The organism is Streptomyces sp. AHA2, assembly GCF_036857595.1.
GTDB lineage: Bacteria > Actinomycetota > Actinomycetes > Streptomycetales > Streptomycetaceae > Streptomyces.
On the sequence record NZ_JAUQWJ010000008.1, the window covers coordinates 227,165 to 342,507 of the forward strand.

The following is a 115,343-nucleotide window of genomic DNA, read 5'->3' on the forward strand; positions in this document are numbered from 1 at the left end:
GCGAATCAACAGGAGTTCTCGTGAACGAGATGCGGCCCAGCGAGCAGATGCGCAACCTCGGCGTAGTCCAGGAAGGCGCCTCCGTCCTTGCCGAGCCAGCACGCCCCTTCTCACTCCCTGCCGAACGTGAGGCCGCCGAGCAAGCCGTGGAAAGCCTGTTCACCTCCATGGCGCGCATCGCAGGCGTCCACACGTTCGCCAAGGGCATGGGCATTGCAGCCCCACAGATCGGCATCCGCCGGGCCGCGGCCGTCGTCCAGCCGGCCGAGCCAGGAGCGGGCGCGATCGTACTGCTCAACCCCCGGGTCATCGCCGCCTCGCAGGAGACCGACGACCAGTACGAGGGATGCCTGAGCTTCTTCGACGTACGCGGCCTCGTCCCTCGCCCCCTCCGGATCACGGTCGAGACCACGACACTCGACGGGACGACCGTGACCACTGACTACGAACGCGGCCTCGCCCGTCTGGTCCACCACGAGATCGACCACCTCGACGGCCACCTGTACACAGCCCGGATGCGCCCCGGAGTGCAGCCCATCTCCGTGACCGAGTACCGGCAGACCGGACGGGCCTGGTCCTACGAGCACTGAAACCCGATCCTGCCGGCCCGCGAGCTCGGGGATGCAGGGGCCCGAAAGCCGGGTGAGATACCTGGGAGGCGTAGCGGTCGCTCTCAACCACGCCCCTCCTTCGGATCAGCGCGCCAGGTGGAAGACGGCTGCGGCCACGATGGTGCCGAGGATGGTGCCTGCGATCACTTGGTTGCGTGTGTGGTCCCGCAGCTCGACGCGGGACCAGCCGACGACGACGACCAACAGGAAGCCAAGGGCCATCCACGGGCCGTAGGTCTGCACGAGCATCGCGCAGGCACCTGCGGACACGGCCTGGTGGACGGAGATCTTCCAGGCGAAGGTGATCGCGGTGAGAATCGCGAGCGTCACGAGCATCGAGACGATGAGGGCAACCATGGTGCGCGGCGCCCCCGCGACAAGCATCAGGACGATGCCGGTGGCTACGGAGAGCAGGATGACGGCCATCACGACTAGCCGTGCTGGCTTCGCTCCGACGTGTCTGTCGCCCCAGTGACCCTTGCGAATGCCGTACTTGATGAAGGTGATCGGGATGACGGCCGCGAAGAGGGCGCCGACCACACCCCAAGCAACACCTGTCCATTGTGCGGTGTGCCAGCCGACCAGCAGCGTGACAGCGATGATCCAGTTCTTCGGCTCAAGCCAGTCTGTAATGCGGCGGGCCAGCCGCGACTCGCTGGGGCGGACATCAGTTGTCATTTGAGGAGATCCTTTCCGAAGCGCCCTGCTCGTGGGAAACGGACGAATGTTCTTGCCGGACGAATTCGGAAACGACTGGCGAGGAGAGGTACGCGCGGGCAACGGTGCGCAACCATGACAGTTCGCTCGCTCTGTCTCGGCCAGTGACGCCGAGGGGTGGATATTCAACTCCCCGCAGCCGTTCCCCATTTCGTGCGCTCTGGACGGCTGCACGCAACCAGCAGGCTTCCGCCACTGCGTCAGAGAGTTGCGCAGCGACCCCTTCCTGACGGACGAACCTCCGGGCCTTTGTGTGCATGTCGACTGACACGTACTCGCGAAGCGCCAGGCAGGCATCCTCGATCTCGATGACGCACCGTTCCAGCCGGAAGCGGACACGCCACCTGCCTACAGATGTCGCCAGCACCACATACGGGGCTGCTTCCGTGAGCTGCACCCAGAGGGGACGCAGTTTCCGCAGGGTGCTCCACGCGGCGACGTATTCCACGGCGACGGAGAGAGGAGGCAAGCAGACGCCGACTGCGACCGACAGGACGGTGGCTTGCTTGAGCGTTGTGGAGAGAAGGTTCTCCAAGGCTGGATAGTTGGTGCCGGAGGCAAGCTGAACCGTCACGAAGACGATGCGCTGGAGGGCGTACAGGCTTCCGAGCAGGGTTCCCAAGCCCAGAAATCCGAGGCCGGCCTTCCCCAGGAGAGTCCGGCTGTGGCGTACGCCGCCGAGGAACAGCCATGTAGCGACGACCATGGCGATGCCGATGTAGAGCGTGAAGACCGTCATGTAGAGGACGGGAAAGAGGGCGCCACGGCCCTCCCCAAGCCTGACGGGCCCTCCTGACGTCCAGTTGGCCAGGGCGTAGAAGGCGAGCATGAGGGGCAACGTCACGCCGGCGGCCACCAGCCGGGTGCGACTTGCCAGGCCCTGCGGTCGAACGACTGCGATGACGAAGTCGAGCAGATATGCCGCCGAGGTAACGCCGAGCAGGTGCTTCAGCAGCGGCGACAGCCTGGCGTCTGCGCCGACGGCGGCATCGACTGCCTCTTTGACCGGCGGAACCTCGAACGTCATGGCAGCCGCGAGAGCCACCAGGGTCAGCGCCAGACTTCGCTGCTTGCGAGAGTGCCGGAGGGACGGCAGTCGCCACAGAGCCACCAGCCAGAGGACGCCGGCGATGAGGGTGGGTGTACTCATGAGCGGCGGTTCCTCCGTGGGTGGACCAGGGCGTCGTCGAGCCGCGCCACGGCACCGGACCGACCGCGTTCCCGGCCCGAGTGGGCAAGATCGTGAAAGAGCTCTCCCAGGCAGGAGGCGGCCATTTCGGCGTCGTACTCGGTCTCGCTGTCGTAGCTCGTCCGGCCGAGAGCGGAGAGCACGGCAGAGGGGTCGACCCCGTCAGGCAGGACTCCCAGTAGAGACCTGACGACGCTCTCGTTGTTCCCGGCGTGCCCGAGCAGCAGGTGCGCTAGCTCGTGGCGCACGATTTGCGCACGATGCCGCTCGCTGGTAGCCGCGACGTGAAAGACGTAATCCCCGTGGTCGAACGAGAGGACCATTCCGCAGGGAGCGTTGGCCCCTCCGGTCTCAGGCAATTCGTGGAGGTGCAGTGGGCGGCCACGCTTGACGGCGAGCTGCCGGCATATTTCATCCACCGCGTAGGGATCGGATATCTCGATCCCCCGCAACTGCTCCTCACACAGTCGCCTCAGCTGCGCCTCTCTGCGCGCGAATTGCCGCTTGAACATGGACGAGATCCTTGCTGTAGCCCCCGAATGAGCGCTGACACGGCCTGCGCTAACCGGAACCCACCATTCCGCGTGGTTCTAGCGGAGCTTGGCATAGGTACAGATGGTTGCCCAAGGCGATCTTGAAGATCCATGCGCGGCATACCAGTCAAATCCACCCAGCAGGTGAGGGAGGTCACATCACTGCCCGGGCTTGTCGAGCCCTTCCCACCGTCTCGCCTGATTGATCACATCCGTGATCATCCTCAAGCTGTCCGCCGAGAGGCCGTTGGCTCGAAGCGCAAGGCCGCGGACGTCGCTGTCGGCTACGGCCTCGATGAGTTCCATGGAGGCGCGCACCTTCTCGGCCTCCTCGGCGTCGTAGCCCGAGAAGAAGTACTGCTCTTTGACATGGAAGTGGCCGGCCAGTCGTTCCACCGTCGCGTAGGTGGGGTTGGGCTTCGCACCGGTCCGCAGCTGCGAGATCGCACTCTCGGACACGGAGATCGCCCGGGCGACCTCGGCATTGGTGTAGCGCTTGCCGGTCTCCGGGTTCGTCACGGTCTGGAACAGGTGGTTGAGCTTGTCGGCGAATGAGCGCCGAGCGTCGGCCGCGCCGCCGGGCGCCTCCGCCGGTCCGCTGGACTCCACCATCACCGACTCCTCTCATCTAGACGCCGACTCCGGACTGTACTGCAGTGTAGTTCCCAGGACCAAAGGCCGAGACGCTTCACTTCAGTGTTGACAGACTGGGATCACTCTGGCGTAGGTTTTCGATCACAGCTTCACTGAAGTGTTGTGACGCCGACGGGGTGCGGTAAGCGCTCCTTGCCCGGCCGTCGTGGCCTACGTACGCGCTAGGACTCGCCCATGCTCGCTCCACCCCCGTCGCAGCAGCTCACGCGACTTCTACAGGGTTTAAGAACCAACTCTGGACCTTGACGCGGAGCCGTGCGTATGTTCGTCGTCCCCCGCCGGGCAGACCGCCCGCACGGACGAGCACAGGAGCAATGACGTGCACAAACTCCGGGCCTCATAGGTCCCAGAACACAGCGACGGCGCCCGAGAGCGGCAACTCCCGGACGCCGGACGCTTAACGGCTGTACCGCCCCGGCAAGGGCGGAGATCGCCACCATCACCACGCTGATCCCTTCCACGGGGCGTCTCAGCGTGGCAACACCAAAGGAGATTCTTGCATGCGCTCCGCCCTGCGCAAAAGGCCCTACCGTCCGGCCTGCGCGGCAGCTAGCTCCGCCTCAGCGCCTCAGCGCCCCGAGCCGGACCGCACCATCCAGGCCCCCGCGAGCCGCCCCGCCCGCCCGCTTGCCGGGAGCGGCCGATGAGCAGCGAAGCTCGCGAGTGGGTGTGGGAGCACAGCTCCAGCCGAGGGGCCGCGCGTCTGGTCCTGCTGTCGATCGCCGACCGGGTGGCCGACGACCAGTGCATCTCCTGGGCCTCCCTGTCCAGCCTGGCCAAGCGCACGCACGCCTCGGTCTCCACGGTGCGCGAAGCCATCGAACGCCTCGTCCTCGCCGGCGAGCTGGAACAGCTCGATGACCTGGTGGGCCCGCAGCGCAGCACGGTCTACCGCCTGCCGCTCGCCGCCGAAGCAGTCGCACAGGCGCTGCGAGAGCAGCGGGAGGAAACGGGCGACACGGCGGTGCCGGACGAGCCCACTGGTCCTGCCAAGCTCCGGCTGTCGGCGCTGCGGCGGTACGGAATCCGCCCGCGTGAGGTGCCGGAATCCCCCGCCAGGGTCCGGAAACCGGCAGTACCGGAAACCGGCAGGTCCAGGCGGAAACCGGCACAGCGGCGTACCGGCCACCGGCACAGCGATGTACCGGCCACCGGCACACAGAACCGTACTGAACCTGATTTGAACCGGAGGTACAGCAGTAGTGGTGGTGCTGCGGTCACCTCGGCTGCCGAGTGGCAGGTCGACCCCGCCACCCACACCTGGGCCCGCCAGCAGGGACACCTCGACCGCCTCGGCGCGCATGGCCTGCAGGCCGCCGACGCGAAGTGGCGTGCCCACCGGGCGGCCCACGCCCCGAGGCCGGCGGAAGCCTGGGCTGCCGACTGGCGAGCCTGGATCACCCGGGAACACGCCCCCAACCGCCCGAACCTCTACGCCGTGCCCGGCCAGAACACCGCCGCGCCCGGTGGCATGACGCGGGCCGAGAAGCACACCGCCGCCCTTCTCGCCGCCCTGGACGAGCCGACCGGAACGGAGGGCTGACCGTGGACCGCCGCGAAATCGCCGCCCTGCTGGCCTACATCGGCCGACTCGACCCCCGCAGCATCCGCACGGACGAGGGCGAGGCCCGCGACCAGCTCGCCCAGTGGCACGAGCTGCTCGGCGACGTGCCGATGGCCACCCCGCACGGCTGGGACGCCCGCATCGCCGCACGCCAGCACTACCGCACCTCGCCGTACCAGATCCAACCCGCAGACGTGGTCCGCCCCTGGGAGAGCTACCGGCGCAACCGCCTGGCCCTCCACTGGGACCCCACACCGTCCGCGGACCCGGACGACCAGGCCGCCTGGACCGCCGAGTTGGTCGGCACCCGCCGTGCCGTCGCCGCCGGCATAGCGCAGCCCGCGTATGCCCCGGCCATCACCAGCAGCCAGGAGGGGATCAACCCGAGGCTGCAGGCTCGGCTGGACCAAATCGGCTCCTGCATACCGCCCGCCGCCCGCGCCGCTCTCGCACCGTTCCGACCCGCCCGGGCAGCACGCGAAGCCGCCGTCGCGCAAGGGCTGCCCGATGCCCTGAGCGTGCGATGCGAGTGGTGCCTGGCCCCGGTCGGCGAGCCGTGCCGCCGCCGCCGGATCGGCCCCACCGACGGAGTACGCGCCATCACGCCGCGCGCCACCCCGCACCCCGGCCGTGTGGACCTCGCCGCCCAGCAGGCCCAGCACACCGAGCAGGCCCAGCAGCCCGCCCTGGCCTGACCGGCGCCTCCGGCGCGTGCATCCCGTCCGCTGCACCGCCGCAACCTCACCGTCCCGCACCGGCTGCGGCGCACACCCACGCGCCGCAGCCGGCACCCGACGCCGCACCCGCCAGGCACTGCGCCAGCCGGCCGGTGTGGCAGCACATCGGAGACTCGCCTTGCGCCACATCACCACCCACGACGCGCCGGCCACCGGCCTGCGCGGCATCGGAGACACCAGCTGGCACGTCCGCGGAGCGTGCCACGGCATGGACGTCGAGGACGCCGACGCCGTGTTCTTCCCCGGTCCCCGGGATCACGAGGAGATCGCGGAGGCGAAGGAGCTGTGCGGCTGGTGCCCCGTCCGCCGCGCGTGCCTGGACTTCGCCCTGGAGAACGTCCTCAAGGAGGGCGTCTGGGGCGGGCTCACCGAAGCCGAGCGGCGCCCGCTGCACGACAACCTGCACCGGCGCCTGGACTACCGGCGTGTGACCGCCTTCTTCCAAGGACGCGACGTGCACCTGACGGAAGCCGAGCGGCAGGTGGCCATCGACCACGCCTACGTCCGGGGCTGGCAGCCCGACCGACTCGCCGCCGCCCTGGAGATCAGCCACAAGCACGCCCGCGACCTGCTCCGGCAAGCCGCCAACAAGGTCTTCGACCGGGACCGCAACTACGGCGTGCCCCGCTCCAAGAAGAAGCGGAAGAAGACCTCCAAGGCCAAGGGCACCCCCGCGCCCGCAGCTCCCGGCACTCAGCAGCCGACAGGCCGCCCGGCGGCGTCGACCCCGGCGCACGCCCCTCTCGGAAAGGCAGCATGACCCACCCTGTCCTCGCCTTCGGTGCTACTTCGGACCTCCCTCTCCTCCTCGCCGCCGCCGTGCCCGCCGCCCTCGCGCTCGTGCTGACCGCCTGGGCGATCCGGCGCCGGGGAACCCGCCCGCGGAAACGTCTCGGCGGCCCGGCGGTCAAGGTCGCCGCCGTCGCCGCCCTGGGCTGCACCGCCTACAGCGCCGACACCAGCTGGCGCTTCGCGGCGGACTACCTCGACATGGCCGGCACCGCCGAGCGCGCCGGCATGTTCGCCGCCGCCGAACTCGCCCTGTTCGCCACCGCGCTGATGGCACGGCAGAACCTCGCCGTCCAGGGCGCTCCCGGCCTGCCGGGCACGCTGGTCTGGGTGATCACCACAGTGCAGGTGATCCCCGCCTACGCAGAGAGCGGCCCCATCGGCGGCACGGTCCGCGCCTTCGTCGGACCGGTCATGGCGGCGATGCTGTGGCACCTGGCCATGGGCATCGAGCTGCGCCTGCGCACCCCGGGTGCAGCCTCGCACGGGCTGATCGCCGTCCTGGGCCGGGAGGCACGCGAGCGGCTGCTGTCCCGCCTGGGCATCGCCGCGCGGGACCGCGACGCCGCGCAGATCACCCGGGACCGGGCCACCGCCCGTGCGGTCGCCCTAGCCGCCCGCCTCGCCGAGTGCACACCCGAGCAGCAGCAGAGCCGTCGCGGCCGGCGGCTTACGCGGCGCCTGTCGAAGGCGGTCGGCAGGGCTTCGGTCGGCACCGACCCTCACCAGCGGGCGCAGCTGCTCGACCAGCTCGCCGCTCGGCGACACGCGCTGGCGCTCGCCACGGTCCCGCTCCCTTCTCCCTGGTCCCCGGCGCACAGCAGCGCATCGGCGGCCACGGTCCCCGTACAGCCGACATCGGATGTGCCGGTCCCCGTCCCCGGTCCCGACGGTTCCGACGAGCCGGTCTCGGACCGAGGACCGAGGGCTCCTCGGAGCCCCGTCCCCGAGAACCCGGAAGCCGGGGTCGACGCAAGGACCAAGGGCGACGCAACGGGAACGTTCGCGGGAACCAAGCCCTCTGAAGACGGTGCGGTCCCAGGGACCGTGCTCGCCGGACCGGGAGCCGCAGCGCGGGACGCAGCGGCCATGAGGACCGACCACAGCACGCGAGAAGTGGCAGCTCAGGACCCGGATTCTCATCGGGGACCGGGCATCAGGAAGTCGGGGACCGAGACCACCGAGGACCGAGGACCGACCGCCCCACAGTCCGGGACCGAGACCACCCAGGACCGAGGACCGACCGCCCCACAGTCCGGGACCGAGACCACCCAGGACCGAGGACACAAAGTCCCGCTTCGCCGGAAGCCGACCAGGACCTCCCGGACGAAGAACAAGGACAAGCGTGCACGGTCCCGCTCGCAGACGGAGCGCCAGGCACGCGAGCTGGGTGAATCTGAGCGCCAGCTTGTCCGTGAGGTGCGTCCCCATGTGCCGGCTCTGCTCGAACGGGACGGCAACGGCGCGATCACCCGAGTGCAGCTGCGCGAAATCATCCGCCGCCAGGGCCTGACGGGCGTCGGTAACGACCGACTCGGCCTGGTCCTCCAGGAGCTGCGGAACGCGGACATCACGACGACGAGGAGCACCGCCCGATGAAGACCTGCCACCAGTTCAAGACGGTCCGCGCCGAGTACGAGCGCGAGATCGGATTCATGCTCGCTCACTCCGAGCGGCATGCGGGCAGGCCGGCGGCGAAGTCCAGCGCGAAGCAGGCAGCCTCGGCGAAACAGCGGATGGCCCGCGCGCTCAACAGCCACGTCGGACGCTGCCCCGAATGCGGCTGAACCGGCAAATCCCAGCACAAGGCCCGTATCCGTAAAGGTGGCCCGGCTCCACGCCGGGCCACCGCCCCGCTTAGGAGGTACGCCATGATTCCTCGTCCCCCTCGCTTTTCCGGGCCCACCACCGCCGAGGCCGGTGCCTGGGCGGACGTCCTGGTCCGCCGGCAACTCCTCCACGCCGTCGTCCTCACGCCGACCGGGCAGTGGCTCGTCCAGGACCGTCCCAACAGACCGGTTCGCGTCCTTGCCAGCCCAGCCGAAGTTCTCGCGCTGGCCGCAACCATCCAGCAACGCACCCGCTCTACGAGGCCCGAATCTCAATGACGAACGCACCCAAGAACGGCACCACCCCGGAACCTGATCCCGGCTCCAACTCGGTCTCGGGGCGAGCAAGTTATCGCAAGAGCATTGCTCCCGAGGGGAGCAATGCTCTTGCGTTCCCCGCCCCTGGAGTGGCGGGAGCGGAACGGCACCGGGGGGCGCCGATCCGTGAGGATGCGACCGAGGGCGGCTCGCATCCCGAGGGGCAGGACCAGCACGCCTGCCACAGTGCGCACTGCACGCACACCGCCCCTTCAAAGCCGCATGTGCAACAGCGTGAGCGCCTGCGCGACGAGAACAAGCGCATGCGCCAGCCCAGCTGCCGCATGAACGACGACGAGTACCAACTCCTAGCTCGTGCAGCCGCCGTGTGCCACATGAGCGTCGCCAGTTTCCTCGCCCACGCCGCTCTCAAAGCCGCCCACGATCTCGACCGTACGGCGGCGGAAATCGCCGCCCAACGAGAAGTCCACAACGAGCTCTTCGCTGTGCGCCGGCACCTCGGCCACATCGGCAACAACGTCAACCAGGTAGCTAAGGCCGCCAACTCCGGTGCCGACGTCCCCTACGCCGAAGCCGTACTCGGCGCCGTCCAGCGCGCCACCCAGCGCGTGGACGCCTTCATCCAGCACTACCTCGACACCGAAAGGCGAACCGGTTGATCCCTCGCGTCCACAAGCGTGGCTCGAACACGTTCGGCCTGCTCATCTACCTCTACGGCAAAGGGACCCATGAGGAGCACGTCGATCCGCATCTCGTGGCGGCATGGGACAGCTTCGCTCCCGACCCCGGTCGCGATCCTCAAGCTACGAAGAGACAGTTGCAGCAGCTCCTGGACCAGCCCGTCCAGACGCTCGCGGAGTCGCGCCGCCCGGCCAAGCACGTCTGGCACCTATCCGTCCGGGCCGCACCCGACGACCCGGTTCTCTCCGACGAGCAATGGGGGGAGATCGCCCGACGCATGGTCGCCGCGACCGGCATCGCTCCGGCCGCCGACGAGGCGGGATGCCGCTGGGCAGCCGTGCGCCACGCCGACGACCACATCCACATCATCGCCACGCTCGTCCGCGAAGACGGCCGGCGCCCCCGACTCAACAACGACGCCAAGCGATCCCAGGCCGAAGCCCGCCTGATCGAAGCCGAGTACGGGCTCAAGCAGCTCAGCACCGGGGACGGAACCGCAGCGCAACGACCGACCAGCGCCGAGCGCCACAAGGCCCAGCGCCAGGGCCGCGAGCGCACCGCCCGCGAGGAACTGCGGGAATCCGTGCGGCGTGCGGTGGCCGGCGCGAGAAGCGACGAGGAGTTCTTCGACCGCCTCGCCGCCGGTCTCCTGATCCGCAAGCGCGCCGCGCCCTCCGGTGACCTGCTCGGATACAAGGTCGCCCTGCCCGACGACCTGAACAAGGACGGCGAGCCGGTGTTCTACCCCGGCGCGCGCCTCGCTCCCGACCTGTCCTTGCCTCGCATCCGCGAGCGGTGGTCCGGTGATGCGCAGGATGTCCCTGCGGCCCGGCGGGAGGAAGCGATTCGTACGGGGCCGGGCAGTCCGGCCTCCGCGCGCCGCGGCACGGCATCGGCCGTGTGGCAGGCCGTGCTCGTCGTCGACCACGGCGAGGACGGGGTCGCCGCCGCCCACATCGCCGCGGTCGGCGAGGTCCTGGACGCCCTCGCGAAGACGTCCGCCGCTCACACCCGTCGCGAACTGCACGACGCCGCAACGGCCTTCGAACGGGCCTCGCGCTCTCACGTCCGCGCCGTACGCGGGCACGATCGAGCCCTGCGACAGGCCGCCCGCGACCTCGTCCAGGGCGGCCCGGCCCTCGGCCGCGGTGAGGACGGAGCCACCACGGCGATGGCGATCGACATGCTGTTCTTCCTGATCACCGCCACCGCGCACTGGCACGCCCGGAAGGGCCACACCCAGCAGGCCGAGGCCGCCACCCGAGCTGCCGAACACCTGCGCACCGCTTACCAGGCCGCCTCGGCCCAGCCGCTCGGTGTGCTATACCAGCGCGGCCGACGTCTGAGCCGGCCGATGCTCCAGCGGCAGACCGCGCTGCTGCGCGAGGCGCTCCCGGAACTGGCCGAGCAGATCCTCGCCGAACCCGGCTGGTACGCCCTGGCCGCGACCATCACGGAAGCCGAAGCCGCCGGCCACGACCCGGCCACTCTCCTGTCCGACGTTGCCGCTCGGCGCGAACTGGGCACCGCGGACTCCATCAGCGACGTGCTCGTATGGCGGATGCGACGGACAGCCGACCTGCCCGCCGATGCCTCCCAGCTTCCCGAGACCAGCACCGCAGCGAACCGGTCCGCGACGCGCAGGGCGACGACCAGGCCCTCCGCGGCCGGCAGGCGGCGCAGCGGAGAGGAGTCACCGCGTCAGGCCCGATAAGTAACCAGACGGCACGCAGGCTCCCCGGATCGCCGCTGTGCCGTACCGAGACATGCGTCGTGGCCTCCTCGTCACCCGGGCAGCCGAGAGGCCACACCCGTGCTGACCTGGCCGAAGGGACTGTGGACGTTGTGAATTGAAACCGCCGACGGCGTGGGGCACGATCATGAAGCGCGCAGGACGAGGTGCCGAGGTGGAGGAGGACGCCAGGGTGTTTCACCGAATACGCCGCAGGGCCAAGGGGCCGAGCGAAGCTCAAAAACGGTTCGCCGAGCTGCACGCGCAGATGCAGGGACAGGTCCCGCCCGGCATCGGAGTGCCGGCGCCCGAGCCGCAGCCCGCCGAGCCGACCGCCATCGTGGACGACTTCCTCCCGCCGGAGCTGCGGGTGCCGAGCCACGACCAGGTCGAGGGCAAGATGATGCCGTGGAAGCAGCCCCTGGTCCTCGACGGCGAGATGGCCACCTGCGCCGAGTGCGGCGCGTACCGGGACTGGCTCATCCTCTCCACCCGCGGTGAGATCTGGCTGCGCTGCAGGGCCGGGCACCAGCAGCTAGAGACGCGCATCGACACCGCCTGGTACAACCGGCACTCCGGGCCGGCGGACTCGACGCACGCCACGTTCGAGGACTGCCTGCGCCACCTCGGGCACTGACCACCACTCCTACGACCCCACCGGGCCCGCGGGCCCGCACTGACCACCCGTCGCCTAGCACCAAGGGGTCAGTTCCGTCATGCGCGTTCGCGTCGCCACCACCGCACTCGGCATCACCGCCGCCCTCCTCGCCGTGCCCGCCTGCTCCACCGACACCCCCGGGGCCAAGCACCGAACCGCCTCCTCCCGTACGGGAAAGCCGACCGAGGTCGCCCAGGAGCCGGCCGCGCTCTCCTCGGCCGCGCTCGAGTCCCGCCTGCTCGACCCGCGCGACCTCGGCAGCGGCTACCTTCCCCAGCCGGAGCGTCCGGCCCAGCACGATGACGTCACCGTCCTCGGCTGCCCGGCCCTGAGCGAGCTGGGCGGTGACGCGGCGACTGGCGGCACACTCGCCTTCCCGCACAAGGCGAAGGCGGACTTCACCTACGGCTACAGCTCCTCGGAGATCTCCGAGGAGCTGTACAGCGACAGCGTGAAGAAGCTCTCCGACGGCACCGGCCGGATCTTCGATGCCATGACAGGCTGCCCGGCCTATCAGGTCGTCGCCGGTGGCTCCCAGGTCGACGTGACCTCGCAGAAGCTGCCCGCGCCCAGCGTCGGCGGTGATGAGCAGTAAAGCCTGCTTCTGACGTACATCGCCGGGGGCCGGAGCACCGTGGTCAAGCAGACCGCGATCCGCGACGGCAGCCTGCTGCTGGTCCTCTCCGGCTCCCCGGCCCTCGTCGACCGCCACCTCGACAAGGCCCTCGCCAAGGCCACGGCAACGAGCTGACCTGCGCGCGCGTCACGCTGCTGCCTCCGACCGTCGCGGTCGGGGGCAGCAGTGCGTTATGGGCTAAGCACTAACGACCCGACCGGCCACTTCGCCCGGGAAACAAGAAAGTCCGGCACCCCCAACTGGGAGGATGCCGGACTGCGATCGTCGAGAGGGGTGCGCGGGACGTTAGATGGCCGGCGCGCGCAGGAGGCGCTCCTGGGTGGCCTCGGGCAGGACCCGCCGCAGGACCGGTGCGGTCGAGCTGAGGGAGGCGGCGAAGGCGGCGACGAGGTCGTGCGGGACGCTGGCGGCGAACGAGGCCACCCACAGAAGCGGGGCGCCAAGTACGGGCTCGGCCCACGCCTGCCATCCGGCCGGTCTAGTCTCGTCGTCCTCGGCGGACAGGGCCCGTAGGTCGCCGTCCTGGATGAGGGGCGGCACCTCTCCCAGGCTGATGTGCGAGGTGAACGTCGGGTCCGTCGCCGACGCCTGGGGTTGGTCGATGTCGCGGAACCAGCCGTGGGCGGCGACAGCGTCAAGGACCGGCTCGGGTCCGGCGAGCGCCGAGGCAGGCTGGTTGCTTGCGTCGAGCGCGACGAGGAAGTCGACCACCGCCTCGCCGGGGACGTCACGGGTGAAGTAGGCCGACCACTGGGCGAGCGGGCTGCTCGCCTCGGCTCGGGCGGAGATCTGCCAGGCGATCGGCAGCCCACCCAGGTGGAACGGCTCGTCCGCCAGCCCCCACTGGGCCCAGCGCAAGGCGTCGGGGCTGATGTGCAGGACGGTGCTGCGCAGGACCTGGCGGTCCTCCAGTTCCTCGTCCGGCTCGTGCCGTCCGCGGACGATCGTCAGGCTCGTCCAGCCCAGGCCGGCGAGTGCGTCGGCGACGACGTCGTAGAGGCGTCCATCGTCACCGGCTAGATGCCGGGGGCCGACCCAGAACGCGGGCTGGCCGCCGCGCGGGGCGGACGGGTCGGGCGGAAGGTCGGGGTACAGGGGCGCCTCCAAGGGCTCGGTGCGTGTCTAGTTGCCGCCGGCACGGCGGCGAGGGCGGCGCGGGGGCGCCTGGACGGGGCCCTGCCACGTCAGGGCGATGGCGACCTCCGGCGGAAGGTGGCCGAGCTGTGCGTCCTCGTCCCGCCCTTCGGCGAGGTAGACAACGGTCCGGCCGGTCTCGTCGACCGACTGCAGGACCTGCGCCAAGCGGTGCGCCATCGGGAAGAACGGGTTCATGGCCTGGCGGACCGGAGCGCTCCGGTCGCAGCCGGACAACAGATCGATGAGATCGCCGACGGTCATCTCCGGGGACGTCACGGACAGCCTCCTGGGGTTCGAGGGAAACGGGGGCGGTGGAGCCGGGCCGGCCTACGGCACCGCCAGCGCTCATAGGACGGGCGCTATGTATCGGTGGCCGCGCTGTCAGAGGCGGCCTGAGGTCTGCAGCACCCTCGCCACGGTGGCGGCGACGATGTCGGCCGGCGTCTCGGTGTCGAACGACATGTGGTAGCCGCGGACCTGAGCGGTGCCGGTGACGACGATCTTCCACCCCTCGCCGTCCGTGCCGGGTCGGCCGTGCGGAAACCAACCGAGGTAGAACCGGCCGTCCTTGGAGCTGACGTGCACGTCCGCGCGATCATCAACGATCAGGTGGAAGTCCTCGGCCGAGAACTGGTCCAGGACCAGAGTCGGCTGACCGGGGCCGAGCTGCCACTCCCGCAGTCGCAGGGCCTCGACAGTGGTGGAGAAACCGGGGCCCGCAGGGGCTACGGTCACGAGCAATCACCTCTCTGACCTGGGGTTTCTTGCAAGGTCGTCTACGTTGACATGCTCTCGCGCACGTTGGCCAGTCTTTCCGAGATCTTTCCTGTCTGCCCCCGGCGAACTGCCGTCCATCGATAGCAAAGCCACCGGGCGGCGACGGTCTTCGGCACCACCAGTGCGATGCGGCCCGATGCTGGCAGATGGATAACATGGCCCGCGGGATTCGGTAGCGGCGAACCCAACGCTTGCAGGATTAGGACTGATCGACCCGGGGGAAAAGATGGCAGTCAGGTTCGACCCGCATATCGCCCGCCAGACATTGGACGAGGCGTTTAGGCAAGCGATGGAAGCAACTTCGCTACCAGAGGCGTGGCTGCACCTTTCGCGCTCACTGCGCCAGGAAGAAGCGCCACGCACTTACACCCCCGCACTGGGTACCGCACTCCTCGCTCGAACACTCGACGAGACCGTTGACCCTCGCTCTATCAAGCAGCAGACACACAATGCTCGATCCTATTCGGCTCGAACCCTATGCCACCGCGTACTTGTACCCGCTTCCGTGGAACTCGGTTTCGACCTGCACACCGCAGGAAGGGAACCTTTCAACAACCAGCCCTTTTTCCGCTGCGACCATTGGGACGAGATACCCCGACCTGAAGCGGAAAAGGGGACGCATTTCGACAGGGTCGATAAGGCGCTGAGACTTCTCGATCGGCAAGACCCGCAGGAATGCAAGTTGGCACTTATGGCCTTCCTGAAAGTCTGCTCCGAGCATTCAGAGTACGACAAGAAGCCGAACTTCACTGCCCGTCATATGGCTGGCGTGCGCAAAAATTACGCGTGCGTTCCCATCCCTATAGATGGCGGCCAAGCTCAGGTTTTCAGGGCGAGAGACAAGTCCACGGGATCCGTGGTAGCCCTGAAGAAGCTCCGCACACCGCTAGAGCGCCGCGTCGCCAGAATGAGGCGGGAGATTGAAGTCGGACTGTTCCTGAGCGGTCATCCTCATGCCATGCCCATTCTGGACCACGCGCCAGATCATAGCTGGTTCGTCATGCCGTATGCGCAGGGAACGGCCCTGGACTACCGTGATGACCTACGGAACGACGACGCGCTGGCCCTTCTCCTGCAATCCGTATGTTCGGTCCTTGAGGTAGCACACGAAAAAGGCTATGTGCACCGTGACATCAAACCGGCCAACATTCTTCTGCTGGACGGCCGGTGGGTGGTTGCTGACTGGGGCATTGTTAGGCGTCCCCGAGGGATGACGACCGACCCTCAGAGGACGAGGATGGGTGTAGCTTTGGGATCGGCTGGGTTTGCCGCCCCCGAACTGGAAGACGACGCTCACAGCGCAGGGCCGCAGGCCGACATATACAGCCTGGGCCAATTCGTCGGGTGGGCAATCACAGGAAAGCGCCCCCGCGCGAATATTCCCCTCCTACCGGAGAGCGGCGCATGGCGTGCGGTCGCAGAGACCGCCACGAGAGAAGACCCCGCCATGCGGCCCGAGTCCGTCACCGAGTTCCTCGAAATCGTCACCCGCGAAACACAAGTTCCCATTAGGTCGACTTCTGGTTCTCATGTTCCAGCAGCCGACTAATCCTGCGGGCTGCGACCACGCGTTTACCCACTGAGCGGATGCCAGCCGTCGCGGCTGCCCGCGGATCGAGAGGGGCGCTGGGTTAGCAGGCAGCTCGCCTCACGCGCTGGCGGGCTGGTCAGGAAGCGCCCGCCCGCCAGGAACCACCGAGTTCGGCAAGATGCCTGCGCAATGCGCCGCGCTGCTCCTCAAGATCCTGCGAGGCGGGAACCGGAAGATAGACATTGTCCCGGTAGGGACGGAAACCCAGGCTCTCCCACCCCTGGGCGATTTTGGCGTTCACGCGGTCCCACTCGGCTCTGGCCGTCAGCCGATGGCTGCTGAGATCGGTGATGCCGGGCGAACAGGCTACGGCCCGGCAGCCGGCCATGAGCCGGGTGATCACCTCGCAGGCAAGCACGGCCGCCAGGCCGTGCCCGCGCCATGGCGGATCCAGCGTCACGCGATTCATGACGAGCAGCGCTGAGCCGACGTACTCCAACTGTTCGCTGACTTCGTCGGTGAAAGAACCCGTCTCGGGATCAAGGAGGACCTGCGCGGTCTCGTACAGTTCCTCCGACTCCTCCTCCATGGCCCAGTAGGCGTTGCGGCCCCGGTCGAGGTGCACCCGGTAGAACGTCATGGAGCCGACGACTACGTCCTCGACCGTGCACGAGGAGCAATCAGCAGTCGTACACCCGCTGGAGCTGACCGGCCCGTGATGTTCACCATGAGCGCGTCGGCGGTGCAGGACGGCCACGTTCCAGCACTCCAGCGTGTCCGCCTGGGGAGTGTCCCAGAGTCCGTCGTCGTAGGAGATGCGCAGGTGTAGCTCGGAGGGGTCGCCTGGCAGCGGGGAGGGCTCGGTCACGGCCGCAGCGTAACGAGGTGTCCGCGCGTTCGTGGATAACGGAGCCCCAGCTCAGAGGTGGCGTGCCCACACCCACGCCGAAGCGAGGAGTTCGTGCGCTGGGACCCGCGGTCCTTCGCCGAGTTGCAGGCCAGCTATTCCTCCCGATTCGTCCGCGGCAGCTCACCGCACGCGCGTCACGGTGACCACGGCATGCCTCGTCGTCCCCGCCAGCACCTCGACGAGCAGTCCGGACTCCGCCGCCGTGAACGACTCGCCCCCAGCCGCCCGACCTCGCGCGGCCGGAGCAACGGCCACCAGCGCCGCCGCGACCTGCGCGGCCAGCTGCGCCCCGAGCCGCTGAGACAATGCAACACGGCCGTCAGGCAACCGCACCGCCAGCGCCTGCGGCCGACCCGCCGCCCCCGTGAACCCCACCACCTCCGCGTCGATCGTCTCCGCGTGTCTGACCTTCTTCCACGACGACGACCGACCCGCCCGGTACGGCGACCGCCCCGACTTCGCCACCACCCCCTCCACACCGGAGCCGGTCAGCGTCTCGTACCAAACCCGGGCGACCTCCACGTCTTCCGTCGCCGACACTGCCTGAATTGGCGACCCCTCCGGCAGCCCGGCCACCATGTCCAGCATCAAGGCGCGCCGCTCCTCATACGGACGCCCCCTCACGTCCCCGGTGGGCAACGACAAAACGTCCCACACGATGAGCAGCGCAGGGTGCCGCGCCGCCAGCTCCCGCGACCGTGCAGGCGAGGAAGCCGCCCGAGCCTGAGCGGCCTCGAACGACACCTGCCCGTCAACCACGACGACTGCCTCGCCGTCCAGGACGACACCAGGCGGCAGGGCCATCCCCGCCACGGCAAGATCCATCCAGGGCGTCGTCACGTCCCGACCCGACCGCGCTTGAAGTCGAACCGTCTCAGCCAGCCGCCACAAAACTGTCCGGTGACCGTCGAGCTTCACTTCATACCACCAGCGCGGCCCGGTCGGCAGTTGCGGCACCAGCTCGGCCAGGGCGACGTCGACAGGGAACTCCACCCCGCCACCCTCAAACGCCGCCCGGACCGCCCGCGCGCCGGACTACTCCAGCAGGCCCAGCCGCGTGTCCGGCCGACACTTCGAGCACGCCGGAACCTGCTGACGTATCGCGTCGCGTGCCTGCTCCCGCGTCGCCGGCATCTGGCGCTTACCCGGGTCCCAGCAGTCCCCCGTGTGCGCCGCCACCAGGCTGCTCCGGTCAAGGCCCCGCTCGATCAGCCACTCCGGGGGCGGCAGTCGCCGCTCCTCGGCCTGCCGTCGCTCGGCCTCGCGACGCTCCTCGTCCGCGATCCACCGGTCTAGCTGCCGAAGGCTCGCCCGCGCCTGCTGCTCGACCACGCGGCGCGTGAACTGCAGCAGTTCCAGACGGGACGGAGCATCGCTCACACATTCGATTATAGAGGGGCGGTTCACAAACACCGAGGCCCCCACATCCAGGAGGACGCTGTTGGCGGTCGCGAACAGCGTGTCCAGCTGGGGCTGCGGGGGCTCCGTGTAGTGAAGAAGGGTGGGTGCGGTCAGCTCCCGGTGTTGTCTTCTGTGTGGCTGTCGGTGCGACTGCGGCGTGCCACGGCGAGGGCGCCTCCACCGGCCGCGATCAGAACGGCCGCGCCGCCGATCAGCCACAGCGTGGCGTCAGCACCGGTGTGAGCGAGAGAGCCCGTCGGCGTCTTCGGTGTGGAGTCGCCGACCGGGGTGGCGGCGATGGCGGAAGTGTCGGTTTCCGGTGTGTCGCTATCCGACGCGGACGGCGTGGCCCTGTCCGTACCGCTGTTCGGCTTGCCTGGGCTGGAGGAGGGGGTGTCGGTGGGCGTGTGCGTGGGCTTACCCGAGGGTTCGGGCTTCGGGGTCGTGGTGGTCTTGGCGTTGGTGACGGTCACGGTTACCGGGTCGCCGGGACCAGCGGTGAACGTCTTGGTGGGCTTGTACAGGTCGTAGCCGGCAGGGGCTTTGATCTCTTTGACCCAGAACTGGGCCTTCCGGCTCGACATGGGCAGCTCTTTGGAGGCCGTGCCCTTAGCTCCCGTGGTCAGAGTGAGCAGCGTCGAGCTGCCGGTGCCGATGTTCACGGTCGCGCCGGGCAGGAGCTTGCCGGTCTTGTCGTCCTTGGCCTGCAGGAGGACCTTGGCGGCCTTGAACGGATCGGTGATCGTCAGCCGGGTGGTCGCGCCCGGGGTGACGATGACGTCCTGGTCGGCGACGACCTCGTGCAGCGGGCTGCCGGAGGCCGTCTCCTTGAGCCGGTAGACGCCGGGCGCGAGGTCGGAGAAGGTCAGCTTTCCCTGTGCGTCGGTCTTCCCGTGTCCGGCTTCCTGGCCGGCGGAGTCGAGCAGCAGGAACACTGCGCCGGGCAGGGCGTCTCCGACTGTGTCCCTGGTGGTGATCTCGACGCTGCCCGCGTCCGCGGCCGGAGTCTCGGCGGCGGCGGAGGCTGAGGGGGTCGGTTCGGTGGGCTCGGCACTCGCGGCCGGTGCCCAGGTGAGGGTGCCGGCCGCGGCGACGGCGATGGCGGCGGCGGATCGGACGAGATGTGCGTGCACGAGGAAGGGGACTCCTTGATCGGTCGGGGGAGGTCAGCGGGCGCGGCCGGCGGGGTGGGGTGCGGACGGCAGAGCGGGCGGCAGATGGCTGGGCGGCTGCGGGGTTGCAGCCGGTGCGACGTAGAGGTGACGACGAGTGTGGAACGGGATCTGCTTCACGGCCCGATGCAGCGGTTCGGTGGAGATCAGCGAGGCGGTGAAAGCCGCAGCGAGGGTGGTGGGCGCGCCGGCAGAGAACTGGGCCTGCCAGTGCGGCTCGCTCGGGTATCCGCCCCAGGCCCGCCAGACCGGACCGTCGGACCCAGTGGTGGCGTACCTGTGACGCACACCGCCAAGGCCCTCTGGTGGCAGAAAGGTCTGCGTACCGTCCGTTTTGACGCTGTGGCTCCAGCCGTGGGTGAGGAGCGGCGTGTACACCTCGTGCGGGGCCGTCGGATCCTCGACCAGGTGGTTCTTGTCGCTGTGGCGGTCTTCGAGGTACAGGTCGAGCAGTTCGGTGTGGACGTCGCGCAGGAGTTCGGCGGGGGTGGTGGCGTCGAAGGTGATCTCCCAGGCCCGCGGGCCGAAGGGGGCACGGTCCATGCCGATGGTCCACGTGTCTGCGCCTCGCTCCTCGGGCTTGGGAGCGAAGCGGGTCCACAGCCGGGCGCAGGGGCTGATGGCGAACACCATCCCTTCGAGTCCCTGGTGAAGGTGCCATCCGTCGTCGAAGGGGAAGGCCCAGATCGTCTCCAGGTCTGCCTGGCCGGGACCGGCGAGGTGACGCGGGAGAACTCTCACGGTCTGGGCAGGGTCGAGATTGTTGAAGGGGTCGCGTGGTGGGTCGGGCAACACGAGGAGATGCTCCTGCTGAGTAGGTGGCGCGGGGATCGGGACGAGGCTCAGCGGGTGCGGGCCCCGGCGGGGACGGTCGGCGGAGCTGGAGTGCTGCGCGGCGTGGGGCCGGCCGCACGCTTGGGCGCGGAGGCAGCCCAGGCGCCGGGGAACCAGACGGCCGTGTACTGCTCGATGGCGTCGCGCAGCCCGGTGGTGACGGCTCCGTCCCACGGGGGGCGGCCGGGGCGGTGGTAGGTGCCGAAGGTGCCGTACTGCTTGGTGTTCGGAGGGGTGTTGGTGGCTTCGTCGCGGCGGTGGAAGGTTCCGTGGTCCACGAAGCTGAGTGCCACCGCGTCGATCTCCCCGCGTTCCGGGTGGACGACTGCGACACGCAGCCCGCCGTAGGTGTCCGCGTGGATGGTGCGGGTGAAGTCAATCCGCAAACGCAGCGGCGTGCCCGGCACGGGGGCGGCGTAGTAGGTGTTGCCCACGACGGCGTGCTCGTGGAAAGGAAGGCACAGCTCGGTGAAGAACTCGGGAGCCTGCAGGAACACGAGGGTCTCCGGTCGGAGTTGAGTGGAGTCAGCGGCGTTGGCCGGGCAGGGCATGTCGGCTGGTGGTGCTCCAGCGCGGAACGCTGGCCGCGGGAAGCGCGGCCGGGCGGCGGGACGCTGCGGCCCGCCGGACGTCGAGCGGGGTGGGCGTCGGCGGAGAGGGCGGGTGGATCGGGGAAGTCTGGGCGTGGTCCTTGACGTAGCTGGAAGTGTCGTCCCGCCATCGAGGCAGGGGTGCGGGGTCGGCCACGGCCTCGGTCACAGCTCGCAGAAGGGCTGCGGGGGTGTCGGTGCTGGCCGTGGCGTACCAGTAGGGCCGAGCTGAGGAGGTGCCGGCCCACAGGTGCCAGCGCGCGTCGCGGGTTTCCAGCTCGATCGCCGGGTCGAGGTCGCCGGTGGTGTATTCCAGCGTGGCGAGCCCGTCGGGTGAGGTGATGGCGAAGGTCCTCAGATCCGGGCGGTCGAAGCACCAGCCTCGGTTGATGAGCGGGTCAACGGCCTGGAACGGGTCACGGTCGGTGCTTCCGGCAAGCGGGCGGGCAAGGTAGCGGTCTGGGCCCTGCCGGTACGCCTCGGCGAGGGCGGTGGTGAAGGCAGTGACGAACTCCGTGGGCGCGCTGTCGTTGAAGCAGACGCCCCAGGCCGGTGGGCCGAAGGCGTCCTTGTAGGCGTTGATGCGCCACAGGCCGTCGTCGTCGCCTTCGGGGAGGTAGCCGAGGCGGACCTTGCCGTCGGGGGCCGTGAGGTAGGCGTTGCCGAGGTGGTCGTGGTGCAGATCCCAGCCGAGGTCGCGCAGCGGGTCGAGGCCGGGGTCGCTGACCGCGGTGGAGCGGGCCAGGTGGCGTGGGGAGACGTAGACGTCGCCGTCGATGGTGTCGTGGTCGTCGTGGGGCACTGAATCCTGGGGGGGGGAGGAAGCGGGTCAGTTCGGGGGCTGCAGGGCGGCTGCGAGGTCGGTGGGGTGGCCGGTGTAGTGCAGGGTGCGCAGGCCCAGGTGGCGGGCTGCATGGCAGTTGTCGGCCCGGTCGTCCACGAAGAGGACGCGGTCGGGGTCGGCGGCACCGGTGGCGTTCATCGCGTGCTGGTAGGCGGCCGGGTCGGGTTTGCAGACCTGGAGCCGGGCCGAGTAGAAGGCGTGGGTCATCAGGCGGCGCCACGGGCGGCGGTCGAGGACATCGCTGAGGTGGCGGGGTGCGTTCGACAGCAAGACCAGCGGCAGCCCGGACTCGTGGGCCTGGTGGAGAACATCGATGACGTGATCGTCGATGGACGTCCACATGTCGGTATCGGCGTCGCGGAGTCCACGCAGCCTGCGGGCACCGGGGTGGTGGCCGAGGACCGTGGCCCAGTACGCGAGGTCGCTGAGGTGACCTGCGTCGTAGGCGGTGCGGGCGTTCCAGAAGGCGTTCTGGAAGGCGGGGAGGTCGTCCTCGGGCCACAGGGCGGTGCGGGCCAGGCGGAGCCACTGGTCGGTGGTGGGTTGCAGGCCGATGACGCCGTTGTAGTCGAGGATGACGGCGGCCAGGCCCGCGTGGGCAGTGGTGGGTGTCAAGGGGTGGTGTTCTCCAGGGCGCGGTGGGCGAGGGCGGCGACGGCGGCTGCGAGGAGGGCGGGCAGCAGCAGGGCCGTGGGCAGGGTGGTGGCGCTGGCCAGGGCTCCGATGAGGGCCGGGCCGGCGAGGAGGCCGAGGTAGCCGGTGGCGGTGACCGTGGCCACGGCCTTGGCGCCTCCGGCACCGGCCGCGGTGATGAGCGAGGGGACGGTGGTGGACAGGCCGAGTCCGAAGACCGCCCAGCCCGTCAGCGCCAGTGGGGTGCTGTTCCCGATGACGCCGATGGTGAGTCCGGCCGTGGCGAGAAGGGCTCCGGCCCGTACGACTGTCGGGGCACCGAAGGCAGCGGTGAGCCGGTCACCGGTCAGCCGTCCGGCCGCCATGGCCGCGCTGTACAGCGCGAACGCGGTGGCGCTCGCGGCCGTCGGGGCGCCCAGGGTGTGCAGGTGCACGGCGGCCCAGTCAGCGGCGGCTCCCTCGCCCAGCAGGCTCGCAGCGGCCAGCGCGGCCAGAAGCCAGAGCTTCCCCGGCGACGAAAGCAGGGGCAGCTTCCCGGCGCCAGCGCGCATTGCGGGTCGCTCTGCGCCGCTCAGGCTTCGGGTGACCGGCACCGCTGCGACAGCGGCCCCGGCCAGGAGGGCGCCTGTTGCGGTGAAGAGTGTGCTGTGCGGGGCCTGGGCGGTGAGGGCGGCCAGGGCGGCGCCGGCGAGGGCGCCGAGGGAGTATGCGGCGTGAAGACCAGACATGATGGGCCGGCCGAAGGCGTTCTGGCAGCGGACGGCCGCAGTGTTGGCGGCCACATCGAGGACGCCGTGCGCGAGACCGAACGCGAGAGCCGCCAGCAGCAACGCGGACAGATTCTCGCCTTGCCCCACGAGGACGAGGCACCCGGCCAGGGCGATGGACCCACTGGTGAGCTGGGCTGGTAGCCGCGCCGGCCGGGCGTAGCGGCCTCCGAGCTGCAGTCCAGCGACCATGCCGACGGCGGCGGCCAGCAGGACCAGGGCCAGCCCTGCGGTGCCGAGGTGGGCAGCCTGCTGCACGGCGGGCATCCGGGCGCCCCACACCGCCATGATGGCCCCCAGGCCGAGGAAATAGCCGGTCAGCAATGCCCGGCTATGCCGGTCAGCCGCAGACACCGCGCTCACGCCGCAGCGCTACGGGGGCCGGAGGTCCGGTCGAGGACCGCGGTGACGGCACGAGCAGCCTGGTCGGCGCGTGCACGCGCCTGCTGGCCGGTGGTGGCGGTGGTGATGAGGTAGCCGATCCGGCCGGTGTACAGGTTTCCTCCGTCGGCGGGGAGGAGGAGCTGGTCACCGGGGCGGCACTGGTAGTGCAGCCGGTCCAGCCACGTCGGGCGGGGCCCGTCGTAGGTGAGGTGGGTGAGGGTGCCGGAGGTGTCCGGATAGAGGAGCCGGATGGCGGCGGCCGAGGACCTGGTGGGCGTGAGGTCGGGGGTGCGGTCGCAGGCGATGTCGGCGGCGGCACGGACCAGGTCGATGCCGGTGGCGAGACGCACGAGGTGGCCGATCATGTCTCCGGCCAGGCGAGCGTTGACCTCGATGAGGCGGGGCCTGCCGTCGACGAGGCGCATCTCTATGTGGCTGACGCCGTCGGTGATGCCGAGGGCGTTGATCGCCGCCCGGGCGGCCGGCGCGACGGTCTCCCGGAGCGGGTCGTCGGCGTCCACACTGTGGGCCAGCTGCTCGAAGCGCGGCGGAGGGCTGATGGTCTTGCGGTTGACCGCCACCACCGTGGTGGCGCCGCGGTAGGTGACACACTCCACGGAGATCTCCGGCCCGTCGAGGAACTCCTCGACGAGGACGCTGGTGCTCTCGGTGCCCTGACCGGCCGTCCGTTCGGCCGCCCGGTAGGCGGCCGTGAGCTGGTCGCGGTCATCGACGCGGAGCACGCCGATGGCACCCGCGTGTGAGGCAGGCTTCAGCACCACGGGATAGCCGATCCGGTCGGCGGCGGCTTCGGCCTCCTGCCGGGTACGCACGCTCACCGAAGCGGCCGAGGGCACGCCGTGGCGGGCGAACAGCGACCGAGCGGTGGCCTTGTTGCGGCACCCCTGCATCACTTCGGGCGCGGTGGTGGACAAGCCGAGCTGGCGGGCGAGTCGGGCGGTCGGGACCACACTCCACTCGTCCCAGGTCATGACACCGGCGAGGTCGTGGCGTGCGGCCAGGGCCCGACCCCCCGCCAACAGCGCGGCAGGATCGCTGAGGTCCACGACGGCGTGATCGGTGATGTGCGGCTTCTCCCACGAGGGTTCGGTGCCGATGAGCAGCACGACTCTGTAGGCGTCGGCGACCTGCTCAAGGCAGTAGCCGCGGTAGTTCTCATCTCCGGGAGCGACGACAAGTACAACAGGGCGAGCGGGCAAGAGGGAATTCTCCGTATCAAGGGACGGCAGGGCAGGGAAAAGGGGGTGTCTCAGGCGGCGCGGCGCCGGCGCAGCCCGAACGCGTGGGACCAGTGGGGGTGGTCGTCGATGAGGCGACGGGCGTAGAGAGCGGTGAAGTTGTTGTTCAGCCCGGCGACGCCGTACGGGAGTTGGCGTCGCAGGTCTTCGAAGAGGTCCTTGAGGCTGATCCGGGTGGCGCCGGCGGCCAGGCGGCGGGCGGCCATGCGTTCGAGGGATCGGTACACGTGCGGGTTGCGGGCGTCGAAGGCGTGGAACTGCTCGGTGATGGTGCGGCCGGTCGCTCGGTGCGACCCGAGGGCGGCGATGGTCATAGGGGTCCTCCACGGGCGGGACAGCCGGGTCAGGCGCGCAGGGCAGGGTCGGTGCGCAGGCGGGCGAAGGCGCAGAACAGGCCGAGGGTTTGCAGGGCGGCACAGGCGGTGATGACGTGGCCCAGCGCGTCGGGCGGGGTGAGCGCGGTGAGCACGCCGGCGAGGGGGAAGGGCAGCAGGAGGATGAGGATGGTGGCCGACAGGGTGCTGCCGAATGCCTCCGGGGGGATCAGGCGGGAGCGCAGGGTGCGCAGAACGACCGCCAAGCCGCCATCGGCTGCCATCAGGACCGCGACCATGACCAGGTAGGACAGGTAGTCGGGGGCCAGGGCGGCTGCGAGACAGGCGAGCGAAGCGATGACGGAGCAGGCGACTCCCACCGGCCACAGGCCCAGGCGGTCCAACGCGAACCGACAGACGGTGACGGCCACCAAAGTGGCCGCCGCTGCGGCGGACCACACCAGGCCGACGGCCGTGGTGGACTGCCCGAAGTGCTGGACGACGATCACCGGACCGGCTGCCTGGAGAAGGCCGATAGACAGGTTGGACAGGGTCAGCCCGGCCACCAACCAGCCGAGCGCGGGGAGCGCGCGGATGGTGCGCCACCCGGTGACGAGCCCGGCGCCGGGCCGCCCCTTCGGCGCGCGGGCCGGGGCCACGGGTGAGGGCGGTGTGCGCAGGGCGAGCAGCGCGGCAAGCAGCGAGAGCACGGTGACCGCCGCGAGCATCGACGGCGGCCCGGCGAGCAGCAGCACGCCGGCGAGCGCCGGTCCGGCCAAGGTCGCCGTCTGGTCGATGCCGAGCAGGGCAGCCTGGACACGGTGAGCCCGAGGTCCCGCTCGGCGGCCGGCGGCGGCACCTGCAGTCTCGACGGCGATGTAGCTGAACTCAGTGAGCACACCGGTCGCCGCCGCCAGCACCATCACCGTCACGCTCGCCGCAGCACCGGACGGGTAGAGGTACAGCAGGACAGCGCCGGCGGCGAGAGCCAGCGCCCGTCCCAGGGAGGCGAGGTGGAAGACCACCGAGGCGCCGCGTCGGTCGACGATCGACCCGGCCCACCCGAACGCTGCCAGGCGCGGGATCGACTCCAGGGCGAAGGCGGCCCCTGTCAGTACGGCGGATCCAGTCGTGGCCAGAACGAGCAACGGGATGCCGTAGGTGGACATCGCGAATGCCAACGCGTCCGCCGTGCGCGGCAGGTAAATGCTGCTCATCAGCCCGGCCGTGTGGCGTGCGTGCCGGGGTGTGACCGCTGCGCTCACGCGGCCCGCTCGGGCTCGGCCCTGGTCACCTGGGGGTTGCCGGCCAGCCACTGGATCAGGTGCGTGCGGACGCGCGCTAGGTCCGCCTCAGCCTCCGCGCTGATCGGGTGCGCGTCGGGCAGGGGTGCGGGGCGGTCGGCGTTCCCGGGGGTGAGTGAGGGTGCCAGCAGGCCGAGAACGTGCCGGATGCGGCTGCTGAACTCGCAGACGGCGGCGGGGGCCGAGTGACGCCGCGCCCACCGGGCTAGCGCGTCGTACAAGTCGGCCAGTTCCATCCCGGAGTCCGTGAGTTCCAGACCGGCGCCGGGCGCGACCCGGACGAGGCCGTGGGCACGGGCCGTGTCGGATGCACTGCGCAGTTGGTGCGCGGAAAGGTCGGGCAGGGTGCCGGCGAGCCGTCGCGGCGGTATGGCGCCGTTGTCGTCGATCTCGGTGACCAGACGGATCAAGGAGCGTGAGGCCAGCAGGTCGATGACCTGGCGCGCTTCGGCAGGGAGGAAGGAAGTGCTCATCGGCGCGGGCCTCCCGCCGGGATGGCTGCCGTCGGGCGGCCGGTGGCAGCGTGCGAGAAGAGGTCGCGGTGGTGCCACACCGGGGACGACCCAACCGCCCGAGCAGGTGGAAGCGCCACGGGCGCCGGCCGTGACGGGCTGCTGACCCACGGCCTCGGCGTGCTCTTGGCCTGCGGCTGCCCCCAGACGGGGTGGCTGGCTGCCTGGTCGAGGGGTTGCCCGGCGGACCAGGCGGACAGCGTGCCGAGGACGGGGCCCAGGGCGTCGCCGGCGGCGGACAGCCGGTAGGGCCGGCCGTTTCCCTCGGTATCGGCCAGACCGTCGGCAACGAGCTGGCGCAACGGCGGATAGATGTTGGTCCAGTCGCTGCTGGGCATCACGATCCGGGCCAGAACCCGGCCACTGACCTCCTTACGCGACTTGAGCACCCACAGGATGGCGGCAGCATGGCGCCGGGTGAGCAGGGTGAGGCTGTCCTCGATCTGCTCGATCGCGGCCAGCGGGCGCTCCGCCTTCTCCAGGTGCTCTTCGGCCCAGGTGACGATCATCGGCAGGATCGGCAGCAGGGCAGTGGCTCGCTCGGTGTGGCCGTAGGTGACGTGCCGTGCGGTGTGTTCGGTGCGCTCGACGAGACCGGCGTCGCACAACGACTTCAACTTGGGGTGGAGCTGGCCGTTCTGCAGCCAGGACACCTTGGCCGCCAACTCGCTGTAGCGCAGCGGCGGGCCGGAGAGGGCCAGCAGGATCCTCACGTTCCAGCGCGGGGTGATCATGGCGAGGGCCTCGGTGACCCGGGCGATGTCGGCGTCGGCATCGGGGGGCAGAGCGGTGATGGCCAAGGGAGGAACTCCTGGGTGAAAGAAGGGGTAATCGCCTGGGGGTCGGGTCAGCGGCTGTGCGCCGCGCTCTGCGCCATAAGGGGCGCGGCCGGAGCAGGCGGCGCGGGAGTCGGAGAGGCAGACGTCGGGGCCGGGACGCGGGCCAGGCTCTGCAGGACGGCTGCGACCGATGTGGCCTGGGCCTCGCGGACGGCGACGGCTTCGGCGAGCCGGCGGGTGCCGTCGAGGAGGTGGGACACCTCGTGCGGGCCGATCTGCCCCTCGGGGTGGACGAGCCGGGCCAGCTGGTCGCGGTGGAAGTCGATGCTGCGCTCGGCCAGGGCGAGGGCGCCGTGCATGCCGAGCAGGGCGGACAGCATGCCGGGTGGCTGTTCCTGTGCATGGGCTTCGAGGTCGGCGAGCGGTGCGCCGTACAGGTCCTCGATCCGGTCGGCTATGTCGGTAGACGTGAGGTGGGGCAATCGAGGGCTTTCACGGTCGGCGGGCCCGGGCCGCCCCGGCACGCTGAGGTGCCGGGGCGGCAGACGGAGGCAGGGTGGCGGTGGCCCTGAGCTGTGCCGTGCGAGCGGGCCGGGTTTGCTTTGCAGGCGGGGGCATGGTGCGCAGCAGCTCGCCGAGGGCTGCGCGGTAGCCGTCGCGGGCCTCCAGTGCCGCTTCCAGCCACTGCGCGTCGAAGCGGAGCTTGTCCGCCGACAGTTCGCCCATGTCCCGCTCGGGATCCATGTCGGCGTGGACGCGGTCACGGACGCGGGCGACCTGCTCCTCGGTGAGCGCCAGGAACGAGCGCAGCTCCAGAGCACGGGCGAGCGCAGGCGAGGCATCGTGGCCGGCAGCAGCCTCGTACAGCTCGGGTACCGGGTTCCCGAAGACCTTCTGCAGGTCGGTGTCCATGGTGCTGGCCTTGTCCCGGCTCATCGGGCGGACCTCGCCGGCCGCCACGCCGACGCCGGTGCGAGTGTCCCTGCCGGCCGGTTGGGGGCGCTGGTCTGCACCGCCGGGCCGCTTCGGGGCCGGAGGCGGGCCAGGCGCTCTGCGGCGAGGTCCTTCTTTCCCGGGGCGTCCGGGTCGAGGAGCCACCGCACGACCATGGCCCGGCCGTCGCGGGTGGTGACGGCGGCGTTCACCCGATGGGCGAGGCCCATCGTCGGGTCGTCGACCTCGCTGGGCTGGGTCTCAAGGGCGGCGAGGAGGTCGTCCTCTGCGCGCTCCAGCACGGACTGGGCCTCGACGAGAAGGCCGTGCCACTTGACGACGTCGGTGGCGTCGGGGTTCGCGGTCGGAGCGGCGGCGACCGCGGCCTTCAACTGGTCCATGCCCATGTCGAAGCGGGCCTCGATCCGTTCGGTGAGCACGCCCACGACATCCGCAGACTCATCGGATATGCCGTCGGTCAAAAGGGATCTCCTGTTCTGGATGGGCCGGTGCCTGCGGAATGTGAGGGGCGGCCGTACCGGTGCCCCCGCCGCTGGGCGGGACGTGCTGGATCCGGTCAGTCAGTCCAGACACATGCGGACGTCGCGGTAGACGTAGGTGCCGGAGACCCAGCCCTTGACGCCGGTCGTCTTGTCCGTGATGTAGAGCCAGTTGCCGCTCTTCTTGGACACGCTGAACTTGTGGCTCTTGTAGAGCACACCGAGCGCGGTGGACTTCGAGCTGGCCTTGGACCGGATGGTCACGGCCTTGGTGTGCACCGCGTACGGGAGCGGCGGCAGGTTGTGGCAGCTCACGGCAGGGGTGGCGGTTGCTGCGGTGGGTACGGTCGCGGCGCTGGCGGGCGTGGCGGACAGCGCCGGCAGCGCGAGCGTGCCGAGCATCGCCGCGGATATGGCGATTCGGGTGGAGCGCATGCGGAAGAAACCTCCGTGAAGGCACAGGGAATGCGGGGAAAGTGCCGCGGGAGTTGTCCCGGCGGCTGTATAAGAGTCCGGAGAATCGGCGGTTTGGCTAACCGGCGATCGTCGGCTATGTTGCGCCGGCCGCGACTGGACCAGCGCTCAGCGAGAGCGGCCGGGCGGGTGTGGGGCAGGGGCCTTCGCTACACCTGCCGGGCGGCTGGGGGTGGCTGCCGGGCGGATCGGCGGGAGCGGCCCGGCCTTGCCGGTGAGGCGGTCGTCGCACCACTGCAGGGCCTCACCGGCCGTGTCGAAGCCGCCCTCCCGCAGGGTGTGCGTCCACGTCTCGGTATCGACCTCCTCGACCACCACGCGGAACGGGCTGGGGACTTGCTCGTCCTGTGCACGCAGTACCAGGACGATGACCATGTCGTCCGGGTCGTCGCTGGTGTAGGAGTAGCCCATGGCGTAGTGGTCGCCGTCGCCGACGAGGCGACGCTCCAGTGCTCGCGTGGCCTCGTCCGCCGGTGGCGGGCCCAGTTCGGGGTGGAGGCCGATGGCGTCGGGCGGGCAGCCGCGGTGGATGAGCCAGGACTGCGCCATCGCAGACAGCGGCAGCTGAGCGTGCTCGAAGCTGAACATGCCTTTTTCGTGGTCCCGTTGCAGATGCACGGCGAGCACCTGGGGCATGCCGGGGCGTCCCCAGGTGGCGGTGCGGTCGAACAGCACGTAGTAGCTGTTCGGGCCGTCGTGGTGTTCGGCGAGGGGGACGAGCATGTCCTCGTGGACAGCGACCTTGCGATAGAAGTCGAGGTACCTCTCCTCGTCGGAGTCGAGGTCGTCCAGCTCGAAGTCGACGTGGGGGATGGTCTTCCGGGCCGGCGCCGGTTCGGTGGGGGACAACAAGAGCCTTTCGGTGGATCGGTGCAGTTCAGCGCCGCTTCGCTGGAGTGGACGGCGGGGCCCCGGGCCGAGCCGGGCTCGTCGGCGCATGCGTTGCAGGAGTCCGGCGGGCGTCCAGCAGTGCGGCTCGTCCGGCGTCGGTGAGGGAGACGGGCTGGCCGGCGTGCGCAGGGTGGCTGGTGTCCCGGACGATCAGGCCGACGCGTTCCAGCTGCTGCATCTGGGGATAGGGGATGCGGGTGCCGGAGGAGGCGGTCACAGACAGTCGGCCTGTCAGCAGGTGTTCGTGAGGCTTGGCACCGCCGGCAATGGCGAGCAGTGCCGCCCGGTCGTCGGTCGAGAGTCGTCCTTCGTCGGGCGTCGATGCTGCGGCGGCGGCCTCGATGGGCTCCAGGGCGGCGAGCACCTCTTGGGCGGTGGCGTCGCGCGCGTTGGCGGCTTCCTCCAGCTGGTCCACGGTGCGGTCGATTCGTACGAAGAGGGCACCGTCGACAGGGAACTCACCGCTCGTGAGCCGGTTGAGCAGCTTGAGGTAAAAGTTGACGCCGATCTGGGCGTTGGCCAGGGTGCGGTGCCGGTCGACCAGCTGGGTGTGTGGCTCGTCGAGGGCGCCGCGGTCGCGGTAGGTCCACAGGGTGTCGATGTCGTGGCCGGTGACCGCTTCGAGGCGGTGGTCGAGCTGCGTGACCGCACGCCGGGTGGGTGTCGCCGCGGGTTGAGGGGGCATGGGCGGCGCTCCGTGCGTTCAGCGGGTGGGATGGTGCGCGGGGTTGGGTGCGGGACGGGGCAGGCCCGGCAGTGCGGCAGGCGGCGGACCGGGCCGGGGCGCGGGAGCACGGGTGGTCAGCTGCGGGGAACGCGACCGAGCCGCGTGCGTCCGAGCGCTCAGCGGCCGGCGGGTCATCCCAAGGCGGCGGCCGACCTCGTCATAGACGTCGTTGCCCGCACGCGGCCGGATCGCGACGACGTGGATCTCCTTTGGGTGGGCGGATTCCGCAGGCGCCGGGCGGACGCCGTAGACGACGCGCCAGTCCTTGCGGCGGTCCACGAACAGCTTCCGGAACCCCTCCAGGTCACCGTCGAGGCGCTGTCCGAAGCGCCGCGCGTTCACGACTTCCTGCAGGTAGGCAAGGGTGAGGTCACGGATATCGCTGGGGGCCTGGAGGAGATCGGTCAGCGCGCGAGGGTCGAAGCTCAGGGCAAACGCGGGCTGTCCCGCTCCCGCGCTCATGGCGTCGGCTCGCCCGGCTCGGCAGTGCCGACGCCATCCGCCGTGGCCGCCGTCTCGGTGCGCACGGACGGCGGCGGGCCGGGCAGGAGACGGTGCGCGGGCCGGTCGGGGGAGGTCATGCAGGCCGACAGCGGTCCGCCCGGCGCGCGGATCGCGGCGACGGCGTGGGTGAGGAAGTCCCGGTGCCACACGAACAGCCCGGAGAGCCCGGCTTCGGGGTCCTTATGCTGCTGGTAGGCGAGCCACAGGGCGTGGAGCCATGCCACGACATCGTCGTGTTCCTGCCACTGCGGGCACCAAGGTGCCGCGGTGGTGACCTCCGCTCCGTAGACCGGGAGGAAGAAGTCGTCGACCCAGTCCGAGAGGGCGTCGAGTTCGTCTTCCCGTTCCTCCCCGTCGAGTTCCAGGATCGGGCGGGGCTCCGGCGGAGCGGCGGCCGGAGGCCCGCCGAACCCCGGCATGCCGAACGCGGCAAACGGTGACCCGCTCGGCGCCGGCGCGGATGCGAGGTGGTCGAGCTGCTGAGCCTGTTGCGCCGACTGCTCCATGAGCCGCCGCACGCTCGCCTCGATTCCCTCCAACTGCGGATCCGGAATACGAACCGGCTCCAACTCCCCATCGTCAGACGGCCTTGCGGATTCAGACATTGAAAGTTCAGCCTCCTACGAGACACGGGTTGGGAGAAAGGCGAAGGCGTCCTTGCACGGACCGGGCAGTGAAATTGCACGTCCGCTCCGGCGGTGCTCCGCCGGCGGCTCAGCAGGGAGCCGGTTGCCTTGGCGGCAGGAGAGGACGCGGCTCAGGTTGCGAGAACCACGTCGTCCTTGGTGAGGGTGGCGCGGATCGTCTCGGTGAGCCGGTCGGCCGCGATCGACGCGTAGTGCTCGGTCTTCTCCACGCCGATGAAGTCCCGGCCTTCCAGCAGGGCGGCGACGCCCGTGGAGCCGGAGCCGGCGCAGAAGTCGAGGACCGTGCCGCCTTCGGGGCTGATCTTGACCAGCTCGCGCATCACCTCGACCGGCTTCTGCGTGATGTGCTGGCGCTTGGACCCCGAGGGCTGCGAAGCCGAGTACATACCCGGCAGGTAGACCGGGTTCCGGGAGCCGTCGATCGGCCCCTTGGACGCCCAGACGATGAATTCGCAGTTCTGGGTGAACCGGCCCTTCTGGGGCCTGGCCTGCGGCTTGTGCCAGGCCAGCACACCCCGCCACAGCCACCCGGCCGCCTGGATCGCGTCCGTCGTCGTGGGGAGCTGGCGCCAGTCGGTGAACAGCAGCGCGGTCCCGCCGGTCTTCGTCAGCCGGTGCGCTTCGGTCATGATCTGCGTCAGCCAGAATCCGTAGGAGCGCTGGTCCATGTTCTCGCCGGTGAAGTCGGCAAGGTCGTTCTTGGAATCGGCGGAGGTGTACTTCTGCTTCGCGGAGCGGGTGGTGCGCTCCTTCGCGGTCCGGCCGCCGCTGTTGTACGGCGGGTCGGTGATGACGGAGTCGACGCAGCCGTCCGGTAGGCCGGAGAGAACGGCCAGAGCGTCGCCCTGGTGCAGAGAAAAAGGCAAAGAGGAACCCCTATTCGGGTGCGGAAATCGCGGAGGGAAACCCCGCCTCACACAGGAGTCCTCGCGGGCCGAAAGCGGGCATGCAGAAGCCCGTGGCCGCAGACCGAGGAGGGCGAGGGGGAGTCAAAAAACTGTAGAGGCGAATCCGCCGACGACCAAGAAACCCTTACCGATGTACCGGTTTCCGGCACCTCACGCCGAGCTTTTTGGTCAACCGCCGATCCGCACCTACTGTTTTTGAACCGCCCGGCGCACACCGCCGCTGGCTACATCCTCGCCACACCTCATGGAGATACCCCTGCCCCGGCACACCTAGCTCACAGCACGGCCGCGCGGAGCGAGCGGCAACTCCCCCGCACCGGCCCGCCTCCGATCGCCCACCCCGGCTGCCGCGCCCTTCCACCACGCCTCGCGCACGCGACACGCCGGACACCACATCCCGAAGGACTCGTTCATGACGTCTGACCACCCATCCATGCCCGAACCCGCTGACCGGCGAGCGGTCCGCTCGGGTTGAAGGCACTCGCCGCCGGCATCGGCGTCGTCTTCCTCTCCCCGATCCTGCTCGCCGGCACCGGCATGATGCTCGCCTCCTCCGCCGAAGCCGTACAGAGCAGCAGCTCCTTCAGCAACTGCCTGACCGACATCGACAGCGACAAGGTCGCCGAGCAGGTCACCAAGATCCTCGACGGCGCGTCCGGCAAGGACGTTGACATTGAGGGCCTGGACCTGCCCGCCGAGCAGGTCCCCAACGCGGCGACGATCGTGGCCGCCGGCCTCTCGCTCGACGTCCCCAAGAAGGGACAGATCATCGCGCTCGCCACGGCGATGCAGGAGAGCCGGCTGCGCAACCTGGGCTACGGGGACCGCGACTCCCTCGGTCTCTTCCAGCAGCGTCCGTCCCAGGGGTGGGGCAGCGCCCAGCAGATCCGCGACCCAACCTACGCGAGCGAGCAGTTCTACAAGCACCTGCTCAAGGTGGACGGCTGGCAGCAGATGACCGTCACCCAGGCCGCGCAAGCCGTGCAGAAATCCGGCCTGCCGGACGCGTACGCGCAGTGGGAGAACCTGGCCACCGCGCTGCAGGCCGCCATCGTCAAGACCTTCCCCGGCGCCGGGGATGCCACGGATGACAAGGACGAGAAGCCGTCGACCAGTACGACCGGCTGCGCGCCGGGCCAGGACGGTTCCGGCTTCGGCCGCATCCCCGAAGGGAGCGTCCCCAAGGGCTACTCGATCCCCAAGGACGCCGACCCGAAGGCCCGTAAGGCCATCGAGTGGGCGATGCACCAGCTCGGCACGCTCTACCAGTGGGGCGGATCCTGCACCAACGCGCACGGCCCCGACCCCATGGGCCGCTGCGACTGCTCCAGCCTGATGCAGCAGGCGTACGCCCATGCTGGCATCACGCTCACCCGCACCACATACACGCAGGTCAACGAAGGCAAGGCTGTCTCGCCCGCTCACCTCAAGCCCGGCGACCTGATCTTCAGCCGCGGTACCGCCGCACGGCCTGAGCACGTCGGCATGTACATGGGCGAGGGCCTCGTGATCGAGGCGCCGCGCACCACCAAGCCGGTGCGGATCACCCCGATCAAGGACTGGGACATTCTCGCCGTCCGCCGCGTCCTCTGACGCCGCCCCGCCCGGTGCCAGCCCGGGCCGGGCCGGGCTGACGCGGCCACTTCCGTGCCCTTCGCTCACCTCTCCCTCCGCTTTCACCTTCCCGTTGGGCCTCGCCGGGCCCGCGTATGCAAGGAGCCTCGCACCACCTATGTCCGTCCCTCTCTCAGACCGCGTCATCCAGCTCGCCTACGACCCAGGAATCACGCCCAAAGGCGGCGGGCTGCCTGGCCTCGCCGTGCTGAAGAACGTGGTCAACAGCATCAACATGTTCGGGATCATCGCCGTCGTCGGCGCCCTCGCCGTCTCGCTAGGCGTATGGGCCTGGGGCCACCACACCGGTGGACACCAGGCCGAGGCCAACGGGAAGAAGGGCGCCGTCGTCGCCGCCGGCGCCGCCCTCGGTCTGGGTGCCGCGAACGGCATCGTGGCCTTCTTCTCCGGCCTGGGATCGCAGGTCCACTGATGCGGAAACGCTTCCCCTCCTCTTCGCTGTCCTCGTACGGCTCGGGCTGGTCGACGAACCAGCGCATCGCGATCGGCGCCACCGTTGTCGCCGTTCTACTTGCCCTTGCCGGGGTCGTTGCCCTGCTGACCGGCGGTGGCAACAGCCAGCAGACTCCCGATGCCGCGCCACCGGCTCCCACGGGCGGCCCGTCCCACTCCGAGGCTGCTCCCAAGCCTTCCTCCGGGTCCGGGTCGGTGCCCAAGCCGCCGCAGATCGCCGAGCCGGTCGCCTACGCCAAGGCAGCGGCCCAGATGCTCTGGTCCTACGACACCCGCGACACCAGCCGCGACCAGCAACTCGCCGGCATGCGCGCCTGGATGACCACCGAGACCAAGTACGCCGACTGGACCTCGGTCGCAGGCCAGGTCCCCGACCCCGTGCTGTGGTCACGGATGGCCGACCAGGACCAGCACGCCACCGCCCACATCACCGAAGGCCACTACCCCGGCGCGTTCAAACAGGCGCTGGCCGAGGATCCGTCCGCGATCACCGAAGCGTACATCTACGTCGTCACCGTCAACGGCAAGCAGACCCTCAGCTGGAAGAAGGGCGGCGGCGGAGCCGAGGAACGCGCCGTGACCCTGGCCGTCCAGTGCCGCCCGAACCACGACTGCACCCTGGCCGCCATCGCACCGAGCGTCACGCAGTGACCCGCGCCTGAGACACGAAAGGAGGAGTAACTCCTCGTGGGTTTCTGTGATTTCCCCCTGGCGGACAAACTGTGCGCCGTCGGCGACGCGGTGGACTTCGCCTCGGACCCGGGCAAAGCCATCGGTGACTGGATGGCGAAGTCCGCCGGTGAACTGGCAGCCGCCGCAGCCGACCTGGCCGCCGAAGCCGTCAACACCACCACCAAGGTCGATCTGAACGCCGGGTGGTTCCGCGACAACTACGAAATGCTGTTGCCGCTGGGCCTGGTCCTGCTGGTCGCCACCTTCTGCGCGCAACTGGTCCGGGCCGCCATCAGACGCGACGGGCAAGCCCTTACCCAAGCATTCACGGGCACCGCGTCCGGAGTCCTGTTCGCCTTCTGCGCCATCGCCCTGACCACAGTCGCCATCGAGGTCGTGGACGCCGTCAGCGACGGCCTGTTCAAAGCCGCACACCTGAACATCGAATCGGCCGTGCGCCGCGTGGTGAAGGTCAGCCAAATCGGGGCGCTGTCCGGTCTCGGTTGGCTCGTCCCGGTCGTCACCGGGCTCGGCGCCGCCATCGGCGCCTTCCTCTACTGGTGCGTGATGATGGTCCGCAAGGTCGGCATCCTCGTCATGGTCACCCTCGCGGTCTTCGCCTCCGCCGGCGGCGGCTGGGAAGTCGCCCGGCGCTGGCGCAAGGGCTGGATCGAAGCCACCGCCACCCTCGTCGTCTCAAAGCTCCTGATGACCGTCATCTTCGTCCTCGGTATCGCCGCCATGGGCAAGACCGAAGCCAATGACGGCATCGCCGCGCTCGCCGACGTCATGTCCGGCATCGTGATCATGGTCCTGGTGCTGCTGTGCCCGTACGCCGTCTTCAAATTCGTGCACTGGGCGGCCGACGGCACCGACGGCGAGTCCATCCACCGTGCCGGTGGCGCCGGGGCCCAGATCGCCAAGGCCCACGCCGAGAAGGCCGCCCGCAAGGCCGCCGCAGCCGCAGCCACCGCCGGAACCGGTGGCGCCGCAGCCGGAGCAGGTGGCGCTGCCGCCATGGGGAGTGCCGCACCGCAAGGCCCCGACGGCGGCGGATTCCCCGGCGACATCGCCACCGACCCGACCGGCGGCGAAGGCAAGGACGGTTCGCAGGGCGGTGGTACGGGAGGCTCGCCCGGCGGCGATGCCGTCAAGTCCGGCCTGGAGAAAGCCGTCCAGCCCGCGCCGACCAGCGTGTCCGACGACACCAGCGGCCAGGTGGGAGGCAGCCCCGGACCCGGCGGATCCGGCGCAAATGCCGCGTCCGGCCAGGGCGGCGGATGGCAGACCACTCCGCCGACAACGACACCGCCTCCACAGGGCGCACCCCCGTCCTCCGGCTCACAGGACGCCGCGTCGAGCGGGTCGGCACCGCCGCCGCCTCCGACCGGCCTCTGACCCCTGCCCGACGCCCGGGGGCGGGACGTGCACACCACCTCCCGCCCCCGGCCTCCACCCGCGCCTCCAGGACCCGCCCCCATGACTGACCTCTCTGTTGCTCCGGTCACGGTGAAGTTCCCCCACCGGAGCCGCCGCGGCATCCTCCTCGGCCTCTCCCTGCCCCAACTCGTTCTCGTCTCCTGCACACTGGCCCTGCTGCTGCTGACGGTGATCTCCACCGGGCTACTCGGCGCCGTTGCCCTGGCACCGCTGTGGGCGGCATCCGGCGCACTCGTCGCCATCCGCCGCCACGGACGCTCCCTCATCGACTGGGCACCGATCGTCACCCGGTACACGCACCGCCGCCGCACCGGCCAGACCCTCTGGCTCGCCCGACCTGTCACCAGGCCCCGGCAGGACGGCCTCCTCCATCTGCCCGGCACCGCCGCTTCCCTCAAAGTCGTCACCCCCGGCGATTCCGCCAACGGAGCCGCAGCCGTCCACGACCCGCACCAGCAGACCCTGACCGCCATCGCCCGCGTCACCAGCCGTGCCTTCGCCCTCCTCGACCCAGCCACCCAGAACCACAACGTGAGCAGCTGGGGGCGCGCGCTGGCAGGTATCGCCCGCACCGGGCACGTCGCCACCGTGCAGGTGCTGGAGCGCACCGTGCCCGACAGCGGTGACACGCTCACCCGCCACTGGACCCAGAACGGGCAGCCCCAGACCCCCGTCGCCGGACAGATCTACTCCGAACTGGTCGCCTCGGCCGGCCCGGCCGCCGCTCCGCACGAGACCTACCTCGCCATCTCCCTCGACCTCAAGGCCGCCCGGCGCCTGATCAACCAGGCCGGCGGAGGGCTGCCCGGGGCATTCACCGTCATGCAGCAGACCACCGCCTCCATCGCCCAGGCCGCCCGCAACGCCGGCCTGATGGTCACCGGATGGCTGAGCGCGCGGGAGATCGCCGCCGTCATCCGCACCGCCTACGACCCCAAGGCGCTCGCCGCGCTCCAGCAGTGGTCCGAGACCGGCCGCGCTGAGGCCGACCCCGCAGCCGCCGGTCCCGTCGTGCAGTTCGAGGAGTACGACCGCCTCGCCACCGACAGCGCGCGGCACGCGACGTACTGGGTGGAGAACTGGCCGCGCACCGAGATGGGGGCAGGGTTCCTGCACGGGATCATGTTCACGGCCGGCGTGCGCCGCACCCTGTCCCTTGTCTACGTGCCGCAGGGGCTCGAGTCCGCACTGCGGGACGTCCAGCGCAAGAAGGCCGCGATCATCGCCGACGCCAACGAACGCGCCCGCCGCGGACAGGTCGACTCCGAAGAGGATTCCGTCGAGTACGCCGACGTCAAGACCCGCGAACGCCAGCTCATCGCCGGGCACGCGGACGTAGCCCTGACCGGCCTGGTCACCGTCACCGCCGAGACCGACGCCCTCCTGGACGCCGCCTGCGCACAGATCGAGACCCACGCCGTCACCTCCGGCGTCGATCTCCGCAGGCTCAACTACCAGCAGCCGGACGCCTTCGCCCTCTCCGCGCTCCCACTCGCCCGCACAGCCCTGTGAACCAGCAGCGCCCGTGCACGCCCTGACCCACTGCACTCCGGATCACCCGCGACGGGACGCCCCATCACCACCCTGCCGACCGGCAGGAAGGACCACCACCTTGACCTCTCCCCCGCGCCCCGACGACGCGCACCCCTACCTCCGCGCCGCGAGCGCCGGCATCCGCCACCACACACGCGCCCTCACGCCCTCGGACGCAGACCCGCCCAGGCCCGTGGACCGTCTGCACCTCGATGTACTGCACGCCCACCTCACCGCTCTGCTCCAGCTTCTGGACCGGCTCGCCGACCACACCCGGCCCCCGCACCCGGCCGCCGGACGTCACCTGGCCACCGCCCACACCAGGCTCTGGCAGGCCACCACCGAAGTCCACGCCGCCTTCCACCTGCTGCCCGGCACACTCCAGGCCGACGCCGAGACAAGCGCCTGCCATCCAGAGCGGCTTCCCGAGGGCCTGCCCGTGCTGACGATCTGCCAGCGCCACCTCGCCGCCGGACACGTCGTCCGCCGCAAGACCACCCCCACCGACCTCCGCCCGCACGCCACGGCCTGCGTGCGATGAGCACCACCCGCAGAATCGAGGGCCCCCGATGAGCCACCGGCCCGCCCGCCGCGCCCGCCGCGCGTCCGCCAGCCCGCTGTTCACCCCCCACGGCACCGACCGCGCCAGCCGCAAGGCCGCCCGCCGCCAGCTCGCCGAGGCCGCCGCAAAAGCCCGCGCGGAAGCCAGCGCCCACCAGAGCGAAAGCACCCGCCCCGAGCAGCAGATGCCCGCCCCGCTCTACCCACCGAGCGGACGCCCCGGGCCCGCCTCCGCTCGCGGGAACCGGCTAAAACTTCCCGCCCACCGCATGACCACCGCCGTCGCGGCCGGCGCCTATCCCTTCCTCGCCGAAGGCGGACTCGGCGCCGAGGGCATCTACATCGGCCGCGACGTCCACGCCGAAGCATCCTTCGTCTTCGACCCGTTCGCTCTGTACGGCAAGGTCGAGGGGTTCACCAACCCGAACCTACTGCTCGCCGGCGTGATCGGCCAGGGCAAGAGCGCGCTGGCCAAGTCCTTCGCACTGCGATCGGTCGCCTTCGGGTACCGCGTCTACGTCCCGTGCGACCCGAAGGGCGAGTGGACGCCGGTGGCCGAAGCCCTCGGCGGCCGGTCCGTCGCCCTCGGGCCCGGACTGCCCGGACGCCTGAACCCCCTGGACGCAGCCCCGCGCCCGGACAGCGTGGCCGAGGCCGACTGGGTCGGCGAAATCCGCAAGCGGCGCCTGCTCCTGCTCGGCTCCCTCGCCCGGACCGTACTGGGCCGGGACCTGATGCCCATGGAACACACCGCCCTGGACGTCGCCCTCGACGCCGTCGTCACCCGCGCCGCCGACACACACCGCACCCCGCTCCTCGGCAACATCGCCGCCACCCTCAACAACCCGACCGACCTCGACGAGGCCGCCGGGATGATGTCGGGCCAACTCGGCGACGCAGCCCGCGACCTGGCCCACGCCATGCGGCGCCTGGTCCACGGCGACCTGGCCGGCATGTTCGACGCCCCCTCCACCGTGAGCTTCGACCCCAACGCGCCGATGCTCACCATCGACCTCTCCCGCCTCGGCGGATCCGGAGACGACACCGCCCTCGTCCTCGCCATGACCTGCGCGAGCGCCTGGATGGAATCCGCCCTCTCCGACCCCAACGGCGGCCGGCGCTGGATCGTGTACGACGAGGCATGGCGCCTGATGCGGCACGTCGGCCTGCTCCAGCGCATGCAAGCCCAATGGAAGCTCTCCCGCGGCCTCGGCATCGCCAACCTCATGGTGATCCACCGGCTGTCCGACCTGCTCACCGCCGGCGACGCCGGATCACAGGGCCGCGCCCTGGCCGAGGGCCTCCTGGCGGACTGCTCCACCCGCATCATCTACCGCCAGGAGACCGACCAGCTCCACGCCGCAGCCTCCCTGCTCGGCCTGACCTCCGTCGAGATGGACGCCATCGCCCACCTCAACCGAGGGCGCGGATTGTGGAAAGTCGCAGGTCGGAGCTTCATCGTGCAGCACCTCCTGCACAGCCACGAACTGGCGCTCTTCGACACCGACGCCCGTATGCACTGAGGAGCAAAAGGCCCGTGAAGCCCGATTTCCAACGCAACCTGATACCGCGCGACGACGCGCTCCACCTTATCGGCGCACTCAACGCCATGAAGGACAAACTGCACGACGCCGCCCAGCGGTGGGAGCTGCTCGACGAGAACGGGCACGTTCCGGCCGCGCCGTCCTACACCGCGCTGCTCCAGCACGCCACCGATGCGCAGGACCTCTCACGCGAGGTCCTCCGCCTGGCCGACGCCTTCGCCCGGAGCCCTCACCACACCACCCGGACCGGCCGGACCGTCCTGAAGCAACTCGCCACGGCCGCGACCATCTCCAGCCACGCAGCCCCGCACTTCACCGAGACCGCAGAGGCCGCCCTGACCCTGCCCCGGACCACCAACCCCACCGACCGGCACTACCTCACGAATCGCATGGTCATCGACCACGCCTCAGCGCGAGCCTTTCTGCGGCGTGCCTCGGAATCCCTCCGCGACGCAGCCAAGGAACTCGACGACCACCTCGGCGTCCAGCGCTTCCTTGCGCCTCTGACCCGCCGGGAGGGACCGCCGGAACCACCGCCGTCCCGGCCTGGCGGTCTCCACCGCTGACCGCGCCAGAGCCGTGAACTGCTCGTGCAACAGATCGCCACCTCGGTGCAGTCCGCCCGCAACGACCTGCAGCCCGCACCAGCCCGAAGGACTCCTGCATCATCCCCCGCGACCCAGACTTCGAGCTCTACGACAACGTCGGCCGCGACGCCGACCAGATCCAAGCCGCCCGGTACAACCTCGCCACCCGCGGCGACTTGAAGCGGTGGGCACAACGCGATGCACAGCCCTTCCGCGCCGCGTACCCCCTACCCGACCAGCCCTGGCCAGCGCCCGACCTCACCCCGTACCTGGACGCCCTCGCCGCAGCCCGGACCCCGGCGGAGATCGACGCGGTCACCGACCACGTCCTGGACGCCGCCGAACCCGCACTGCGCGCCCTGAGTGACTACCTCGTCGCCGCAGCACGGTGGAAGCAGGAAAACCGCGACGCGGCCAAGGGATCGCCTTCGCACCTGCTGATGACAGCGGCCAGCCGGGCGCTGTCCGCCCTCGCTCTCGCCGACGAAGCCGGTCTGAACAGGCTGCGCGCCGCCTATGACCCGGCCCCCGCCCCCACAGCGTCGGCCGACGCCTCGCGTGGAGCTACCGCGAGCTTGCCGCCCGCTCCTCCCTCCACCGGCCCCGGGCCTCACCGTTAGCTCTTCTCCATCGGCAGTGCCCGTGCGCGCCCTGGACCCACTGCACTCCGAATCACCCCGACGCCACAGCCGTCGCCGCTCTGCCCGCCGGCAGGAAGGAGCACACCCTTTGACCTCTCCCCCACGCCCCGACGACCCGCACGCCTACCTCCGGGCCGCAAGCGGCGGCAGCCGCAGGAGGAGCCATGGCCGCTGACGAAACGACCACTCCAGAACCCGGCCAGGTACCGCTCGCACCGCTGCCCGACCACCGCAACGTGCACACGCCGTGGTGGCAGGAGCTGTGGCGTCGCCACGCACACGTCATCACGCCGCTTCGGGCACGCGGGCTGCAGTGCGACATCGAATTCGGCCTCAGCACCTACAACGTGCGCGTCTCGCTCCCCGACGACAGCTACCTGGTCATCAGTCCGCCGCACGACCCGAGCGACCGCCCGGAGACCCGGAGGGCTGGATCGCCACTCGCGAGCACCCCGACGACCCGACGCTGTTCGAGGTCATCTACGACTCGGCGCCCTCCAACGATCCCGGTGCTCCCCAACGGCCCGAAGCCCGCCACGGCGGCAGCACCCAACCCCTGATCGAGGCGATCGACCACCGCCTCGCCCAGCTCAGGCTGCTACCGCACCCCGCCTTGCCCCACGAAAACTCACACGTTCCCCCAGCCCAGCCGTCACCCCTCCCGCCACGGGTCCTCCCGCCGGCATCGCCGAAAGCCGCCCCACCGGCCAGACGCACGCCCTGACTTCTTCCCCTTGCGAACCCTTGGAGCCTCCATCCGCACCGCCCGCCGTACTCTGCCGCTGATCATCGGCGCCGCCTGCCTCACCCTGGCCCTCACTGGCTGCTCCGACGAAGACGGCCCAGCCCAGGCCCGACAGACGCCCAGCGCCAGCACCGCCCCGAAGCCCGCGCCCGCTCTCAGCGCTGCTCAGGCCCGCGACGTCATCACCCGCTATTCCAAGATCAACAACGAGGCCAACGCGGACCGCGACCGGCGCCTCCTCGACACCGTCGGGGACGGACCCCTGTACGCGATGTCCGTCTCGGACTACACCGAGACCGAAGGACTCCCCGCCAAGGACCGCGAGCCGTACGAGCGCTGGTCCTACGACCTCGCCAGCGCCAAGCTGTACATCCCCCGCCTGGCCGACGGACAGGACCGCTGGTTCGCTGCCGCCCTCTCCAGCGAGAAGGGCAAGGCCCCCTCTCGCCTGGCCGTGTTCGCCGAACAGCCCCACAAGCGCTGGGAGATGGTGTCCGTCGTCGACCTCGACAGCCAGAAGCTGCCCGACGTCGCCCTGGACCGCGAGGGATACGCGACCGCCGTCGCCTCCAACGACAACAAGCAAATGGCCGCCGACGCCGACCTGCTGCGTACTGCCGTGCTGGACAACTTCACCACCGGAGGCACGAACACCGGAAACAAGGTATTCGCGCCGACCAAGGCCAGCAAGCGGCAAGTCAAGGTCCACAGCGATGCCGCAACACGCTTCGGCGACAAGGGAACCAGCGTCTTCGACGAAGCCGACAACCGCTTCACGGACGCCTACGCCCTCAAGACGGAAGACGGCGGCGCGCTGGTCCTCTTCTCCCACACGCACACCCAGACCGACGCCGTCGCGCACTCCGGCCTGCAGATCAACCCCGGCAAGGAAGACCGGGCCTGGCTCCACGACGTGCCCCGCATGTCCATCCAGTACACGTTCGTGTGCAACGACGCCGCCACCGTGCCCGCGAAGGCCGAGCCCTCCCGCCTGATCGGCTACACCTGCGCCCGCACCGACGCCTCCGGCCCCCCGGTCCCCTCCTGGTCACACCGCGCGTAGCCGCACCCGCCCGCCACTCGACGGCCACCGAGGACATCCCCCGCCCCCTGCTCGCTCCGGAGAACTCCCTGTCCACACACTCCTTCATCGCCCGCCCCACCCCCGGCACGGGGTACAGCGGCATCCACGTCCAGCTCGACGGCGTGCCCAGCAACCACCTCCCGCTCCTCCTGGCCGCCTACCAGTACAAGTTCGGACGCGACGTCGAGGCCATGGCCCAGCACCTCATCGACGACATCGCCGTCGGCTGGGACGAACTCGGCACCGATCTCCTCGACGACGCCCCGCCCACGCTCGTGGCCACGCTGACCGGCGGCGAACACTGGCCCAGCCGGACCCTCGATCACCTGATCACTCCGGACGGCTCGCCCCCGGTGCGCATGACGGTCACCGACACCACCGCCAGCGACCTGGGCATGCCGTGGGGCTACATCCTGCATCCGCAGGGCATCGAAGTGATCAGCATGGCTCACACAGGCACGGGCCCCCTCGTGGCCTGGGACACCGACCCCAACACCCCCTTCAGCGACCACCCGGCGCACTGGCCCGCCATCACCACACGCCGGACGCCCACCACCTCGCGCACCGCGCGCCCACCGCGGCCCGCTGCCGGTGCAGCGCCGACCGGGCCCCGCACGGCTGCCCGCCGCTGACCCTCACCTCCCCTCATTGCCGGAGACTTCCCTGCCCGCTCCCCTGATTACGGTCGTCATCGCCACCCGCCTGCGCGACGACCGCCTCGACTACCTGACCACCATGCACGCCAGCCTCACCCGGCAGTCCGTGCCGTGGGAGGCCGTGATCGCGCTCGACGGCACCACACCCGAACGCCTGCCGACCGCGCTCGCGCAGGACTCCCGCATCCGCACACTGACGCTGCCCCGGCCGGTCGGCGCCGCCTGCGCCAGGAACCTGGCCCTCACACACGTGCGCACCCCCTACGTCAACTGGGCCGACGATGACGACCAGTTCACCGATGACGCCATGTCCGTACGGCTGGACACCCTGGAATCCACCGGAGTCGGCTGGTGCGCGGGCTGGAGCGAGGACCAGCACCCCGACGGCTCGACCCGTCTGTGGCGCTGCCCGACCCCGCCCGGCCGGCACGAGGCCGGCGACGTGTGGACCTATTGGAAGACGCCGACGGACACGATCCCCATCGGGCCGACCACGATCCTCGCCCGCACCGATCTCGTGCGCGCAGCGCCGATGGGCGGCCTCGTCCAGGGCGAGGACTACTGCGCGGCCCTCGGCGTCACCACGCTCGCGCCCGGAATCCTGCTGCCGGTGCCCGTGTACCGGTACCGCAAGCACCCCGGGCAGATGACGGCCCAGGTCGGGTACGACCAGCTGGAGGCGGCGGCCCGGCAGCACGCCTGGGCGTACGGGCGCAGCCTGCGCGCCGTCCTGCGCGGTGGCGAGGACCTGGTCCATGGCTGAGGCGCAGATCATCCTGTCGCACAGCCGGGAGTCGGGGATCGTCGCCATCGCCTCGGGCGAGCAGTATCCGTGGGCGCACACCGCCCTCGCCGAGAGCGGCTTCCAGCGAGACGACGACGGCGTCTGGCACCTGGCCGCGGACGGCACCCAGACCACCGTGGTCGATCTGGTCACGTGCGCGAAGCGGCACCGCGCCAGCGTGCACACGAGCAGCCGGCGGTACATCGGCGACGCCGCCCGTGACCTCGCGCGCCTGCTGCCCGGCCAGTGGCACGCCTCGGTCGAGATCTATGCGCACCCGGCCTGGCAGGAGGACCTGGTCCCGTGGATCTGGGACAGCGGCGACCTCGGCCGCGCCGTCCAGAGCGAGCGGATCCCCTACGCCGCGGTCCTCACCGACGCGGCGCAGGGCACCACACTGTTGTTCGTCGAGCGGCCCGGCCATCATCTCGGCTACCTGGTGGGCGCCTTCTCGCCGGAAGGGCTCGAAGGAGGCTACGGCGACCCCCACGCTCCGCCCAGCATCGTCCTGCCGCCGTTTCCCGGGCGGGCTGCCCAGGCCCTCACCGACCGGTACCTTCCCGCCTACGAGCAGGCCGTCCATGCCCGCCAGACGGCGGCCATCGCCGGCGTGCTCGCAGACATCCGCTCCGAGCACGACGCCTGGCAGGCCATGAACGCCTCCGGCAGCTACAGCGACGCCACCCCGCTGGGCGCCGCCGCCCTCGGCGCCTCGACGGAGCTGTTCCTCGACCACGCCTGGCGCCGTTTCCTGACCGTCGTCGACCACGCCCCGACGCTGCTCGACCGGTGCCGGCCCGCGACCAGCCCGTGGCCCGACGACGCCTCAACCCTCTCCCGTCTGGCCGACGCCGTGAGCGATGCCGAAGCCCTGCTCGACGAGATCGTCCACGGTGATGCCGTACCGGAGCAGGAGCGCCGAGCACGCGCGTGGCCGGCGATCGAGACGTGGCTCACCGACGGCGACGCGTTCTTGCGCCAGGCCCGCCTGAGCGCACGCCACCGCCGCCCGGCCCTCCCCGTCACAGCCCCAGCCCGCCGCCTCGCCGCGGCCCGGCCGGCGTGCCGCAGCCACTGACCGTTCCCCACGACAAGTCTGGAGATTCCCGCCCCTTTGCAACCCGGCACCCACTTCTCCTTCGGCGACCACAAGGAACACGGTTTCGTCGCCTCCTTCACTTCCTCGATTCCCCAGCACCTCGCCCACTGGTTCCTGGAGCGCGAGCAGTTCGAGCGCGTTCCCGGTGAACCCGGGCTGTATCGCCTCAGCGAGCCCGAGCGCGACGGAGTCCGCCGCACCCGCCAGGCTGTCCATGACCTGCGCCGCCACGGTTACACCGTGCAGGCCGACATCCGCCTCAATCCGGCCCTCTCCGCCGGTCCGCCGCGCCCTGTCCGGCCCCACGGGCTCCAGGAGCGCCGCAGCAGGCTCGCCCAGGCCGCCGCCGGCCGAACGACGCAGCGCTCCACCCCGCCCACCACCTACCCTCCGTCGGCCCGGCCGATCCCGCCGAAGCCCACCTACGCTCCCACCGTCCACCTGACGGCCGCAGCCGGCGGGCGGTCCCGATGACACCCACGAACAGCCCGGCCCCCGACAGTCCTTTGCCGACGGCGTCCGAACTGGCCAGCAAGGCAGGCGACTTCCGGCTGCGGATGGCCGTCATCGACTGCGAGACCGATGCCGCCCTCGACATGACACGCGACCGCCACGGCCGCACCGTCTACGCAGACGCCGCCGCAGCCGCACGAGCCCACCGCGACAAGGCGGCGGTGGAGGCGTACGTCACCCACCTCGCTCCGCACGCCGAGGCTCTCCTCGATGCCGCCCGACTCGCGCTCGACGATTTGCCGCCCGCCCGGCACCTGACCGGGTGGCGGGCCGTCCTGGACGGCCTGGCATCGTCCGCCGCCGAGATCCGCCGGGCCCTCGACCGGCCGGCCGCGCCCGGCTCTCCAGCCGAACGTGCTCAGCACGCGGCTCTGTGGCCGCACCTCACTGCCTGGGCGGACCACAGCCCGATCGCCAGCAACCTCGCCGACCAGCGCGACGGCCGGCACCACCAGGCTCCGCTGACCGACGAGGAACAGCAACTGTGGACCGACAGGGCCCGGGCCGCACAGATACGTGGTGCGCTGGAGCTGACCGAGTCGTGGTATGCCGCCGACGGACAGCCGATCACCCTCGCTTACCTGGTCGAGGACGACGACTCCACAGTGGTCGCGCTGCGCGGCGACCCGGGCGTACCGGGCTGGCAGGTGATCGGGCACTTCGCCCACGAGTACGAGGCAGGCAAGGCCCTGCCCGCTCCGGTTCCGCCCGGTGTGCTGCGCTCGGACATCTCCCGGTTCAACCGTCCGGCTCCGGCCCCGGAGCTGTCCCTGCAGGACCTCATCCGCGACGTCGTCGAAGGCCACAGTGCCGGTGACGCATCGAATGCTCTTCTGGGAGCTGTCCAGCGCGGTTACGCCGCCGGCCCGATGGTCCGCCTGCAAGAACTTCTGGAGACGACCAGCCAGTTCGCCAGCGCCCTGGAGACCGTGCAGGGCCGCCAGATCGCCGCCCGCCTCTCAGCGCTGGGACGGCAGATCGAGTTCCTCACCCGCGAAGTCGAAGAGGCAGCCGAGGACCTCGGTGCGACCGTCGCCGTCCTGCCTCCGCACCGCACCCCCGTGCTGCGCACCCGCCCGCGCCCGGCCGTGGACACCACACCGCCCGCGCCGCCGCCCCGCGCCAGCACGACGGCCCGCCACCGATAGGAGATCCGCTTTGCCCGAAGCAGCAGCAGAGCCGTTCATGCCGATCCGGCACACCATCACCGGCGAGATCACCACCACCGGCTACAACGCCGCCGCCCGGCGAATCCTGCTCCAGGACGGCTTCGAAGAGACGCCCGGCTGCGCCTGCCGAGTGACGGAACTCGGTACGGAGCAGGCGCACGGGGCTGCCCTGCAACCAGCCAGCTGCTCGTCGCCGGCCGTCCCGTGCCCCTGGACCGAGCCCTCGGCCGGCCGGTGAGCGCCGACGGTACGCCCCGGTTGGCCCGGTCGCCGATGTCGGCACAGCCCGTGATCCCCTCCGAGAGCGGCCGGCCTCTTTAGCGCATCGCCCACCCCGCCCCACCCACACCTGCTGAAGGGTTCTCGTTTTGACCACACCCGGGCCTACCAGATCAGCGCGCACCAAGGGCGGCGAACTACGGGCCAAGGTGGCCCGACTGCTGGCCGACCGGCCGGCGGACAAGCTCACCATAGGGGACATGGCCAGGCAGCTGGGCCACTCCCATGGCGCCGTCCGCAACGCCGCCCTCACCCTGGTGCGACGCGGCGAGGCCGACCAAAGCGGGACCGGGCAACCGCAGTTCCGCGCGAACGCGAAAACTGCCGCAGCCGCGCAGAGGGCTGTGATCAGCCCACCGGGCACCCACTCTCCCCGCGCCCAGGCGGCCACGACCCGTACGACCTACACCGCAGCAGCCGCGCCCAAGCAGACCGGCCCGATCCGCCGCGCGGGGGGCCAGCTCTACCACCCCCGGGAGCTGGCCGATCTGCCCGACGTCGAGGCGTTGAACCGCTTGCGCGACGCCGACGTGCCGGTACTGCTCTACGGCCCTCCGGGCACCGGCAAGACGAGTTTGGTCGAGGCGGCGTTCCCGGAGCTGCTCACCGTCGCCGGTGACGGCGACACCACGGTCGGCGACTTGATCGGCGAGTACACACAGGACGACGCGGGAGCCTACGTCTTCCAGTACGGTCCGCTGGTCACCGCGATGACCGAGGGCCGCGCCCTGTTGATCGACGATGCCACCCTGATCTCACCGAAGGTCCTGGCGGCGCTGTATCCCGCGATGGACGGGCGCCGGCAGATCCAGGTCAAGGCCCACAAGGGCGAGACCATCAAGGCCGAGCCGGGCTTCTACGTGGTGGCGGGCCACAATCCCGGCGTCCACGGGGCGGTGTTGACGGAGGCGCTCGCGAGCCGGTTCAGCGTGCAGATCCAGATCGGCACGGACTACGACCTCGCCCTGGCCTTGAGGATCGATGCCCGGGTGGTCCGGGTCGCCCGACACCTCGCCCAGCAGGTCGAACTCGGCGAGCTGGGCTGGGCCCCCCAACTGCGGGAACTGCTCAGCTACCAGAAGACCGAGGCCGTCCTCGGCACCAAAGCCGCGCTCGCGAACCTCGTCGGCATCGCTCCTGTGGAGGATCGCGACGCCGTCGCCGACGCCGTCACGAAGGCTGTCGGCATCAAGAAGATCGCACCTCTCACCCTCGGCAAGCAGCTCCCCGCCTCAGCCGCCCGGCAGCCTCCGGGCAGCACCCGTTCCGCACACCGGGGCCGCCCGCGATGAGTGCCCACCACCACATCCAGTCCACGCCGGAAGACGACGCCGACCTCGCGCGCTGGGACGACGACGGCGCCCCGCCCGCACAACCCCGCTCCTCCCCGGCCGCGTGGCTGCGCGTGGGAGCCGAACTCGGCGACCGGCTGGTCGCCCTCTCCGGCCGCCAGGACCTCCTCGTCACCTGCCGCCCCGGCACGCGCAGCGGCGCACCGGCCGCGTTCTTCCCCACGCTGGGCGAGGTCGAGTTCGACGCCCGCCTGTTCGCACCCCTCCAGCCCCACGAGATCCATCCGCGGACCGTGGGCGACGAGGAGCGGTATCCCGCCGCCTGGGGCGTGTTCGTCCACGAGGCCGCGCACGCGGCCCACTCCGTCTGGACACAGCCTGCCGGAGCCAACCCCCGCGTCGTCGAGGCCGCGCTCCTGCTGGAGGAGAGCCGTGTCGAGGGCGCGCACCTGATCACGCGGCCCACGGACCGCACGTACCTGCGCACCAGTGCCCGGACCCTGGTCATGCCCGACATCGCGCACCCCACCCTCCAGGGCATCGAGCAGGCCGCCGCCGTGGCCGCCCTGATCCTCGGCCGCCGCGACGTCGGCATCCTCGACGCCGGCGAGACCCGGGCCGTCGCCGATCTGTGCGAAAAGGTGCTGGGCGCCAACCTGATGGCCACCCTCACCCGCATCTGGACCGCAGCCCACCAGTGCGCCGACCACGACGCCACGACCATGCTCGCGCACGGTCAACAATGGTGCGACGCTCTGGACACCGCGGCCCCCGCCCTGCCCGTACCGGACAACCTCACCGATCTGCTGTCCGGTGCCGTGGGGGTCGTCATGGACAGCACGGCAGCCACCGACGCGGCCGACCTCGCGGCACAGGCCGCAACCACCAACGCCATCGCCGCACGCTCCACGGCGCAGGCTCAGGACCGCGCCCAGCGAGCCCGCCAGCGACGCAAAGCCGCCGCCACCGCCAAGTCGGTCTTCAACGCCCGCAGCACCACCGTCAACCCCGACGGCACACCGGCACCCTCCAGCAACCCCGTCACCGGCACCCGCAGGCCCACCGCCGCCGAGCAGAGTGCCGCCGCGCGCCTGAGCCGCGCCCTGCGTGCCGCCGCCTACCGCGAGCGGACCGAGGAGCGGACCACCAGCCCCACCCCGCCCGGCCGCCTCAACATGCGCGCGGCCCTCGCCCGCGACGCTCAGCGCGCGGCCGGGTCGGTCCCCACAGCGGAACCGTTCACCCACACCCGCCGCAGGAACTCCCCCACCCCACCACTGCGTGTGGGGATCGCCGTCGACGTCTCCGGCTCCATGCGTGCCGCCTGCAAGCCCGTCGCGTCCGCTGCCTGGATCGTGGCACGCGCAGCAGCCCTGACCGACCCCGACTCCCGCACCGCCACCATCGCCTACGACAGGCACCTGACCGCACTGACCCGACCCACCCACCGAGCACCAGAGCGCGTGACGACGTTCGATGCCAACGGCGGCCACCACAACCTCGCAAACGCCATCGACGCCCTCGACCATGGCCTCGAACTCAGCCGCCCCGGCGCCGGCCGCCTCCTCGTGATCGTCACCGACGCCCACTACGGCAGCGACGAAACCGCTCAAGCCGTCACCCGCGTCAAGCAGCTCACGACCGCCGGCTGCGCCGTACTCCAGCTCACCCTCACCGCGGAATCCCGCCACTTGCCGGGGACCACCTTGCTGCACCTGCCCCAGCCCTCCAGCGCTCCCGCCGCCATCGCCAAGGCGGCCACAGACGCCATCCGCAGGACCCGCTGAGACGACGCAGAAGGCGAATGCGTCCCGAGACCACCGCCAAGCACTCCAGTCCATCCCCGTCCGCCGCATGACTCGTGCAACCCCAACCGTCGACGAAAGGCACTCGATTTGAAGTCCCAGACCAGCAGCCCGACCTCGAACGTAACGCCCATCAAACGCAATTCCCCGGGGGTAAGTACGCACTGGACCGTGGAGCACGCCTGCTCCCACCGGGTAGTTCACGACCTGTCCAACCGCCCCGCCGACAAGCGAGCCGGCTTCGCCCGTTGGCTCGCGTCGAAGGACTGCACCGACTGCTGGAAAGCGGCGCGCGACGCCGACTCCGCGTCCAAGGAAAAGTGGCTCGCGGAGAAGCGCGCCGAGGAGCAGGAGGCAGCCGCCACCTGGGCCAAGCAGTTCGACATGCCGCCCCTGGAGGGCCCGGCCAAGGCCCTGGACTGGGGTGAGCGCTCCCGCCACCAGCTGATGACGGCCGCGCACACCGCCCTGGTCATAGAGGGCAGTTGGGACGAGGCGGACTGGGCGGAGCTGGAGGAGAAGGCCCGCTCCATAACCCGTGCCGGATGGTGGATCGACCAGCGCGACTCCGAAGGCACTGACCTGCTCGAACTCCTCGACGCAGCCACCGAGGCGGACCGCGGGACGGAGAACCCGTTCCGCTGACGGCGGGGCAACATAGCCGGGAAACGCCGGTTAGCCAAACCGGCGTTCCTCCGGACTATTGATGCTCCCACCCCGCCAGCCATCGCGTGGAAGGAACCGCGTGCTCCCTCCGTCCTGGGACCATCAACCCACCCCCGTCACCGCCCTCACCCCCGACCCGCTCACTCCCACACGAGATATCACCCACGCCCACTTTCAGACCGGGGACACCGTCGTCGTCCTCAAGGGTGTGGTCGGCGGGGAACTGTGGGGAGACTCCATGCGCATCGTCGCCCCCTCCTGGCACCCCCACCGACGAGGACGGATGGCGACTGCGTGATCTCACCGGCGGTGCCCAGTCCTACGTCACCGCTCACCCCCGCTACCTCGTGCACCTCTCGCGCCGCTGCCCGGACTGCCTGATCTACCTGCGGGCCATGGAAGACACCCTCCTGAAACGGTTCGCCGGCCGCGACGAGCTGATCGACTGTGGCTGGTACACCACCACCGCCCTGGGCCAGCTCGTGCACACCGCAGACACCAGGGGCGGCCGGTGACTCCCCCCACGAACCGCGCCGACCGTGCCGGGCTCCACAAGGCCAGGGCCCGAGCCACCGCAACTCCGGACGATCCGTCCTGGCCGCTGCACCTGGCCGAAGACCTCCACGGCATCCGGGCCGACTGGAAAACCTCAGCCGAGGTGTGCGCAGACGCCGCCTGGGCGGCACGGTCAGCTGGCCGCAGCGTCCTGGGCCTGCTGTCCCCGGAGGAAGTCCTCGCAACGAACCGCGATCCGATCACCACCCGCACCTTGGCGCATCTGTACCTGAGTGCCCTTCGGTTCGACTTCCGCTGCCCCACCCTCCAGCGCCTCGTCGAACAGCTCGCGCAGACCGCGCGTCAGCCGCTGGACTGCTACACCCGCGCCCTGTACGCCTTCGCGCTGCTTGGCCAGTCCCGCCCCGAGGGCCTGACGGTCATGGACGAGGTCCTCGCCACGGCCGAGGAGCACCCCAAGACACTGCACGTCCTGCTGCACGGTCTGTGGCTCGGCCAGGACCTGGACCAGGGTGCGGAGCGTCTCCTGGCCCTCAGCTCCCGGCCCGCCCTCGCCACCGGCACCGACCCGATCGTCCTCTTCCGCACGGCGGGTGCCCTGCGCCGGCTGGGCCGGTACGACGAGGGGCTGAGCGCCATCGACAGGGCGATCGACTGTCTTCCGCCGGGAGACATCTCGGTTCACACCGACCTGGTCCGCGAGCGCTCGCTGCTCTGTGCAGCCCGCGACCTTCATCAGCACCGGTCACCCAACCGCACGTCGAGCGGGGCGACGTCGTGATCCCCCGCCTGCACCCAAGGGCCCACTCGCCGCGCGAGCCGCTGGCCGAGGCGCTCGGGCGGCCCCTTTCCCCGAACGAGGGCCTGACGGAGTACACCGTGGTCGCCCACTGGCCGGGCCTGGACTACTACACCCCGGACGACGAGCAGAGGACCTGGACATCGGTTGAGTGGGCCGAGCACCTCGAAGATCCCTACATGGAACACCCGTTCGCCGCCAGCCCGGACGACGACCGGCACGCGATCCTCCATCTCGACGTCCGGCTCCATCCGGACGACCGGGAGCTGACCGGCCCCGAGTGGTCCGAAACCGCCCACCGGTTCGCACGGGCCGCCGGTATCGAGGTACCCAGCGCCGCAGAGCACGGCTGGCGGTGGATCGCTGTCCAGGGCCAGCCCGGACGTCTGGATCTGATCGCCAACCTGATCCACCTCGACGGCACCTGGCGCACCCTTCCCGCCGACATCCTGCGACGGCTTGCGGACGAAGCACGCCGCATCGAGCAGGACCTGAACCTGATCCCCGTCCGCACCGGCACCACGCAGTTGTCCGCTGCCCGTACGGTCCCGACCGCATCGGCGCAGCTCGCCGGCGTCCTCACGCAGCTCGCCGACGAACAGGCCGGCCCGCTGGCCACGGTCCGCGGACTGGTCGAGCACACCGCTTACCGGATCGCCCGCCAACCGGGGGCTTCCGGCACGGACACGACGCACCGTCTGGAGCTGATCGCCCGCCGCCTCCACGCGATTCAGCAGGACCTGGACGCCACCGCCACCCATCTGGCCCAGCCCCGGGCCGCCGCCGCACCGACCGCGGCCCGGCGCACCACCCACCGATCTCCGTAGGAGAAACGTCTCTTTGCCCCGCACCACCGGCCGCTTCCTGGACATCCGCCGTGACCCCCACTCCGGCGAACTCCTCGCCCGCGGGGGCGACGCTGAGGCACACAGCATTCTCCAGCGCGCGGGATTCGTCGCGGTCGTCCGCCTCCACGAGAGCTACCACCGCGCCCCCGCCGGCCTGACCGAGGACGAGGAGTCCCGTCTCGCCACCGATGCCGTAGGGCGCCTGCGGGCCGCCGGGTACCACGTCGACTGCGACGAGCCCTTCGACACCGAAGCCCGCCCCGCGGCCTATCCCACGCTCGGCGCCTCGGTCTCCCACCTCGCCGAACGCCTGCGCGAGGCCACCGACACCGCCGAGGCAGCCGACATACTCACCGAACTCACCGCTCCCCACGACGGCATCCTCGCCGGGTTCGAGGAAATCCTCGGCGCCCTGGCGGAGTTCTTCGACGGCCTCGGCAACGCGAGCGACCCGTACACCGCCGGGCGCCTGCGCTACCTCGCCGACACCTACGTCCGCGTCATCCGCTCCGACCTCGCGCACACCCGCGGACGGCTGGCCGACCGGCACGCCCCTCACCCCGGCCGCCGCGCCTGCACCGAGCAGGTCCCCGACCACGAGCCCGAACGCTCCGCGGTGTGCGCCTGCCCGCCCCCGCCGCGTGCACAGCCAGCCCCGGCACCGCCGCCCGTCGGTGCCACCCGCCTGCGCCGCTAACGCCCCTGCAACTGCCCAAGGACACCATGCACGACCACGTCAACTCCGAGCGCCTTGCCTCTTACGCCGACGTCCTCGCCGGCGAACTCCCCGACACCTGGACCAGCACCCACCTGACGGGCGACGCCAAGGACGACCTCGCCGAACTCACCGACCGCATCTGGGACCTGGACCTGGTCGCCGCCTCCCTGGCCGAACACCCCCTGCAGCAGGCCGCCGTCCTCAGCCGCCCCGACGGCGCCCAGCTCGTCCTGATCGACCGGCACGACGAACGCGACGGCTTCCTCCTCGCCGCCGTCGCCCCGCACGCCCTGCCGGACGAGGCGTACCGCGGCGTCCCCGAGCCCAACGGCATCGCCCTGACCGACGACCCGTTCCTCGGTGCCGAGCAGGTCGCCGGCGATCTACTCGCCCGTTACGACCGTGCGCTCGCCCAGGTCCGGCACAACGCCCTGGACGGCATCCAGCCCTCCCAGCCGGACCGGGTCGTCCTGACCTGGCAGCCGGACGGCAGCGTCGCCACCGCCCCCGCCGACGACCGGGCCGGCACCATCCTCGCCGCCCACGGCTTCATCCAGGACCCGCACAGCGGCATCTACCGCCTGAGTGGCGACGACACCCAGGCCCACGCCCACGCCCTGCGCGAGATCGGCCCGCAGCTCGACGCGCTCGGCATCGGCACCGCCCTCCAGCACCCCGCCGGACGCCACGCGCCCACCTCCGCCCTGGCCTCCGTGCCGCCGGCCCCCGCCGGCGCCCGCACACCCACCGCCAGGACGCGATGAACCAGACGGAGCCCGACTTCTGGGTCCTGGAGTACGTCACCATCACCAAGGACCCCCGCACCGGCCTGGTCGTGGCCATCGGCGGCACCGAGCAGGCAGCAGACATCCTTCAGCGGACCGGCGGCTTCCTCACCTCTCCCGGACCCCGCGGTGACTACCACCGTCTTCCGCACGGCCTGCCCATCGAGCAGCAGCGCCTGAAGGCGACCGGCGCCTCGCACGCCCTGCTCGCCGCCGGCCACAGCGTCCACCTCGACCCCGCCCTGAACATGCTGGCCGCCCCCGACGGCGACCGTGACGCAGCCCTGCGCTACCTCACCCGACTCGCCGAACGGGTCTCGGCCGCCGAGACCAGTAGCGAGGTGGCCGAGGTCCTGACCGAGGTCGCTGCGCCCGTGCACGGGCTGCTGCCCCTGACCAGAGAAGTGATCGTCCGCGCCTGGATCACTGCCAGTGATCTCCACGGCGCCGCGCCTGGCGAGGAACCCGAGCCCATCGCACGGCTCGGTAGCACGGCCAACTCCCTGAGCGAAGCCGCCCGCGTCATCCTGCGCGCCCGCAACCACGCCGCCCGCCCGGCGCAGCCGCCAGCGACCGCACCGGCCCCGACACCGGCAGCGGGCCGTGCACAGTCCCCGGTTGCCCGCCGCCGCTGACCCCGGAGAAGAAACGTATGGCCAATCTGGCCGACGAGTACGGCACAGACGCCGAGATCTACATCAAGGCCCTGACGACCGCCATCCACGCCGACACCCCCACCGGCGCCCCCGCCGGCCTCCACGACCTGCTGGAACAGCTCGGCCTTGAACGCCACGAATACCCCCCAGGCGAGCCGCTTTACATCTGGCACACCGTGCCCGATCACCTCGGTGCCGAGGAGCAGAAACACCTGGCGAACCGCGCCATCCCCGCCCTGCTCATGGCCGGATACACGATCAACTGCGACCCCGAGGTGTTCGACGAGGCCCTCTACCAGCAGGCCGTGCACCGCCTCCGGGCGCGCGCGGCCCGACCCGCCCCGCAGCAACCGGCGCCCGCCAGTTCCCCCTCGCGCCCCGCACCGGCCCGCCGCACCCCGTAAGCACGGGCGGCCCCGGCACATCGGCCGGGGCCGCCCACCCCCCGCCCGATTCCACGGAGAAACCCGTAGCAGAACGCACACCCGCACCGATCAGCCATCGGCTCAAACCCCGGCTCGCAACCGCCCTGTTCCGCCGCTATCTACGCGCCTGCATCACGGCCGGCCCCGACCGCGCCGCCCCACCTGCCGGCGCCCGCCCGGAGGCCGCCCTCATCGAGGCGCAACGCGTCGGGCAGCGCCACCACCACTGAACGTCCACGCACCCGGAGGAGCATGTCCCACCCCGCCCCCTACCCGGTGGCACTGGCCGACGAGATCACCCGCCAGCTCGGCCAGCTCTCCGACCACCTCTCTCAGCTTCCCCCGCCCCTGGCAGCGCAGGTCATAGCCCGCGTCCTCGACCCGGACAACGGAGTCCTCGGCGGCGTCACTCACCTCGTCATCACCGGCAGCCACTTCGCCAAGAGCGAGGCGGAACGAGGCGCCCTGCCAGCGGAGGTATGGCTCGCCTTGGGCCGTGCCGCCAACGAACTGCACGACATCAGCCTGGACCTGGACGAGCACCAGGACCTCCTCCAGCACCTCGGCACCCGACCGGCCACCAGCGCGGCGAAGTCTCCGGCTCCTGCCCCGCTCGTCGTACGGCGGCGCCGGTGAAGAAGAAGCAGTGGCAGGGCTGGGGGCCGGACGAGCAAGCCGAGCAGCACTACCTCGTCCAGCCCCGTGCCCTGGCCGGCGGCGGCGACGTCCGGCACGTCTCGGAGTTCCTGCGCGCCTCGGGCTGGCGGGACAAGTCCAAGAAGGACGGCCCGCTGCTCATGGAGAGCCCGGACCGCACCGTCCGCGTCGCCTACGACCCCTACATCCTCCCCGGTGGATGGACCATCCACGGCCGGGCAAACGGGGCGAACGCCGAGTGGTCCGCGCACCTGGGCCGGCAGACTCCGGTGGAGATCGTCTCCGGTCTGACCGACGGCCTCACCCGCCCCCGCTCCGCACACGCCCCCAACGTCTGGGCGCCTCTGCAGGAGCAGAACTGGCACACGCGGTTCGAGGGCCAGGACTATATGGCGACCAGCCCCGACGGCACCGCGTGGATGCAGTACCACCAGGGCGCCGACGGCTCGGCGATGTGGTGGACCGGAGCACAGGACAAGCAGGGCAACGGCTGGACTGCCCACTTCACGCCGAACACGCCGATGCACCTGGTCCAAGCCTTCTCCACCGAGCTTGCCGGCCCGGACCCGGTGATGCGCCCACGCGGACGTGTCCCGCACAGCGCCCAGATCCGGACCTGGTCGGTCTCCGTCAAGCCCTCCCAGCTCAGCGCCTGGCAGCAGGCCCGGATTACAGCTGCCCGCGCCGCCACCTGGGCCCGCAACAGCGCCCGAAGCGCCCGGCCCCGCACCACCGCCCGTCCCTACGCCCCGGCCGGCGGTGCCCGGACCCGCCGCTGATCTCCATCCCCATCTGAAGGAGCCCGATGCCTGCCCCCACCCCGGAAACCCTGCGCACCCTGACCGAAACGCTGTCGGACGTCACCGAGTACCTGCGCGAGAATCCCGACCCCGCCGAAGCCCTCGCCCTCGTCGAGCCGCTCCTCGACGAGTACACGGGCCTGCCCGTCCAGCTCGCCGACACCCTGCGTGCCCTCGCCCGCACCATCCAGGAACACCAGGCCATCCCACGCACCGCGCACGTCAACGTCCTGATCGCCGAGCTGCGCTCCGCCGCCTGGGAGCAGACCGACCAGCACACCCTCCACTACGTCCTCGACGAGCTGCGCGCGCTGCGCGACGACGCCGAGAGCGAGCAGGGGTGCAGCCGGTGCCGTTGAGCGAACGCCAGCTCGACGCCTTCGCCGACCAGCACGCCGGGCAGATCCCCTTCGACACCAGCCCTCGCCACCTCGCCGGTCCGGGCGACGCCCGCCACGTCACCCACGGCCTGGCCGCGGCCGGATGGGCCACGGTCACCGACCCGCTCAGCGCCGAGATCGTGATGGCCAGCCCCGATCACCGCTACCGCCTGCAGTTCGACCCGCAGTCCGCCACCTCCGCCTGGTGGCGGCTGCGGGCCGCCCACGGCGACAACGAACACGGCTGGTACGCCGAGTTCGGTGAACTCGTGCCGGCCGAGGTCCTCGCCGGCCTCACCGACGCCCTCATCACACCGCCCTCATCGCAACCGGACCCCTGGCAGCCCGTGACCAGCGCAGGCTGGCAGTACGAGGATGCCGGGGAAGCGCTCTCTCCGGACTCGCTGTGCCGGATCGAACACCGCCCCATGAGTGAGTTCCATGAACAGCCGTCCTGGCACATCGAGGTCAGGACAAGCAGCGACGAATCATTCCCGGGCCCGCGGATCTGGCACGCCTTCCTCGACGAGCACGTCCCCGATCGCCTCGCCGGTGCCTTCCTGGGCGCGCTGGCCGGCCAGAGCCCGCTGCAGCGCGGCATGTTCGACCGCACCGCCCACTACAGCGCCGTCAAAGAGCCGAGCCCGCTGCGCCCGCAGCAGGTAGTCGACGCGCACACCGCCCGGGTGAAGACGATCCGCGCACAGGCCCGCGCCGTGCGCCGTCAGCAGACCGCCCCCGCGACACCCCCGGCGCCCACGACCGCCGTCCAGCCGGCCGCCCGCCGCTGACCTTAAAAGGATGCTCTCATCTCCCGCACCACGAACCACGGCCGCCGCACCTCTCTGCGGCGCCTCAACCGCTACCTGCGCCACAGTGAACGGATCCTGGCGTCCTGGGACGCCTTCACCGAGTTCAACACGGACCTGGACGGCTGGCCCTTCGACCAGGACGCCTACGGCCGCCGGGCCGCCATCCGGGACGCAGACACCGCCGCAGCGTTCGCCAGTATCCGCCCCGGTGCCCGCCAATTGCTGGCCACCGCCCGGCTACAGCTCCAGCACCTGCCCGCACACCTCACGCGGGCCACCTGGCCCGGGCAGCTGACCATCCTGGAGGAGGCACTGAGCCACCTCGACGCCCTGGACTCCCGGTGGCAAGAGACCAGGGCCCAGCTCCCCGAGGGCACCGGACCGGGCAGCGCAGCGTATGTCGACGTGCTGGACGAGCATTACGCTGAGTGCTGGAGCTACCTGGACGACTGGGCCTGCCACGGCCGCGTCGTCCTCGACATCCAGGCCGCCGCACGCCGAGCACCGTCCCGGCCGAAGGGCCCGCAGATTCCCGCCCTGACGTCCCGGCGCAGCGGACACGGCGCGAGGGGACGGTGACCATGCCCGACCGCCCCGCCAACGTCGACATCGACTACATCGCCCCGCGCCACCTGGCCGGCGGCGGTGACCCCGCCTGGGTCACCGTCCCTCTCCACCGTGCCTGCGGCTGGAGCTACGGTCACGACCCCCTGATACCCCGCGTGCTGCTTTCCAGCCCCGACCAGAAGGCCCTCCTGCGGCTGGAGCCCGACCCCGACGGACGGTGGTGGACTCTGCAGCACGCCCCCGCGCCGGACCGGCCCGCCTGGTTCGCCAGCTTCGATGCCCGCACCCCCGTAGAAATGATTGCGACGTTCACCGATGCGCTGACCGATCCCACGGCCGATCCAGCAGACAACTGGGATCCGCAGGAGCCGCTTCTCAAAGCAGGCTGGATTCCGGCCTACAACCACCACCGGCTCGCCTCACCCGACGGCACCGTCCGCGTCGAGGCCGACGAGACAACCAGGGCCTGGTGGGTCGACACCGCCCTCCGCGACTTCCGGACTCTGTTGTGGCAAGCCCACTTCAGCGAGCACACCCCACCCCACCTGATCATCGCGTTCACCACCGCGCTCACCGACCCCCGACCGGTGCCGCGCACCGCCAGTCCCTCCAGCCTCCCAACTCGCAGCCCGGACTTCATCACCCGCTGGCACCGGGAAGTAGCGGCCACGCAGGTCGCCGGCGCCCTGGAAGAACGCATCCGCTCCCTCGCCGCACGCCGATCCGGCCCGCCGACGACCAGTACGCATCCTCCGCAACGGCCGCAGGCCGAGCGCCACCGCCAGCGCTGATCCCTCCGTCCCCGCCCGGAAGCTCATAGCCCTTGCCCCCCTCCTCCTCCAGCAGCAACACCGACGGATACGACCTCGTCCTGCGCCTCCTGCTCGGCGTGCTCGCCGTCGTCGTCCCCCTGTCCCACCTAGCCTGGCTGTGCGGCAACATCACCGCCTACCTCACCGGCACCAGCTGGGCCCCCTACCAGCCGACCAACGCCTTGCTCCACCCCGAGCAGGTCTGGCCCGCTCTGGGAGAAACGTCCCTGCTCATCGGGGCACGCATCGTTCCCGTTCTGCTCCTCCTGGCTCTCGGGGGGACGGCGGTCGCCCTGTGGTTCCGGCACAAGAACCGCGGCGGCGGCCGGAAGAAGATCACCGGCATGGCCAAGGCCCGGGACATCGAGCCCTTGATGGCCAAGGCGATCACCGACAAGGCCCGCTCGCTGCGCCCGAGCCTCAAGGACGCCAAGCACATCGAAGCCCGCGACACCGGCATCCTCCTGGGTAACCTGCAGCACACCCGGCACGAGGTGCGCATGGGCTATGAGGATGTGGCCGTCGCCATCATGGCGCCCCGCTCGGGCAAGACCACCTCGCTCGCCATCCCCTCGATGCTCGCCGCGCCCGGTCCCGTCCTGCTGACCTCGAACAAGGCCGCAGGTGACGCCTTCACCGCCACATACGAGGCCCGCTCCCGCGTCGGGCAGGTGTGGACCATGGACCCACAGCAGATCGCGCACGCCGCACGCGAGATGTGGTGGAACCCCCTCGCCATCGCGAAAACCCTGGACGGAGCGAACCGGCTCGCCGGCCACTTCCTCGCCGCCTCGGTGGACGCCTCCCAGCAGGGCGACTTCTGGTCCAAGGCCGGCAGCAACATCCTCTCGCAACTGCTGCTGGCCGCAGCGCTCGACGAGCGGCCGATCACCGACATCATGCAGTGGCTCGCCTTCCCCGCCGACCGCACCCCGCTCGACATCCTCCGCGACCACGACTTCGCCGCCGTCGCAGCCCAGCTCAAGGGCACCGTCGAGGGCCCCCCGGAGACCCGCGACGGCATCTACGAGACCGCCCGCCAGTACGCCGCCGCACTGCTGAACAACGAGATCGCCGCCTGGGTCACCCCGCAGAAGGACGTTCCCGAGTTCCGCCCGTCGGAGTTCGTTACCTCCACCGACACGCTGTTCCTGCTGAGCAAGGACGGCGGCGGCGGGGCCTCGGCATTGATCGCCGCGTGCGCGGACTCCGTGATGCGCGCGGCGACCGCCCAGGCCGAACGCGCCGGCGGACGCCTGGACCCGCCCATGCTGGCGATCCTCGACGAGGCCGCCAACGTGTGCAAGATCAGCGACCTGCCGGACCTGTACTCCCACCTCGGCTCCCGCGGCATTATCCCGATCACCGTCCTCCAGTCGTACCGCCAGGGCCAGAAGGTCTGGGGAGACGCGGGCATGGACGCCATGTGGTCCGCCTCGACCGTCAAGGTCATCGGCTCCGGCATCGACGACCCCGACTTCGCCGACAAGCTCTCCCGCCTGATCGGCGACCACGACGTGGAGACCACATCAACCTCGCACTCGGAGTCCGGCAAGAGCACGTCGGTGTCGATGCGGCAGGAACGGATCCTGCCCGCCGACGCGATCCGCGCCCTGCCCAAGGGCACCGCCCTGTGCTTCGCCACCGGCATGCGGGCCGCGATGCTCGACCTGCGGCCGTGGTACCGAGAGCCAGGAGCCGGGGAACTGTCCGCGGCGTCCGCTCGCGCGTCGAAGGCGATCACGGCTCGCGCCGTCGCGAAGCACGCGCCGACACAGTCCGACTTCGGGACGGCCGCGTGAGCGACATACCGCTGCACCTGGTGCCGGTCCGCTCCCGTGAGGCGAAGGACTTCGTGCGCACCTGGCACCGTCACCACCCGCCGCCCGCAGGACAGATCTTCGCGGTCGGCGCCGCCGACGAGAGGGGCACGCTGCGCGCCGTGGCCATCGTCGGCAGGCCGGTGGCCCGTCACCTGGACGACGGCGCACCCTCTAACTGATCATTTCAGAATGAGTTTGGCTCACAGGCTTGGCAGTTGGGCTGGTGGGCGGCAGAGTTCCGTGTGTGTCGGATGATCTTGTGCCTGATGCTCTGTGGGATCGTGTCGCTCCGCTGCTCCCTCCTCGTCCGCCGCGGCGTCGGCGGTATCCGGGTCGGCTGCCGGCGGATGACCGTGCGGCTCTGCGCGGGATCGTCTACGTGCTGCGCACGGGCGTGACCTGGGCGGACGTGCCGACCGAGACGATCGGCTGCAGCGGGGTGACGTGCTGGCGGCGCCTGCGGGACTGGACCGAGGCCGGCGTCTGGCCCCGCCTCCACGCGACCCTCCTCACGGAACTCCGCAAGGCCGGACTGTTGGACATGGAGGACGCCGCGGTCGACGGCTCGCACGTCCGGGCCCTGAAAGGGGGCTCACACCGGACCTTCGCCGGTCGACCGCAGCCGCCGAGGCAGCAAGCACCACGTGATCACCGACCGGCACGGAACACCCCTCGCAGCGTCGTTGACCGGCGGGAACCGTCATGACGTCACCCAGCTGATGCCCCTGCTGGACGCGATCCCCCGCATCCGCGGCCTGGTGGGCAGGCCACGGCACCGGCCACGGCGGCTGTTCGCCGACCGCGGCTACGACTACGACAAGTACCGGCGGCTCCTCCGCGCTCGTGGCATCACGCCGAAGATCGCACGCAAGGGCACCGCCCACGGGTCGGGCCTGGGCAGGACCAGGTGGGTCGTCGAGCGGACCTTCGCCTGGCTCCACCAGTTCAAGCGCCTGCGGATCCGCTATGAGATACGAGCCGACCTCCACCTCGGACTGCTCCAACTCGCCTGCAGCATCATCTGCTTGCGACGACTCCGAACATCATTCTGAAATGATCAGTAAGTCACCCGGACCGCCAGCGACGGCGCCCGCAACGCCAACTCACTGCTCTACGGTGCCGCGTGGCGGGCGGCGAAGGCCCTCGGCTACCGACGGCTGATCACCTACACGCAGGACGGCGAGAGCGGCGCATCCCTGCGCGGCGCCGGGTGGCGCGTGATCGCCAGCCGGCCGCCCCGCGCCCGATGGCACACCCCGGCCCGCCCACGAGCCGGCCACGGCAACGACCACGTCACCCGCCTGCTGTGGGAAGCCCTGTGACCGAGCCCGTTCCTGCACAGCAACGGACCGACCATCTCACCTTGCCCCGTACCGCCCCGCGTCCTCCCGGAGTTGTCCTGCACACCGTCGACCTGACCGAACACACCCGCCTTCTCGGCGAGGTGGCCCCCGCCCTGAAGGAGCTGTCCGTGGAGGCGGCACGCATCCGGGAGGGCGAGATCGCCAAGCCCGTCCGAGAGATCGCACCCCTGAGCCTGCGGGTGCACGAGCTGGCGATGAAGTGCACGCGGCAGGTGCACGACCTGTCGGTCAGCCAGTACCCCGCAATGAAGGACGGTGCCAACAACCTGGCGCTCCTCGCCGGCGCCTGCTCCCAGATCTCCCTCGCCGCCACCCTGTGCAACCTCGCCATCCATCACCGCACCGAGATCCTGCTGTACGAGGACGCCGATCCCACCCCGGCGACCAGCCGTGATCAGCTTCGCCGTGCCGGTGTCGAGATGCAGCAAGCGGCCACCACTTATCGCGCCGTAGCGCGACGGCTCTCCCGACGCCTCGCCTCATTCTCGGCGCGCGCTGAAGACCGGCAACTCATCGCCGAGGGTCAAAGGCCCAGCCCGCAGAAGGCGCCCTCCACACCGCCCGTGCTCGCTGCCCGGCGCCGCGGATGACGACGCCGCCCGAGGGCTTCCTGTTCGACGTGGCCGCCCCGCCGACGCCGGTTTGAGCGCCTGTTGCTGCTATCAGACCAGTACGTGCAGCATAACGACATGCTCGACCGTCTCCTGCGGGCCCATCCGCCATCCGAGCCCAACGCCCACGCCGCCTCCGCCCAGCGACTCGCTTCTGCGACCCGCACCGCCCTCAAAGCGGTCACCGACGGACGCCTCTTCCGCAGTCCCGACCTGTCGGACGCAGTGGTCCGCCTTGAGCAGCTCGCCTTCCTGAGCAGTACCTCCGCGGACCAGCAGCTCCCGATGGCACGCACTCTGACCGCCTTGGCACCCGAAGCCGCGATGGGCTGCGCCAACACCCTCGCCTACGAAATCCGACGCCGCCGGGGGACGGCAGCAGGCGACGGTCCGGAGCACACCCTGACCGCCGCTCACCACACCGCCCTGTGGGAGATCGCCTGCGGGAACGTGGTGGTCACCAGCTCCCTAGGACGGCAAAACGTCCACTACCGCGACGAGCGCGTGCTCATGGGCACACTGCGGGCGTTGGAGGCAAAGGGGCTCGCGGAGCGCGTTCCGGAGTCCGCGCCTGCCGCCTATGTGGGCGGCCCGCTCCAGGACCGAGTCCGCCTCACTCCCGCCGGCACCACCGCGCTGGCCACAGCCATCAGCAGCCCGCCCACTCGCAGGGCGCCCGGCACGACACCCGCGCCCGCACCCACCGCTGCGAAGACGGCCGCCCGCAGCCGTTAACTGACCCATCGGAGCCCACAGCAGCCCATGACCTCGCACAACCGCGCCCAACACCCGGACCCACCCCGCGCCCGGGTGGACGGATACGAGGCCCCGCCCGCACGCGTCCCAGACGTCTCCTGCACACCGGCACCGACGCGCTGCACCCGATCAGTCCTGGCCCACTGCCGCCTGCGGTACAAGGCCCGGCGGTGAGGCCCTTCGCGCCCCAGGACCGGGTCCTGGTCTCCCCGCGCTATCTGGCGGGAGCGGGCATCGACCGGCTCGCCGATGCGATCGGCCCGCTGGTCCACCTCTTCGGCTGGCCGAGCGAGCACGATCGCGCAAGCGGACGCATCAGCGTCCACAGCCCCGACGGCAGCCTGTTCGTCAACTTCAACTCCCGGCATACCCACGGCCACTGGTGGTCCCTCGCGCACCACGAGCCGTACTGGGAAGCCCGCTTCACCCGGCAGACCCCGATCGAGGCCATCGCCGCCGTCACCCAGGCTCTGCCCCAGCTGCTCGGCGACGACCGGCACATCGACCGGATCCCGCTCACCACCACCCCCCTCGCGCAGATCGCCGAACTGAACCACTGGCACCGCGAGGACGACACGTTCACCTCGCCCGACGGCCACTGCCACCTGCAGCACACTCCGGCGGAAGACACCCCGTGGCGCTTCCGGCACCACGTGTACGACGGCTTCGACACCAACTGGGACGCCTCCTTCACCCAGGACACCCCCGAGCGGCTCGTCGCCCAGTTCTTCACCCACCTCGCGACGACCACCCCGGTCGAGCGCACCTTCCGTGACGTCCCCTACCTCGTGCAGAACCTGGACGACGCGCTCATCACCCCCGTGCACCGAGCCGCCGTGAACCCACACGTCCACCACGCCGGCGCCCAGCTCGGCCGCGTCGTACACCGCCGCTGACACCGGCCTCACCGAAACCCGTCATCCCCAGATGAACGAGCCGACTGGGCCGGCCGAGCACCTCCTGCTCCTCGCCGGCTACTTCACCCGGCACAACGACGCCCTGACTCGGCTGCACGTACCCGTCCGTTGCCGCGAGCGCACTGCCATTCCTCCCGGCCTGCACTTCCGAATCCCTTGGACCACCGTGTCACTCCTGGACATCCCCGACGTATTCATCGGGTCCACCGACGACGGCCACACCTTCGTCATCCTCAACCGCCCCATCCGCGACGCCGACCGGCTGCTCACCGACGCCGGCTTCCTCCCTCGTGAACACCACGGCCGCAGGCTCTACCTGCTGCCTCCAGGCATCGCGCAGGACGTACACGAGCGCGCCGGCGTGGCGATGTACGGGCTCTTGGCCCACACCCACGACCTCGTCGACCTTTCCTGGACCACCCGCTGGAGTCCCGACCAGCCGGCAGGCGGCCCAGACCTGCACTTCCAGGTCAGGGACGGCACGGTTGCCGTGACTGCCTCGACCACCGCCGCCCGGTTGCTGCTGGAGCAACACGGCTTCGTCCCCACAGCAGACGGCGCGTCCTACCGCACTCGGGACGGGCTGGACGAGCGCCAACTGCTCAGCGCCATCACCGCTGCCGAGGCACACGCGTACACCCACGGTCTCAGCGCGCGTGTCCACCTGGGCATCCCCACACCAGCCGACATCCCCGCGAGCGCCCGCCGCCGCTCAGCTCCCGCCACCGGTCCACGAACCACACCATCGGCCCCTCGCCGCACCCGCTGACCACCCCAACGCATCCGGCACCGCCATCCGAGAGGCTTCCACGTCCTCCGACACCCCCACCGTGCATGATCTCGCCCGTGCCCTCGCCGACCAGCTTCACCCCGGTGCCGCTCCCCGGGACGTGACCGTCAGCTTCGGCGCCCGCCGGCAAGCCCCCATCGAGTACCGCAGCCGCGGTCGGGGCGGACCCGTGACGGTCTACGCCCAGGCACTGCACGCCGCCCTCTACGGCCTTCCCACGCCCGACGAGTCGCTGCCCACCGCGCTGGACTCGCTTCTGCAAGCCACGCACACCGCGACCGCCCCGGAACGGAAGACCGCCGTCCTGCGGCAGGTCGCCGAGCAGCTGCGCAACGCCGCCGAGATCATCCAGCGATACCAGTACCGAGCCCAGTGGGACCGCTTCCCCACCGATGTCGCCGAGCAGCTCGCTACTGCTCACGACCAGGCCCAGCAGATCGCCCAGGCCCTCGACCGCGTGGCCCCCGCCTTCAGCCACCAGCCCACCACGCCCCGTGCCCAGGCCGCCCACGGCAGTGCCACCACCCCCGTAGCGTCCCCGCCCACGCTGGCACCACGCCACCGCTGACCTGCCGCGACAGCCCGCCCTCCGAGAAAGGCATCTCCTGGCCGCCACCGACTCCCTCCACGCCCTCCTTGCCCAACCCCGGTGCGCGCTCAGCGTGTTCGTTCCCGCCGGACTGCATCCGGCCCGCGCCGAGCGCCGTCAGCTCGACCAGATCGCTCGGGATGGCGCCGATCTGTTCGAGATCGGCCTCGCCCACCATGACGCCGGCCTCGACGGGCCCGTCATCCAAGCCGCCTACCGCCGCGCCCTGAGCCGCGGAAACGTCCTCGCCCGCGCCCTGCGCGCGGTCGAGCACGCCGCTGGCCTTCGGCCGACCGTCGTCATGACCTACTGGGATCCAGTCCACCGGCACGGCCCCGAACACCTGGCCCGACTGCTCGCTGACGCGGGCGCCGCCGGGGCGATGGTCGTCGACCTGCCCGACGACCAGGCAGAGCGCTGGCAGGCCGCAGCGAAGGACGCGAACCTCTCCACCCCACGCCTCGTCCCGCGCCACCTCGCCGACACCGGTCTCGCCACCGTGGCCGCCGGTGCGTCGGGATGGCTCTACGCACCCGCCAGCACCGGCCCCACCTGCTACCGCGGCCCGCTCGACGTGCCCGCGCTCGCCGACTTCACGACACGCCTTCGTGCCGCGAGCCCCCTGCCCGTCGTGTCGGGCGTGGGGAGCTCCACCTCGGCCCTCGCGGAACGCGTGGCGCCACTGGTGGACGCCGTCGTCATCGGCACCCCCGTCGTCCGCGCCCTGATGGCCTCCCCCGAGCAGGCCCCGGTGCTCACCACAGCGTTCGCCCACGCCCTGTACCCGTACGCCACCACGGAGACCCGTGCCTGACTCCACCAACCCGGTCCCGGTCCTGTCCCGCATCGCCTCCGACGCGTCCTGTCTGCACCAGGCCCTGCGTGCCCTGCCCGCCGAACGGGACGCATCCGCACTGGCCGCGCGCATCACTGACGCCCAGGACCTCGCCAGCATCGCTTTGCGGCTGTTTCTCACCCGCAGCCGCCAGACGTCGCGGCCCTCCCCTACGGACCTGCTGCTTCTTCACCGTGTCGTGCAGATCGCCAAGGCCGCCCAGGACGTCGCTGCCGAACTGACGGCTGCTCTTGCCCGCGCCGTGGAGAACCAGCGCCGCCAGGCCGCCGCCACATCACGGCGGGTCGTCCTGATCGGGCCGACACCGCAGCATTTCATCGAGTCGGCCGCCGACCTCCTCGACCGCATCCCCGCCCTCTGCGACGCCCGCGAGTGGCCGGAATCCCCCTGCCAGTGACGCGACAGCCGCGATGCGAGCGCCCCCCTTTTCCCTACACCCAGGACAGACCATTTCAGATCAGCCCCGATTCCGCGCACTCTCCCTCGGCGCGGGAGTTCAATCCAGCACGCTCCTTGCACTGTCAGCCGGGGGCATTCTCCCGAAGGTCGACTACGCGATTTTCGCCGACACCGGATGGGAAACCGCAGCGGTCTATGCACACCTTGACCGCCTGGAAGAAGAGATAGCCGCCCCCGCCGGGATACCCGTACTGCGCGTGTCGGCCGGAAATATCCGAGACGACGCCCTGAACCCGGATCACCGGTTCGCCTCCATGCCGCTCCACATCCTCAATCAGGACGGGCGACCTGGGATGACCCGGCGGCAGTGCACCGGCGAATATAAGGTTAAGCCAATCAAGCAGAAGGTCCGCGAACTGCTCGGCTACCCCTATCCGGCACGCATCCCGAAGGGTGTTTTCGTCGAGCAGTGGGTAGGAATCTCCACGGATGAATTCCACCGCGCGAAGGACGCGGACGTCAAGTACATGCGTAACCGGCATCCCCTTCTGGACATGTCCTGGAGCAGGGCCGACTGCGCGCGCTACCTGACTTCCCTCGGTCTCGCCGATACCCCGAAGTCGAGTTGCCTGGGATGCCCGTTCCATGGAAATGCGCAGTGGCGGCATATCAGGGACACCTCTCCGTCCGAGTGGGCGGACGTCGTCGAATTCGACGCGGCCATCCGGCAGGGCAATGCCCGCGCCAACGCCACCGGCAACAGACTGCTCGGCGAGGCGTTCCTGCACCGCTCCCGCGTCCCGCTCAGCGAAGCCCCCATCGATCACGTCACGGCTGCCGAGCGGGCCGCCCTGCGGATCAGCGCGGACGAGGCCGACGTCCTTGAGAACGGTGTCGAGGACGGCTGCTCGCCCTGGGCGTGCCGGGGCGACGCCGACGCGCTGACGCAGGACGACTTCGGGCTGGCCACGTGATACTCGACCTCTTCGCGGGGCCGGGCGGCTGGAGCAGGGCACTGCACGTCCTGGGCGTGCGCGACGTCGGCCTGGAATGGGACCCGTGGGCATGTAAGACCCGCGCTGCGGCGGGTCAGTTGACCATCCGGTGCGACGTGGCGAGGTATCCGGCCTGGCCGTTCCTCGGCCGCACCCGCGGTGTGATCGCTTCGCCGCCGTGTCAGGCGTGGAGCATGGCCGGCAAGCGCCTCGGTCTTCTCGACCAGCCGCTGGTGCACGCGGCGGTCGAAGACCTGGCCGCCGGGCGCGACACCCGCGAACGCCTCCTCACCGCCTGCCGCGACGAGCGCTCCCTGCTCGCCGCCGAGCCGATGCGCTACCTGCACGCGCTGAACGCGGTCGGCGAGCCCGACTGGGTGGCCATGGAGGAAGTACCGGACGTGCTGCCCTTGTGGAAGCAGTACGCGGCCGTCCTGCGCGGGTGGGGGTTCTCCGTCTGGTACGGGATCCTCAACGCCGCCGACTTCGGCGTCCCGCAGACCAGGAAGCGGGCAATCCTCCTGGCCTCCCGCGTCCGCACGGCGCAGCCGCCCACGCCCACGCACGCCCAGCTCGCCGAGCCGGAATCGCTGTTCGGTCCGGGCCGTGCCCGCTGGGTCAGCATGGCCGAAGCCCTGGGATGGGGCGCGACCGACCGGCCCGTCCCCACCGTCTGTGCAGGAGGTGGGCCTGGCGGCGGCCCCGAGCCGTTCCCGTCGGGCTCTCGCAAGACGCTGACCGACGCGCGGGACCGCGGCACCTGGATGCCGCGGCCGGACGGGGTGGTTCTGCAGTCCCGCCGGGAAGGCGCGGGGTGGGCGGCCCGGCACGGCGACGCGCGAGAATCGTGCGTCCGACCTCCGGCGCCCACGTTCACCGCCGAGGCGCACCGCTGGTCCTGGTCCCTGCGCAGCAACAACCAGGCCAACGCCACCGTCCGGTCCATCCAGGAGCCGGCTGGCACGCTGTTCTTCGGGCACCGCGCCAACGAGTGCACCTGGGTCGCCGAACCCGCCACACCCTCGGCCACGGACACCGATGCGCCGGCCGTTCCCGAGCCGATCCGGATCACCGTCCGCGAGGCGGGCCTCCTGCAGACCTTTCCCGCCGACTACCCCTGGGCCGGCAACAAGGGCCAGCAGTTCTCCCAGATCGGCAACGCCGTTCCCCCGCTGCTCGCCGGCCACCTCCTCGCCCCGCACCTCGGCGTCACCCTCGACCCCGACGACTTCACCCTCGCCGCCTGATGCCCCACACCCCCGAACCCGACGAAGACAACCTCGACACCATCACACCGCCCCAGCCGGTATTCCACGTCGAGCAGGCCCTCCTGGGGGCTCTCCTCCTCGACCCGCACCGCCTGGACGACGTGAACGGCATCGCCGCCGACTCGTTCTCCACCGCCGCGCACGCCGCCCTGTATGCCGCGATCAGTACCCTGCCGCGGCCCAACCCCGCCGAGCACGCGAAGAACACCACGTGGCTCGACCGCGTACTCGCCACCGCCCTGGAGGAGGCGCGCGGACTGACCGCCTCCTACCTGCACGCCCTCGTTCAGGTCTGCCCCTGGCCCCGCCACGCCCCCGCGTACGCCCGGATGGTCGAGGCCGAGCACGCCCGCCGTCGCCTGCTGACGGCCGCCGAACGCCTCGTCCACACCGTCCACGACGCCTCCCTCCCGCATCCCGTCCAGACAGCGCTCGCCGAGGCGGATGCACTTGCCGCGGTCGTGGACGACATCGCCAACCGCTTCCCCCCGCGCTCCGGTGTCCTTCCCCGCACCCCGGCACCTCCTCCCACCGCCGCCGACGACACCGAGGCGGTCGAGGAGGAGCAGCTCCTGCTCGCGACCGCCACCGCCCGCCCGGACGACATCGACGCCGTCCGGTGGCTGCTCCCCGGCGACCTCACCCTGCCCTTGCACGCCGGCCTGTGGCAGTGCCTGACCACCCTCGCCCGCCGCGACGAGCCCATCGACCCCGTCACCGTCCTGTGGGAAGCCCAGCAGCGCGGCCTGCTCGACTACGGCCGTGAACCAGGCGAGGTCCTGCGCATGCTGGCCGAACCGGCCGGATCCGTCGAGCACTGGGCCGAACGCGCCCTGCGGCGCTCCCTGCTGGCCACGGCCGAACACACCGGACGGCGCGTCGAGGCGTACGCCGGCGACTCGGCGAACACCCCCTTCCAGCTCGTCGCCGGGGCCCGCCGCGCTCTCGCTGACATCGCCGCCGTCCGCACCCGCTGGCAGCACGCCGCCGGAGCCACTCCGCCGCAGCAGCGGCGAGCGGCGCCTGCCACCCGCGCCGGCCCGCCGACCACCACGGCCGCACACGCCGCCCGGCCCACACGAGCAACCCGATAACTCCCGATTACGCCGGTGGCCGGGCCCGCGGGTCCGGTCACCGGCAGAACGGATGAGACCCCCACGTGACTGCCTCCATCGACGCCCATGTCCGCCTGGACACCCACCCCACTCACCCGAGCGCCGTGCAGGCCGTCCTGACCGGCACTCAGACCCGTGTCGCCTCCATGGCTCTGGAGGCTGCCGGCTGGAGTGTCGCCACCACAGGCGTCCTGGTCCTGGCCCGCATCGATCACGAGGAGCCCTACTGGGCCGCCGACGCCGCCCAGAACCTGATCGCCGAAGGCATCACCGTCGAGATCACCCCACGGCTCCAGGAGGCCATCGACGAGGAATGGACCTGGGTGAACTATCCGATGCCCTGGCTCACCCGCAGCGAAATCCGCGAGGTCTCCAGCGAGGCCCAGAAGATCCACGACGACATCCGCAACGGCCGCCTCCTGATCCACGCCCACGCCCACGATGGCCACACCACCGTCGCGGCCGGCACATATCTCCACCGGGGCGGCAAGTCCGTCTACCTGCACGGCGAGGACCACCTGCGTCAGGTCGCCGGCACCTTCGACTCACCCGCAAGCGCCCTGCTCGCCTTCGAGGAGACGCACGCGGACGGGATGCGCCCTGGACCGGCACCCCTGACTGACACCGAACGCGCCGCCATCGCAGCGCGCTCGGTCTTCGACGTCACCGCGTCCAAGCCCGACCCTGCCCGCCCGGAGCCGGAGACCGTCCCCGTCTACCTGGCCGATGCCGGCGACCACGACGCCCTCCTCGACGCCTTCCTCGACACGCACCGCGAGTTCGAGAAGTGGCGGACCCGGTCCGATGACACGACCCACGCCATCCACGAGTCCCAGACGCTGCGCATCGAACGCGTCCACGAGGCCCCCGCCCATGAGACGGCATGGACCGTGGCCGCCTACGAGACGCCGGTCTCCGAGCGCATGTGGGTCCTCTCCGTGACCGGCGCCACTCCCGCCCCGGTGCTGCAGAATCTGCTGCTCCACCTCGCCGACAGCGGCTGGGACACGGCCATCGGCGCCCCGGTGAACGAAAAGATGGTCACCACGGCCACTCAGCCACTCCCCAACGCAGGATGGAAGCACACCGTCGACGGGCGATGGATCCGCTGGACCTCCCCCGGCGGGGACGCGGGCGTCCAGTTCGACGCCTTCGCCGCACAACACGCGAGTCAGAACCTGGCCACCTGGACCATCTGGGCCGGGCCCAATCCGGACCGGCCCACCTGGGCCATCACCGCCTCCCCGCACACCCCGATCCCGCTGCTGGCCGACCTCTCCGCAACTCTCGCCCAGGAGACCGACACGCGTCAGACGCAGCCGGGCCGTGAGCACAAAACCCGCCTAGCCGCCAGCCTGTCAGCCGTTCCGGCGGTCACGGCCAGCCGACCCGCCAGCCGTTCACGCTGATCATCGCCCCCGCACGAGCGGGGCAACATAGCGCGGGATCGCCGGTTGGCCAAACCGGCGATCCCGCGCACCATAGATAGTCCACCGCCACGCCCTGCCCGCACGTCGAGAGGCTCCTCCCACGACCGCAGACACCACACGTAGCGCAGCCCGTCACGAGGCCGGGAGCGCCGGGCGATCACGCCGCCGGGTAGCTTGCCCGGAACAGGTCCTGCGCCCGCTCCACGTCCCTGAGCGTACGGAGCTGGACCTCCAGATCACCCGTGCCGTGGTGACCGAGACCGGACACGTCCCGGGTGAAGCCCGGAACAAGATCGACGTCCTTCGGATCGACCTTCAGATAGACCAGCAGCTTGCTTCGCTGCGGCGGGCACAGGCAGGCAAAGTTGCGCAGCCGCTGATACGCCCGGTAGGTCTTGCGCTCCACCCGGTTCACACCATCCCCGAGCCCAAGCAGGACCTCGTCGACCGCACCCGCCAACTCGCGCATCGCCGCGCCCTGGACATCAGCCGCCGACTGGGCAACCGCATGGCGCCGTGCCCGGCGGGCCACCTGCACGCCGCCGCTCACGGAGGCCACGGTCTCAAGCCCAAGCAGGTCCCTGCCGAAGAGTCGGTAGCGAACCAGGTCGATCGACCTCCGATGCTCGCGCACGGCATGCACGTCGTAGCGGGTGAAGTCGCCGGCGATGCAAATCAAGCGCGGTCCGCTCCACAGGACCTGGGACGCGGCCGTCACCCCGAGCCGGTCGCGGACCAGGCGCTCGAACTCCGCCCGGTGGTCCATCAGCCACGAGAGATAGAACAGACCCTGGTTGATGACCCCGGCGTCCGTGCCGCGCTTGTACTCCACGATGACCGGCGATCCGTTCTCGTCCAGCCCGAGCGAGTCGATCCGACCCCCGTGGACGGGCCCCGTGCTGTACTCGCTCACCAGGAACCGGACACCCAGCAGCGTCTCCATGTGCGCCTCGACAAGGCCCTGCACATCGGCCTCAACCTCAGCAAGACGCGGCATGACCTCCGTCATGCCGCTATTCGTCGTGTCCGTGCGGAACAGCTTCAGGCCCGACACCTTCCCCTCCTCGGCTCGGAGATCACCAACGCCGACAGGGTGCGGGATTGTTTCCGCGAGAGACTTCGGGGGCGTGAAGATAATGTGAGACCCTACGTACTGCCCGATCAGGGAGCGCTCGCATCCCCCGGTCACCGGGAATCCGCGATTCCCTCATGTGTCCCCCGCGACCTGGAGGACGGCGCCCGGAAGCTGCGTTTACGCAGGTCAGCCCCCGTAGCTCAGCGGATAGAGCACGTGCCTTCTAAGCGCCTGCCCTATCCCCCTGAGCGGCACTACGCCTTGGCCCTGGTTGAGCAGCCCAATGCGTCTTCGAGGGAATCAGCATGCCAGGCTCCGAGCTGAGGTTCAGCGCGCGTCTCCTCAGCTCCTTTGCAGCGTCCATGGCCACGACTGAGCCAACCGCCTTCACTTCTCCTGCCCTGCCCTGGCGAGCCGCCTGCCACGTGCTGGCACATCGACTGACGCCATAGGCACGAGCTGTCAACCGGAGCTCTCACCTTGCTTCGCAAGGATGGTGCACACTGTGTTTCGCGGGTGAAACCGCAGAGCCGCGCGATCTCGTCGGCAAACCCCTCAGTATTGAGTCCGTGTTCGACGGCAGACGTCGCCATGGCTAGCGAGAGTTGGCTGCGTCTCACTATCTGTCCGCTGGTGAGCCGCCCGCCACGAGCACCTCCACCGCCGCAAGAAGCATGCCCTTATCACCGGGCGCCGGTCATGACCAATGCTCCGTAGGTGAGCGCTCGCTGCAGGATGGTGACCTTGAGGCCCTCTGACAGAGTGTCGGCGGCGGTGAGCAGTCCGTAGATGAGGCCAGCGGTGAAACCGTCGCCGGAGCCAATATGTTCCAAGACCTGGAACTCGGGCATCGGCGGGTGGGTGACCACGCCGGTCGGCAGGGACCAGGCAGCGGAGGGACAGACATTCACCCCGGTCGCGGGCAGCTCGTGAGGGGTGATGGCCAGCACGGACGCCTGCGGGACCAGTTTCGCGATGTGAGGAAGGATGTCTGATACCTCGCCAGCATGGATACGGGTCGCTTGACCGGAGCGTGGTCCTGTCAAGCTCAAGGCGCCGACGACGACGTCTGCGTGCCGGGCGAGTCGCAGGTCGACCTCCCGAGCACTGTCAGCGCGTCCTTGGTTCTCCCGGCTTTCTGGCCGGCAGTTGGTAGCGTAGGAGACGGTCATGCCATGGCGTCGTGCTGCTGTCATCGCCTCGTCGGCGACCTCGACTGTGGTCTCGGACAGGCCGGCAAAGGCGCCTCCGGTGTGGAACCAGCGCGGGCCGCTGGCGAAGACCGCATCCCAGTCGATGTCTCCCGTACGCAGGCCGCGCACTACTGTGTTCGCCCGGTCGCTGATGCCTGGCGCGCTCCGGATGCCGAAGCCTCGCTCGGTGAAGATTGCGCCGGTGCGCGCACGCCCCTTGGTGGCGTCGCCGGGGGCCCAGTGCACCAGCGCCGTATCGACCCCGGCTCGGAGAATCAGATCCTCCACTATCCGACCGACCGTATTGTCAGCCAGGATCGTGACGACGGCCGTCCACACCCCGAAAGAGCGCCTCAGGCCGCGGACGACGTTGTACTCGCCGCCCCCTTCCCAAACTTGGAGGGAGGGGGCGGCGCAGGTGTGCCTCTGACTGCGGTCGAAGCGGAGCATTACCTCGCCCAGAGCGATTACCTGTGGGCCGTACCTGTTCACACATTGCTCCTGTGCACGGCCTGGTCGGTCCGTCGCCGGAGCTGCGTGCACTTGCTTCGCTGTAAATGAGTCACGGTCGCTGTGGCGGACAGGACCGGTCCGGGCAGCTTCCCGGATCTGGCCGCGTGCTCGTCGTTATCGGGGGAAACGACGACAGCCCCGCCCTCCACGCCTGGCTTTAGCCGGTGGACGAGAGAGATACGGAAGGATTCCCATGGACAAAGGGCGCCCAAAGTCACGTGTGCGTCGGCTAACGGACTTTCGGGAGCGGCATACGGTACATCCGGCATCAGAGGAGGATTTGCCTCGGGCAGCGCGGAGGCGAAGCTGGTACTGAACGGTAGAGCCATCCGCCGTCGACGAGCCGCGCCGCGCCGCGCTGGTAGGTGGCGACCTCCGAGGCGGAGAGCATGGTGGTCCACTCGACGTCCTTGAGCCGTCCCCATCATGCGGCCCGGGACCCGAGCAAGTATTGCGTTACCGGGCTCCCGATCGTTCGGGTGCCCCTCTGTGGCAACAACGCGGCTCATTGTCAACGGGTGCGCTGTGGTAGCGATGTCCTGAACGCCGGCGCTGTGGCTCCTTTCCGCCTTCGTGCTTCGGTCGGCGGCATTGGCACCGGTCTCGTTCAGCGTTTTGGCCATGACCCGTCCGCTGCCGCGGCTGACACTGGCGAGTCCTCCGCTCAGGAGTTCCATGCTGGCGCTCCTGCCACATCGCTGCCACAGGCCACGAGGATCTTCATCAGGTCATCGCTGCATTCCGGCGGCTGGAACGCCGAGGTCACTTCGGTGAGCGGAACCACCCTGCTGATGAGCTTGTCGGCGGGGACGGTGCCGTCTTCGATCAGCGCCACTGCCTTCGCGTAGTCGGGTAGGTGGTGCAGACGGGCGTCGACCAGGGTGAGTTCACGCCCGAAGAAGCGGCGCAGGTTGGCCAGACGCGGCCTGGGATGGGTGGCCACCAGACAGAGCCGGCCACGCACGGCCACCGTGTCGATGGCTGCGGCCAGGCCGTCCACGGCTCCGGACACCTCGAAGGCCACGTCCGGGCCCGCAGGGCCGGACCATTGAGCGACGAGTTCTCGCACGTCGTCCGTGGTGGGGTCCCAGGTTGACAACTCCAGGCCAGCAGCTATCTGTCTGCGGTGCGTGCTCGGTTCGATGATCCGGGTGTCCGCTCCGGCGGCTCGGGCAACGAGGGCGATGAGCAGTCCGATGGGCCCGCCGCCAACCACTACGACCCGTTCTCCGCTGCGTACGCCCGCACGGCCGACATCTCGTACGGCGACGGCGGTGGGCTCGATGAGAGCACCGCGGTCCAGGGTGACGGCCGGCGGCAGTCGGACGAGCGTGGCGGCGGGCACCGTCCAGCGCAGCTGCATCGTTCCAGGAGAGTCGCTGCTGATGAAGTCGAGGTGCCGGCAATTGTGTTGGTGCCCGGATCGGCAGGTGTGCCGATGGTCGGCTCGACAGGCGGGGCACCCGCCGTCCCAGCGCAACGGCATTACGGAGACGGCATCACCGGGCTGCCATCCCTCTGTTCCTGGGCCGACCTGCACGATGAGGCCGGCCATCTCGTGACCCAGGACGGTGGGCCGCTTGAGCCGGGCAGGCGTGGTGCAGTGGGGGTTGGGCAGATCGGTGTCACAGATGCCGATGTAGGCAGGGGCTAGTTCTACTTCCCCGGGCCCCGGCGAGGAGGTCCTGACGGGGCCTGTGTCCAGCGTGTGGGTGGCTGTGCTGCGGCCGGAGAGTGTCATGGTGTTCCGAAGGTCCCTTTCAGCATGGAGTCCGATGGTCAGCGGAAGGTTGGCCTCGGCGAGGGAGTCGGTGGCGGCGATTGCCGTCGTCAGGCCGCGCGAGCGGGCGACCTCCTCGCATCTGGATGCCGAGCGGCTCGGTTCGGAGGGTCCTGATTCGCGGGGCCCGGCGGCCGGCGAGGGCGGGTGAGCCGGGTTCACTCTGGGGCGGCGGCACTACCACGCGATCGCAACGGAGGCCGGCCACAGCAGAAGCCGCGCGCGGTGGGATCGAGTAGGCAGGAGCCGACTGCGATGTGGGGCGGCCGCGAGGAGCGACGTGTGCCTGCCGAGAACAGTGGCCGCCCTGAGCAGCAAGCGGGCCTCCATATCCGGCCACGACCTGTGCTCCGAAGCCTGATGTGGACAGCCCGGTCAGTGGCATGACATGGCTCGTCAGCGTCGCCGCGACATTCCGCCTTCACGGAGTGCCGTCCAGAGCGCGGGTGTGCGACGGGCGTGTCAGGTCGAAGCGGGCGTGGGCAGCGCCACTCCGGCCCGGTCCTGGCTGCTATGGCTTGCTTCCGGCCGTCGATGCCCGGGGAACGAGGCGGGGTGCGACGCGGGTGATCCCGGACGGAGGTTCGCCTGCGATAGCGGCGACGAGTCCCAGGGCGGCGAGGCGGCCCACCTCTTCGAGGTTCATGTCGATCGTGGTGATGGGCGGGCGTGAGTGGGCGCAGTAGAGCTCCCAGTTATCGAAGCCGACGATGGCCACGTCACGGGGGACTTCACGTCCGTGGTCGCGCAATTCGTCCGCGACACCGCGAGCGATCTGGTCGTTGGCGCAGAAGACCGCGTCGAACTCGACCGGTCCTTCCAGGAGCGACACCGCTGCGTAGCGTCCCCACTCCTCGCTCCAGTCACCGTAGGCGTTCGCCGGCCCCACGATCTCCAGCCCGTGGCGCCGGGCAGCGCGGACAGCGCCGTCCAGTCGTTCCTTGGCCGCGCTGTAGGTGGGGTCTCCGGTGATCACCGCGATCGACCGGCGGCCGCCCTCGACCAAGTGGTCGATGGCGAGGCGTGCTCCCTCGTAGTTGTCGGAGAGGTAGGAGGCGTCGGCTGTGGATGCCGAGGGAGCGAAGGCGTAGGTGGCGCTCACCGGCAGCAGCTCGGCGAGCGAGGGGCGCTCGTCATCGCTGTGCCCGACGACGATGATGCCGTCCACCTTCCGTCCGAGCAGCGTAGAGATCTGATGTCGTTCCCGGATGGGGTCCCGCCGTGCGTCGGTGAGGATGATCGATGTCGACTCGACACCGAGCGTGTTCTCCACACCCGAGAGGATCGGCAGTACGAACCGGTTCGACAGGTCGCCTGTCAGAAGGCCGATCACACCGGTGGTCGGGGAGTTGAGCGCCTTCGCGAAGTGGTTGGGGACAAAGCCCAGGGCTCGGGCGGTCTCCTCGACGCGCTGACGTGTCGCCGCGCTCACCACGGTCTTGCCGTTCAGCGCCTTCGAGGCAGTCGCCAAGGAGACACCTGCGGCCTCCGCGACAGTCGCCAGCGTGACCGTTTTTGCCTTGCGAGCCATGCGCCCCCCTGGGGTGTGCTCCGTGGTGCTGCTGTAGCCGAAACGTAATGCTGCAGCACCGTTGACCGTGTTCTGAACCCAATGCTAGCTTCCTTTGAAACTACTTTTCAAGGCTTTCAAAGATGGCCTTGAAGCACCGCAACAGGCAGGTCACCATGAGAACGACCAAGATCATCCGCATCGCCGCCGTCGCCGCGTCGATTACGGTCTGCGCGACGTCCCTCGGCGCGTGCTCCTCCTCCGGCTCCGAGGACAGCGACAGCTCCTACACCCTGTGGGACCCGTATCCGCAGTTCGACAAGAACTCGGCCTGGGCCAAGCAGATCAACAAGTGCGCCGACGAGGTCGGCGTGGACATCAAGCGCACGTCCCACGACTCCCAGAGCCTCACCAACCAGGCCCTCCTCAGCGCCCAGGAGGGATCCCTGCCGGACCTCGTCTTCTATGACAACCCGGGTGTCTCGACCCTCGCGGCCACGGGTGCCCTGGCCACGATGGAAGAGGTCGGGATCGACACCAGTGAGGTCGACAAGAACCTGCTCGCGCCGGGGGTGGTCGATGGCAAGACGTACGGCATTCCCGTCGGCGCGAACACGCTCGCCCTCTACTACAACAAGGCCATCCTCAAGAAGGCCGGAGTGGACCCGGAGAGCATCAAGGACTGGGCCTCCCTGACCGATGCTCTGGAGGCCGTCAAGAAGGCGGGGCACAAGGGCATCACCTTCGCGGGATTCGCCAGCGAGGAGGGCACGTTCCAGTTCGAGCCGTTCTTCTGGGGAGCGGGCGCCGACCTGTCGAAACTCGACTCTCCGGAGGCCGTCGAGGCGCTCTCGCTGTGGAAGGACTGGCTCGACCGCGGACTGGCGCCGAGCTCGGTCATCTCGAACTCCCAGACCACGAGCTGGGATGAGTTCTCGACCGGTGAGGTCGGTTTCAGTGTCAACGGCACCTGGCAGGCGGTCAGCAGCACGGACCTGGACTTCGAGACCGGCTTCACGACCATCCCCGCCAAGGACGGCGGGGTGGCGCCTTCACCGACCGGCGGCGAGTTCATGCTGATGCCGGTCAAGAAGGACACCTCGCGCTACGAGACCACCAAGAAGATCGTCAACTGCATCAGTACGACGGAGGGCCAGGTCGAGACCGCCGTCACGCACTCCTACTACATCCCCCCGACCCGCGCGGCGCAGGAGGACCTGCTCAAGGCGCACCCCGAGCTGAAGGTGTGGGTGGAGGCCGTCCGCTCGGCCCGCGGTCGCACCAGCGAGCTGGGAACGGACTACCCGAAGGTTTCCGAGCAGGTCTGGACCGCGGTCCAGAACGCCCTGAGCGGCACGATGACGCCCCAGGAAGCCCTCAAGAACGCGCAGAAGGCTGCTGAGTCCGCGGTCAGCGCGGACTGAGGTCCGGACGCGAAAGGAGGAGTGGTTCCGGTGTCGATGACGACTACCCGACGCGAAGTGTCAGACCGCAACGATGAGGACGCACAGGGAGAAGTCCGCCGCCGGCGTCGCTGGACCCCCGAGAGGTGGGCGGCGATCGGATTCCTCGCTCCCCTCATCGTCTACCTCGCCGCCTTCTACATCTTTCCGCTACTCCGCAACATCGAGTTGAGCCTGCACGACTACACGCCAGTGGCGTTTGTCCAGGGGAATGCTCAGTTTGTGGGATTCGACAACTTCACCGAGATCTTCACGAGCAGCACCTTCGGCACCGCGCTGCGCAACACCGTGCTGTTCACCGTGGTGTCGATCGTGTTCCAGTTCACGATCGGTCTCGGCCTTGCCGTCTACTTCCGCAAGGCATTTCCGCTGTCCCGGCTGCTGCGGGCCCTCTTCCTTGTTCCCTGGCTGCTCCCGCTGATCGTCTCAGGCTCGACGTGGGCGTGGCTGATGAACAGCGAGAACGGCGTCATCAACGCAGCTCTCCGTGCGGTGGGAATGGACCCGGTCAACTGGCTGGTGTCACCGGATACCGCGCTGACTTCCGTGATCATCGCCAACATCTGGCTGGGCATCCCCTTCAATCTGGTCGTTCTCTACTCCGGATTGCAGAACATCCCTGCCGAAGTCTACGAGGCGGCAATGGTCGATGGAGCCGGCCCTTGGCGGACCTTCTGGAGGGTGACGCTTCCGCTCCTCAGGCCGGTTTCTGCCATCACCTTGCTGCTGGGATTCGTCTACACGCTCAAGGTCGTGGACATCATCTGGATCATGACGGCAGGTGGCCCAGGTGATTCCTCCACCACCTTCGCCACCTGGTCGTACCGTGAGGCTTTCGGGAGCGGGAATCCAGAATTCAGTCCGGCAGCGACCGCCGGCAACATACTGATCCTCATTGCGCTCGTCATGGGCGCGATCTATCTCCGCACCCAACGTCGCATGGACCAGTCATGAAAACACGCCGCTGGATGAAGACCCTGCCGGCCCTGTGCTTCACCGCAGTGATGCTCTTCCCGGTCTACTGGATGATCAACGTATCGTTCACGAAACCCGGCGACCTGCGCAAAAGCACTCCGAACCTCTTCCCGGTCGACCCGACGCTCGAGGGATACGACGCCGTTCTTTCGGATCAGCTGCCGAGTCTCGGCACCAGTCTCGTCATCGGCCTCGGCACCGTGGTTCTGACTCTGGTCATCGCCGCTCCCGCGGGTTTCGCCCTGGCCAAGCTGCACTTCGTAGGGCGCGGCGCTCTCAATTTCACACTTCTTGCTGTGCAGATGATCCCGGCCGTTGTGATGGCCATGGGCTTTTATGCCATCTATTTGCGCATGGGAATGCTGAACAGTATTCCCGGGGTCATCGTCGCGGACTCCACCATTGCGGTGCCTTTCGGTGTACTGTTGCTCACCGCGTTCATGTCCGGGCTTCCCACCGAGTTGCTCCAGGCGGCGAAGATGGACGGCGCAGGCACGTGGAGGACCTTCCGCTCCATCGTGCTCCCGATCAGCCGCAACTCCCTGGTGACGGTGTCACTGTTCTCCTTCCTGTGGGCGTGGTCCGATTTCATCTTCGCCTCCACACTCGCCCGCGGCGCCGAGTACGTGCCGGTGACGCTCGGAATCTATAAGTACATGGGGAACAATACGTCCCAGTGGAACGCGATCATGGCGACAGCCGTTATCGCGTCGATTCCGGCCGCTATTCTGCTGATCGTCGCCCAGCGATACGTATCCGCCGGCGTCACCGCCGGCGCAGTCAAGGACTAGAAGGCTGCAAGCCCTCTCATTCCGATTCTCAGAAGGAATCTGCGTTGACCGCTACCCAACCGTTCGCTGTCAGTCCTGCCCAGGACTCCGTCGCCTACGACATCGCCGAGATGCCGTTCAGCATCAGAGGTGCATGGATCAACCTTTCACGGGTGACCGGTATTCACGTCACCAAGCCGGACGTCCACGTCGTGACCCACACGACCGGGATGCACGGCGTCCTGGCGATCATCCCCACACTCCGGGGCGAGCGCGTCGAGGCATCGGTGTCCGGCAGCAGCTCGATGCTCACCTGGTCCCACGGCGAGCGCCAGCTGGAGGCCACCTTCGAGTCCCCGGACACCATCCGCCTCCGCGGCCGTGGCCTCGGTGTCCGCATCGAGGACGGGGCCCCCGGGCTGACCTCCTTCACTGGCGCCTACCTCTTCCGTCAGCCCGCCGACAACGCCCCGGTCTTCACCTCCTACGAGTCCGGTCGCCGCTACCGCGTCACCACGATCTCCGGCTCTGCGAACGTGACGGGGGCGGAATGCCTCGGTGTTGCGGACCGGTGGGTGGAGTTCCACGAAGCAGACGAGTGGGAAGTGGCCATCGAGGAGATCAAGACCGGCCGCAGGCTCTACAAGCCCACCCGCACGTTCGATGAGTGCGCGCGCCGGATCGAGACCGAGTTCACGCGGTACCTCGACGACATCGCGCCGTGGCGTACCAGCGAGTTCCCGGGCGTCGCCCGGGCCGCCTACGTCATGTGGTCCGCCACGGTCGCGCCCGCGGGCGAACTGCGCCGCGAGTCCATGCTCATGAGCAAGCACTGGATGGACCACGTGTGGAGCTGGGACCACTGTTTCAACGCCCTCGCACTCCTTCCCGCCGGACTCACCCCCGCCCTCGAACAGTTCACCCTCCCCTTCGACTTCCAGGACGAGACCGGCGCACTCCCCGACTCCGTCGGCCACAACGTGCTCCTCCACAACTACGTCAAGCCCCCCATCCACGGCTGGTGCCTGCGCCGGCTCCGGGAACTCTCCCCCCACCCCATCCCCCGCGACGAACTGCTGGCCATCTACGAGGGCCTGTCCCGCTGGACCACCTTCTGGCTGGACCACCGACGGGTACCGGGGCGCGCCGTCCCTTACTACGAGCACGGCAACGACAGCGGCTGGGACAATTCCACGATCTTCGACCTGGACCGCGTCATCGAGGCGCCGGACCTCGCGGCGTTTCTCATCGTGCAGCTCGACGTGCTCGCCGAGTGTGCTGCCGAACTCGGTGTCGAGGACCGCTGGAGCGCCGAGCGGGACCGCATGCTCGCCGCGGTCGTCGATGACCACTGGACGGGCGAAGCCTTCGTCGCCCGCTCGGCCCACACCGGACGCGACAGCACCGCCACCAGCCTGCTCAACGTCATGCCCGTGTTCATCGCCGACCGCCTCCCCAAGGAGATAGCGGACCGCCTGGCGGCACAGGCCGAGCAGTTCCTGACGGAATGGGGCCCGGCCACCGAACTCGTCACCAGCGAGCACTACGAGCCCGACGGCTACTGGCGCGGACCCATCTGGGCCCCCTCCACGGCGCTCATCGAGGACGGCCTGCGCCGCGCCGGATACACCGAGCTGGCAGACACCATCAACGCACGGTTCCGGCGCCTGTGCGAGACATCGGGGTTCGCCGAGAACTTCGACGCGCTCACCGGCCGCGGTCTGCGCGACCGCGCCTACACCTGGACCGCCAGCGTCTACCTCTCATTCGCCGCCGAGACGGTTCGCCGCAGTCGGGCCGACTGACCGGCGGAAGTACGGGCGGCCCGTCGCGCCGACGGGCCGCCGCCACCCGACCCGGCAGGAGGTGCACACACCCGACTCACCACGGGGACGTTCCTACCAACGGATGGCAGGAACGCGGCTCTTCCCTGGCTTTCCACGCGGAAAAACCGGCTTTGCCATGCCGAAAGGACCAGAAGTGTTCCACAGACTCAAGCCGTTCGCCGCGCCCGCGGCAGCGGCACTCACCCTCACTCTGCTGCCCAGCACCCTGCTGCCAACAGCAGCCTACTCCGCGGAGGAGGCCGCTGATCAAACGGTGACCGTCGACTTCGGGAACCCGCTGGAGCAGTTCACGCGGACCGGCGCCGGCATGCACTACGGCCTGTCCGAGGACGCCACCCAGCCGTCCGACGACATGATCCTACCGCTCGGCTTCAACCTCCTACGCGGCGGTGGCGCGCAGCTGCTCGGCAAGGACGGCTCCTCGAACTACGGCTGGCACGGCGACGGGCTCAAGGCCGGCCCGGGCTTCGAGCGCCGTATGGACTTCGTCGTCAAGAACGTCAAGCGGTTCACCAGCCCGCCCATCAACGGCCGCTACGCCCTGCTGCTCAACGACCTGTGGGGCCTGGACCTGAATCAGAAGGACAACAGCCCCCACCCCTGCGACTGGAGCGACGCCAAGAACGACTATGACTGCAGCAACTACGTCGAGTTCCTGAACACGATCATCGATCGGGTACAGGAGGAAAACCTCGACATCTACTACTGGGACATCCAGAACGAGCCCGAGAACTACCCGTTCTGGAACCGCGGCTGGGGCACCGAGCAGTACTACAAGATGTGGAACACCGCCTACCGGACGATCAAGGCGCGCATCCCGGACGCCAAGATCGCCGGCCCCTCGTGGGTGGGCTACCACAAGGAGCTCGTCGGCCCCTTCCTCGACCACGTCAAGGCCGCCGGCACCATCCCCGACGTCTTCGTTTGGCATGGCCTGACCAGACAGGACCCGGTCGAGAGCGCCGAGCATCTGCGCGGAGAACTCGCCGCGCGAGACATCCCCGAGATGGAATTCTCCATCAACGAGTACCTGCAGAACACCCAGCTCAACCCGAGTGCCACCGCCTGGTATCTCTCGCGGCTCAACGAGGCCGGCATCGACTCGGCGGCACGAGGCATCTACGGGCACCGGCTCGATGACATCGAGTACGCAAGGTCGCTCAAGCCCTTCGGTGACATCTTCTGCTGCGAGTACCCCAACCTGGCGGGGATCATCCCCGTCGGCAAGCCGGACACGAAGACCGACCACTGGTGGACGTACGAGGCGTACGGGCAGATGAGCGGCACCCGCTACGGCGTCACCAACGGCTCCATGGTCGCCGGGACGGCCACGGCCGACGCCGCCAAGAAGCAGGCCACGGTCCTGCTGGGCGACGACTCCGGCTTCCACGGCGACGCCCAGGTCACCATCAACGGCCTGAACGAGCACCCGTGGCTGACCGACGGCGGCAAGGTCGACGTGAAGATCGACCGGATCCCGTCGCTGGACGACAAGCTCGAGAGCCCCGAGACGGTGTCACGGCGCACCGTGACGGTGTCCGAGAACGGAACGATCGAGCTGCCGTTCGACTGGACCGCTCCGCGTGACGCCTACGCGGTCTATCTGACCAACCCCACCGCCGACCCGGACGCCCCGGACGTGGGCCCCAACCTCCTGGCCAACCCGAGTTTCGAGGCCGACGGGAAGGAAGGGACCCAGACGCCGACCGGGTGGAAGGAAGACCTCGACCGCGACGCCAGCTTCACCGAGGGTCCGGTCTGGTCCGTGCGTCCCCGCTCGGGTGACAACCGCCTGACGCACGCGGCCGACGGACACCACGAGATCTTCACCTACCAGGACCTGGAAGTACCCAACGGGACGTACCAGGCCACCGCCTGGGTCACCCGGGGCGAAGGCCAGTTCCGCAGCTACATCGAGGCCAAGGACTACGGCGGCCCGACCGTACGGACCGACATCCCCACCGGCACCAACTGGCAGAAGATCTCGATCGACAACATCAAGGTCACCAACGGCCGCCTCACCGTCGGCGTCGCCACCGCCGGCGAAGCCGGCCAGTGGATGTCCATCGACGACTTCGAGGTCCGGCGCACGTCCTGACCCGTGGTCACCCCAGAGAGGGGAGGTGCTGACCGATATGAATGCGCGCCTGCCGAAGGGCGGCCGGCGCGCAGTTCTTCCCTGGCTTCTCACTCCGAGAGGATCAGAAAGTGCTTACGAGACTCAAGCCGTTCGCCGCGACAGCGGCAGCGGTGCTCTCCTTCACTCTACTACCCACCGCACTGCCCACCGCGGCTTCCGCCGCGGAGGAACCCACCGACAAGGCCGCAACCGACACGCTGTCCGTAGACTTCGCCAAGGCCGAGGGTGAGTTCAATCACACCGGGGCCGGTATGCACTACGGCCTGTCCGAGGACGGCACCCTGCCGTCCGACGACTTGGTCGAGCCGCTGAAGCTCAACCTGCTGCGCGGCGGCGGCGCGCAGCTGGAAGGGCTGGACGGCTCGCCGAACTGGGGCTGGCTGGGGGACGGCTACAAGGCCGGCCCCGGGTTCGAACGGCGTATGAACTTCGTCGTCAACAACGTCAAGCGGTTCACCAGCCCGCCCATCAACGGCCGCTACGCCCTGCTCCTCAACGACCTGTGGGGCTTCGACGCGCTGCAGGGTCCCGGCCACAAGGCGCCGTGCGACCGGAGCGAGGCGACGGGCGAGTTCGACTGCAGCAACTACGTCGAGTTCCTGAACACGATCATCGACCGGGTCCAGGAGGAGAACCTCGACATCTACTACTGGGACGTCCAGAACGAGCCCGAGAACGGGGACTTCTGGCCGCGTGGGCTGAACACCGAGCAGTACTTCAAGATGTGGGACACGGCCTACCGGACGATCAAGGCCCGCCTCCCCGACGCCAAGATCGGCGGGCCGTCCCACGCCTACTTCAACGAGGAGCGGCTGGCGCCTTTCCTCGATCACACCAAGGCGGCCGGAACGGTGCCGGACATCCTCGTCTGGCACGGGCTCAACCATGTCGACCCGGCGATGCAGGCGGACGCGACACGCCGCATGCTCGCCGAGCGTGACATTCCGGAGATGCCCTTCTCCATCAACGAGTACAACCCGGGCGACACGGCGGCGTACTACCTCAGCCGCCTGAACGAGGGCCGGGTCGAATCGGCGGCCCGCGGCATCTGGGGGCACCGGCTCGACGACCTCTCGGGGCACACGGACCGGGAGCCGTTCTGCTGCACCAAGCCGAACCTCGCCGGCATGATTCCGATCGGCAAGCCGGAGATGAAGACCGACCAGTGGTGGACGTACGCCACCTACGGGCAGATGAGCGGCACCCGCTACGACGTCACCCACGGCTCCCGGATCGCCGGGACCGCCACGGCCGACGCCGGTAAGAAGCAGGCCATGGTTCTGATGGGCGGCGACAACTCCGGCTTCCGCGGCGACGCCAAGGTGACCATCAACGGGCTGAACGCACAGCCGTGGCTGACCGACGGCGGCAAGGTCGACGTGAAGATCACCCGGATCCCCTGGGTGGACGACAAGCTCGAGAGTCCCGAGACGGTGTCGCGGCAGACCGTGACGGTGTCGGAGAACGGCACGATCGAGCTGCCGTTCACCTGGGCCGCCCCGCGTGACGCGTACACGGTCTACCTGACCAACCCGACGGACGACCCGGGCGCGCCGGACGTGGGCCCCAACCTCCTGGCCAACCCGAGCTTCGAGAACGACGGGAACGACGGCACCCAGACCCCGGCCGGCTGGAAAGAAGACCTCGACCTCGACACCAGCTTCACCGAGGGCCAGGTCGGCGACGTGCGGCCCCGCTCCGGCTACTCCCGCCTGACCCAGGCGGGCAGCGGCCACCACGAGATCTTCACCTACCAGGACCTTGAGGTGCCCAACGGGACGTACCAGGCCACCGCCTGGGTCACCCGCGGCGGCGGCCAGCTCCGCAGCTACATCGAGGCCAAGGACTACGGCGGCCCGACCGTACGGACCGACGTCCCCGTCGGCACCAACTGGCAGAAGATCACCATCGACGACATCAAGGTCACCAACGGCCGCCTCACCGTCGGCGTCGCCACCGCCGGCGAAGCCGGCCAGTGGATGTCCATCGACGACTTCGAGGTCCGGCGCGTGTCCTAACCCCGAAGCCGAACGCCGCCGCACAGAAGAGGAGGTGAAGGCACCGGGCTCGCGGGGGCCCTGTTCAAGGTGAGCAGGCGCCCCTGCTTCAAGAACGGCAGAAGCGTAGTTCCCCCAGGCTATTCGTGCCGAAAGGACCGGAAGTGCATACGAGACTCAGGCCGTTCGCCGCGACTGCGGCAGCGGTTCTCTCCCTCACTCTGCTCTCCACCACTGCCTTCTCCGCGGAGGAACCCACCGACGAAGCCACTGCCGACACGGTATCCGTCGACTTCGCGAACGCGGAAGGAGAGTTCAATCACACCGGGGCAGGCATGCACTACGGCCTGTCCGAGGACGGCAGCCTGCCGGCCGACGACATGATCGTGCCCACCCAGTTCAACCTCCTGCGCGGCGGCGGCGCCCAGCTTCTCGGCAAGGACGGCTCGCCGAACCACGCCTGGCTGGGGGACGGCTACCAGGCCGGCCCCGGGTTCGAACGGCGCATGGACTTCGTCGTCAACAATGTCAAGCGGTTCACCAGCCCGCCCATCAACGGCCGCTACGCCCTGCTCCTCAACGACCTGTGGGGCTTCGACGCCACCCAGCCCGGCGGCGACCTCAAGGCGCCGTGCGACTGGAGCGACGCGAAGGGCGACTGGGACTGCAGCAACTACGTCACCTTCCTGAACACGATCATCGACCGGGTCCAGGAGGAGAACCTCGACATCCACTACTGGGACGTCCAGAACGAGCCCGATCTCGGCATCTTCTGGCCCCGGGAAGTAAACAAGGCGCAGTACTTCAAGATGTGGGACACCGCCTACCGGACGATCAAGGCGCGCATCCCCGACGCCAAGATCGCCGGTCCGTCCTACGCCAACTTCAGCCCGGAGAGGTTCGCCGGGTTCCTCGACCACGTCAAGGCGGCCGGAACGGTACCGCAGGTCCTCGCCTGGCACGGGCTCGAAGGCGGTGACCCGGCGGAGCAGGCGGACATCATTCGCGGCCTGCTCGCCGAGCGTGACATACCGGAGATGCCCTTCTCCATCAACGAGTACCTGTACGGCGGCCCCACGCCGAACGACCGGTCGACCAACGAGCTCAACCCCGGCAGCACGGCGTACTACCTCAACCGCCTCAACGAGGGCCGGGTCGAGTCGGCGGCCCGCGGCATCTTCCCGCACCCGCTCGACGACAACTCGCAGCCCCCGGAGCACGGGCAGACGTTCTGCTGCTCCGTGCCGAACCTCGCCGGCATCATCCCCGTCGGCAAGCCGGATCTGAAGACCGACGAGTGGTGGACGTACGCGGCCTACGGGGACATGAGCGGCACCCGCTACGAGGTCACGGACGGCTCCCGGATCACCGGGACCGCCACGGCCGACGCCGGCGAGAAGCAGGCCATGGTCCTGCTGGGCGACAACACCGACTTCCGCGGTGACGCCACGGTCTCCATCGAGGGGCTGAACGAGCAGCCGTGGCTGACCGACGGGGGCAAGGTCGACGTGAAGATCGACCGGATCCCCTCGGCGGCCGGCGCGCTGGAGAGCCCCGAGACGGTGTCGCGGCAGACCGTGACGGTGTCCGGGGATGGCACGATCGAGCTGCCGTTCACCTGGACCGCCCCGCGGGACGCGTACGCGGTCTACCTGACCAACCCCACCGCCGACCCGGGCGCGCCGGACGTGGGCCCCAACCTCCTGGCCAACCCCGGCTTCGAGAACGACGGAAAGGGCGGCACCCAGACCCCGGTCGGCTGGAAGGAGGACCTCGACCTCGACACCAGCTACACCGAGGGGAAGTTCGGCGAGGTGAAGGCGCGCTCGGGTGACTCCCGCCTGACCCAGGCGGGTGGCGAGCACCACGAGATCTTCACCTACCAGACCCTTGAGGTGCCCGACGGGACGTACCAGGCCACCGCCTGGGTCGTCCGCGGCGACGGCCAGCTCCGCAGCTACATCGAGGCCAAGGACTACGGCGGCCCGACCGTACGGACCGACGTCCCCGTCGGCACCAACTGGCAGAAGATCACCATCGACGACATCAAGGTCACCAACGGCCGCCTGACCGTCGGCGTCGCCACCGCCGGCGAAGCCGGCCAGTGGATGTCCATCGACGACTTCGAGGTCCGCCGCAAGAGCTGACGCACAGGCACCACCATGTCGGCGGTGGTACGGACCGCCAGGTCCGTACCACCGCCGACACACTGAGGACGTAGGCCCTGGGGCTGTGCGTACCGACCGCGAAGACCTCCGCGCGGTGCGTCATCACGACGCTTGGCCGCTGGAGTTCAGATGCTCTCGCAGCCACCGCTCCGTGTTGCTGACGTGCAGCAGTGCGGTCGCCCCTGGCTGAGGGTGGCGTCCAGCGCAGAGAGAGTCGCGAAGATGGCCTCCTTGTCCTCGATCGTCCTGCCCGCGGCTCTTCTGTCGGCCAGACCACGTCAAGCGTCGACGGACGGGGCGACCCGGTAGAGGTTGCACGACTCGGCATCTACCCCTTGTACCTCGATGTGGGCCAGCGGCGTAGACCGGGTCGCCCCGTCCGTCGACTTCACCACCAGAATCCGCCAAGCCGTCGTACCTCAGAGCCGAAACCACATCGGAGGCTGAGTGATTCGACAATGCCACCGATGGGACCAACGGCTTATGGCCGTGCGAGCTGGTGTCCATGCTCGCCGCCGGCCGCCTCGCCCCCACGCCGCTATGCCCCACTGGGTCGGCGCCGAGGACGCGATCGACGCCTGCCTACCCGGCTACGCGAACGTCACCCTAGCCCGGCCGCGCGGGCATCAGTCGAGGGAGGTGAGCAGGCAGGAGGTTCCCTAGTGATTGGTGCCCCGGGGGGGCATCGAGCGGTTCGGTTGGTCCGTCAAGGGGGCCGCCTGGTTCGCGGGGCATGTGCGCGAACGCGGCGCGGTCTCAGGAGAGTTCTGAATGAAGCCCTCGTGGATGCGCGCCGCCGACCGCGAGCTGCTCGCGGAGTGGCTCACGGGCCTCCCCGAACCCGTGGGCGTTTTCGCCTGCTACGACATCGCCGGCCAGGAGGGGGCTGGAAGCCTGTAAGGACGTCGACCTTGCGGTGCCCGACTCAGTCGCCGTCATCGGCGTCGACAACGACGAGCTCATCGGCAACCTCACCACGCCACCGCTGTCGAGCATCGAGCCGGACGCGACGTGGACGGGATACTTCGCCGCCGACCTCCTGAACCGCGCAATGCAGGGCCACGCCATCGAACCGGGCCTGCGGCTGATCGCACCGACCCGGCTCATCGTCCGGCAGTCCTCGGACATCCTCGCTGTGGAGGATCCCCTCGTCGCCGAGGCCCTGCGCTTCATCCGGGACCGCTCGAACCAGAATCTCGCGGTCACCGCCGTCATCCGGCACGTCGGGCTTTCCCGGCGCGCGTTGGACCACCGGTTCCTCAAGAGCGTGGGCCGGACGGTCCACGGCGAGATCGTGCGCGTCCGGGTGGCGCATATCGCCGAACCGCTGTCCTCGACGGACTGGACGCTCCAGCAGATCGCCCACCGGCTCGACTTCAGCCACTTCGAGCACCGGGCGGTCAGGCGGTGCCGCCGTGCTCCTTGCGGGGGAGGACGTCCGGCTCGGTGTCCACAAGGAAACTGAGGAAGTGCCGGCTGACAGTCCCCGATTTCGTAGAGACGGTTGCCCGCCGACCGCGCTGTGGCGTGTGTGGGGGTGCCCCGCCGGGGGGGTGCAGAACCCCGACCCGGCCTGATGTCGGCCGCCGGTCACCCGGCGGCACCATGTCCCCGTCCAGGAGCCGTCGGGGCCGCCCTCCAGAGGCGGCCCCGCGGTCAGCCGGCCCGAAGACCGGCAAGGTGATCAGAGAAGTTCCTGTATCCGAATGTTGCGGAACGCCACCTCGTCGTCCGGGCCGTGGTTCTGGATGCCGATGTGGCCGTCGGTCAGGCTGTGGACCGGATCGGTGTTGGTGAAGTCGTTGATCTGCACGCCGTTGAGCCAGACCCGCAGGCGCTCACCCTCGACGCGGATCTCGAAGGTGTTCCACTCCCCCGGCGGGTTGAGCGCCCCCGTCGCGCGCGGCGATGTCGGGGGCCTGGACGTTGTAGACGGCGCCGGTGGTGCTGTCGTCGTCGTCGGTGGCGTCGATCTGGACTTCGTACCCGTTGTCCATCGCCGACCAGGGGTTGTCCGAGGGCGGGAAGCCGACGAAGACACCGGAGTTGTCGTCGCCGGGCATCTTCCAGTCGAGCTTGAGGGAGTACGAGGTGAACTTCTTGGCTTCGTACCACAGCAGGCCCAGGCCGCCCTCGGAGACCAGGGTGCCGTTCTCGGCTCGGAAGGTACCCGGCCCGGCCATCTTCCAGCCTTCGGTCGACGTGCCGTTGAAGAGGGAGGTGTAGGGGGTGGTGGTGAAGGAGAAGTCGTCCACGTCGAAGAGGAAGTCCTCGTTGCCGCCGGTGAATACCAGGTAGAGCTTGGTGGGGCCCTCGGGCGCACCTCCGGTCAGGTCCACGGTGACGTCCTGGAACTCCTCCCAGCTGCCGGTCACCGGGACCTCGGTGGAGCCGAGGAGCGTGCCGTCCGGCGCACCGGCCCGCACCTCGAGCGTCCCACCGATACCGGCGGACGACACCCGGGCCGTCATCTTGGTGGCGTCGGAGAGGTCGTAGGGCTCGAAGGCGATCCAGTCTCCGTTGTGGATGGAGCCGAGCGTCTTGCCGCCGTGGGCGTTGTTGTGGTCGTGCACCCAGATGCCCTGGGAGTCCGTATAGTGCTCGGCCTGCTGGGTCTTGGGCTGGAATGTGAAGTCGTCCACGTCGAAGAGGTAATCGTCGTGGTTGCTGCCGGTGAACACCAGGTAGAGCTTGGTGGTGCCTTCGGGCACACCGGACAGGCTCGTGGCGACGTTCTGGAACTTCGCCCAGCCACCGGTCACCGGGACGTCGGCTGAGCCGAGGAGCTTGCCGTCCGGCGCACCAGCCCGCACCTCGAGCGTCCCACCGATACCGGCGGACGACACCCGTGCGGTCAACTGGCCGGCGTCCGAGATGGCGTAGGGATCGAAGGCGATCCAGTCGCCGTGGTGAATGGAACCGACGGTCTTCCCACCGTGGGCCTCGCTCTTGTCGTGCAGCCCGATGCCCTGGGAGTCGGTGAAGTGCTCGGCCTGCCGGTTCCTGGGCTGGGTGATGCCGACGTCCGTACCGGTCAGCGAGCCCTGCCCGCTGCCTCCGCCGTCGGTGTACTCGGCGGTGAAGTGGCCGTAAAGGTTGGCGTTGGGGTCGTGCTCACCGTCGACGGTGGTCTGGATGGTGCCGGTGCAGCCGTTGGCCGAGGTGATGGGGTGGGCGTGGGAGTCGTGCCCGACGGCGTAGGTGACCTGGACCTTGGAGCAGTCGATCTCTTGGTCCTCCGGGTCGTCGACCGTGACCTCGAAGGGGACCTTGTCGCCGAAGGAGAACAACTGCCCGTCCCGCGGCAGCGTGAGGTTCACCTTCGGGGCGGTGTTGCCCACGACGACCTGTACGTTGGCGCTGCCCTGGTGGCCCTCGGGGTCGGTGACAGTGAGGGTGGTGTCGTACGTGCCGTTCTCGGCGTAGGTGTGCGAGGGGTTGTGCTCTTCGGAGGTCGCGCCGTCACCGAAGTCCCAGTGGTACGTCAGGTCGGTGCTGTCCGGGTCCGCGGTCCCTGCAGAGGAGAAGGCGACCGAAAGCGGTGCGTGTCCGGAGGTGACGTCGGCCGAGGCTTCGGCCACCGGTGCGCGGCCACCGGTGACGTTCTCGATCCGGTACAGGGCGGCATTGTCCGTACCGGTGCCGTAGTCCAGGACGTACAGCGCGCCGTCCGGGCCGAAGTCCATGTCCATCACCTGGGTACCGTCCCAAGGGAAGTCACTGATGGACTGCACGGCGCCGTCGTCACCCTGTTCGATCCGCTTGATCCATTGCCGGCCGTACTCGCCGCCGAAGAAGTCGCCCTCGTACTCGGACGGGAACTTCACCGCCGAGTCAGGGTCCACCTCCGCCTCGCGGTAGACGGGACCGCCCATCGGGGATTCGGAGCCATTGCCGAACTCGGGGACGGAGTTGCCGTCGTAGGGGATCCATGCGGCCTGGGCCGGGGGAAGCTCGGTCAGGCCGGTATTGCGCGGCGAGTCGTTGACCGGCGCCGAGCAGTCGAAGGTCGCACCGGAAGACTTGTCACCGAAGTCGTAGTCGACGTACGGGTCGTTGTCGCCGGTGCAGTAGGGCCAGCCGAAGTTGCCCGCTTCGGTGATGCGGGCGAACTCCACCTGGCCGCCGGGGCCGCGGGCGGGGTCCGGACCTCCCGCGTCCGGGCCGTAGTCGCCGACGTAGACGATGCCGGTGGCCTTGTCGACGCTCATGCGGAACGGGTTACGGAACCCCATGGCGTAGATTTCGGGCTTGGTCTTCTCCGTGCCGGGCGCGAAAAGGTTCCCCTCAGGGATGTTGTACGAGCCGTCGGCGTTGACCCTGATTCGCAGGATCTTGCCGCGCAGGTCGTTGGTGTTGGCGGAGGTGCGCTGTGCGTCGAAACTGGGGTTGCGGTCGGCGCGCTCGTCGATCGGGGTGTAGCCGTCGGACTGGAAGGGATTGGTGTCGTCGCCGGTGGAGAGGTAGAGGTTGCCCTCGGCGTCGAAGTCGATGTCACCGCCGGCGTGGCAGCACATGCCGCGTGAGGCGGGCACCTCGAGGATCTTCGTCTCGCTCGCCACGTCCAGCTTGCCGTTCTCGGACAGCGTGAACCGGGAGAGGCGGTTGACACCGTCGAAGGACGCGAAGTCCTCGGCGGTGCCGTTCTCGGGTGCATCGCCCGCGGGGGTGTCGAGAGGCGGGGCGTAGTAGAGGTATACGAACCGGTTCTGCTCGAAGCCGGGGTCCACTCCGACGCCCTGGAGTCCCTCCTCGTCGTGACTGTAGACGTTGAGGGCGCCGGCGACTGTGGTGGTCCCATCCTCGTCCGTCAGCCGCACCTCCCCGTTCCGCGATGTGTGCAGTACGGAGTTGTCCGGGAGCACGGCGAGCGTCATCGGCTCCCCCACCTCCGTTCTCCCGCGGGCCAGGGTGACCTGCTGGAAGTCATGTTCCTGCGCCGCTGCTTCATGGTCGTGGCCCTCATGGGCCTGGCTTGCCGGTGCGCTCAGCCACATGGCGGGGCCTGTCAGCAGGCCGACGACCATTAAGGTGATGGTCTTGCGAGCGCGTATCCTCTTGTACAAGGGAATCCTCCTGCAGAGGTGAGGGCATGTCAGGTCTCGCCACCTGCCTCTGGACCGTGCCGGCTGGCGACGTCTGCGGAACTGCACAGTGGTGCTCGTCCGACCCGTGGCGCTTCAGCGGGCCTCTTCCGGTGGTGATGTGCGCAGTGCGGGGTCGGATTGCGTGCGGTTGGCGGCCAGGGGCGGGACGAGCACGCGCGCCGCGCGACTAACGGGCACACGACTGCGCACAGCGCCGTAACGGGCCGGCCAACGGGCTGCGACTCCGACGCGCTGGGCTGCGCGCACAGCAGCCCAACAGCCCGATCCCCAGGCTACGAACCCGTGTGATACGACGGACCAGACCCGCGTCGGCCAATGCCGAACTCTCCACCGCCCTCAGCTACCTGACGGTGTTTTCGAAAACATAGCGCTGTCGAACGGGGACGGACAATACCGAGTCGGCGCGCGCTTATCCACACTGAGGACAAGGTTCGCTCCCCTACTGCCAGAGCGATGGGTGGAACTGAGAAGGCAGGCCCGACGTCCGCCACCCTGTTGTCGTACAGACGCCCGTCGGTCAGGTGGGGCAGGACTACAACCGCGCGGATACGGGACTCATCTGCCACCGCTCCTGAAGTGCTCGTACGTGGTGCCCGCGTTGACGTGGGCGTCTGCACACACTCCTGCCGCACGGGGGAACCGTCCACAGCTGCGCCCCGCACTGTGAGGCGGTCGCATCCGCGTCACCGCATCCTCCTCCCCGGGCATGGTCCGTGGACCAAGCGTGAGGCCGAGGGGCAGGGGCGGTGAGCCAGGTGTCGACGAGGGCTTCACCGCACTGCACCACCAGGACTCCTTCTCATTCGATGCCGCTGTGTCAGAGCCCTTGACCTCAAACCCGCCGGTTCCTACAGTCCCACCCGTTCGCTGTTACTTGTTCTTGCGCAAAGTTTCGAAGCGTGTGCACTTCACTTCCTGGCCCCATGGAGAGGACCGAGCGAGCGCCATGAGCCATGCCAGACGACAGGCCTTGATCGTGCGCGGCAGCGGGAAGGGTGACGGCCCCGTCCAGACCACGGATCTCTTCTTGCCTTTCCTCACCCAGCACGGCTTCGATGTCCTCGTGGAGGACTGCCTTGAGGTCTATGAGGACTGCAAGTTGCTGGCCGAGACCGACCTTGTGGTGCAGTGCTGGCAAGGAGAGGACATCACGCCCAAGGAGAGCGCTGGTCTACGGGCAGCCGTCCAGGGCGGTATGGGACTCGCCGGCTGGCACGCGGGGCTCATGAACGCCTTCCCCGAGGACCTCGACTATCAACTGCTCGTCGGTGGGAGATTCCAGCTCGACCCGTCAGAGACCGGCCGCCACCGCGTGCGGTTGGCCGCGGAGCACGCCGACCACCCGGTGATTGCCGGCTTACACGACTTCGAGACCGACGCCGTACGATACTGGCCGCTCAACGATCCTCTGATCGATGTCCTGGCGCATATCGCCTTCGACGGCGATGAGAACCGCCGGGGAGCCTCGACGGTGCCGGCGGTGTGGACCAGGACGTGGGGCCGCGGACGGGTTTTCGCCTCCACCCTCGGCTGCCGACCCGATCACTTCGGTGCTTCCGAGGTGCGTGCGTTGATCGAGCGTGGGCTGCTCTGGGCCAGCCGGTGAAAAACGGCTGTCGGGGTCGGTGCCGCCTCTCCGGGGCCCAAGCCGCCAGTCCACCGCACCGGTGTCGGCCAGGACGTCACCACCGCGGTCTTCGTACGTCTATTCATCGCGTCCATGTCGACCGCCTGGCCTCACTGCTGAATGTTTCGCAAATTTCGTGGCCGTGGACCAGCAATTCCAAAGGTGGGGGCGCCCTCACCTCGCCGCTCGCTTCATCGGGAGGAGAAGCCATGTCGTCAGCGGCCACACCGGGCCGCCCCTTGCGGGTCACCGTCTGGAGCGAGGGTCGGCACGAACGGCAGAACCCCGAGGTCGCCGCGCGCTACCCGGAAGGCATGCACGGCGCGGTGGCGGAGGCCGTCATCGAGCACCTGGGCCAGGGGGCGGAGGTACGGACCGCGACACTGGACGAACCCGAACACGGACTGACCGAGGATGTACTGGCCGGGACGGACGTACTGACCTGGTGGGGGCACCTCGCGCACCGCGAGGTGTCGGACGAAGTGGTGACCCGGGTGCACCGCCGGGTGCTGGCCGGAATGGGCCTGATCGTTCTGCACTCGGGCCATTGGTCGAAGATCTTCACCCGGCTCATGGGCACGACCTGCACGCTGCGCTGGCGCAGTGAACGCGACCGCGAAGTCGTCTGGACGGTGGCCCCCGCCCATCCGGTGGCGGCCGGCGTGCCCCACCCGTTCGTCATCGACGAACAGGAGATGTACGGGGAGTTCTTCGACATCCCCGACCCCGACGAACTGGTCTTCATCAGCTCCTTCAGCGGCGGCGAGGTGTTCCGCAGTGGCTGCGCCTTCCGGCGCGGCCACGGAAAGATCTTCTACTTCAGTCCCGGAGACCAGGACTACCCCGTCTACCACCATCCGCACGTCCGCCGCGTCGTCGCCAACGCCGTGCGCTGGGCGACTCCCGGGACCGACCTGTCGACCCCACGGCTGATCCACAGCGAACCCGGCTGGTTCGAGCCAGGCGGCGCCGCATGAAGGTCCCGACCTTCAGGACGCTGCACCCGGACCGCGGTCCGGTGCGTGTCCTGGTCGTGGGAGCCGGCCGCATGGCACGCAGCTGGCTCCGGGCGATCCTTGCCTCGCCCGGCACGGAACTCGCGGGCGTCGTCGACCTCGTCCCCGCCACGGCCGAGGCGCTCGTGCGCCGGGCCGGCGTACCGGACACGGTCACCGGCCACGACCTGGCCGCGACGGCGGCGGCCACCCGACCCGACGCCGTCGTGAACGTGACCGTCCCCGAGGCCCATCAACCCGTGACCCTGGAGGCACTTGCCCTCGGGCTGCCGGTCCTGGGTGAGAAGCCGGTGGCCGCGACCGTGGCCGAGGCGCTGCGACTGGCCGCCGCTTCCGAGGCGACGGGCGAGTTGTTCATGGTCAGTCAGTCACGCCGTTACGGCCGGCACCCGGCCGCTTTCCGGGACCGCGCGCGCCTGCTGGGCCGGCCCGGCATTCTCACCACCGACTTCTTCAGGGCGCCGCGTTTCGGCGGCTTCCGCGAGACCATGTCCCATCCGCTCCTCCTCGACATGGCGATCCACCCGTTCGACACCGCCCGGTGGCTGCTGGACGCGGACCCGGTGTCGGTCCGTTGCGAGGCGTACAACCCCGCCTGGAGCTGGTACGCGGGTGACGCCGCCGCCACGGCGGTCTTCGAGATGACCGGCGGCATCCGCTACGTGTACAACGGCAGTTGGTGCAGCGTCGGCCTGGAGACCTCATGGAATGGGACCTGGCGGCTCAGCGCCGAGCTGGGGTCGGCCGCCTGGGACGGCGAACACCCGCCCGAGGTCGAGCTCCATGACGGCGCTGGCGTACCTCGATCGGAAGGTGAGGCCGGGTACGGGGATGCTCCGGAGGGAGTGGCGGGCGCGCTGGCGGAGTTCGTCCGCGCACTGCACACCGGCATCACGCCCACGGGTGAGGTGCACGGAAACGTGCTCAGCCTCGCCATGGTGGCAGCCGCCGTGACCTCCGCGCGGACGGACGACCGAGTCCGGATCGAGCCGCTGCTCGAGGAGGGCCTGACGGAGGCGCGCGCGGCCGCCACCGGACCGGAAGCGGCACGCCTGCGTGCCTGGACGTCGGCGAGCGAGGCGCTGGCCGTCACACCGAGAGGACTGCACAGTGGTGGATGACGTCACGTCGGCGGGTAACGGGACCGAGGCGGCGAACCGGCTGCCGCGCCCCACCCTCGCCCAGATCGCCGAAACAGCAGGCGTGTCGGTGTCCACCGTCTCGAAGGTCCTCAACGACCGGACGGACGTCTCGCCGGACACCCGCGCCAAGGTGGACTCGGCGCTGAGGGAGCACAGGTATGTGCGCAGAGGCGTCCCTGCCGACGGACCGGCTGTCCGGACCGTCGACCTGGTGATGAGCGGGCTGGACGGCTCGTGGCCCGCCAGCGTCGCCAGCGGCATGGAGGCGGCGGCGTACGAGGCCGGCGTGCACGTGGCGATCTCCGTGGCCCGCACCACCGCGCCCAGCGGCAGGCAGGCAGGCAGGGACTGGGTGGACCGCATCCTGGAACGCGGCACCGTCGGCGTGGTCCTGGGACTGATCGAGCCGACGGCGGACCAGGTGGCACGGCTGCGGAGGGCGCAGGTACCGTGCGTCGTCATCGACCCGCTCAGCGATCCTTCGCCCGAGGTGATGTCCGTGGGGACGACGAACTGGGCCGGCGCCTACGAGGCGACCACCCACCTTCTGAACCTGGGCCACCGCCGCATCGCCTTGGTGACGGGTCCGCCCGACCACCTCTATTCCCGTGCCCGCATCGCCGGTTACCGCTCGGCGATGGCCGCCGCGGGCATCGAGGTGCCGCCGGAGCTGATGCGGCACGGCACCTACGAACGCGCCAGCGGCGCCGAGCAGGTCCGGGCGCTCATCGCGCTGCCCGAACCACCGACCGCCTTGTTCATCTGCTCCGACCACATGGCCATCGGTGGGTACGAGGCATTGACAGAGGCCGGCCTGCGGGTACCCGACGACGTCAGTGTGATCGGCTTCGACGACCTGCCCGAGGCCCGCTGGGTCTCTCCCGCACTGACCACCGTGCGCCAGCCGCTCAAGGAGATGGGCGGCAGCGCCTTGCGCACCCTGCTCAGACTGATCAACGGCGAAGAGTTGGAGAGCCGCCGGGTGGAACTGGCGACCACCCTCGTGGCCAGGGACAGCACAAACACCCCGAAGAAGCATTGAACTGCGGCCGCACGACTGATGCGTCGGAGGAAACGAACGGTGGGGCGCGTTCGAGAACCCGGACTTCGTTCCCGACTCCGCGCCGCCGGCATCGACAAGGACGAGAGGAGATGTGCTGGCTCACGCCGTCGCAAGGGCCTTGGCTGCGCACCGTCAGCGACTGAGAGGCCCGGCAGTGGTGGGACGTCCACCGCCGAGCCAGCTTGGCGGGGGTGCGGCGCCAGAGGTGACTTGTGGTTCTGTAGTCCTCCCACAGACAGCGGGCTCCGACCATGCAGGCGGCAGCCCACCCCGGGGCTGGTTGCCCCGGGGCGGGCTGGTGTTGTGTCAGGAGGCGTTGCAGGTGAGGGTGCCGTCGGCGGCTCCCTCGATGAGCGCTTCGTGGGCAGCCTTGAGGCGCTCCACGTCGGCCTTGATGACCTTACGGTCGTAGGAGAGGAGGCCGTTCAGTTCGCCCTCCACATCGGTGATCTGGGTGTAGACGGCACCGCTGCTGCCGTCACAGGCGGCGAGTTGCTCGACGTTGTCGAGCTTGGCCAGGTATTCGTCGGTGTAGCCCTCAGGGTCGACGTTGATGTAGCTGAAGCTCAGCGGGTAGGTGTGGCCGGGGATGGCGAGTCCGAGGCCGCCGTATTCGCCGGTGACCAGTGCGCGCTTTCCGTCAGGTTCGGGCAGCACCGGGATGGGATAGCTGTGTGCGTCGGCGATGTCGCCGTTCCCGCCGTCGATGGAGCCGCAGCAGTTGATGCCGCTCATGTTGTTGACCAGACGGGTGGGATCGAGTTCCTTGGCGTAGTCGGCCACGCGGGCTGTGTCGTACTGACCCCAGCCTTCGTTGAAGGTCACCCACATGATGACTGAGGGGTGGCTGTCGTGCTGTTCGATCATCTCCTTGAGTTCGTGTTCGTACTGGGTGCGGGAGTCCTGCGAGGGCACGATGGCGTTCATCGACGGCATGTCCTGCCACACCAGCAGTCCCAGCTTGTCGGCGTGGTAGAACCACCGGTCCGGCTCGACCTTGATGTGCTTGCGCACGGAGTTGTAGCCCATCGCCTTGTGCATCTCGAGGTCGTACTTCAGGGCCTCGTCGGTCGGTGCGGTGTGCAGGCCGTCGGGCCAGAAGCCCTGATCGAGGGTGGCCATGGAGAACACAGGCTCGCCGTTGAGCACCATCCGCGGCTTGCCGTCAACGGTCTCGAGGCCGATGGTGCGCATGCCGAAGTAACCGTTGACCCGGTCGGCGGAGGCTCCTTCGCCGATGGTGACCTTCAGGTCGTACAGGTGCGGGTCGTCCGGGGACCACAGGTGGGGGTCGGGTACAGGGACGTTGAGGGGTTCGCCGGTGGTGCCGGTGGCAGTGCCGACCTCGCGGTCACCCTCGTACGCGGTGGCGGTGACCGGCAGCCCGTCGCGGACGCCGCGTACCTCGACCGCGGCCTGCTCGCCGGCCACGTCGGGGGTGATCTTCAGGTCCTCGGCGCGGTGGGTGGGCACCGGCTCCATCCAGACGGACTGCCAGATGCCGGAGGAGGAGGTGTAGAAGATGTTGCCGGGGGACAGCCGCTGCTTGCCCATCGGCGGGTTCTCGCCGTCGGCAGAGTCGGTCGGGTCGTAGACGCCGACGATGAGTTCCTGCTTGCCGTGGCGCTTCAGGGCGGAGGTGACGTCGGTGCTGAAGCGGTCGTAGCCGCCCTTGTGGGAGGCGACCTGGTTGCCGTTGAGCCAGACGTCGGCCTTCCAGTCGACCGCGTCGAAGTTCAGCTGCAACCGCTCGCCGCGCTTGCCGACCTTCCAGTCCTTGGGCACGGTGAAGGTGCGCTTGTACCACATGCGGTCCTCGTGCCGTCCGATGCCGGAGAGCTGCGACTCGACCGGGTAGGGCACGGTGATCTTCTCGTCCAGTTCACGGCCGATGGGCGGGCGCTCGCCCTCCTCGGCGCCGGCGAACTGCCACTGGCCGTTGAGGCTCTGCCAGTCCTCGCGGGTCATCTGCGGCCGCGGGTACTCCGGGTGTGGTGCCGCGGGATCGACGTCGTCGGCCCACTTGGTGCGCAGCTGGTACTCCGAGTCGTTCGCCCCCGACGTCAGGAACTCGCCGATGTCCGTGCCATCGGTGGCGGTCAGGCCGCCCTGTCCGTCGTAGCGCACATCGGCGGAGCCGCCCTTGCCCACAACCGGCTCATCCAGCTGAATGATCAGCCGGGAGGGGTCTGCCGGGTCGAGGCCAGCGTCGCCGAGCGGCCACTTCATTCCGCCGATGATGGCCTGCAGATGCTCGTCGAACTCCGCGGGAGGAGCGGCGAGCTGCTGGTCGAAGTCGACGGCCACGGTCCGGCCGTCGGGCTGTACGGTGGCGTCGGCGGGGCCGTTGTAGTCGAAACCCTCGGGGAGCGAGTACGCGGACTGCGGCACGGCGGTCTTCTCGCCGCCCGGCGGGGTCCAGTCCAGGTGGAAGTTTGAGCCGCCGTGGTTTTCGAAGTATTCCACCTTCAGGTCGTAGGTGCGGCCCGCCACCAGGGTCACGGGCTGTGAGGTCTGCTCGTTGTCCCAGTCATCGACCCAGTGGTCGATGACCAGCTTGTCGTCCACCCAGAGGCGGAAGCCGTTGTCCCCGCTGACGTGGAAGGAGTGCTCGCCGGACACCTCCGGGGTCAACCCTCCGGTCCAACGGACACTGGCGTTGTCGGACTGACCGGTGCGCATCGCTATCCGCGACTCCAGGCTCTCGAAGTCGAGCGACGGGTCGAAGCCGGTCGCCTTCAGCTCACCGAAGTCGAAGGTCCCGGGGGCGGAGTGGGTGTAGTACTCGCCCTTGAGCCCGTGGACCTCGGCAGCCTGCCCGGCCACCTTGCCGGGACTCTGCTGCGCGGTGCCCGCGGCCGCAGCTCCGGCGCCTGCGGGGAGCCCCAACACGACCGCGGCCGTGAGCAAGGGGGGCAGCGAGCGGCGCAGAAACCGCTGGCGGGATCTTGCATGGAAGTGCACGATGCCTCCGAGAGTGTGAGGAGAGCGCCGAGACGCAAGCACCTTGACTGTCACCAGATGCCAGCAGCCAGCGTTGGTGCGCCGCCCCTTGGGAGCGCGCGATATTTGGCTTGGCCATGACAGCTTTGATCTCGATCCCGGGGTGGACAACTGGATGGCGACCTCGCACGGGATGTTTGACTCTGTGCGTCTAACACCAAAACCCAACGCATGAAGGCTGTCAATCCTTTACACACAGCCCGTTGGACCGTCTCGCGCATCTCGAGCCCAACTCTCGTCGCAGTGAACAGATTTGACGAGACAGGTTGACTTTTGGTGACCGTTGTCGACACTTGGGGGGTCAAGAGCGGGTCGTTTGCTTGGATCATGAACATTGCCCGATTTGAGACACGTTTCCGCCTCGCGACTGGGCTCAGGCAAAAGGCCACATGCCACAGCAGAAGTGAACATGCATCGTCCTTCCTCGTATGGAGGCATGCCTGATGCCTGACCACGCACCTTTACGCCGCTCCTTGGCGGTCGCCCTGGCCGCCACTCCTGCCCGCCCAGGCCGTTCACCGACGCGGTTGTTGAGAAGAGGATCGTGGCCGGCAACTGCGACGGCCGGAGAAACAAGCTTCGTCGTCCAGCGCGACGGCGCCTCCTGCTTCAGGTAGGCGTAGGACAACCCCCGCAGCGAGGACTACCGCGTCGCCCACGCCACCCGCCGATCCTCCTTGACGTTCCGGAGTAGACGCGAGGGGTGATCCTGCCCAAGGACAGGCCACGGTGCCAAGGACGCGGTATCACTCGGTGTCGAGCGACCTGCCGCTCGTTCACCGCCCCCGGTGGGAACGGAGTGCACCGCGAAATCGGCGTCGGCCGCCCGCACTTCAACGCCGACTACTCGGCTCGCCCCGTCGTCCCGCCTCTGGTCTGCATCGACTCCATCTGGTCCTTCCTTCGAAGGAGGCAACGGATCACATGAGACACACCCTTCCCCGCGTCGGCTACCTGCTTGCGGCCGTCCTTCTACTGGCCGCGTCGTTCCAGGTGGCCGGGCAGCGGACCGCGAGCGCCCAGGAGAAGTACACCGGCTACCTGATGGCCCACTTCACGGGCGAGCACGCCGACGGCGAGCAGATCTACCTCTCCCACAGCGACGACGGGCGGCACTGGAACGACCTCAACGACGGCCGCCCCGTACTGCGCTCGACGGTTGGCACACGCGGGGTCCGCGACCCCGCCCTCATCCGCTCTCCCAAGGGCGACCGGTATTGGATCATCGCCACCGACCTGCACATCGGCAGCGGTACCTCGTGGGGCGACGCGGCGAACCGGGGTAGCACCTCGATCGTCGTGTGGGAGTCCAGCGACCTGGTGAACTGGTCGAAACCGCGGCTCCTCGACGTGGCCGGTGACATCCCCGATGCCGGCAACGCATGGGCCCCAGAGGCGATCTACGATCCCGCCACGGATGACTACGTCGTCTACTGGACGACGAACTCCACGGTCGACGGGCTGAAGAAGGGCCGCATCTGGTACGCACGCACCAGCGACTTCCGCAGCATCACCACACCGGAGATCTACATCGACCGCCCCGGGGACCAGGGCATCATCGACACACAGATCATCGAGGTGCCGGACAGCGCCGGCGGATGGCGCTATTACCGGGCCTCGGGCGACGGCCAGCTCACCATCGAGGCCGGCGACTCGATCCTCGGCGACTGGACCCGGCTCGGCGACCTGTCCCACATGGGGCTCACCGGCAGCGACGTCGAAGGGCCGATGTGGGCGAAGTCCAATGACAGCAACGAATGGTCACTCTGGCTCGACCAGTACGCCACCGGCCGCGGCTACATGCCGCTCGCGTCGGCGGATCTCGGCAGCACCCGAAACTTCGTCCGGATCGACGACTACCACCTGGGCGGCACACACAAGCGCCACGGCTCCATCCTCAACCTGACCAAGGCGGAGGAGAAGCGAACACTCACCGAGTGGCCGCACAGACCGGTCCACCGCCTGCAGTCGTTCAACTACCAGGGCCGGTACGTGCGGCACGCCGACTTCGGCGTACGCCTCGATGCGGACGTCAAGCCCGCCGAGGACGCTCAGTTCCGGCTGGTGCCGGGGCTCGCTGACCACTCCGCCAGGCACGTCTCGTTCGAGTCGCAGAACTACCCGGGCTACTACCTGCGGCACTCGGACTTCGGCTTCTCCCTGGAACGTGACGACGGCTCCAGGCTGTTCGCCGAGGACGCGACCTTCCGGCAGGAGGACGGCCTGGCCGACGCCTCGTGGAGCTCGTTCCGGTCCTACAACTACCCGGACCGCTACCTGCGGCACCGCGACTTCCAACTCCGTCTCGAACCAGTCACCGACGCGACCGGCCGCGCCGACGCCACCTTCCGCCTGACCTCCTGACCCGAAAGCGGGCCTCGGCCCTTCACCCTTCCCCCTTTGGAGTCCGTGTGAGCCCCCTTGCGCCCACCGCCTCTCCACCTCTGTCCAGACGACGGACACTGGTAGAGACCCTGCTGGTATGTGCCCTGCTGATCGCACTGCTGCCCGTCGGCGGTGACATAGCGCAGGCCCGGCCGCGCGCCGGTACCGCCGCCGCGGCCGCACTGACCACCCCGTGGACAGCCGAGGTGTCCCCCGACAACGCTCTGCCCGAGTACCCCCGCCCGCAGCTGGTACGGGAGGACTGGAAGAACCTCAACGGCACCTGGGAGTGGGAACCCGCTGAACAGGGAGAGGAACCGCCGTTCGGCCGAACCCTCGACCGGGACATCCTGGTGCCGTTCCCCGAAGAGTCGGCGCTGTCCGGCATCCAGGAGAGCCACGACCGCATGTGGTACCGCCGCGCCTTCACCGTCCCTGAGGAGTGGCAGGGCCAGCGGGTCCAGCTGAACTTCGGCGCCGTCGACTGGCAGGCCCACGTCTGGGTCAACGGTACCGAGGCGGGCGCCCACACCGGCGGCTACGACAGCTTCACCCTGGACGTCACCGACGCCCTGCACGCCGGCGAGAACGAGCTGATCGTGGGCGTCCACGACCCGACGGACTCGGGTCAGCAGGCCGTCGGCAAGCAGCGCAACAGCCCCGGAGGCATCTTCTACACCTCCGCGTCCGGCATCTGGCAGACCGTCTGGCTGGAGCCGACGCCGACCGCGCACGTCACCCGGCTGGACACCGAGCCGGACGTCGCCGGTGAGCGCCTCAAGGTCACCGTCCACGCCGCCGGCGTGGACGGCGCCACGGTGCGGGTGACCGCCCGCGACGGCGACCGGGTCGTGGGCACGGCCACCGGCGCACCGGGCGAGCCGATCCAGGTACCCGTACCCGACCCGCACCTGTGGAGTCCCGACGACCCATACCTCTACGACCTCGAGGTGACCCTGGAGCAGGGCGGCGAGCAGGACCGCGTCACCGGATACTTCGGCATGCGCACCATCGGCAAAGCCAAGGTCGACGGCGTGCTGCGCCCGGTCCTCAACGGCGAGCCGGTCTTCCAGCAGGGCACCCTGGACCAGGGCTACTGGCCGGACGGCATCTACACCGCGCCCACCGACGAGGCGCTGCGCTTCGACCTCCAGGCGCACAAGGACCTCGGCTTCAACACCGTGCGCAAGCACGTCAAGGTCGAGCCCGACCGCTGGTACTACTGGGCCGACCGGCTCGGCCTGATGGTCATCCAGGACATGCCCGCCATGGCCCACGGCCCGTTGCCGGACGCCCGTACGCAGTTCGAGCACGAGCTGCGCGAAATGATCGACCAGCACCGCAGCTTCCCCTCCGTCATCAACTGGGTCCCGTTCAACGAGGGCTGGGGCCAGTACGACGGCGCGCGCATCACGGACATGGTCAAAGAGTGGGACCCGTCCCGGCTGGTGACCGGCGCCTCCGGCTGGCACGACACCGGCAACGGCGACATCGTGGACTCCCACATCTACGTCGGACCCGGCCGGCCCACCCCGCCCAGCGACACCCGGATCTCCGCTCTGGGCGAGTACGGCGGCCTCGGCCTGGTCAAACCGGGCCACGAGTGGAGTCCCGGCAACAGCTTCGGCTACGAGATGGTCGACGACGAGCAGGAACTCACCGACCGCTACGTGGGCCTGACGGCCGCCGTGCAGCAGCTCCAGCGCTCCCAGGGCCTGTCCCAGGCGATCTACACCGAGATCACCGACGTGGAGAACGAGGCCAACGGCTTCTACACCTACGACCGCCGCGAGCTCAAGGTAGACTCCGCCAGGGTCAAGGCGGCCAACCGCGCGCTCATCGACGGCCACCCAGTGGGCGGATCGGTCGACCTCCCGCGAGAGGTCCACCGCTCCCTGCGGGTCACCACACCGGGCTTCGATAACCGCTACATACGGCACCAGGACGCCCTGGGCTTCACCGAAGTGGTCGACGAGGGAAGTTCGGACCTGCTCAAGCAGGACGCGACCTGGAAGATCGTCCCCGGCCTCGCGGACCCGGCATGCGTGTCGCTGGAGTCGCGCAACCACCCCGGCGAGTACCTAAGGCACGCGGGATCGCGCGTCAAGCGCGCGGCACCGGATGGGTCCCAGCTCTTCCGCGAGGACGCTACATGGTGCGCGGTGCCCGGTCTGAGCGGCGCCGCGGACGGCGTCTCCTTCCGGTCGTACAACTACCCGCAGAAGTACCTACGCCATTACCAGGCCGAACTGTGGCTTGCGGGCAACGGGGGCTCCACCGAGCCTTACGAGACCAGGAGCTTGTTCGCCGAAGACGTCACCTGGGCGATCGAGAACCCCTGGGCGGGGTGAGTCGACAGAACGTCTGAGGTTGCTTGAGCGTGGCGGGGTCTCCCCCGTCACGTTCAAGCGTGCCCTGCGGTCGTCGGTTGCCTGTTGCAAGGCATTCCTCGCCGAAATCGGCCAAGGCAGCACCCTGGGAATCGGCAACCCGGTGTGGCTGATGCTCGCCCTGTTCGTCGGTGGAGCCGTGGTGCTGCGCCGCACCCGCTTCGGGCAACATGTATACGCGGTCGGCGGCAACGAGGATGCCGCCGCGTTGATGGGCGCTCCCATCGCTGTCACCAAGATCCTTGTCTATACCCTGTCCGGCATCCTTGCCAGCCTGGCAGGCGCGCTGAACGCCGCCTGGCTCGCTTCCGGCGTCACCATTCTCGGCAACGGCATGGAGCTGGACGCCATCTCCGCCGTCGTCATCGGTGGCACCCTGCTCACGGGCGGGCTCGGTTATGTCAGCGGCTCACTGGTCGGGGTACTACTCCTCAAGGTCATCCAGAACGTCATCAACCAGATCGGTTCCCTGGACTCGTCCTACCAGCTCGTCGTCAGCGGCGCTTTCCTCGCCCTCGTGGTAATCGCCCAGACCTGGCTCGGGCGCAGACGGCAACTGATGTGAAGGCCCGGAACCGGCAGCCGTGTTCCTCCCACACCCCGGCTGCCGTGTCCGGCACCAAGCGATCGGCTGACTCTCCCCCGTAAGGCGGCCGCACCAGCACCCCGATGGAGGGCGCCCCTGTCGGTGTGGAAGACAACGCCGTGGACCCGGCCGCCGCGGGTGGCCACAGCCATCTCGATCGCGTCGGTGACCAGGGAGGTGCGCATGTGATCGGCGATCGACCAGCCCACCACCCTCCTCGAGCAGATGTCGATCACCGTGGCGAGGTAGAGCCAGGTCGTCCCGACGGCTATGTAGGTGATGTCGCCGCACCACCTGGTGTCCAGCGTGTCCGCGGTGAAGTCGCGCATGACCAGGTCCGGCGCGGGCGGCGCCGTGTGGTCAGCGATCGTCGTCCGCTTCTTCTTCCGCAGGTGCCGGCCGACGATGTGGTTGATCCGCATCAGCCGGGTGACGCGCTTGCAGTTGATCCTCCGTCCCCTCGCCCGCAGCTCGGCATGGACGCGCGGAGCGCCGTAGGCGCCATGATGCTCGGCATGGATGGCACGAATCTCGGCCACGGTCCGCTTCTCCTCGGCCTGGCGCTCGGCGCGGGCGGGCTCGGTGGCCAGGTGCCGGTAGTAGCCGGCGCGGGACGCCCCGAACACACGGCAGATCCGCTTGACGCCGAAGTCGGCTCGGTTGTCGGAGATGAAGTCCCAGCGGCGGGGTCTCACTTCACCTCCCGGGCGAAATAGGCGGCTGCCCGGCGCAGGATCTCGCGCTCCAGGTGCCACTCCTTCTCGGCCTTGAGCAGCCGGGCGTTCTCCGCCCGCAGCCGGGCCAGCTCCTCAGCCTCGCTCCCGCCCGCGGCACGGCGTCCGGGCACGGCCTCGGTTTCGGCCTTACGGACCCACGTCCGCAGCGACTCCGCGGTGATGCCGAGATCCGCGGCCACCGCCGCGTACGTCCGCTTGCCCGCCGCGGCGCGGTAGAGCGCGACGGCGTCCTTCCGGAACTCCTCCGGATACGGAGACTTGCGTCCCACCTGGACATCCCTCCCTGGACCATCAAGATCCATTGTCAGGGTGTCCACTCCAAAGGATCAGCCTCAGACCTCTACTTCCGGAACTGGCTCGGCACCGAGCACGGCCGGCGTCGGCCGAGCTGCGCACCACGGACCTGGGCGAGGGCAACGCCAGGGTGTACGTCGAGCGGCGCCCCCAGGGTGGCGGCGCCATCGAGGGGGAGTGCGTCGAGACCTCGGCATTGACCCAGGCCGCGCTGGAACACTGGCTGGACGTGCGCAAGAAACCTGGTGCAATGCGCTTCCGGCACCTCGTGGCTGTGGGTCTCACTGGATGAACCACGACGGCGTCCTCGATGACCAGGGCACCACGGTGATCCGACCCCCGGGGATGCCGCTGGAGGAGAACGGGCTGGTCACCTCGTACCGGGTCGGCCGGCTGCGGTACGACGGGCCGCCCCAGCTGCTGCCGCTCAAGCTAGAGGCCCTGCGGCGCGCGGTGGAGGCAGAGCGCCGACGCACCACCGCCCCATCGCCTTCTTCCTGACCACCACCAGCAGAGACGATTCCCGCTGCTAACGCCCGGGGCGCCATGGATCAACGGCCGCTGGGTGCAGGCCGAGGGAACATAGCAGCGAAACGCCGGTTAGCCAAACCGGCAGCTCCGCAGACAATTGAGATCTACCAGGCACGCGTGGCCTGCGCACTGCATGCCCGGCACAAACCGCCACTCGCCGAGACGAAAGAAGTCGATGCACATACAGGAGAGCGAGCCTGCGAACGCCAAATACAGTCCCGCGCACATTCGTGCCACGTGGCACGGAACAGGGAGCGTGGAGGACGCCTCAAGAGCGCTTGGATTTTCGCGAGCGAAGGGGTACGAGCTGATCCGCAGGGGGAGGTTCCCGTGCCGCGTGCTTCGCATTGGACGAAGCTCGCGCGTCGTTACGGCGTCCCTGCTCCGCGTACTCGAAAGCGGGGAGCCGGAGTACAACGATGCCCGTACCTGATGCCATCGGCGCCGAGCTAGTGGCGGCGAGCCCCACCAAACACTCTGCGGAGCGTCGCCGACTCACTGACGCCCCTAACATGCGGGCGTCGCGGCCACGGCGGGTGGGCCACCCGTTGAGCAAAAGAGGGCCATGGAGCGGAGCGGTAAACGACCCGAGGGATCAGGCTCCAATGAGTGCTCCGGGCCGCTACAGGGCCCTCCGGCTGTCGGAGGCCGGGTGGTTACTCATGGCTGGCGGAATTCCGAGTCCATCGCCCGGCGGAAGCTCTGATCTTCCGGCCCACCTCGCGTACCCGGATCGCCCGCTCCCCACGTGTTCAGGCCAAGATATCCGCCGTACGTTTTAGGACGGTCTTGCCTGCGCAGCCTTCAGCGCAGCACCAGTGAGTACTACTCGCTGCACCCGGGGGGATGCCACCGTGCCGACCGAGCCGACCGAGCCGACCGAGCCGACCGAGCCGACCGAAACAGCATGGAAGATCCAGTTGGCCGTCGCGGATGCAACGGCCAAGGCGGATTCGAAAGCCGCGCTCGCCTTGACCCTGCAGTCCACCACGCTGGCCGTACTGAGTCTGCTGGCGAGTTCCCAGCGGGCGGTAGGCGAGTTCGAGTCCGCCGCGTCGCAGGCGCTGTTGTGGCTCGGCATCGTGCTCATCATGGCGGGTGCCTGTTGTGCCGCATGGGCTGTTTCTCCCCGACTCGGCAAGGAGCGGCGAGGGCCAGACCCGGATGGCGACTTCCTCTACTTCGGACACCTGCGGCTCATGGAACCCGCCGCACTGGAGAGCGCGCTGCGGAACACAGACCCACTGCCTTCGCTTACCCGGCAGGTGGTGGTGATGAGCGAGATCGCCTGGGCTAAACACCGCCGGGTGCAGTGCTCTCTCGTCCTGGCAGTCGCGGGCTGCGGCTGCTTCGCCGTGGCCACCGTCTTCGCGTGAGGGCGAGGAGGTGTCACGGTGAACTTCCTCTCCCTCGTCTCTCCTGAGGTATGGCGCGACTTCCTCGAACGCGGGCATCGGCGCACCTACCGGAGCGAGGCGGTGCTCCTGGCACAGGGCGAGTCGCCCGACGGTGTGATCGCGCTGATCGATGGTCTCGTCAAGGTGGTGCAGGGCAATGAGGCCGGGGACCGTCTGACGTTAATGCTTCGCGGCCCCGGCGAAGTCCTCGGCGAGATGGGCGTGCTGCTCGAGCGGCCGCGTTCAGCGACCGTAACCGCGGTACGCCCCTGTACCGGGGTCGTCATGGCCGCACACGCCTTCCGTGGATTCGTGACCCGGCATCGCCTGGAGCCGGTCGTGTACCGGCTGAGCGTGGAACGGCTGAACAGCCAGGAGCGTCTGCGCGCCGACCTTGCTCATCTGCCGCCGCCGGCGCGCCTGGCACGGGTGGTCGTCTATCTCGCGGACGAGGTCGGTCACCGCGACAGGAGTGGTGGCCTTGTCGTCGAACTCGGCATACCCAGAGAGGACTTGGCCACGATGGCGGGCATGAGCCGGTCATCAGCGTTTGCCGCCCTCGCGCGTCTCCAGTCCGACGGCATTGTCACGCTCGGCCGTCGGCGGCTCGTTGTCAGAGATCCTGCCCTGCTGAGAGCCGCAGCCCAGGACGACGGGATGGGTGACGGCGACCGACCGCCGCGCCGAGCTCCTGTGATGTGACGTGCGGCACGCCCATACCGTCCAGCGCTGGACGGTCGGCTCCCCGCTCCTCAAAAAGGGTGGTGCTCTCCCCACCGCATGGGCGGGGAGAGCTACGAGAGGAGCGCGCATGCTGCCGTCATGGGAGCCGTTGTGGCCCTACCGGGCCGTGCTGGCCGTCGACGCCAGGGACTTCGGATCACTCGACAGCAAAGGGATGCAGCGAGTCAACGCCGACATCCCACCTCTGCTGGCCCAGGCGCTGAGCGCTAGCAACGTCAGCGCGCACTGGGAACGGCGCGTGTTCGGCCAGCACACGGGCGATGGCTACGTCGCCGGCATGGACCCCGAGGTCCTGCCCGCGCTGGTGGGGCACTTTCCCGACGCACTGCGCCAGGCGCTCTCCCGTCGGCGGGCCGAGAACCCCCACCTCAAACCCCTGCAGCTGCGAGTCAGCATCCACGTCGGCCCGTTGCCTCAAAGCGGTCTGGGCGTGCCCATGGTGCACACCCACCGACTCCTGGACGACAAGGCGCTGCGGGCGGTGCTCGAACGTGGCCATCCCGAGATCACCAACACCGCCGTGATCGTCTCCCAGCGGGTGTACGAGGACGTCTTCGACAGCGGCTGTGTCAACGACGACGTATTGCCGGCGCACTTCCACCGGCATCTGGTGAGGGTGAAGAAGTTCGAGCAGCCTGCCTATCTGCACCTCCCGGGCTTCGACTGGGGGCTCGCGGACCCGGACATCTTCGAGCCGTCCACAACGGCGGGGGGTGAGGAGGAGCCGGGAGCCGAGGCGCTCGTGGCGTCGGCGCCCACGGCTCCGGCGGGTCCCGGCGCGGTGACTTTCAACCAGTACGGCGAGCACGGCAAGCAGGGCTACAACTTCTACGACAAGCGGGGGCGGCAATGAGCGACCTCAGCAGCGAAGCACCCGACCCGACGTACCACGGAATCGATCCGGTGGGGCCCAAAGCGCACGAGGATCCGGCCGGCGCGCCGCCGTCGAACGCGTCGGAGTTCCACCAATACGGCGACCACAGCGTCCAGGCGGTCCACTACGCCGTACACCTGAACGGTGACTACGTTCACCCCCTGCCCATCGACGGCCGCGACCCCGCTTACCGTGCGAGCGAAGACGGGCGCTTCGTCGAGCCCCGGGAACCGAACCGTCTGCCCGACGCCGCCAAGATCCTCGAAGCGCACGGCGTCGTGGTGCTGTGCGCCCCCGCTGGCAGCGGCCGGCGGACCGCGGCGGTACGGCTCCTGCGCCATACGGCGGGACCGCAGGAGCCGGAGCTGTTCGACCTGGAACCGGAGTGGACCAAGCCCGGGACCCAGTGCCTGCCGGTGCGCTCGGCGACGGGCTACCTGCTCGACCTCTCCGACCTCCCGGACGAGCCGCCCGCCCGCTTCGGCCAAGACTTGGTCCGTCATGGAGCGGCGCTGCGTAAACAGGAATCTTTTCTGGTCGTGCTCGCCACCCCGGGCGACTGGCAGGGCGCATGGGCGGATGCCACTGGCGACGTCGCCGTACGGCTGGAGCCCCCCGGTGCGCGGCGCCTGGTCGAGGCCGAGCTCGACGCGCACGGTCACGGGGACCGGCTGGCCTGGCTGACGGACGAAAAACTTTCCCCGATCTGGGAAGCCGACCCGTCCGCCCGTGAGGCGTGCCGACTGGCCGTACTCCTCAGTGCGGTCAACGGCAGGGAACAGCTCAAGGAAGCGGTGGACCGTTTCGGGGACTGGCATACCACGGTA

Annotated in this window: 112 protein-coding genes and 5 pseudogenes (1 of these 117 cut by a window edge); 79 read left to right on the forward strand and 38 right to left on the reverse strand. The window is 69.5% G+C overall.

The features are described 5' to 3' along the window. Positions 1-29: 29 nt before the first annotated feature. On the forward strand, positions 30-590 hold the full coding sequence (locus Q5694_RS18805; protein ID WP_233520842.1) for a peptide deformylase: 561 nt from the start codon (positions 30-32) through the stop codon (positions 588-590). Positions 591-695: 105 nt separating this feature from the next. Here the strand turns inward: Q5694_RS18805 and Q5694_RS18810 are convergent, their stop codons facing one another. The 4 genes from Q5694_RS18810 to Q5694_RS18825 all read right to left on the reverse strand — a co-directional run bounded on the left by Q5694_RS18810 (position 696) and on the right by Q5694_RS18825 (position 3,662). Next, on the reverse strand, positions 696-1,289 hold the full coding sequence (locus Q5694_RS18810) for a hypothetical protein (RefSeq protein ID WP_266073675.1): 594 nt from the start codon (positions 1,287-1,289) through the stop codon (positions 696-698). Then, positions 1,279-2,478, reverse strand: a complete 1,200-nt coding sequence (locus tag Q5694_RS18815) for an MAB_1171c family putative transporter (RefSeq protein ID WP_333934302.1) — start codon at positions 2,476-2,478, stop codon at positions 1,279-1,281. Before Q5694_RS18815 ends, Q5694_RS18810 begins: the two co-directional genes overlap by 11 nt. After that, a complete protein-coding gene (locus Q5694_RS18820) occupies positions 2,475-3,029 on the reverse strand; it encodes a hypothetical protein (RefSeq protein WP_007491146.1) in 555 nt (184 codons plus the stop codon). The genes Q5694_RS18815 and Q5694_RS18820 overlap by 4 nt, the downstream gene beginning before the upstream one ends. 180 nt (positions 3,030-3,209) lie before the next feature. Further along, positions 3,210-3,662, reverse strand: coding sequence for a helix-turn-helix domain-containing protein (locus Q5694_RS18825; protein ID WP_333934303.1), 453 nt, complete (start codon positions 3,660-3,662; stop codon positions 3,210-3,212). Between the two features lie 685 nt (positions 3,663-4,347). On the opposite strand from Q5694_RS18825, the gene Q5694_RS18830 reads away from it, so the two are divergent. The 9 genes and pseudogenes from Q5694_RS18830 to Q5694_RS18870 all read left to right on the forward strand — a co-directional run bounded on the left by Q5694_RS18830 (position 4,348) and on the right by Q5694_RS18870 (position 12,724). Next, positions 4,348-5,247: a helix-turn-helix domain-containing protein gene (locus Q5694_RS18830; protein WP_333934304.1), complete on the forward strand. Its 900-nt coding sequence runs from the start codon at positions 4,348-4,350 to the stop codon at positions 5,245-5,247. Between the two features lie 2 nt (positions 5,248-5,249). Continuing rightward, the gene (locus Q5694_RS18835) at positions 5,250-5,963 is read left to right on the forward strand and encodes a zinc finger domain-containing protein (protein WP_333934305.1); all 714 of its coding nucleotides are present in this window, start codon (positions 5,250-5,252) and stop codon (positions 5,961-5,963) included. Positions 5,964-6,123: 160 nt separating this feature from the next. Further along, entirely contained in the window at positions 6,124-6,765 is a 642-nt protein-coding gene (locus tag Q5694_RS18840) for a WhiB family transcriptional regulator (protein ID WP_333934306.1), read from the forward strand. Continuing rightward, positions 6,762-8,393: a hypothetical protein gene (locus tag Q5694_RS18845; protein WP_333934307.1), complete on the forward strand. Its 1,632-nt coding sequence runs from the start codon at positions 6,762-6,764 to the stop codon at positions 8,391-8,393. The genes Q5694_RS18840 and Q5694_RS18845 overlap by 4 nt, the downstream gene beginning before the upstream one ends. Then, on the forward strand, positions 8,390-8,581 hold the full coding sequence (locus tag Q5694_RS18850) for a hypothetical protein (protein WP_007491133.1): 192 nt from the start codon (positions 8,390-8,392) through the stop codon (positions 8,579-8,581). The genes Q5694_RS18845 and Q5694_RS18850 overlap by 4 nt, the downstream gene beginning before the upstream one ends. A 584-nt stretch (positions 8,582-9,165) precedes the next feature. Then, the gene (locus tag Q5694_RS18855) at positions 9,166-9,561 is read left to right on the forward strand and encodes a plasmid mobilization protein (protein ID WP_061446781.1); all 396 of its coding nucleotides are present in this window, start codon (positions 9,166-9,168) and stop codon (positions 9,559-9,561) included. Continuing rightward, positions 9,558-11,297 carry a relaxase/mobilization nuclease domain-containing protein gene (locus Q5694_RS18860; RefSeq protein ID WP_333934310.1) on the forward strand — a complete coding sequence of 580 codons (1,740 nt, stop codon included), beginning with the start codon at positions 9,558-9,560 and terminating at the stop codon, positions 11,295-11,297. Before Q5694_RS18855 ends, Q5694_RS18860 begins: the two co-directional genes overlap by 4 nt. A gap of 211 nt (positions 11,298-11,508) precedes the next feature. Continuing rightward, on the forward strand, positions 11,509-11,952 hold the full coding sequence (locus tag Q5694_RS18865; RefSeq protein ID WP_054100437.1) for a hypothetical protein: 444 nt from the start codon (positions 11,509-11,511) through the stop codon (positions 11,950-11,952). Positions 11,953-12,031: 79 nt separating this feature from the next. After that, positions 12,032-12,724: pseudogene (locus Q5694_RS18870) on the forward strand (hypothetical protein). A gap of 171 nt (positions 12,725-12,895) precedes the next feature. On the opposite strand, the gene Q5694_RS18875 reads toward Q5694_RS18870, so the two are convergent. From Q5694_RS18875 to Q5694_RS18885, 3 genes are all read right to left on the reverse strand, one after another. Next, the gene (locus Q5694_RS18875) at positions 12,896-13,717 is read right to left on the reverse strand and encodes a DUF317 domain-containing protein (RefSeq protein WP_333934311.1); all 822 of its coding nucleotides are present in this window, start codon (positions 13,715-13,717) and stop codon (positions 12,896-12,898) included. A 15-nt stretch (positions 13,718-13,732) separates the two neighbouring features. Next, positions 13,733-14,023 carry a hypothetical protein gene (locus tag Q5694_RS18880; RefSeq protein WP_054100434.1) on the reverse strand — a complete coding sequence of 97 codons (291 nt, stop codon included), beginning with the start codon at positions 14,021-14,023 and terminating at the stop codon, positions 13,733-13,735. Positions 14,024-14,128: 105 nt separating this feature from the next. Then, on the reverse strand, positions 14,129-14,482 hold the full coding sequence (locus Q5694_RS18885; protein WP_333934312.1) for a DUF317 domain-containing protein: 354 nt from the start codon (positions 14,480-14,482) through the stop codon (positions 14,129-14,131). Between the two features lie 268 nt (positions 14,483-14,750). Here Q5694_RS18885 and Q5694_RS18890 point away from each other — a divergent pair, with 268 nt between their 5' ends. Next, entirely contained in the window at positions 14,751-16,073 is a 1,323-nt protein-coding gene (locus Q5694_RS18890; protein ID WP_333934313.1) for a restriction endonuclease, SacI family, read from the forward strand. A gap of 118 nt (positions 16,074-16,191) precedes the next feature. On the opposite strand, the gene Q5694_RS18895 is transcribed toward Q5694_RS18890, so the two are convergent. From Q5694_RS18895 to Q5694_RS19005, 23 genes are all read right to left on the reverse strand, one after another. Next, the gene (locus tag Q5694_RS18895; RefSeq protein WP_333934314.1) at positions 16,192-16,923 is read right to left on the reverse strand and encodes a hypothetical protein; all 732 of its coding nucleotides are present in this window, start codon (positions 16,921-16,923) and stop codon (positions 16,192-16,194) included. Positions 16,924-17,085: 162 nt separating this feature from the next. Beyond that, a complete protein-coding gene (locus Q5694_RS18900; RefSeq protein ID WP_333934315.1) occupies positions 17,086-17,958 on the reverse strand; it encodes an ATP-dependent DNA ligase in 873 nt (290 codons plus the stop codon). A 42-nt stretch (positions 17,959-18,000) separates the two neighbouring features. Then, the gene (locus tag Q5694_RS18905) at positions 18,001-18,345 is read right to left on the reverse strand and encodes a DUF6233 domain-containing protein (protein ID WP_333934316.1); all 345 of its coding nucleotides are present in this window, start codon (positions 18,343-18,345) and stop codon (positions 18,001-18,003) included. Between the two features lie 131 nt (positions 18,346-18,476). Then, positions 18,477-19,499, reverse strand: a complete 1,023-nt coding sequence (locus Q5694_RS18910; protein ID WP_333934317.1) for an MSCRAMM family protein — start codon at positions 19,497-19,499, stop codon at positions 18,477-18,479. A gap of 33 nt (positions 19,500-19,532) precedes the next feature. Further along, positions 19,533-20,279, reverse strand: a complete 747-nt coding sequence (locus Q5694_RS18915) for a DUF317 domain-containing protein (protein ID WP_333934318.1) — start codon at positions 20,277-20,279, stop codon at positions 19,533-19,535. Between the two features lie 101 nt (positions 20,280-20,380). Further along, on the reverse strand, positions 20,381-20,869 hold the full coding sequence (locus Q5694_RS18920) for a hypothetical protein (RefSeq protein ID WP_061441558.1): 489 nt from the start codon (positions 20,867-20,869) through the stop codon (positions 20,381-20,383). A 28-nt stretch (positions 20,870-20,897) separates the two neighbouring features. Beyond that, the gene (locus Q5694_RS18925) at positions 20,898-21,764 is read right to left on the reverse strand and encodes a DUF317 domain-containing protein (protein ID WP_333934319.1); all 867 of its coding nucleotides are present in this window, start codon (positions 21,762-21,764) and stop codon (positions 20,898-20,900) included. A gap of 27 nt (positions 21,765-21,791) precedes the next feature. Next, positions 21,792-22,421: an HAD family hydrolase gene (locus tag Q5694_RS18930; protein WP_333934320.1), complete on the reverse strand. Its 630-nt coding sequence runs from the start codon at positions 22,419-22,421 to the stop codon at positions 21,792-21,794. Further along, positions 22,418-23,569, reverse strand: a complete 1,152-nt coding sequence (locus tag Q5694_RS18935; protein ID WP_333934321.1) for an MFS transporter — start codon at positions 23,567-23,569, stop codon at positions 22,418-22,420. Before Q5694_RS18935 ends, Q5694_RS18930 begins: the two co-directional genes overlap by 4 nt. Then, positions 23,566-24,810: an ATP-grasp domain-containing protein gene (locus tag Q5694_RS18940; protein ID WP_333934322.1), complete on the reverse strand. Its 1,245-nt coding sequence runs from the start codon at positions 24,808-24,810 to the stop codon at positions 23,566-23,568. The genes Q5694_RS18935 and Q5694_RS18940 overlap by 4 nt, the downstream gene beginning before the upstream one ends. A gap of 50 nt (positions 24,811-24,860) precedes the next feature. Next, positions 24,861-25,163 carry a hypothetical protein gene (locus tag Q5694_RS18945; RefSeq protein ID WP_333934324.1) on the reverse strand — a complete coding sequence of 101 codons (303 nt, stop codon included), beginning with the start codon at positions 25,161-25,163 and terminating at the stop codon, positions 24,861-24,863. 29 nt (positions 25,164-25,192) lie between these two features. Next, complete coding sequence (locus tag Q5694_RS18950) at positions 25,193-26,380, reverse strand: MFS transporter (protein ID WP_443040898.1); 1,188 nt, start codon at positions 26,378-26,380, stop codon at positions 25,193-25,195. Positions 26,381-26,424: 44 nt separating this feature from the next. Beyond that, positions 26,425-26,940 (reverse strand): regulator, encoded by a 516-nt coding sequence (locus Q5694_RS18955; protein WP_333934326.1) that lies wholly within the window; start codon positions 26,938-26,940, stop codon positions 26,425-26,427. Continuing rightward, the gene (locus Q5694_RS18960; protein ID WP_127436007.1) at positions 26,937-27,779 is read right to left on the reverse strand and encodes a winged helix-turn-helix transcriptional regulator; all 843 of its coding nucleotides are present in this window, start codon (positions 27,777-27,779) and stop codon (positions 26,937-26,939) included. The genes Q5694_RS18955 and Q5694_RS18960 overlap by 4 nt, the downstream gene beginning before the upstream one ends. A 47-nt stretch (positions 27,780-27,826) precedes the next feature. Beyond that, positions 27,827-28,240, reverse strand: a complete 414-nt coding sequence (locus Q5694_RS18965; RefSeq protein ID WP_333934327.1) for a hypothetical protein — start codon at positions 28,238-28,240, stop codon at positions 27,827-27,829. Positions 28,241-28,250: 10 nt separating this feature from the next. Further along, positions 28,251-28,694 (reverse strand): hypothetical protein, encoded by a 444-nt coding sequence (locus Q5694_RS18970; protein ID WP_127433478.1) that lies wholly within the window; start codon positions 28,692-28,694, stop codon positions 28,251-28,253. Next, positions 28,691-29,173, reverse strand: a complete 483-nt coding sequence (locus tag Q5694_RS18975) for a hypothetical protein (protein WP_127433479.1) — start codon at positions 29,171-29,173, stop codon at positions 28,691-28,693. The genes Q5694_RS18970 and Q5694_RS18975 overlap by 4 nt, the downstream gene beginning before the upstream one ends. 99 nt (positions 29,174-29,272) lie before the next feature. Further along, complete coding sequence (locus Q5694_RS18980) at positions 29,273-29,593, reverse strand: SH3 domain-containing protein (protein ID WP_179342577.1); 321 nt, start codon at positions 29,591-29,593, stop codon at positions 29,273-29,275. Between the two features lie 180 nt (positions 29,594-29,773). After that, positions 29,774-30,517, reverse strand: coding sequence for a hypothetical protein (locus Q5694_RS18985; protein ID WP_333934329.1), 744 nt, complete (start codon positions 30,515-30,517; stop codon positions 29,774-29,776). A 25-nt stretch (positions 30,518-30,542) separates the two neighbouring features. Then, positions 30,543-31,241 (reverse strand): hypothetical protein, encoded by a 699-nt coding sequence (locus tag Q5694_RS18990; RefSeq protein ID WP_333934330.1) that lies wholly within the window; start codon positions 31,239-31,241, stop codon positions 30,543-30,545. An 18-nt stretch (positions 31,242-31,259) separates the two neighbouring features. Next, positions 31,260-31,745, reverse strand: coding sequence for a hypothetical protein (locus Q5694_RS18995; protein ID WP_333934331.1), 486 nt, complete (start codon positions 31,743-31,745; stop codon positions 31,260-31,262). Further along, positions 31,742-32,293 carry a DUF4913 domain-containing protein gene (locus Q5694_RS19000; RefSeq protein WP_333934419.1) on the reverse strand — a complete coding sequence of 184 codons (552 nt, stop codon included), beginning with the start codon at positions 32,291-32,293 and terminating at the stop codon, positions 31,742-31,744. Before Q5694_RS19000 ends, Q5694_RS18995 begins: the two co-directional genes overlap by 4 nt. Before the next feature lie 251 nt (positions 32,294-32,544). Then, a complete protein-coding gene (locus Q5694_RS19005) occupies positions 32,545-33,300 on the reverse strand; it encodes a DNA-methyltransferase (RefSeq protein WP_193458573.1) in 756 nt (251 codons plus the stop codon). A gap of 513 nt (positions 33,301-33,813) precedes the next feature. On the opposite strand from Q5694_RS19005, the gene Q5694_RS19010 reads away from it, so the two are divergent. From Q5694_RS19010 to Q5694_RS19240, 47 genes and pseudogenes are all read left to right on the forward strand, one after another. After that, entirely contained in the window at positions 33,814-34,935 is a 1,122-nt protein-coding gene (locus Q5694_RS19010) for a C40 family peptidase (RefSeq protein ID WP_333934332.1), read from the forward strand. 139 nt (positions 34,936-35,074) lie between these two features. Next, complete coding sequence (locus tag Q5694_RS19015; protein ID WP_193458575.1) at positions 35,075-35,389, forward strand: DUF6112 family protein; 315 nt, start codon at positions 35,075-35,077, stop codon at positions 35,387-35,389. Beyond that, positions 35,389-36,081 carry a hypothetical protein gene (locus tag Q5694_RS19020; protein WP_061441573.1) on the forward strand — a complete coding sequence of 231 codons (693 nt, stop codon included), beginning with the start codon at positions 35,389-35,391 and terminating at the stop codon, positions 36,079-36,081. The genes Q5694_RS19015 and Q5694_RS19020 overlap by 1 nt, the downstream gene beginning before the upstream one ends. A 36-nt stretch (positions 36,082-36,117) precedes the next feature. Then, positions 36,118-37,500 (forward strand): SCO6881 family protein, encoded by a 1,383-nt coding sequence (locus Q5694_RS19025; protein ID WP_136236449.1) that lies wholly within the window; start codon positions 36,118-36,120, stop codon positions 37,498-37,500. A gap of 81 nt (positions 37,501-37,581) precedes the next feature. Next, entirely contained in the window at positions 37,582-39,054 is a 1,473-nt protein-coding gene (locus tag Q5694_RS19030) for an SCO6880 family protein (protein WP_333934334.1), read from the forward strand. 100 nt (positions 39,055-39,154) lie between these two features. Continuing rightward, positions 39,155-39,616: a DUF6238 family protein gene (locus Q5694_RS19035; protein WP_333934335.1), complete on the forward strand. Its 462-nt coding sequence runs from the start codon at positions 39,155-39,157 to the stop codon at positions 39,614-39,616. A gap of 28 nt (positions 39,617-39,644) precedes the next feature. Continuing rightward, positions 39,645-41,159: a VirB4 family type IV secretion system protein gene (locus Q5694_RS19040; protein ID WP_333934336.1), complete on the forward strand. Its 1,515-nt coding sequence runs from the start codon at positions 39,645-39,647 to the stop codon at positions 41,157-41,159. A 14-nt stretch (positions 41,160-41,173) separates the two neighbouring features. Next, positions 41,174-41,746, forward strand: coding sequence for a hypothetical protein (locus Q5694_RS19045; RefSeq protein ID WP_333934337.1), 573 nt, complete (start codon positions 41,174-41,176; stop codon positions 41,744-41,746). A gap of 197 nt (positions 41,747-41,943) precedes the next feature. After that, positions 41,944-42,387, forward strand: coding sequence for a hypothetical protein (locus tag Q5694_RS19050; protein WP_228126019.1), 444 nt, complete (start codon positions 41,944-41,946; stop codon positions 42,385-42,387). 755 nt (positions 42,388-43,142) lie between these two features. Then, complete coding sequence (locus Q5694_RS19055; protein WP_333934338.1) at positions 43,143-44,216, forward strand: hypothetical protein; 1,074 nt, start codon at positions 43,143-43,145, stop codon at positions 44,214-44,216. A gap of 143 nt (positions 44,217-44,359) precedes the next feature. Beyond that, positions 44,360-44,869, forward strand: a complete 510-nt coding sequence (locus tag Q5694_RS19060) for a hypothetical protein (protein ID WP_165684259.1) — start codon at positions 44,360-44,362, stop codon at positions 44,867-44,869. A 43-nt stretch (positions 44,870-44,912) separates the two neighbouring features. Further along, on the forward strand, positions 44,913-45,656 hold the full coding sequence (locus Q5694_RS19065; RefSeq protein ID WP_333934421.1) for a glycosyltransferase: 744 nt from the start codon (positions 44,913-44,915) through the stop codon (positions 45,654-45,656). Then, positions 45,649-46,755: a hypothetical protein gene (locus Q5694_RS19070; protein ID WP_333934339.1), complete on the forward strand. Its 1,107-nt coding sequence runs from the start codon at positions 45,649-45,651 to the stop codon at positions 46,753-46,755. Before Q5694_RS19065 ends, Q5694_RS19070 begins: the two co-directional genes overlap by 8 nt. 36 nt (positions 46,756-46,791) lie before the next feature. Then, positions 46,792-47,250: a hypothetical protein gene (locus Q5694_RS19075; protein ID WP_333934340.1), complete on the forward strand. Its 459-nt coding sequence runs from the start codon at positions 46,792-46,794 to the stop codon at positions 47,248-47,250. Continuing rightward, positions 47,247-48,437, forward strand: coding sequence for a hypothetical protein (locus Q5694_RS19080; RefSeq protein ID WP_333934341.1), 1,191 nt, complete (start codon positions 47,247-47,249; stop codon positions 48,435-48,437). The genes Q5694_RS19075 and Q5694_RS19080 overlap by 4 nt, the downstream gene beginning before the upstream one ends. A 37-nt stretch (positions 48,438-48,474) precedes the next feature. Beyond that, positions 48,475-48,696: a hypothetical protein gene (locus tag Q5694_RS19085; protein ID WP_153181644.1), complete on the forward strand. Its 222-nt coding sequence runs from the start codon at positions 48,475-48,477 to the stop codon at positions 48,694-48,696. Positions 48,697-48,886: 190 nt separating this feature from the next. Beyond that, positions 48,887-50,029: an AAA family ATPase gene (locus Q5694_RS19090; RefSeq protein WP_333934422.1), complete on the forward strand. Its 1,143-nt coding sequence runs from the start codon at positions 48,887-48,889 to the stop codon at positions 50,027-50,029. Further along, the gene (locus Q5694_RS19095; protein WP_333934342.1) at positions 50,026-51,816 is read left to right on the forward strand and encodes a hypothetical protein; all 1,791 of its coding nucleotides are present in this window, start codon (positions 50,026-50,028) and stop codon (positions 51,814-51,816) included. The genes Q5694_RS19090 and Q5694_RS19095 overlap by 4 nt, the downstream gene beginning before the upstream one ends. Positions 51,817-52,005: 189 nt before the next feature. Further along, complete coding sequence (locus Q5694_RS19100) at positions 52,006-52,479, forward strand: hypothetical protein (protein WP_333934343.1); 474 nt, start codon at positions 52,006-52,008, stop codon at positions 52,477-52,479. A 100-nt stretch (positions 52,480-52,579) separates the two neighbouring features. Further along, a pseudogene (locus Q5694_RS19105) lies at positions 52,580-53,015 on the forward strand (hypothetical protein). Further along, the gene (locus tag Q5694_RS19110; RefSeq protein WP_333934345.1) at positions 53,012-53,797 is read left to right on the forward strand and encodes a hypothetical protein; all 786 of its coding nucleotides are present in this window, start codon (positions 53,012-53,014) and stop codon (positions 53,795-53,797) included. The pseudogene Q5694_RS19105 and the gene Q5694_RS19110 overlap by 4 nt, the downstream one beginning before the upstream one ends. Beyond that, entirely contained in the window at positions 53,794-54,642 is an 849-nt protein-coding gene (locus Q5694_RS19115) for a relaxase/mobilization nuclease (RefSeq protein WP_333934347.1), read from the forward strand. Before Q5694_RS19110 ends, Q5694_RS19115 begins: the two co-directional genes overlap by 4 nt. 13 nt (positions 54,643-54,655) lie before the next feature. Further along, complete coding sequence (locus tag Q5694_RS19120) at positions 54,656-55,360, forward strand: hypothetical protein (protein ID WP_333934348.1); 705 nt, start codon at positions 54,656-54,658, stop codon at positions 55,358-55,360. A gap of 26 nt (positions 55,361-55,386) precedes the next feature. Further along, entirely contained in the window at positions 55,387-56,145 is a 759-nt protein-coding gene (locus Q5694_RS19125) for a hypothetical protein (protein WP_333934349.1), read from the forward strand. After that, positions 56,142-56,801, forward strand: a complete 660-nt coding sequence (locus Q5694_RS19130; protein WP_333934350.1) for a hypothetical protein — start codon at positions 56,142-56,144, stop codon at positions 56,799-56,801. Before Q5694_RS19125 ends, Q5694_RS19130 begins: the two co-directional genes overlap by 4 nt. A gap of 17 nt (positions 56,802-56,818) precedes the next feature. Next, entirely contained in the window at positions 56,819-57,226 is a 408-nt protein-coding gene (locus Q5694_RS19135; protein ID WP_333934352.1) for a hypothetical protein, read from the forward strand. Positions 57,227-57,499: 273 nt separating this feature from the next. Next, positions 57,500-57,883: a hypothetical protein gene (locus Q5694_RS19140; protein ID WP_333934353.1), complete on the forward strand. Its 384-nt coding sequence runs from the start codon at positions 57,500-57,502 to the stop codon at positions 57,881-57,883. Further along, positions 57,880-58,683, forward strand: coding sequence for a DUF317 domain-containing protein (locus Q5694_RS19145; protein ID WP_333934354.1), 804 nt, complete (start codon positions 57,880-57,882; stop codon positions 58,681-58,683). Before Q5694_RS19140 ends, Q5694_RS19145 begins: the two co-directional genes overlap by 4 nt. Positions 58,684-58,709: 26 nt before the next feature. Next, positions 58,710-59,063 carry a hypothetical protein gene (locus Q5694_RS19150; protein WP_333934355.1) on the forward strand — a complete coding sequence of 118 codons (354 nt, stop codon included), beginning with the start codon at positions 58,710-58,712 and terminating at the stop codon, positions 59,061-59,063. Next, positions 59,054-59,875, forward strand: coding sequence for a DUF317 domain-containing protein (locus Q5694_RS19155; protein ID WP_333934356.1), 822 nt, complete (start codon positions 59,054-59,056; stop codon positions 59,873-59,875). The genes Q5694_RS19150 and Q5694_RS19155 overlap by 10 nt, the downstream gene beginning before the upstream one ends. A 240-nt stretch (positions 59,876-60,115) precedes the next feature. Next, a complete protein-coding gene (locus Q5694_RS19160) occupies positions 60,116-60,475 on the forward strand; it encodes a hypothetical protein (protein ID WP_333934357.1) in 360 nt (119 codons plus the stop codon). A gap of 2 nt (positions 60,476-60,477) precedes the next feature. After that, a complete protein-coding gene (locus Q5694_RS19165) occupies positions 60,478-61,254 on the forward strand; it encodes a DUF317 domain-containing protein (RefSeq protein ID WP_333934358.1) in 777 nt (258 codons plus the stop codon). 32 nt (positions 61,255-61,286) lie between these two features. Next, a complete protein-coding gene (locus Q5694_RS19170) occupies positions 61,287-63,077 on the forward strand; it encodes a type IV secretory system conjugative DNA transfer family protein (RefSeq protein ID WP_333934359.1) in 1,791 nt (596 codons plus the stop codon). Continuing rightward, positions 63,074-63,277, forward strand: coding sequence for an XF1762 family protein (locus Q5694_RS19175; RefSeq protein WP_333934360.1), 204 nt, complete (start codon positions 63,074-63,076; stop codon positions 63,275-63,277). Before Q5694_RS19170 ends, Q5694_RS19175 begins: the two co-directional genes overlap by 4 nt. 65 nt (positions 63,278-63,342) lie before the next feature. Then, positions 63,343-64,150 (forward strand): IS5 family transposase gene (locus Q5694_RS19180; protein WP_443040899.1). Its coding sequence is split into 2 segments (ribosomal slippage): positions 63,343-63,695 and positions 63,694-64,150, totalling 810 coding nucleotides; the frame shifts between segments, so codons are not numbered across the junction. A gap of 24 nt (positions 64,151-64,174) precedes the next feature. Next, positions 64,175-64,420, forward strand: a pseudogene (locus Q5694_RS19185) (XF1762 family protein); the annotation flags it as partial. Positions 64,421-64,461: 41 nt separating this feature from the next. Beyond that, on the forward strand, positions 64,462-65,052 hold the full coding sequence (locus Q5694_RS19190) for a hypothetical protein (RefSeq protein ID WP_333934362.1): 591 nt from the start codon (positions 64,462-64,464) through the stop codon (positions 65,050-65,052). Positions 65,053-65,151: 99 nt separating this feature from the next. After that, positions 65,152-65,808, forward strand: a complete 657-nt coding sequence (locus Q5694_RS19195; protein ID WP_333934363.1) for a hypothetical protein — start codon at positions 65,152-65,154, stop codon at positions 65,806-65,808. 191 nt (positions 65,809-65,999) lie between these two features. Next, the gene (locus Q5694_RS19200; RefSeq protein ID WP_333934364.1) at positions 66,000-66,725 is read left to right on the forward strand and encodes a DUF317 domain-containing protein; all 726 of its coding nucleotides are present in this window, start codon (positions 66,000-66,002) and stop codon (positions 66,723-66,725) included. 31 nt (positions 66,726-66,756) lie between these two features. Beyond that, positions 66,757-67,515: a hypothetical protein gene (locus Q5694_RS19205; RefSeq protein ID WP_333934366.1), complete on the forward strand. Its 759-nt coding sequence runs from the start codon at positions 66,757-66,759 to the stop codon at positions 67,513-67,515. A 61-nt stretch (positions 67,516-67,576) separates the two neighbouring features. Continuing rightward, positions 67,577-68,104 carry a hypothetical protein gene (locus Q5694_RS19210; RefSeq protein WP_333934367.1) on the forward strand — a complete coding sequence of 176 codons (528 nt, stop codon included), beginning with the start codon at positions 67,577-67,579 and terminating at the stop codon, positions 68,102-68,104. Between the two features lie 94 nt (positions 68,105-68,198). Next, positions 68,199-68,939: a tryptophan synthase subunit alpha gene (locus tag Q5694_RS19215; protein ID WP_443040900.1), complete on the forward strand. Its 741-nt coding sequence runs from the start codon at positions 68,199-68,201 to the stop codon at positions 68,937-68,939. Further along, on the forward strand, positions 68,932-69,378 hold the full coding sequence (locus tag Q5694_RS19220) for a hypothetical protein (protein ID WP_333934368.1): 447 nt from the start codon (positions 68,932-68,934) through the stop codon (positions 69,376-69,378). The genes Q5694_RS19215 and Q5694_RS19220 overlap by 8 nt, the downstream gene beginning before the upstream one ends. A 13-nt stretch (positions 69,379-69,391) precedes the next feature. Then, complete coding sequence (locus Q5694_RS19225; protein ID WP_333934369.1) at positions 69,392-70,354, forward strand: hypothetical protein; 963 nt, start codon at positions 69,392-69,394, stop codon at positions 70,352-70,354. Then, positions 70,351-71,622, forward strand: coding sequence for a DNA cytosine methyltransferase (locus Q5694_RS19230; protein ID WP_333934370.1), 1,272 nt, complete (start codon positions 70,351-70,353; stop codon positions 71,620-71,622). The genes Q5694_RS19225 and Q5694_RS19230 overlap by 4 nt, the downstream gene beginning before the upstream one ends. Further along, positions 71,622-72,737: a DnaB-like helicase N-terminal domain-containing protein gene (locus Q5694_RS19235; protein ID WP_333934371.1), complete on the forward strand. Its 1,116-nt coding sequence runs from the start codon at positions 71,622-71,624 to the stop codon at positions 72,735-72,737. The genes Q5694_RS19230 and Q5694_RS19235 overlap by 1 nt, the downstream gene beginning before the upstream one ends. A gap of 65 nt (positions 72,738-72,802) precedes the next feature. Then, positions 72,803-74,167, forward strand: a complete 1,365-nt coding sequence (locus tag Q5694_RS19240; RefSeq protein ID WP_333934372.1) for a DUF317 domain-containing protein — start codon at positions 72,803-72,805, stop codon at positions 74,165-74,167. Positions 74,168-74,345: 178 nt separating this feature from the next. Here the strand turns inward: Q5694_RS19240 and Q5694_RS19245 are convergent, their stop codons facing one another. The 4 genes from Q5694_RS19245 to Q5694_RS19260 all read right to left on the reverse strand — a co-directional run bounded on the left by Q5694_RS19245 (position 74,346) and on the right by Q5694_RS19260 (position 80,280). Continuing rightward, entirely contained in the window at positions 74,346-75,242 is an 897-nt protein-coding gene (locus Q5694_RS19245) for a DUF5655 domain-containing protein (protein ID WP_333934373.1), read from the reverse strand. A 704-nt stretch (positions 75,243-75,946) separates the two neighbouring features. After that, positions 75,947-76,948, reverse strand: a complete 1,002-nt coding sequence (locus Q5694_RS19250) for a PfkB family carbohydrate kinase (protein WP_333934374.1) — start codon at positions 76,946-76,948, stop codon at positions 75,947-75,949. Positions 76,949-77,633: 685 nt separating this feature from the next. Then, positions 77,634-78,710, reverse strand: coding sequence for a zinc-dependent alcohol dehydrogenase (locus Q5694_RS19255; protein ID WP_333934376.1), 1,077 nt, complete (start codon positions 78,708-78,710; stop codon positions 77,634-77,636). 550 nt (positions 78,711-79,260) lie between these two features. Then, positions 79,261-80,280 carry a LacI family DNA-binding transcriptional regulator gene (locus Q5694_RS19260; RefSeq protein WP_333934377.1) on the reverse strand — a complete coding sequence of 340 codons (1,020 nt, stop codon included), beginning with the start codon at positions 80,278-80,280 and terminating at the stop codon, positions 79,261-79,263. 122 nt (positions 80,281-80,402) lie between these two features. Between Q5694_RS19260 and Q5694_RS19265 the strand changes: the two genes are divergently transcribed. From Q5694_RS19265 to Q5694_RS19305, 9 genes are all read left to right on the forward strand, one after another. Continuing rightward, entirely contained in the window at positions 80,403-81,683 is a 1,281-nt protein-coding gene (locus Q5694_RS19265; RefSeq protein WP_333934378.1) for a sugar ABC transporter substrate-binding protein, read from the forward strand. Positions 81,684-81,719: 36 nt separating this feature from the next. Further along, positions 81,720-82,676: a carbohydrate ABC transporter permease gene (locus Q5694_RS19270; protein WP_333934425.1), complete on the forward strand. Its 957-nt coding sequence runs from the start codon at positions 81,720-81,722 to the stop codon at positions 82,674-82,676. Continuing rightward, positions 82,673-83,488 carry a carbohydrate ABC transporter permease gene (locus Q5694_RS19275; protein WP_333934379.1) on the forward strand — a complete coding sequence of 272 codons (816 nt, stop codon included), beginning with the start codon at positions 82,673-82,675 and terminating at the stop codon, positions 83,486-83,488. Before Q5694_RS19270 ends, Q5694_RS19275 begins: the two co-directional genes overlap by 4 nt. A 44-nt stretch (positions 83,489-83,532) precedes the next feature. Beyond that, the gene (locus Q5694_RS19280) at positions 83,533-85,272 is read left to right on the forward strand and encodes an amylo-alpha-1,6-glucosidase (RefSeq protein WP_333934380.1); all 1,740 of its coding nucleotides are present in this window, start codon (positions 83,533-83,535) and stop codon (positions 85,270-85,272) included. Between the two features lie 175 nt (positions 85,273-85,447). Further along, a complete protein-coding gene (locus tag Q5694_RS19285; protein WP_333934381.1) occupies positions 85,448-87,412 on the forward strand; it encodes a hypothetical protein in 1,965 nt (654 codons plus the stop codon). 110 nt (positions 87,413-87,522) lie between these two features. Beyond that, positions 87,523-89,472 carry a GH39 family glycosyl hydrolase gene (locus Q5694_RS19290; protein ID WP_333934382.1) on the forward strand — a complete coding sequence of 650 codons (1,950 nt, stop codon included), beginning with the start codon at positions 87,523-87,525 and terminating at the stop codon, positions 89,470-89,472. Positions 89,473-89,615: 143 nt separating this feature from the next. Continuing rightward, positions 89,616-91,598, forward strand: a complete 1,983-nt coding sequence (locus Q5694_RS19295) for a hypothetical protein (RefSeq protein WP_333934383.1) — start codon at positions 89,616-89,618, stop codon at positions 91,596-91,598. 792 nt (positions 91,599-92,390) lie between these two features. Continuing rightward, entirely contained in the window at positions 92,391-92,519 is a 129-nt protein-coding gene (locus tag Q5694_RS19300; protein WP_333934384.1) for a hypothetical protein, read from the forward strand. Continuing rightward, a complete protein-coding gene (locus Q5694_RS19305) occupies positions 92,506-93,084 on the forward strand; it encodes a substrate-binding domain-containing protein (protein WP_333934426.1) in 579 nt (192 codons plus the stop codon). Before Q5694_RS19300 ends, Q5694_RS19305 begins: the two co-directional genes overlap by 14 nt. A 219-nt stretch (positions 93,085-93,303) precedes the next feature. Here the strand turns inward: Q5694_RS19305 and Q5694_RS19310 are convergent, their stop codons facing one another. Both Q5694_RS19310 and Q5694_RS19315 read right to left on the reverse strand, forming a co-directional pair. Next, positions 93,304-93,474 carry a family 16 glycoside hydrolase gene (locus Q5694_RS19310; RefSeq protein ID WP_333934428.1) on the reverse strand — a complete coding sequence of 57 codons (171 nt, stop codon included), beginning with the start codon at positions 93,472-93,474 and terminating at the stop codon, positions 93,304-93,306. Further along, the gene (locus Q5694_RS19315) at positions 93,458-96,646 is read right to left on the reverse strand and encodes a carbohydrate-binding protein (RefSeq protein ID WP_333934429.1); all 3,189 of its coding nucleotides are present in this window, start codon (positions 96,644-96,646) and stop codon (positions 93,458-93,460) included. The genes Q5694_RS19310 and Q5694_RS19315 overlap by 17 nt, the downstream gene beginning before the upstream one ends. 1,027 nt (positions 96,647-97,673) lie before the next feature. Between Q5694_RS19315 and Q5694_RS19320 the strand changes: the two genes are divergently transcribed. From Q5694_RS19320 to Q5694_RS19335, 4 genes are all read left to right on the forward strand, one after another. After that, the gene (locus Q5694_RS19320) at positions 97,674-98,333 is read left to right on the forward strand and encodes a ThuA domain-containing protein (RefSeq protein ID WP_333934386.1); all 660 of its coding nucleotides are present in this window, start codon (positions 97,674-97,676) and stop codon (positions 98,331-98,333) included. Between the two features lie 230 nt (positions 98,334-98,563). Then, on the forward strand, positions 98,564-99,331 hold the full coding sequence (locus Q5694_RS19325; RefSeq protein ID WP_333934389.1) for a ThuA domain-containing protein: 768 nt from the start codon (positions 98,564-98,566) through the stop codon (positions 99,329-99,331). Then, the gene (locus Q5694_RS19330; RefSeq protein ID WP_333934390.1) at positions 99,328-100,491 is read left to right on the forward strand and encodes a Gfo/Idh/MocA family protein; all 1,164 of its coding nucleotides are present in this window, start codon (positions 99,328-99,330) and stop codon (positions 100,489-100,491) included. Before Q5694_RS19325 ends, Q5694_RS19330 begins: the two co-directional genes overlap by 4 nt. A 40-nt stretch (positions 100,492-100,531) precedes the next feature. Then, positions 100,532-101,554, forward strand: coding sequence for a LacI family DNA-binding transcriptional regulator (locus tag Q5694_RS19335; protein WP_333934431.1), 1,023 nt, complete (start codon positions 100,532-100,534; stop codon positions 101,552-101,554). A gap of 327 nt (positions 101,555-101,881) precedes the next feature. Here the strand turns inward: Q5694_RS19335 and Q5694_RS19340 are convergent, their stop codons facing one another. Further along, positions 101,882-104,506: a PA14 domain-containing protein gene (locus Q5694_RS19340; protein WP_443040903.1), complete on the reverse strand. Its 2,625-nt coding sequence runs from the start codon at positions 104,504-104,506 to the stop codon at positions 101,882-101,884. A gap of 996 nt (positions 104,507-105,502) precedes the next feature. Here Q5694_RS19340 and Q5694_RS19345 point away from each other — a divergent pair. The 3 genes and pseudogenes from Q5694_RS19345 to Q5694_RS19355 form a co-directional block, all read left to right on the forward strand. Further along, positions 105,503-106,942, forward strand: coding sequence for a glycoside hydrolase family 43 protein (locus Q5694_RS19345; protein ID WP_333934393.1), 1,440 nt, complete (start codon positions 105,503-105,505; stop codon positions 106,940-106,942). Positions 106,943-106,989: 47 nt separating this feature from the next. Beyond that, positions 106,990-109,314 (forward strand): AbfB domain-containing protein, encoded by a 2,325-nt coding sequence (locus tag Q5694_RS19350; RefSeq protein WP_443040901.1) that lies wholly within the window; start codon positions 106,990-106,992, stop codon positions 109,312-109,314. Positions 109,315-109,405: 91 nt separating this feature from the next. After that, a pseudogene (locus tag Q5694_RS19355) lies at positions 109,406-109,918 on the forward strand (ABC transporter permease); the annotation flags it as partial. A 59-nt stretch (positions 109,919-109,977) separates the two neighbouring features. Here Q5694_RS19355 and Q5694_RS19360 read toward each other — a convergent pair. Next, a pseudogene (locus Q5694_RS19360) lies at positions 109,978-110,945 on the reverse strand (IS3 family transposase); the annotation flags it as partial. A gap of 313 nt (positions 110,946-111,258) precedes the next feature. On the opposite strand from Q5694_RS19360, the gene Q5694_RS19365 reads away from it, so the two are divergent. The 5 genes from Q5694_RS19365 to Q5694_RS19385 all read left to right on the forward strand — a co-directional run. Next, a complete protein-coding gene (locus tag Q5694_RS19365; protein ID WP_333934394.1) occupies positions 111,259-111,471 on the forward strand; it encodes a hypothetical protein in 213 nt (70 codons plus the stop codon). A gap of 884 nt (positions 111,472-112,355) precedes the next feature. Next, positions 112,356-112,877 (forward strand): Pycsar system effector family protein, encoded by a 522-nt coding sequence (locus tag Q5694_RS19370; protein ID WP_333934395.1) that lies wholly within the window; start codon positions 112,356-112,358, stop codon positions 112,875-112,877. Between the two features lie 18 nt (positions 112,878-112,895). Continuing rightward, positions 112,896-113,600, forward strand: a complete 705-nt coding sequence (locus Q5694_RS19375) for a Crp/Fnr family transcriptional regulator (RefSeq protein ID WP_333934396.1) — start codon at positions 112,896-112,898, stop codon at positions 113,598-113,600. A gap of 109 nt (positions 113,601-113,709) precedes the next feature. After that, positions 113,710-114,495: a hypothetical protein gene (locus Q5694_RS19380; RefSeq protein ID WP_333934397.1), complete on the forward strand. Its 786-nt coding sequence runs from the start codon at positions 113,710-113,712 to the stop codon at positions 114,493-114,495. Next, a protein-coding gene (locus tag Q5694_RS19385; RefSeq protein WP_333934399.1) for a hypothetical protein crosses the window boundary here: on the forward strand, positions 114,492-115,343 show its 5' end (the start). Its footprint extends 1,167 nt past the window's final position; only the first 852 of its 2,019 coding nucleotides appear in the window; the start codon lies at positions 114,492-114,494; its stop codon lies beyond the right edge, outside the window. Before Q5694_RS19380 ends, Q5694_RS19385 begins: the two co-directional genes overlap by 4 nt.

Coding starts and splice junctions, on each gene's coding strand:
- Q5694_RS18845 (WP_333934307.1), top strand. CDS start 6,762: ATGACCCACCCTGTCCTCGCCTTCGGTGCTACTTCGGACCTCCCTCTC.
- Q5694_RS19315 (WP_333934429.1), bottom strand. CDS start 96,646: ATGGTCGTCGGCCTGCTGACAGGCCCCGCCATGTGGCTGAGCGCACCG.
- Q5694_RS19270 (WP_333934425.1), top strand. CDS start 81,720: ATGACGACTACCCGACGCGAAGTGTCAGACCGCAACGATGAGGACGCA.
- Q5694_RS19040 (WP_333934336.1), top strand. CDS start 39,645: ATGAGCCACCGGCCCGCCCGCCGCGCCCGCCGCGCGTCCGCCAGCCCG.
- Q5694_RS19235 (WP_333934371.1), top strand. CDS start 71,622: ATGCCCCACACCCCCGAACCCGACGAAGACAACCTCGACACCATCACA.
- Q5694_RS19275 (WP_333934379.1), top strand. CDS start 82,673: ATGAAAACACGCCGCTGGATGAAGACCCTGCCGGCCCTGTGCTTCACC.
- Q5694_RS19205 (WP_333934366.1), top strand. CDS start 66,757: ATGAACGAGCCGACTGGGCCGGCCGAGCACCTCCTGCTCCTCGCCGGC.
- Q5694_RS18970 (WP_127433478.1), bottom strand. CDS start 28,694: ATGAGCCGGGACAAGGCCAGCACCATGGACACCGACCTGCAGAAGGTC.
- Q5694_RS19365 (WP_333934394.1), top strand. CDS start 111,259: ATGAACCACGACGGCGTCCTCGATGACCAGGGCACCACGGTGATCCGA.
- Q5694_RS19300 (WP_333934384.1), top strand. CDS start 92,391: ATGAAGCCCTCGTGGATGCGCGCCGCCGACCGCGAGCTGCTCGCGGAG.
- Q5694_RS18830 (WP_333934304.1), top strand. CDS start 4,348: ATGAGCAGCGAAGCTCGCGAGTGGGTGTGGGAGCACAGCTCCAGCCGA.
- Q5694_RS19015 (WP_193458575.1), top strand. CDS start 35,075: ATGTCCGTCCCTCTCTCAGACCGCGTCATCCAGCTCGCCTACGACCCA.
- Q5694_RS19070 (WP_333934339.1), top strand. CDS start 45,649: ATGGCTGAGGCGCAGATCATCCTGTCGCACAGCCGGGAGTCGGGGATC.
- Q5694_RS19380 (WP_333934397.1), top strand. CDS start 113,710: ATGCTGCCGTCATGGGAGCCGTTGTGGCCCTACCGGGCCGTGCTGGCC.
- Q5694_RS18825 (WP_333934303.1), bottom strand. CDS start 3,662: ATGGTGGAGTCCAGCGGACCGGCGGAGGCGCCCGGCGGCGCGGCCGAC.
- Q5694_RS18890 (WP_333934313.1), top strand. CDS start 14,751: ATGGCAGTCAGGTTCGACCCGCATATCGCCCGCCAGACATTGGACGAG.
- Q5694_RS19265 (WP_333934378.1), top strand. CDS start 80,403: ATGGCCTTGAAGCACCGCAACAGGCAGGTCACCATGAGAACGACCAAG.
- Q5694_RS18950 (WP_443040898.1), bottom strand. CDS start 26,380: ATGAGCAGCATTTACCTGCCGCGCACGGCGGACGCGTTGGCATTCGCG.
- Q5694_RS19080 (WP_333934341.1), top strand. CDS start 47,247: ATGACACCCACGAACAGCCCGGCCCCCGACAGTCCTTTGCCGACGGCG.
- Q5694_RS19140 (WP_333934353.1), top strand. CDS start 57,500: ATGTCCCACCCCGCCCCCTACCCGGTGGCACTGGCCGACGAGATCACC.
- Q5694_RS18805 (WP_233520842.1), top strand. CDS start 30: ATGCGGCCCAGCGAGCAGATGCGCAACCTCGGCGTAGTCCAGGAAGGC.
- Q5694_RS18820 (WP_007491146.1), bottom strand. CDS start 3,029: ATGTTCAAGCGGCAATTCGCGCGCAGAGAGGCGCAGCTGAGGCGACTG.
- Q5694_RS19030 (WP_333934334.1), top strand. CDS start 37,582: ATGACTGACCTCTCTGTTGCTCCGGTCACGGTGAAGTTCCCCCACCGG.
- Q5694_RS19000 (WP_333934419.1), bottom strand. CDS start 32,293: ATGGAGCAGTCGGCGCAACAGGCTCAGCAGCTCGACCACCTCGCATCC.
- Q5694_RS19260 (WP_333934377.1), bottom strand. CDS start 80,280: ATGGCTCGCAAGGCAAAAACGGTCACGCTGGCGACTGTCGCGGAGGCC.
- Q5694_RS19085 (WP_153181644.1), top strand. CDS start 48,475: ATGCCGATCCGGCACACCATCACCGGCGAGATCACCACCACCGGCTAC.
- Q5694_RS19255 (WP_333934376.1), bottom strand. CDS start 78,710: ATGACACTCTCCGGCCGCAGCACAGCCACCCACACGCTGGACACAGGC.
- Q5694_RS19320 (WP_333934386.1), top strand. CDS start 97,674: ATGAGCCATGCCAGACGACAGGCCTTGATCGTGCGCGGCAGCGGGAAG.
- Q5694_RS18980 (WP_179342577.1), bottom strand. CDS start 29,593: ATGCTCGGCACGCTCGCGCTGCCGGCGCTGTCCGCCACGCCCGCCAGC.
- Q5694_RS18810 (WP_266073675.1), bottom strand. CDS start 1,289: ATGACAACTGATGTCCGCCCCAGCGAGTCGCGGCTGGCCCGCCGCATT.
- Q5694_RS19195 (WP_333934363.1), top strand. CDS start 65,152: ATGCTCGACCGTCTCCTGCGGGCCCATCCGCCATCCGAGCCCAACGCC.
- Q5694_RS19330 (WP_333934390.1), top strand. CDS start 99,328: ATGAAGGTCCCGACCTTCAGGACGCTGCACCCGGACCGCGGTCCGGTG.
- Q5694_RS19130 (WP_333934350.1), top strand. CDS start 56,142: ATGAACCAGACGGAGCCCGACTTCTGGGTCCTGGAGTACGTCACCATC.
- Q5694_RS18995 (WP_333934331.1), bottom strand. CDS start 31,745: ATGAGCGCGGGAGCGGGACAGCCCGCGTTTGCCCTGAGCTTCGACCCT.
- Q5694_RS18815 (WP_333934302.1), bottom strand. CDS start 2,478: ATGAGTACACCCACCCTCATCGCCGGCGTCCTCTGGCTGGTGGCTCTG.
- Q5694_RS19150 (WP_333934355.1), top strand. CDS start 58,710: ATGCCTGCCCCCACCCCGGAAACCCTGCGCACCCTGACCGAAACGCTG.
- Q5694_RS19095 (WP_333934342.1), top strand. CDS start 50,026: ATGAGTGCCCACCACCACATCCAGTCCACGCCGGAAGACGACGCCGAC.
- Q5694_RS18945 (WP_333934324.1), bottom strand. CDS start 25,163: ATGACCATCGCCGCCCTCGGGTCGCACCGAGCGACCGGCCGCACCATC.
- Q5694_RS19225 (WP_333934369.1), top strand. CDS start 69,392: ATGCGAGCGCCCCCCTTTTCCCTACACCCAGGACAGACCATTTCAGAT.
- Q5694_RS19125 (WP_333934349.1), top strand. CDS start 55,387: ATGCACGACCACGTCAACTCCGAGCGCCTTGCCTCTTACGCCGACGTC.
- Q5694_RS18990 (WP_333934330.1), bottom strand. CDS start 31,241: ATGCCCCCTCAACCCGCGGCGACACCCACCCGGCGTGCGGTCACGCAG.
- Q5694_RS19165 (WP_333934358.1), top strand. CDS start 60,478: ATGCCCGACCGCCCCGCCAACGTCGACATCGACTACATCGCCCCGCGC.
- Q5694_RS18850 (WP_007491133.1), top strand. CDS start 8,390: ATGAAGACCTGCCACCAGTTCAAGACGGTCCGCGCCGAGTACGAGCGC.
- Q5694_RS19345 (WP_333934393.1), top strand. CDS start 105,503: ATGAGACACACCCTTCCCCGCGTCGGCTACCTGCTTGCGGCCGTCCTT.
- Q5694_RS19135 (WP_333934352.1), top strand. CDS start 56,819: ATGGCCAATCTGGCCGACGAGTACGGCACAGACGCCGAGATCTACATC.
- Q5694_RS18955 (WP_333934326.1), bottom strand. CDS start 26,940: ATGAGCACTTCCTTCCTCCCTGCCGAAGCGCGCCAGGTCATCGACCTG.
- Q5694_RS19325 (WP_333934389.1), top strand. CDS start 98,564: ATGTCGTCAGCGGCCACACCGGGCCGCCCCTTGCGGGTCACCGTCTGG.
- Q5694_RS19020 (WP_061441573.1), top strand. CDS start 35,389: ATGCGGAAACGCTTCCCCTCCTCTTCGCTGTCCTCGTACGGCTCGGGC.